The following is a 111,806-nucleotide window of genomic DNA, read 5'->3' as shown; positions in this document are numbered from 1 at the left end:
ACATCTGGTTCCGCTGCCGTGCGGTCGGCGGGGCGCCGACGGCCGACGGCGACGAGTCGCTGGCGGTGGCCTGGTTCGCCCCGGACGCGCTGCCCGACCTGGACGACTGGTCCCGGCTGCGGATCGGCACCGCGCTCACCGACGACGCGCCGCCCTGGTACGCCGCGCCGGGGCAGCGCCACCCGGCGCTGCGCCAGCCCGACAACATCTAGCCGAACACCACCTCGTAAGCCCGGTCCGGAACCAGATCGACCGTGTGACGGCCGCTCGGGCCGTACACGGTCACGCGCTGCGGAACCGGCGACACCAGCCGCGCCCGGACCCGGCCCGGCGCCCAGGTCAGCTCCTCGACGGTGACCCGGCCCCGGCAGGTGATCCCGCGTAGCGTCCCGGCGGGCAGGTCCGGCAGCGGCGCGGGCAGCAACCGCAGCATCCCCGGACGGGACCGCACCAGCGACTCGATCAGCACCGCCGGCAGCGCGTGCGCGGCGTCGGCGTTGTACGTGGTCCGGCCCGGGTTGTGCGCGCTCATCAGCGACCGGAAGAACATGTCCGCGCCGAGGATCTCGCGCACGTTCGCCGCTACCAGCCCGCCGTCGCGCAGCCGTGCCGCCGCCAGGGCCCGGTGCAGGCTGCCGTGCGCGGACCGGTCCTCGTCTCCGCGTAAGGTCAGCGCCCGGTGCGCGGCGGCGGCCAGCTCCGGGGTGTCGTCCGGATCGATCTCGTCCAGCGGCCACACCGGATACAGGTGGCTGACGTGCCTGTGGTCCTCGTCGCCGGCACTGCCGGGCCACGCCCACTCGGCCAGTGCGCCGCGCCCGTCGACCAGGTAGCCGGGCGGCCGTACCCCGGCCCACCTGTCGTCGCCGGTCACCTCGGCGGCCAGCCGCAGCGCGTGCCGGGCGGCGGCGACGTCCATGGTGGCGTTGACGGCGACGGGCGCGACGCGGCCGGTGTCGTCGTAGGGGCCGGTCTCCGGCGAGTACGACGGCACCAGCGCCGGCCGGCCGTCCACGACGGTCAGCACGTCGGCGAAGAAGTCCGCCACCTCGGCCAGCCAGCCGGCCACCTCGCCCAGCGGCTCACCGGTGACCAGGTGGTGTTCGTGCAGCGGATGCAGCAGCCAGTCCGCGCCCGCGAGCCACGCGGTGAACGGCCAGTCCGGGTGGACGTGGAACAGGTGCCCGTGCTCGCCGTCGGTGCGGCTGGGCGCCAGCAGCCCGCGTGCCCCGTACACGGCGCGGGCGTTCGCGCGCCAGTGGTCCACCTGGGCGGCGACCAGCCGGGCGTGCGCGGCGCTCACCTCCGGCAACGCGCCCACGTTCGCGCCGGCGAGTTGCAGGTTCAGGTTCGCGTCGGTGGTGAAGTCGCCGGCCCACGCCGCGTCCCAGGAGCCCAGCCACAGCCCGGTCAGCCGGGGCGGCAGCACCCCGCTGGCGCTGAACAGCAGGTACCGGCCGGAGTGGAACAGCCGTTCCAGCAGCGCCGGGTCCAGCCGGTCCGGCGCGGCGGCCTGCCGGGCCAGCAACTCACCGACTGGTAACGCCCGGTCGGCGGCGGGCACGCCGAGGTCCAGGCCGACCCGGGTGTACGGTCCGGCGTGGCGGGGCACGTGCCGGGCCAGCAGTTCGTCGTAGTCCCCGGCCAGCGCGGCGAGTCGCCGTTCCGATCCCCGGGTACGCCAGGGCGGCGCGTCGGGCCGGTCCACGAGCGTGGTGAGCAGCGCCGGTCCGCGTACCCGCACCCGGTCGCCGTCGACGCTCACGTCGCCGCGCAGCAGCGTCAGCCCCTCGAAGCCGTACGCGCCGCCGGCGTCCGGGTAGCGGGCGCGTACCCGCAGGAACACCAGCCCGTCACGGCGGTACGCGGCGTGCTCGTAGACCACGTCGGCCGGCCGGCCGGGCAGTTCACCCGTCGCCCCCACCACGCAGTCGCCCTGGTCGAGGTGCAGCACGGCGACGCCGTCGGCGCGGGAGGCGAAGCAGCGCCGCCGCCCGCCCGACCACTCGACTGTCACCTGCCCGGTGGTGAAGTCGGTGTCGCGCCGGTAGTCGCGTACCGGTCCGGGCACGGCGTCGACGGTGAGCGCGTACCCGGGGTGGAACGACTGGGTCCACTCCAGATCCCGGCCGCCGGTGAGCAGCCGGGCGGCCTCGGCCCGCCGCCCGGCGAGCACGAGCGCGCGGATGTGCGGCATCCGGCCGGCCAGCTCGGGCGCGCGGGCGTGCCGGCTGCCGTTGGGCAGGACGAGCCGGTGGTGGTTGACCACGATCCGTTCCGCGTGCGGCAGCCCGTGGACCATCAGCCCCAGCTCACCGTTTCCGGTGAGGAACGCGTCGGTCCAGTCGGCGGCCGGCGCGGTGTCGTGGATGCCGTGCGCGGTCACCTGCTGGTGTCCCGCACTGTGAGGTGCGGTTCCAGCAGCGTCACCTCCGGCACCGGCTCGCCGCTCAGCCGCCGCATCAGCAACGCCACCGCCTGCCGGCCGACCTCCTCGGCGGGCACCGGTACGCAGGTGAGCCCTGATTGCTCGGCCAGCTCGTCCGGGCAGATCGCGACGACCGAGGTGTCCCCGGGCACCCGGCGGCCCAGCAGGGGCAGCGTGGCGAGCACCGGCCCGACCGCCGACTCGTTCTGCACCACCAGCCCGGTGACGTCCGGATGGTCGGCGAGCAGCGCCTCCAGGTCGCGGCGTACCGCGGCCGGCCCCTCCTCGCAGGGCCGGGTCACCGCGTCGACGCCAAGCCGCTCGGCCGCGGCGCGTACCCCGGCACGGGTGCGGTGGGCGAACCCGGTGCCCCGGTCGTAGACGGCCGCCGGGGCGCCGAGCAGCGCGATCCGCCGGTGCCCGGCGGCGGCCAGGTGTTCCACGCACAGCTCGCCCGCGCGCCGGAAGTCGAGGTCCACGCAGGCCAGCCCGGTGCTGTCGGCGGGATGCCCGATCAGGACGCCGGGTAGCGCCAGCTCGCGCAGCAGCGGCACCCGGGAGTCCTCCAGCTCGACGTCCATCAGCAGCACGCCGTCGACGAGCGCGCTGCCGGCGATCCGGTGCAGCCCGGCCGGTCCCTCGTCGGCGGTGACCAGCAGCACGTCGTGGTCGTGGCGGCGGGCCGTGGTGACCACCGCGGTGGCGAAGCGCATCACCACCGGCACCTGCATGCCGGTACGCAGCGGCAGCACCAGCGCGATCACGTTGGCCTTGCGGCTGGCCAGCGCGCGGGCCCCGGCGTGCGGGTGGTAGCCGAGTGCGCGGACGCTGGCGAGCACCCGGCCGCGGGTGGTGGCCGAGATGGTGCGTTTGCCGCTGAGCACGTACGACACGGTGCTGGCGGCCACCCCGGCGTGGCGGGCCACGTCGGCGATGGTGACCTGCTCACCGGGGCTCCGGCCGGTCACCGGGCCGCCCCGAAGCTGGCCCCCGCCGGTTCGGCTGTCGCGTCGCCGCCGGTCACGGTGAGCGCGCCGACGAGCCGGATGTCGCGCGCGGACCGGCCGACCAGCACCGAGTGGACGGCGTCCTCCACCACCATCGCGGCGCGCGTCTCGTCCCACCAGGCCAGGTCGGCGGTACGCACGCGCAGCGTCACCCGGGTGGCGCAGCCCGGATCCAGCGTGACGCGGGCGAAGTCGCGCAGCTGCCGCAGCGGCTGCTTGACCCGGGAGTGGCGCTGCCGGGTGTAGAGCTGCACGACCTCGGTGCCCGGGCGGCGGCCCGTGTTGGTGACCTCGACGCTCACCTCCACCTCCTCGCCGGCGCGCGCCGTGGCGGTGCTCAACCGGAGGTCAGCGTAGTCGAACTCGGCGTAGCTGAGCCCGTGGCCGAACGGGTACAGCGGGTCGCCCCGGTGGTAGAGGTACGTGGCGTCGGCGCCGATGACGTCGTAGTCGAGCAGGTCGGGCAGTTCGGCGGCGTCGGCGTACCAGGTCTGGGTGAGCCGCCCGCCCGGGTCGGCGGCGCCGAGCAGCACGTCGGCGAGCCCGTTGCCGTGTTCCTGACCGCCGTGGGCGCTCCACAGCACGGCCGGCAGGTGCTCCTGCGCCCAGCCGGCCGCGTACGGGTAGCTGCTGGTCAGCGCCAGCACGGTACGCGGGTTCGCGGCGTGCACCGCCCGCAACAGCTCCGCCTGACCGGTGGGCAGCGCCAGGTCGGCGCGGTCCTCGGTCTCCCGGCCGTTGACCATCGGGTGGTTGCCGAGCACCACCACCGCCACGTCGGCTGCGGCGGCGAGCGCGGCGGCGGCTGCGGCCCCGTCCGCGAGCAGCGTCACCGTGAACGCGGCCGGGTCGCCGGTGGCGACGCTCAGCCGTCCGTGCGGGTCGACGGCGACGTGCCGGCCGGTGGCAAGGTGGTGCAGCAGCGCGGTGCCGTCGGGCCGGTGGTGCAGGCGGAACGTCTCGCGGACCACCCAGCCACCGGGTCCGTCGCGGTCGGCGACGAGCGCCCCGGCGTCGTCGGCGCCGACGTACCGGCCGGTGTCCACGGCGCGCAGCGCCACCACGTCCTGTCCCCAGTCGACCACGTCGAACTCGGCCGCCGTGCCGCCGAGCGTCAGCGCGCCACCCTCGTCGTGGCGTACCGCCCGGTCGCCGGCGTGCAGCGTGATCCGGTCCGTGCCGGGGTGGGTGGTCACCTCGGGCAGGCGCCCGAGCAGCCCGGCGTAGGCGCTGATCGCGTACGGCGGGGTGCCGCTGTACCAGTCGGTGAGCACGGAGTCGGCGAGCGGGCCGAGCACCGCGACCCGGGTGCCGGGGCGCAGCGGCAGCAGGCCGTCGTTGCGCAGCAGCACCACCGACTGGCGGGCGGCCTCGCGGGCGAGTTCCCGGTGGGCGAGGCTGTCGAGCGTGTCGGGCGGCACGTCGTCGTGGGGGTCGGGGTCCAGGTCGCCCAGGCGCAGCCGCACGGACAGGATCCGGCGCACCGCCCGGTCCACGTGGGCGGGCTCGATCAGACCGCGTGCCAGCGCCTCGCCGAGCCGGTCCACTGTGGGGGCGCTGTCCTCGTCGTCCTCGGTGAAGCTGTCGATGCCGGCGCGCAGCGCGGCGGCGAAGCCCGCTACGTGGTCGGGCAGGTACTCCTGCACTCCGGCGATGTTGCCGACGGCTCCGGCGTCGCCGACCACCATGATGTCGTCGTTGGCGTAGCCGCGCAGCTCGCCCTCGATCAGCGGGCTCAGGTGCGCCGGTACGCCGTCGACCAGGTTGTACGACGCCATCACTGCCACCGCCGCGCCGGCGGCGAGGGGGGCGCGGAAGGCGGGCAGCTCGTACTCGTGCAGTACCCGCGGCGGCAGGTCGCTGGAGGTGGTGGCCCGGTCGGTCTCGTTGTTGTAGCCGAGGAAGTGCTTGAGGGTCGGCGCGGTACGCAGCCGGATCGGGTGGTCGCCGCGCAACCCGAGGCCGTACGCGGTGGCGAGCCGGCCGGTCAGCCACGGGTCCTCGGACCAGCCCTCCTCGTTGCGTCCCCAGCGGGGGTCGCGCAGCGGGTTGACCACCGGCGCCCACACGTTGAGCCCGACGCGGTCCGGGTCGGCCCGGTGCTTGACCCGCACCTCGTCGCCGACGGCGGCGCCGACCGCCCGGATGAGGTCCGGGTTCCAGCTCGCGGCCAGGCCGATCGCCTGGGGGAAGACGGTGGCGGTGCCGAGCCACGCGACGCCGTGCAGCGCCTCGGTGCCGGTGCGGAACGGGCGCAGGCCGAGCCGGGGCACCGGCGCCTGCCACTGGTGCAGCAGGCCGAGCTTCTCCGGCAGCGTGAGCCGGGCCAGCAGGTCGTCGAGACGGTGGGGGACGGGGTCGGTCATGGTGGGCGCCTCCGGTCGGCGTACGGGTCGCCGCTCGACCGTCGAAGCGCTTCGACGATCGAGCCGGTGGGACGGCGGCGCGCACGCGAGTCAAGGGTGGTGGTGGCCGGTCGGCGGGGTCGGCCCGGAGCGGTGGTGAAGCGCTTCGACAACCGCCGAAAAACACGCCGCTTCGGGATTGCCCGGTCCCGGAACGCGGCGCTACCGAGGTTGACACCTTCCGGCCGGTGCGGTCAAGAGGTCATCCGGCGGGCAGCCGCCCCGCCTCCACCCCGGCCAGCGCGGCGGTGGCCCCGCCCAGCGCACCCGCAGCGGACCCGAGCGTGCTGGCCTCCAGCCGCACGCCGGGCGGGACCGGTGCGCGGGACGCGATCTCGGCGTGGGCGGCGGGCAGCAGCCACGGCGCGAGCGCCGCCAGGTGGCCGCCGACCACCACCACCTCCGGGTCGAGCAGCCCGGCCAGCACCGACGCCGCCTGCCCGAGCAGCCTGCCGATCTCGGTGAGCCCGGTGCGTACCGGCTCGTCCCCGGCGCGGGCCAGGGCCTGGACACGTTCGATCTCCGGCAGATGGTCGGTGACCCGCCCGGCGTCCGGCAGCAGACGGCCGATCACCGCGTCCACGCCGAGCAGCGCGGTGAGGCAGCCGCGCCGTCCGCAGTCACACGGCGGGCCGTCGGCGGCCAGTGGCAGGTGGCCGATGTCCCCGGCGAAGCCCCGGCCGCCGCGCAACAGCCGGCCGCCGCTGATCAGGCCCGCGCCGATCGCCGGGCCGCCGGTGAGGTGGACCAGGTCGGTCGTGGCGGCGTACGGGCCGTGCCGCCGCTCGGCCAGCACGGCCAGGTTGGCCTCGGTGTCGACGGCGACGGGGAAGCCGGGATCACGCAGCGCGCGGCGGACCGACGCGGCCAGCGGCACGCCGCGCCAGCCCAGCGCCGGGGCGGCCGGCACGTCGCCGTCGGGGTCCACCAGCCCTGGTACGGCGACTGTCAGGCCGAGCACCGTACGGTCCGCCCCGACCCGGGTGACGGCACGCCGGGCCAGCGCGGCGAGCGCCTTCACCGTCTCCTCGGGAGCGGCGGTGGCGGCGGGGAACGCGCGCCGCCAGGTGAGCACCGGGTCGCCACCGAGTCCGGCGGCGACCGCCACCAGTTCGTCCGCGCCCACGCGCAGGCCGAGCCCGACGTAACGCGCGCCGTCGAGGACGAGCATGGTGGCCGGGCGGCCCACCCGGTTCTCGGTCAGCCCGGTCTCGCGCAGCAGGCCGTGCTCGATCAGCTCGGCGACCAGGCTGGAGACGGTCGCCTTGTTCAGGCCGGTCCGCGCGGCCACATCCGCCCGGGAGCAGGGGGCGTGCCGGCGGACGTGCCGGAGCACGGCGGCCCGGTTGGTCACCCGCACGTCGCCGAGGTCGGCCGTCGGCCGGTCGATGCTGATCACGTACTGCCCGCCTCCTGCGCCCGGCCGTGGGTTCGGCTACAGCTTAAACTAAATAGGGGAGATCCCGGCCGGCCGGTCCCCGCCGCCGAACCACTGCGCGAACGGTGTCAGCGGCACCGGTTCGCCGTCGAGCACGACCCGGCGCGGCGGGTCCGTCCCGACCACGCTGACGCGCCGCACGTCCAGCGGCCCCTCCACGCGTACGCGCAGCGTGTCGCCGTCGCGCACGGCGGTGACTGTGGTGTCGCCGTCGGGGTCCCGCACCACGCTCACGCCGTCGACGCCGCCCCAGGCCACGAGCGTGACGTCCCGGAACGGGCCCGTCCCGACCGTCGCGGCGGGCGCCACCACGGGGACCAGCGCGCCGTGCCGCACGTACAGCGGCAGCCGGTCCAGCGGCACGCTCACCCGCAGGTGCCGTCCGCCGGGGTGCCGCTGCCCGGTGTACGCGTCGAGCCAGTCGTCGCCGGCCGGTAGGTAGACGGCGCGCTCGCCGGACGGATCAAGCACCGGCGCCACCAGCAGGTCGGGCCCGAGGCGGTACTGGAGGTCGGTGGCCCACGCGACAGGGTCGTCCGGGGTGTCGACGAGCAGCGCCCGCATCATCGGACCGCCGGTACGGGCGCTCGCCACCGCGGCCGACCAGAGGTACGGCAGCAGCCGGTAGCGCAACCGCAGCGCGTCCACCGCGTGCCGTTCCGCCTCGGGCGGGAACTCCCACGGCAGCCGGCTGGTGGTGCCGTGCAGCCGCACCAGCGGGGAGAGCGCGCCGAACTGGGTCCAGCGCACGTAGAGGTCCGGCTCGGGGGTGCCGTTGAAGCCGCCGGTGTCGTGGCTCCAGAACGGCACCCCGGACAGCCCGTGGGACAGGCCGCCACGCAGCGTGCTGGCCATACCGGGCCAGGTGGCGTTGACGTCGCCGCTCCACTGCGCGCTGTGCCGCTGCCCGCCCAGGTACGACGAGCGCGCCCACACCGCGCGGTGCCCGGCGACCTCCTCGGTGACATCGGCCACCGCGTCGTTGTACAGCAGCGCGTACACGTTGTGCAGTTCGACGCCGGTCAGGCCGTTGTGTGCCACCGCGTCGGCCGGCACACCCTCGGCGAAGTCGGTCTTGAACACCGCGACGCCCTGGGCCAGCAGGGGCCGCAGCAGCCCCTGGAACCAGCGCACCGCGGCCGGGTTGGTGAGGTCCACGATGGCCCCGGCCGGGTAGCTGCCGTGCCAGGTGTCGGCGACGTACGTCTCGCCGTCGGGGCGGCGCAGGAAGTACCCGGCGGCCTCGGCCTCGGCGTAGAGCGGGCTGCCGGTCATCAGGTACGGGTTCATCCACAGGCACACCCGGAAGCCCTGCTCGGTGAGGTCCTTGAGCATGCCGTCCGGGTCGGGGAAGGCGTCGGCATCCCAGCGCAGGTCCGACCAGTGCCCGGCGACCTGCCAGTAGCAGTCCAGGTGCAGCACGTCGCAGGGGATGTCCCGCTCGCGGAGGCGCCGGGCACGTTCCAGCACCCGCTGCTGGCTGTCCGGGAAGAAGCCGGAGGAGATCCACGCGCCGAACGCCCACCTCGGCGGCAGGTACGGCCGCCCGGTGAGCGTGTCCAGCCGGTCGAGCACCTGGGCCGGGGTGGGCCCGGCCAGCACGTAGTAGTCGAGCAGGTCGTCCGGGACGAGGATCTGCACGGTGCTGTGGGTGCTGGCGCACATGTCGAACTGCACCGGCAGCCCGCTGTCGACCAGGACGCCGTAGCCGCGGTCGGACAGGTAGAAGGGGACGTTCTTGTGCGAGCGGTCGGACTCCCCGCCGAAGGCGTCGAAGTTCCACATCAGCGGGCGCTGGCCGCGCTTGTCCAGCGGCGTGAACTTCTCGCCGAAGCCGACGAACCGTTCGTCGCCGGGCGCGACGAAGCTCTCGTGCCAGGCGACCGGCTCGCCGTCGACTGTGGAGCGGCCCAGCGGCAGCGTGCGGCGCCGGCCGCTGATGTCCCGGGTGCCGCCGTCGGAGGCGAGCAGCAGCCGCCCGTCGGGAGTGCGGAACCGCAGTTCCCACGGGTCCAGGCGCAGCTCGGCGACCAGGCCGCCGGCGCTCACTCGCACCCGGTCACCGTCGACTGTCACGGTGGCCGGGTGCGGCTGCGGGTGGACCAGTGTCAGCGCCGCGGTGGAGCGGCTGCGGACCGAGAGGTCGTCGGCGAGGCGTACCCGGATGATCCCGTCGCCGGCGGCCTCGACGCGCGCGACGAGCGTGCGGCCGGACGTGCAGGTCGCGGTGAGCGTGACGCCATGCGCGTCGGTGGCGGCTACCTCGGCCCGCAGCACGTCGTCGGCGCCCTCCTCGCCGGGGGCGCGGACCGGCAGGTCGGGCGGGTCGGCCACGAACGTCTCGTACGGGACCAGCGGCGGGCGGTACGGCATGGGCGTCTCCTCGCGGCGTCCACGGGCGGTCCCGCCAGTTTCTTTGGAATCCCAACTAACTGTCAATGATCGACGGCATTGACTTTCCGTCGCACCTGTTCCTATTTTGGCCGGGATGCCAACTAAAGCGCTGCGGGGCGACGGCCGGCTCTGCTACGGCGGGGACTGGAACCCGGAGCAGTGGCCGCCCGGGGTGTGGCGCGAGGACGTCGCCCTGATGCGCGCCGCCGGGGTCAACCTGGTCACCGTCGGCGTGTTCGCCTGGTCCCGGCTGGAACCCGAACCCGGCCGCTACACGCTCGGCTGGCTCGACCGCGTGCTGGACCTGCTGCACGCGGGCGGCATCCGGGCCGCGCTTGCCACCCCCACCGCGTCGCCGCCACCGTGGTTCTCGCTGCGCCACCCGGACGCGCTGCCGGTCACCGCCGACGGCGTACGGCTGACCCACGGCAGCCGGGACACCTACTGCGCCGCCGCGCCCGCGTACCGCGACGCGGCCCGGAACATCACCGAGGTGCTGGCCGCGCGCTACGCACACCACCCGGCGCTGGCGCTGTGGCACGCGCACAACGAGTACGGCACCACCTGCCACTGCCCGCACGCCGAGGCGGCGTTCCGCCGCTGGCTCACCACCCGCCACGGCGACCTCGACGCGCTGAACGACGCCTGGGCCACCAGCTTCTGGAGCCAGCACTACTCCGACTGGGCGCAGGTCGGCGCGCCCCGCGCCACCCAGTACCTCGCCAACCCCGGCCAGCTGCTCGACTTCCGCCGCTTCTGGTCCGACACGCTGCTGTCCGCGTACACCGAGCAGCGGGACCTGCTGCGCGCGGCGAACCCGCAGGTGCCGATCACCACCAACTACGTGCTCGGCGACTGGGTGCCTGTCGACCACGCCCGTTGGGCGCGCGAGGTGGACCTGGTCGCCGTCGACCACTACCCGTCGGCGACCGGCAGGGGCGCGGAGGAGCAGACCGCGTTCGCCGCCGACCTGGCCCGCGGCTGGGCCCGCCACGGCGCCGGGAAGCCCGCGCCGTGGCTGCTGATGGAGAGTGCCCCCAACCAGCTCCACACCGCCGGGCGGATGCACACCAAGGAGCCCGGCCGGATGACCCGGCACAGCCTCGCCCACGTCGCGCGCGGCTCCGCCGGGGTGATGTTCTTCCAGTGGCGTGCCCCGGCCGGCGGCGCGGAACGCTTCCACTCCGCCGTGGTGTCGCACGCCGGGGCGGACACCCGCGTGTTCCGGGAGGCCACCGCGCTCGGCGCCGCGCTGGGCCGGCTCACCGGGACCGCGCCGGGCCGCGTCGAGGCGGCGGTGGCCATCGGGTACGACGCGGCGAGCGACTGGGCGCTGCGGCACCCGGGGATGCCCCGCGCCGGACTCGACCACTGCGGCGAGGCGGCCGCCGCGCACCGGGCGCTGTGGCACGCGGGCGTCACCGCAGACGTGGTGCCGCCGGGCACCCCGCTCGACGGTTGCCGGCTGCTCGTGCTTCCCGCCCTCTACCTCGCCTCGGACGCCACTGTCGACTGGGTACGCCGGCACGTCGACGCCGGTGGGCACCTGCTGGTGACCTGGCTCAGCGGTGTCGCCGACGAGCACGCCCGGGTACGCCTCGGCGGCTACCCGGGCGCGTACCGGGACCTGCTCGGCGTGCGGGTGGAGGAGTTCCACCCCCTCGCCGACGGGGAGCGGGTGCCGCTGACCGGCGGCGGGACCGGCCGGATCTGGTCCGAGACGGTGCACCCGGCCGGTGCGGAGACGGTCAGCGCGTACGCCGGGGGAGTGCTGGACGGCCGGCCCGCGATCACCCGGCACCGGGTCGGAGACGCGTACGCCTGGTACGTCTCCACCCGCCCCGACGACGACACCTACCGGCGGCTGCTCACCGAGGCGGCCCGGCTCGCCGGTGCCGTCCCCACCTGTCCCGGCGCACCGCCGGGCGTCGAGGCGGTACGCCGCCACGACGGCGACGGAAGCCTGCTCTACCTGCTCAACCACACCGACGAACCGCAGCGGGTGCCGGCAGCGGGGGTCGAGATGCTGACCGGCGAGGCGGTCGGGAGCGCGTTGACTGTGGCACCGGGTGGCGTGGCGGTGGTGCGCGAGGAGCCGTCGTGACGCCGCCCCGGCGGTGTGCGCGCGCGTACCCCCGTCAGGGAGTGGCGACGGCGGCGCGGGAGCGGTCGGCGGCGATCCGCACCGCGAGCGCCGCCAGCACGGTGCCCATCACCCACCGCTGGAGACGCGCCCAGCCCGGCCTGCGGGTGAGGAACGCCGACACCGAGCCCGCGCTGAGCACGATGAGCGCGTTCACGGTCAGCGCGACCACGATCTGCGTCAGGCCGAGCAGCAGACTCTGCACCGCCACGTGCCCGCGCGAAGGGTCGACGAACTGCGGCAGCAGCGACACGTACAGGATGGCGATCTTCGGGTTGAGCAGGTTGGTGACCAGGCCCATGGTGAACAGGCGCCGGGGCCGGTCCGGCGGCAACGGCGCCGGGGTGAACGCCGACGTGCCGCCCGGGCGTAGCGTCCGCCAGGCCAGCCACAGCAGGTACGCCGCACCGGCCAGCTTCACCGCCGTGTACAGCGGCGGCACCAGCACGAACACCGTCGCGATGCCGGCCACCGCGGCGGCCAGGTAGACCAGGAACCCGGCGGCCACGCCGAGCAGCGACACCAGCCCGGCCCGCCGCCCCTGCGTCACCGACCGGGACACCAGGTAGACCATGTTCGGCCCGGGCGTGAGCACCAGACCGAGCGCCACCAGGGCGATTCCCATGACCGCGCCGACAGTCACCATGTCGCCTCCCCGTTGCCGCCAGTGAACCGGACCCTACGCCCACCCTCCGACGCCCACCGCCCCGTCCCGCCCCGGGCCGGGGCCGGGAGCCGGGGCCAGGCCGGGGCGATGGCGGGCGCGGGCGTTCGGGGACCGCGCGGGACGGGGGCGGTGGACATACTTGTCGCATGTCGATCGTGCTGTCCGCGCCGGCCACTTCGACCGCGCCCGGTCTGCTGCTGCGCCCGTGGCGCGACGGTGACGCCGACGCGCTGATCGAGGCGTACCGGGATCCGGTGCTGCGCGCCTGGACGAGCCATCCGGTGACCGGGCCGGCGCAGGCGCGGGTGTTCCTGCGCCGCAGCCACCAGGGCTGGGCCGCCGGGCACCGGTTCATGTTCGCGGTGCTGGAGGAGGACCAGGTGGTGGCCTGCGTGGTGCTCAAGGACGTCCGCCCGGGCCGCCCGGCCGCCGAGGTCGGCTACTGGACGGCCGCGCCGGCACGCGGCCGGGGCGTCGCGCCACGAGCGGTGGAGGCGGTCACCGCGTGGGCGTTCGCCCGGTTCGCCGCCACCGGGCTGACCCACCTGGAGCTGCTGCACCAGGTCGACAACGAGGCCTCCTGCCGGGTGGCGGAGAAGAGCGGGTACGCCTTCGCCGAGGTGCTGCCGGCCCGCCCGCCGTACCCGCGCGACGGCCACCGCCACGTCCGCCACCGACCCTGACGCCGGCGGCGCTCACCTGTCGGTTCGGGCGGCAGCGGCCGGGCCGAGCAGGCGCAGCAGCAGACGCGGTTCGCCCGGCCACGCGTCGAGCAGCACCTGCCGGGGCACCTGCCGGGCGGCGTAGCGCAGCGCGAGCGCCACCACCACGATGTCGTCGAGCGGGCCGATCACCGGCAGGAACTCCGGGATCAGGTCGATCGGGCTGGCCACCCAGAGTCCGGCGACGACAATCGCGACCCGGGCACGGCGGGGCACGCGCGGGTCGCGGCGCAGCCGCCGCACCGCCGTCACGCAGTCGGGCACGAACGCGGCCAGATCGCGCAGCAGCCCCGGCGGCAGACGCCGGGCCAGCAGCACCAGCACCCCCCAGCTCACGACCAGGCAGGCCGTCGCCACAGCGAGGCCGATGAGCCACTCCCGCACGCCGTCACCCCTTTCGTACCCGGTGGCACGCTACGCGGCGGCGTCGCCCGGCGCCCGGGAACAGCCCGGCGCCGCGCGACGCTGACCCTTGTCGGACGGTGGCGGCTACCGTGGGTACGGGAGGTGACGGCGGTGACGACAGGCTGGGAGGCCGCGGTCGAGGCGCAGATCCGCTCGGCCCAGGAGCGCGGCGAGTTCGACAACCTGCCGGGCGCCGGCAAGCCGATCCCGGGGCGCGACATGCCCTACGACGAGGGCTGGTGGATCCGCAGCTTCATGGAGCGCGAGCAGATCCCGTCCGACCTGCTGCTGCCCACCCCGCTGCAACTGCGCCGCCGCATCGAACAGCTTCCGGCCGAGCTGCGCGACCTGCCCACCGAGGAGGCCGTCCGGTCGTACGTGGCGGCGCTCAACACCGAGGTGGTGGCCTGGCTGCGTACCCCGACCGGGCCACGCGTGGTCGTCCGCCCGGTGAACGTCGAGGAGGCGGTGCGCCGCTGGCGTGCCGACCGGGAACGCGTCACGCCGCTCGTCACGGCGCCCGCGCCGCCGCACGCCGCCCGGACCCGCCCGCGCCTCCGTCGGCGCTGGTGGCGCCGCTGACACGCGCTCAGGGGCGCGCTGCCTGCCAGGTCCACGCGGTACGTCGTGGCCGGTGGCCGAGCGGTGCGCGTCCGGTCAGCCACAGCAGCACCGGCGCCGGGTCGCCCTCCGGCGCGTCCGGGAACAACCGGCGCACCACCCGGGCGCACAGCTCGGCCGGTGGCGACCAGTCCAGCCCGAGCCCTCGGGCCAGGTCGTGGGTGTGCAGCAGGATCTCGGCCACGCCCATCGCGGCGAAGCCGCCCGGATCGCACGGGCCGAAGTGCCACGCCCGGTCGTCCGGGCTCGCGGCGTCGATGGTGGCGGCGAGCATCCCGGCCGCCGCCCCCGCGACGGTCAGCACCTCGGCGGGCGCGGCGTCCGCGCGTACCCGCAGGTCGAACGGGAGATAGCCGCCGCCGGGCCGGCCGGACACCTGACCGGCGTACGCGGTCAGGTCGTGCGCGATGTGCGCGGCGGTGGTCCAGCAGGACCAGTCCAGATCCCCGGCGCGTACCGTCCAGTCCCGCCCGACGGCGGGCCGCAGTACGGCCGTCATCCCGGTGCCGGCGGCCCGGACGTCGGCGCTGTTCACCTGCGCCGCACCCGCAGCACGCAGGTGAGCATCGGCAGCGTGAACTCCCCGTCGGCCGTCTCCGGCCGGCTCGCCAGGTACGCGCGGATGCGGTCCAGCGTCCGCGTACGTTCCCGCTCCGGCATGACCAGCATCCCGGCCCGGGTGGCGAGCGTCGCCACGAGCGAATCGGCGGTACGGCGCTGCCCGTGCGGGAACTCCGCCTGCTCGGGCGAGCCGAACCGGGCCTCGCCCGTCGTCGGCAGGTGCATGCCGGCCGTGGCCGCGCGCCAGCTCGCGGGCGTGTCCCGGGGGCCGATGGCGGCGCTTCCGCTGACCGTCGCGAGCCCGGCCACCCAGTCGACCCGGTCGTCCACCACGTTCCACAACCCGGCCAGGACGCCGCCGGGGGAGAGGACCCGGGCGATCTCCGGCCCGGCCACGGCCATGTCGAACCAGTGCATGGCGTTGCCGGCCACCACGGCGTCGACGGCGGCGTCCGGCAGCGGGATCGTCTCGGCGCTGCCGGGCAACGCGCGTACGCCCGGTGCGGCGCGGCGCAGCTCGGCCAGCATCGCCTCGTCCGGCTCGACCGCCGTCACGTCGCCGCTCACCTCGGCCAGCGTCATGGTGAGCTTGCCGGTGCCCGCGCCGAGGTCGAGCACCCGCGTACCGGGCGCGGGTTCGAGCGCCCACCGCACGGCGGCGCGCGCGTAGTCCGGACGGTGTTCGGCGTACGCGGTCGCCGCCGCGCCGAACGACGACGAGTGCCGGCGTCGTGCGTCTTCGTCCATCCGGTCACCCTATCGACGACGGCGATCATCGCGCCGGGCTAACCGTCCACACTGCGCGAGAGCTCACCGATGCTCGTCTCCAGCGCCTACGGCTTCCAGGTTCGCCGCGTGCGCCCGGAACTGTTCCGGGTCGGCCGGAGGTTCCGGCTGGTTCTTGATCACCGCGGCATGGTATTCGCCGTAGCGACGGCACTACCATGTGCGAATGGGCTCCAGTGGAGCGTCGGTCGAGTCCACCTTCTTCGGCACGTCGACAGTCCACGTGTCCGACGGGACCTCGGGCATCCTGATCGACGGCTTCCTGAGCAGGCCCTCTCTGCTGCGCGTCGCGCTTGGACGCGTGGCTCCCGACCTCGGGCGGATCACCGCCGCGCTCTCCCGGGCCGGCGTGTCCCGCCTCGACGCGCTCTTCGTCTCCCACTCCCACTACGACCACGTCATGGACGCCCCCGCTGTCGTCAAGCACCTCGGCGGCAGGCTGTTCGGCTCCGAGTCGACGCTGAACGTGGGACGCGGCGCGGGCCTCGGCGAACAGTCGATGACCCGGATCGCCGACGGCGACGAGTACCGCGTCGGCGCGTTCACCGTGCGCGTATTCGGCGGCCTCCACAGCCCGGGCAACAGGTTCCCCGGCACGATCGAGAAGCCGCTCGTCCCGCCGGTCCGGGCGAGCAGGTACCGCGACGGCGGATGCTTCTCCTTCCTCATCACCCACCCCGACGGCTCGCTGCTGATCCACCCGAGCGCCAACTTCGTCCCGCACGCGTTCGACGGGCTCGACGTCGACGTCCTCCACCTCGCGATCGGCGCGCTGGGTGTGCAGTCCGAACGGTTCCGGGACGACTACTGGCGGCACGTGGTGGACGCGACCCGGCCCGCCCTGATCGTGCCGATCCACTGGGACGACTTCTTCGTCTCCCTGGACCGCGGGCTGCGGCCGCTGCCAGGGTTCTTCGACAGGTTCGCCGTGGCCAGGGCGTTTCTCGACGGCAAGAGCCGGGAGAGCGGCATCGCCGTACGGTTCCCGGAGCCCTTCGAGGTCGTCAGGCCGTTCGTACGCTAGGTGCTGTCATCACACGCGGCGCCTATCGCGAGACGCACCTCGACCTGCCGTCCCTGGGAGCGGATCACCAGCGGCACGCACGCCGGGCCCGCCACCCAGGTGCCGCCGGTGTAGACCGACCACGTGGCCGAAGCGGCCGGGCACGCCCCGACCTGCACCGTGGTCGCCGGGACGGCACCCGGGCCCCACCCGATGCGGGCGCGATCCGCCCAGCCGGGCGCCACCTGTATTTCCACTGCTGTTCCGGCGCGCACGTACAGGCCCCATTTGGCGAAGAGACGCGTCGGCCCTCGTGCGTCGGATGAGTCGTCGGGTCGCACCACAGTCGACGGCACCGCCACGGCGTCGGCCACGACCCGGTACCCCTCACCCGGAGCCGGAGTCGTGGCAACCGCATCGGCGCACCGCAGGCGCTGTCCGCCCTCAGGCATCGGTGGCAGCGTCGCGGCCGGCGCGCCGGGGGAGGTGGAGTCGGAGCCGGCAGGTTCAGGTCGCTCCGAATCGTCCTCACTGGTGCAACCGATCGTCGCGAGCAGCAGACAGGGGATCAGGACGAGGTGCCCCCATCTCCGGCTCGCGGCTCGCATGCCTCGATCCTGCCCAAACCTCGGCGCCGAGGGAACCCCGCGCCGAACCTGATTAACACATTATCGGTAATAGCAATCCAATAAATGGGTCCGACAAAGGGTGCAAAACATCACTGCACCATAATGACAGTTATGTGCGCGCAGGCTCCGTGGGCGCTGTCGGCGTACGATCACGCCACCGCAGCCGACCCCAGGGAGCAGGCGATGGTGTTCGACGCGACGCTGACCCGGATCAACGACGGCGTACAGATGCACCACCAGCACGGCCGACGGGAGGACGCCCGCGACCTGTTCGCCCGGATCTGGGACGAGATCGGCGGGGAACAGGGCGACCCCCTGCACGTCTGCGTCCTCGCGCACGCGATGGCCGACGTGCAGGACGACGTACGCCAGGAGCTTGTCTGGGACCGGCGGGCGCTCGCGGCGGCCGACCTGCTCACCGACGAGCGGGTCGCGCAGGCCGGGGTGCCGATGTCGGTCGCCGGGCTGTACCCGTCGCTGCATCTCAACCTGGCGGAGTGCCACCGCAAGCTCGGCGAACTCGACCAGGCCCGGGACTACCTCCGGCGGGCCCGGGAGAGGATCGGCGCGCTCGGCGACGACGGCTACGGGAATCTGATACGGGACGGACTCGACCGGATGTCGCAGAAACTGGCCGCCGGATAGGCCGCCCGCGACAGGCCGCAGGCGACTGGCTAGCCGCGGGCGCTCGCTGACGGGGCGACGGCGGCGACCACCAGGTCGACGATGCCGTCGGCGTAGTCGTCGGTCAGTGGGCCGTTGCGCAGCAGCCAACGGTGGTACAGCGGGCCGAACAACAACTCCACCACCAGGTCCAGGGGAGCGTCGGGGCGGACCTGGCCGGCCTCGCGGGCGGCCTCCAGGCGGGCGCGGACCGCGTTCAGTTGGGGACGGAGCAGCCGGTCGCGCGCCTGGGCGGCCAGGTCCTCGTCGGCGAGCGTCTCGATGGTGACGGCGCGGGTGGTGGCGGACAGCCGTGGATCGGCGAACTCGGCGACGGTTGCCCGGAGCACCTGACGCAGGTCGGCCCGCAGGTCACCGGTGTCGGGCAGGGCGATGACCTCCGGCATGTCGTCGGCGAGCGCGTCCAGGATGACCGCGCCCTTGCCACGCCACCAGCGGTAGATGGTCTGCTTGCCGACTCCGGCGCGGGCGGCGATCGCCTCGACGGTCAGGGCCGGGTAGCCGGTCTCGGTCAGCAGCTCCAGCGCGGCGGCGAGGATCGCGCGGCGGGACTGCTCGTTGCGGCGGGTGGGCTGCGGGGTCACGCCGCGAGCCTACAACGAGACGAGACGTGCCGTCTTGACGGGGATGGCGGCACCGTGCTCTGCTGTGGCGAGACGCAACGTCTCGTCTCAGCGAAATCTCAGGAGACCCCGTGCCGTACATCGCCATGGTCAGCATTCCGTTCCACGGCCACGTCAACCCGAGCTTGGAGATCATTCGTACCCTCGTGCGGCGCGGCCACCGGGTCACCTACGCCAACGACCCCGCCTTCGCCGAGGTCATCCAGGCCACCGGCGCGGAGCTGAAGCCGTACGCCTCGACGCTGCCCGCCGACGGCGGCGCCGGCACCGACGACCCGATCGAGCAGCTCACGCTCTTCCTCGACGACGCGATCGCCATGCTGCCGCAGCTGCGGGCCGCCTACGACGACGACCGGCCGGACCTGTTCCTCTACGACATCGCCGGCGCGCCGGCCCGGCTGCTCGGCGAGCAGTGGGGGATTCCGGCCGTACAGCTCTCCTCGACGTTCGTCGCCTGGGACGGCTACGAGCAGGAGATGGCACCCGTGGTCGAGGCGATGCGGGCCGATCCGCGCGGCGCCGACTACTACCGACGGTTCACGGCATGGCTGACCACGGAGGGTTCGTCTGTCACCGACAGCATGGCGTTCCAGGGACGGCCGCTCCGCAGCCTCGTCCTGCCGCCGGAGGCGCTCCAGCCAAACGCCGACCGGGTGGACCGGTCGGTCTACAGCTTCGTCGGCCCGGTGCTGGGCGACCGCGCCGACCAGGGCTCCTGGGTACGGCCGGAGCACGCCGAGAAGGTGCTGCTCGTCTCGCTCGGCTCCGCCTTCACCCGGCGGCCCGAGTTCTACCGCCGCTGCGTCGCCGCCTTCGGCGACCTGCCCGGCTGGCACACCGTGCTGCAGATCGGCACGCACGTCGACCCGGCCGAGCTCGGTCCCGTCCCGGACAGCGTGGAGGTCCACCGGTGGGTGCCGCAGCTGGCCGTCCTGGAACAGGCGGACGCCTTCGTCACCCACGCCGGCATGGGCGGCAGCAGCGAAGGTCTCTACTGCGGGACGCCGATGATCGCCGTGCCACAGGCGGCCGACCAGTTCGCCAACGCCGAGCAGCTGGCCGCCCTCGGCGTCGCCCGGGTCGTCGACTCGGCCGGCGTCACCGCCGTGGAGCTGCGCCAGACGCTGCTGGCCCTCACCTCGGACCCGACGGTGGTGGCCCGCAGCGCCGAGCTGAAGCGGCAGGCCCGCGCCGCCGGGGGCGCGGACCGGGCCGCCGACCTGATCGAGGCCGAACTCAGCGCGGCGCGCCGCGGGTGAGGCACGGCGTGGTCGCGGCGGAATCCCGCCGCGACCACGCCCTGGTCAGTCCTCCGCCAGTACGGTGAAGGTGAATCCGGTGCTCGTCGGACGGTTCAGCGGGACGTCGCACTTGACCCGGCGCAGCACCTCGGACCGGGTGAGGCCGAACCGGTTGGCGATGAGCCGGTCCGGGCGTACCGGCACCGGATCGTCGAAGGTGACGTCCACCCGGACCGGCCAGCCGTCCAGCGGCACCGTGGGCGCGTCCACCGTCCACGCGCCGGTCCAGTCCAGGGTGAAGCGGCAGCGCCGGGCGAACGCCGGGTCCAGCAGGGTGGCCGCCACCAGGGCGGGATCGTTGAGCTGGTGGCCGTGCAGCTCGACGGGGTCGAACGAGCTGACGGTCGCCCGCTCGCGGACGGTGAGCTTGCTGGTCCGGTCGCAGGACACGCAGTGCACCAGCAGCCACACGTCCAGGATCTTGCCGTTGGCGTTGACGCGGAACCTGCCCCGGGCGGCGGTGGCCGACTCCGCCCGGCAGGTGACGCAGCGCAGCGACAGCAGCGGAAGGCGGGTCCGGCGTACGACCCAGGGCAGCACGATATGAGGTTGGGATGACATGGAGACCTGATCTCTGAAGACCTGACGCGAGGCCGATTACGCGCGGCCTCGGACGCTGTGGCCGGGCGCGCGAGGGCAGCCCGGGGAGCCGGCGCGCAACGGCCGGCTACAGGCGTGGGGAACGTGTCAGGTTCTAGAGAGCAGGAGGGGTCACGCGGAATCGTCCTTCTTCGCTGCGACGGGAGTGCGGGGAAACGTACAGGACGTCCGGAACCGCTCTCAACCCGTTTTCCGGCGCCGCCGCGATGCGTCGCCCGTAACTTCACTCACTAAAAGTTTGCACTCTCTGCAAGATCGCTCGTAGAGTCGTGGCGTGACCCCGGATCAGAGCCGCCCCGGCCTGCGTGACCGCAAGAAGCGCCAGACCCGCGCCGCCCTCAGCGCCGCCGCGCTGCGCCTGGTCGCCGAGCGCGGCCTGGACCAGGTGACGGTGGAGGAGATCAGCGAGGCCGCCGACGTGTCGGCCCGTACCTTCTTCAACTACTTCCCCAGCAAGGACGAGGCTTTGCTCGGCGACCAGCCGACCGACCGCGAGGTGCTTGCGGCCCGCATCGTCGCCGCGCCGCCGGAGCTGTCCGCGTTCGACGCGCTGCGCCTGGCCTTCGACGACGTGGTCGAGGCCGTCGAGGCGGACCGGGAGGTGTGGCTGCTGCGCCTGCGGGTGATCGCGGCGAACCCGTCGCTGCTTCCGCGTCTGATCAGTGGCAACGCGGAGACGGAACAGGTGATCGTCGCGGCGGTGGCCGCCCGGCTCGGCCTCGACCCGTGCCATGGCCACCCGACGCTCGTCACCACTGTGGCTGGCGCGGTCCTCCGTACCGCCCTGATGCAGTGGGTCGAGCGACCCGACACGACGACACTGCGCGAGCTGACCGCCGAGGCGTTCGCCGCCGTCGCCGCCGGCCTGCCCGATCCGCACGCCGCGACCTGACCCATTCGTACCGGCGGCCGCAGTCGCGCGGCCGCTCGCACGTGCACACGACAAGGAGTTCGATGACCACCGCCACTGTCGCGCCCGCCGAGGCGGGTACGCGGATGTCTCGCCGGGAGGTTCTCCAGGCGTTGTCCGGCCTGATGGTCGGCATGTTCGTGGCGATCCTCGCCTCGACGGTGGTGGCGAACGCGCTGCCCCGGATCATCGCCGACCTCAACGGCAGCCAGACCGTCTACACCTGGATCGTCACCAGCGAGCTGCTGGCGATGACCGCGACGGTGCCGCTGTGGGGCAAGATGGCCGACCTCTACAGCAAGAAGCTGCTGATCCAGCTGTCCCTGGGCCTCTTCGTGGTCGGCTCGCTCGTCGCCGGCTTCAGCCCGAACGTGGAGATGCTGCTGCTCAGCCGGGTCATCCAGGGCATCGGCGCAGGCGGCATGACGGCGCTCGCCACGATCGTCATGGCGGCCATGATCCCGCCGCGCGAGCTGGGCCGGTACGCCGGCATCTTCGGCGCCGTCTTCGGCGTCGGCACCATCGCCGGCCCGCTGATCGGCGGTGTCCTGGTCGACACGTCCTGGCTCGGCTGGCGCTGGTGCTTCCTCATCGGCGTGCCGTTCAGCCTGTTGTCCATCGCGCTGCTGCAGAAGACGCTGCACCTGCCGGTGGTCCGCCGCAAGGTCCGCATCGACTGGCTCGGCGCCCTGCTGATCACCTCGGGCGTGTCCACGCTGCTGATCTGGTCGTCGCTGGCCGGCAACAAGTTCGACTGGGCCTCCGGCTGGACCGCCCTTCTGGTCGGCGGCGGGCTGGCGCTGCTCGCGCTCGCCGTGTTCGTGGAGGCCCGCACCGAGGAGCCGATCATCCCGCTGGGCATCTTCCGCAACCGAACGGTCAGCCTCACCACAGTGGCCAGCATCCTCGTCGGCGTGGCGATGTTCGGCGGCACCGTGTTCCTGTCGCAGTACTTCCAGACCTCCCTGGGCAAGTCGCCGACGGTGGCCGGCCTGATGAGCCTGCCGATGGTGCTCGGCCTGCTGGTCTCCTCCACCGTCGCGGGCCAGCTCATCACCAAGTACGGCCGGTGGAAGATGTTCCTGGTGGCGGGCGCCGCGGTGATGACGGTCGGCATGCTGCTGCTGAGCACCATCGACGCGAACACGAGCGTGCCGGTGCTGTCGGTGCACATGGCGGTGCTGGGTGTCGGCGTGGGCATGCTCCTGCAGAACCTGGTGCTGGCCGCGCAGAACGACGTGCCGGCCGCCGAGCTGGGCGCGGCCACCTCGGTGCTGACGTTCTTCCGCAGCATGGGCGGCGCGGTCGGGGTCAGCGCGCTCGGCGCGGTCCTGGCCAACCGGGTGACCTCGCTGACCGTCGAGCGGCTGGGGCCGGTCGCGGCCGGCGGCGGGTCGGCCGAGGTGCCGGACCTGTCCACCCTGCCGGAGCCGGTGCTGCGCATCGTGCAGGACGTCTACGGCATCGCCACGTCGGAGATGTTCCTCATCGGCGCGCCCTTCGCGCTGCTCGCCCTGATCGTCGTGCTGTTCATCAAGGAGAAGCCGCTGAACACGCTCAGCGGCGACGAGCGCCGGGCCCGCGAGGAGGCAACGGCCGCCGCCGGCACGCACTGAGGCGTCCGAGCGGGCGTGGGGCCGCCCCCGGGATCACCGGGGGCGGCCCCTTGTGCGTACGGTCAGCGTTGCGTGCGGTCGTTGATCTCGGTGCCGGACTCGCCGGGCATGGCACCGATCGCCTCCTCGGCGGCGCGTCCGCCGGTGCTCTCGTCGCCCTGCGTCAGCGAGCTGCGGGGCAGCCCGGCCAGGTGCGCCGGATCCTCGACCGGCTGGGGCGGCCACTGGTCCTGCGTACCGTTCGTCACCCCGGCGCGGCGTAGCGCCTCGACCAGTTGGTCCGGCGACAGGCGGTCGACCTCCTGCATGCCGGCCCCGCGCGCAATCGCCTGCAGTGTCTTCAGGTCTTCGCTCACGAATGTCTCGGCCATGCCCGAGCCTTCCCGGCGCTCAAGACAAGGAAACCCGGCCGGTGCCGCGGCCCGCCCCACCCACCCCGCCGATCATGACGTTGAGCCGGGCAAAACGGACACCTAGCACCGCCAACTTCATGATCGGCCCGAATGGGGGGTCTGGTCAGCGGCGGGCGGGTTTGCGGTCGGGGCGAGGGCGGTCGCGTTCCGGGTCGACCCCGACCTGCACGGCGAAGGCCGGGTCCACGGCCAGCAGCGGCCGGGGGCCGAACAGGGCCATGCCGGTCAGCAGCGTGTCGGTGTCCCGGCCCTGCCAGACCGGGCGGCGCTCCGGGTCCCGGTCGGCGTGTTCGCGGCGCAGCCGCCGCAGCAGCGCGCGGGCGGCGGCGCCGGTCTCCGGCACCTCGGTCAGCCACCAGCCGCCGAGCGCGGTGGCCAGGCAGCACAGCAGCAGCCCGGCGACCGAGGCCGGACCGCCGGCGGAACGCCCCTCCACCGCGCTGTCCACCAGCCGGGTCAGCCCGACCGCGGCCACCGCGAACAGCGGCACCGTGCCCAGCGCGATCCGCCGCCGCTGCGCCCGGGTGAGCAGCCAGCCGTCGCGGACCAGCCGCCCGACCGTACGGCGCAGCGCCCGGCCCACCTCCGGGTCGGCGAGCACGGCCGCCCAGGTCTGCGGGCGGCGCAGCGCGGAGTGCAGGGCGCGCACCAGCGCGGGCGACCCGGCCGGTGGCCGCCCCTGCGCCTGAAGGGTGGCGAGTTCGCCGACCTCGACCCCGCCGGCGCGGCGCAGCGCCGCCACCCCCACCTGGCAGGCCAGCAGCGCCCGGTCGGTCAGGTACGCCAACTCGACCCGGTCGGGCGTCGCGCCCCGGGTACGGCGGCCGGTCAGTTCGCGTACCGCCAGGGCGATCACGACTGCCACGGCGACCGCGCCGAGGTAGTCGAGGAGGAAGATCGGCCCGCTGACTCCCCAGAGCATGACGGCAAGTATCTCAGGAGCCGTGGCGTACCTCGGTGTCCCAGATCTGGGACCACCGACGCCGCAGGCCCCGGCCCAGGAAGATCGGCTCGCCGTTGTCCACATCGGCCCGTCTGGTCGACCCGGCCGGCGCCGAACTGCCGGGCGATCGCGGCGACCAGGACCACCGCCGCGCCGTCGTAGCGGCCGGCCAGCGACAGCAGCACGACGGTGCCGACCGGCCCACGACCAGGGGCGCGACGGTACGCGGACCGGCGGACGGCGGGCCACCGGGTGCGGCGGCCTCGCTCCGATCGATGCCGGCGACTGATTCGGCCACCTGCCCATGATGGACCGCATCGGCGTGCCGTCGATGCCCCGCGACCCTCGGCCGGGTGGACGCAAACCGCTGGCCGGACGGCCGGGCCGGCGGCTAGCCTCCCTCGCGATGCGGATCCGTGACTACACCGACGCCGACTGGGCTCACGTCTGGCCGATTCTCTCCGACGTTCTGGCCACCGCCGACACGTTCGCGTACGACCCGGACTGGCCGCCGGAGACGGCGCGCGAGGTGTGGGTGGAGCGCCCGCCGGGGCGTACCTCGGTCGCGGTGGACCACGACGGCGTGGTGCGCGGCACCGCGAAGATGGGCCCGAACCGGCCCGGGCCGGGATCGCACGTGGCGACGGCGAGTTTCATGGTCGCGGCGGAGGCCCGCGGGCGGGGTGTGGGCCGGGCGCTGTGCGCGGAGGCGCTGGACTGGGCCCGCCGGCAGGGCTTCGCCGCGATGCAGTTCAACGCCGTGGTGGAGACCAACACGGCGGCCGTGGAGCTGTACCGGCGGCTGGGTTTCGCCGTGGTCGGCACCGTGCCGGAGGCGTTCGCGCACCCGACGCGGGGACGGGTCGGGCTGCACGTCATGCACCGGCGGCTGTGAACCGCGGCGGCGGTGACCGGAAAACGCCTCGCCGGATCCGGCGGTTGCTGACAGGCTGCCCGCCATGACCGCTCATGCCCTCGCCGGGGCGCTCGCCGACGAGCGTCGCCGGACCGTGTTCGCCGCGATCGTGCTCGGCGCCCGCGACGTGCCGGCCGTGGTGGCCCGCACCGGGCTGCCCACCCGTGACGCCGCAGTGGCCGTACGCCGTCTCACCGACGCCGGTGTGCTCGACGACGACGGCGGGCTACGGGTCGACGCCGAGCGGCTGCGCGAGTTCGCCCGGGCCGGGGCGGCGGCACCGGCGGGCCCGGCCGCGAACCCGCGCGAGACGATCCTGCGCACGTTCCTGCGCGACGGCGCGCTGACCCGGCTGCCCGCGCAGCGGGGGCGCCGCCGCGTCCTGCTGGAGCACATCACCGAACGCGCCTTCGAGCCGGGGCGGCGCTATCCGGAGCGCGAGGTGGACGACGCGCTGCGCCGGTGGTGCGAGGGCGGCGAGGCCGACCACGTGACGCTGCGCCGCTACCTGATCGACGACATGCTGCTCACCCGCGAGCAGGGCGTCTACTGGCGGACCGGCCCGTGAGCGGCTGGAGCACGCAGCTCGCGCTCCCCGACGAGCCGGACGCCACGCTGATGCTGCGGGAGTACATGGCCGAGATGGTGCGCCGCTGGTACGGCCGCCCGGAGCAGCCCGACGAGGTGGACGCCGCGCTGGCCGAGAACCCGAGCGACGACCTGACCCCGCCGACCGGGTTGCTGGTGCTGGCCCGCCGCGACGGACGGCTCGCCGGGTGCGCCGGGTTGAGGTGGCAGCCGGGCTGGGCCGAACTGACCCGCATGTACGTGCGCCCGGAGCACCGGGGCGCCGGGGGCGGCGCGGCGCTGGTCGGCGCGATCGAGGCGTACGCGGTCGCCGGCGGTGCGGGGCGGATCCGGCTGGACACCCGCTCGGATCTGGTCGAGGCGCGTGCCCTGTACGCCCGGCTCGGCTACCGGGAGATCCCCGCCTTCAGCAGCGGTCCGTACGCCCAGCACTGGTTCGAGAAGGCGCTCGCGGGCCGGGTTGACGACGTGGCGGGGGCGCGCTAAAACAGAAGCAGGAACTTGAGTCGCCAAGACTCAACTTGAGACCTTGGGCCAGGAGAACCGAGGAGGCAAGAGCCATGTTGATGCGTACCGACCCGTTCCGCGAGATCGACCGGATCGCCGAGCAGTTCTTCGGCACCACCGCCCGGCCCGCCGTGATGCACCTGGACGCCTACCGCGACGGTGACCACTTCTACGCGGCGTTCGACCTGCCCGGCGTGGACCCGGACAGCATCGACTGCACCGTCGAGCGCAACGTGCTGACCGTCCGCGCCGAGCGGCGCCGCCCCACCGGCGAGAACGTCGAGCTGGTCGCCGCCGAGCGGCCGATGGGCACGTTCACCCGGCAGCTGTTCCTGGGCGACACGCTCGACACCGACCGGCTGGAGGCCGGCTACGACAACGGGGTGCTGACGCTGCGCATCCCCATCGCCGAGCGCGCCAAGCCGCGCCGGATCGCGGTCAGCACGCCCGCCGAGGGCAACGGCCGCCGTCAGCTCACCACCGTCTGAGCAGGTCACGCCGACGCGGGGGAGGCCGGAGCACCGGCCGACCCCGCGTCGCCGTAGAGCCGGGTCAGTGCGTGCGCGGTCGCGATGAACCGTTCGCGCAGGTCGGCCGGGGCGAGCACCTCCACCTCGGCACCGAGCTTCAGGAACTCGGTGTGGGCGTGCCGGACCGACTCGATCGGCACTGTGGTCTCCAGCCATCCGTCCGGGCCGGGCTCACCGGCTGCGGCCCGGGCGGCGCGGCTCATCTCCGGCGGGAACACGTACGGCATGAACTCCAGCGCCGCCACGGTGAGCCGGATGCGGGCCTGGTCACGGTAGACGTCGCGTTCGTAGCGGGCGGTCCACTCCCGCCAGTACGCGGCCAGGTCGAAGTCGTCGGGCCGCGCACACGGCTCGGCGGTGACCTCGGCGTCGAGCACCGCGCCGACCCGGTAGGTGCGTATCTGCTCCTCGCAGCGGCCCACCAGATACCAGCGGCCCGCCTTGAGCACCACGCCCAGCGGGGCGACCAGCCGGGTCACCTCCCGTGGGGCACGCCAGCGCCGGTACCGCAGCCGCACGAGCCGGTCCCGCCAGACCGCGCCGGCCAGCGTCTCCAGGTGCGGGGTGGCCTCCGGGTGCCGGAACCAGCCGGGCGCGTCCAGATGGAACCGCTGCCGGATCCGGCCGCTGCGGTCGGCCAGCTCACCGGGGAGCGCGGCGCGCACCTTCAGCTCGGCGGCGGCCACCACCGACGCCAGTCCCAGTTCGGCGGCCGGGCCGGGCAGGCCGGCGAGGAACAGCGCCTCGGCCTCTGGGCCGGTCATCCCGGTGAGCCGGGTCCGGTAGCCCTCCAGCAGCCGGTATCCGCCGGCCGGCCCCCGATCGGCGTACACCGGGACTCCGGCGGCGCCGAGCGATTCGACGTCGCGGTAGACGGTCCGCACCGACACCTCCAGGGCGTCGGCGAGTTCCTGGGCGGTCATCCGCCCCCGGGTCTGCAGGAGCAACAGCAGGGAGACCAGCCGGCTGGCACGCACCCGGTGACGCTAACCCGGACCCGGGTGACCGGGGACGGGCGCGCCTCGTCGCCAAACCCCCCACTTACTGAGAACCTTTCTCACATGCTTCGCCCCGAGGTGCTGCCCCGCGCCCGTACCGCCGCCCTGCCCGCCGGCCCGGCCGACGTCACCGAGGCGTGGCTGCGCAACCGGCGGCTGTCCGAGCACACCCGCGACGCGTACCGGAGGGACGTCACCGGCTGGCTGAGCTGGTGCGCCGAGCGTGGGCTCGACCCGCTGCGGGCGACCTTCCTCGACGTCAACGCCTACGGCCGGGAACTGGAGTCCACCCCCCGCGGCCGGGCCGGCCGCCCGCTCACCCCGGCCACCGTCGCGCGCCGGCTGTCCGCGCTGTCGAGCTGGTACGACTTCCTGGTCAAGCTGGGCGCGATGGCGGCCAACCCGGTGTCGGCGGCGGACCGCCCGCGCGTGGACCGGGACCACTCCGCCACCGTCGGCCTGACCCCCGAGGAGGTCGACGCGCTGATCGCCGCCGCCGACGCCGACACCGGTCCGGCCGCCGCCCGCAACCGGGCCGCCGTCGCGCTGCTGGCCGACCTGGGCCTGCGGGTCGGGGAGCTGGTCGCGCTGGACGTGTCCGACCTGGGCACGGAACGCGGTCACCGCAGCGTCCGCTTCGTGGGCAAGGGCGGCAAGGTACGCCGGCGCGCGCTCACCCCGGGCACCGCGTACGCGGTCGACGCCTACCTGGCCGTACGGGCCGCCGCGCAGGGTGTCACGGTGCCGGAGCTGACCGGCCCGCTGCTGATCACCGCCACCGGCGGGCCGCTGGACCGGCATGCCGTGTTCCGGCTGGTGCGACGGCTGGCGCAACGTGCCGGGATCGCGGCGTGGGCGAAGCTGTCGCCGCACTCGCTGCGCCACGCGTTCGCCACCACGGCCCGCTCCGAGGGGGTGCCGCTGGAGGACGTGCAGGACGCGATGGGGCACGCCGATCCGCGTACCACCCGCCGCTACGACCGGGACCGGCACAACCTGGACCGCGACCCGGCGTACACCATCTGGGCTGCTCGGGCCCGCCGGCGCGGCTGAGCCGTCGGAGCGGGTGACCCGGCAGCGATGCGGGCCGCGGTGGTTCGCGGCCCGCATCGCTGACGGTCAGCCCTGCGGACGGGGGCAGAGGCAGAACGGCTGCCCGATCGGGTCCAGCAGGACGGTCCACCGCTCACCGCCGGGCTGGAAACCGGGCCGGGTCGCCCCGGCCGCCACCAGATCCTTCTCCGCGGCCGTCACGTCGTCGACGTAGAGGTCGAGGTGGTAGCGCTTGTCGCCGCTCTCGTCCGGCCAGGCCGGCGGCGCGAAGCCGGGCACCAGGCCGAAGCCGATCGACGTGCCGTCCTTGGTGATCATCGCGTACTCGGCCTCGCTGTGGGTGATCTCCCCACCGAGCGCGTGGGCGTAGAAGGCCGCGTGTGCGGCGGGGTCGGAGCTGTCCAGGTTGATCATGGCGATGTCTGCGTGACTGGTCATGCCGGGAGTCTGCCGTGCATACCTGCCACCTGTCGTCAGGTATGACGGCGAGGCCGAGCTGAGAGCGGAAACGACTCACCGACACGCGGCACCGACCGTCTAACCGGGCGACACGGAGTGACCTGCGCGCCGTAACTGCCTGCGCGCCGCTGCCCGGTTGCCTAGCGTCGTCGGTGATGGGCAGGCAGCGGGATTGGCACCACCCGGCCCGGCGTCGCCGGCCGCTACGCGCGGGCGTGCTGATCGCCGGTCTCGGCGTGGGCACCTGCCTGATCGGGGTGGCCGGGCTGGCGGTGTGGAACGCGCAGGTGGTGTTCCAGGCCGACGGGCCGGTGCGGGAGACCGCCGACGGGTTCTTCCGTGACGTCGCGTCCGGGGACACCGACGCGGCGTACGAGCGGCTGTGCGCCGAGGCCCGAGGCAAGTGGAGCAAGGCCGGCTTCGGCAGCTGGGTGCGGACGCCGCCGCAGGTCAGCGGATACGAGATCGTCGACGTCTCGGTGGCGACCCGGTCCGGCCGGCCGCACGGGACGGTGCTCGTGCGGATCAACCGCGACGGCGGCGGCAGCGAGGAACGTGAGCTGCCGGTGGTACCGGAGGGCGGCGGCTGGCGGGTGTGCGGGGATCCCTTCTGATGCTCAGGCGCGCGGGCCGAGGTCGCCTGCGCGGTAGTGGCGGCGGCAGAGCACCTGGTAACGCACGTCGGCGGTGTCGACGGTGTCGCCGATGACCACCTGCGCGCCCTCGCGGACCACCCGGCCGTCCACCACGCGGGCGTTGAGCAGCCCTTCCCGGCCGCACCAGCAGAGCACCTCGACCTGGATGCGGGCCACCTCGTCGGCCAGCTCGAACAGCCGCTGCGCGGCCGGGAACAGGCAGGAGCGGAAGTCGGTGGCCAGGCCGAACGCGTAGACGTCGACGTCGAACCGGTCGACCAGCTCGGCCATCTGCTCGATGTGTTCGAGGTTGTAGAACGACGCCTCGTCGCAGATCAGGTAGTCCACCCGTACCCCCTCGGCCCACGCGTCGCGGACCAGGACGCGCAGGTCGAGGTCGTCGGTGACCTCGACGGCCTCGTGGGCCAGGCCGATGCGGGTGGTGACCTGCGGGCCCAGCGAGCGGTCGATGCGGGTGGTGACCAGGCCGCGGCGGCCCTGCCGGGCGTGGTTGTGGTTCATCTGCAACGCCATGGTGGACTTGCCGCAGTCCATCGGCCCCCAGAAGAACTTCAGCGCGGCGGCGTGCAGCGGCCGGCCGTCGACGCCGCGCGCGGCGGCGCAGCCGGCGGCTCGGTCGTCACCGGGCCCCGGCAGGGGGCGGGCCAGGCAGGTCGGGGCGGCGTCGTCGGTCACGTCGGGGCAGCCTAGCCGATCGACGACGCCCGATCAGGCCCGCGATGATCCACCCGCCGGGGCACGGCGGGTCAGAGCACCCGGGGCGGGGTGTTGCCGGCGGCGATGATGGCCCGGCGCATCGGCACGGCGGCCAGCAGCGCGAAACCGACCACGAAGAAGATCAGCAGCGACACCAGACCCACCCGGTACGACGAGGTCAGCTGGAAGACCAGGCCGAACGCCAGCGGGCCGAGCCAGCTGGTGCCCTTGTCGCTGATCTCGTAGAAGCCGTAGTACTCGCCCTCCTTGCCGGCCGGGATGAGCTGGCTGAACAACGACCGGCTCAGGGCCTGGCTGCCGCCGAGCACCAGGCCGATGCAGCCGCCGAGGATCATGAACGGTACGGGCGCCTCGGCGGGAAGCCGGAACGCGGCGATGATCACACCGGTCCAGAGCACCAGCGACAGCAGCACGGTCTTCCAGGCGCCGATGCGCTTGGCGAGCGCGCCGAGGGCCAGCGCGCCGCCGAAGGCGAGGAACTGCACCAGCAGGATGGTCACGATCAGGGTGCTCTGCTCCAGCCGCAGCTCCTCGGTGCCGTACTGGCTGGCCAGGGTGATGACGGTCTGGATGCCGTCGTTGAAGACCAGGAACGCGAGCAGGAAGTACAGCGTCAGCGGGTACGTCTTGATCTCCCGCAGGGTGCGCCCGAGCTGCCGGAACCCGTCGGTGAGCACGTTGACACCGCTGCCGCCCCGGCGGGCCGCCTCGGTCGGGTGCTCGCGCAGCCAGCGCAGCGGGACCAGGGTGAACGCGGCCCACCACACGCCGGCCGACACGATCGACCAGCGGGCCAGGTCCAGCGTGCGCTGGGCGTTGCCCTCCTCGCTGAGCATGGTGACGGCGACCAGGTTCAGCGCGAGCAGCAGCCCGCCGCCGAGGTAACCGATGGCCCAGCCGCGGCTGGAGATGCCGTCGCGCTCGTCCGGGCCGCCCAGTTGCGGCAGGAACGAGTTGTAGACGACCACGGCGGCGCCGAAGGAGATGTTCGCGATCAGGAACAGCGCGCCGCCGAGCAGGTAGCGCTCGCCGGTGACGAACGCGAACGCGATGGTCGCGCCGGCGCCGGTGAACGCCGCGGCGGCGAGCAGCCGCTTCTTGTGCGCCGACCGGTCGGCGATCGCGCCGACCACCGGCAGCACGAACACGGTGAGGAAGACCGACAGCGAGATCAGGTACGGGTAGAACGAGCCGGCGGCGACCTTGATGCCCAGCGGGTACACCGCGCCGTCGCAGCTGTCCGCGCCCAGTTCGCAGCCGGCGGCCAGCTCGGTGACTGTGGTGAGGAACGGCCCGAGGAAGACCGTGATGACTGTGGTCTGGAACGCGGAGTTCGCCCAGTCGTAGAAGTACCAGCCGGTGCGCTCGCGGCGGGTGCTGCCCGGTCCGGCGGGGTCGGCGACGGCGGGGGTGACCGTATCGGCCATCGGGGGTCGTCCTCGGGGGGTCAGGCGGCCCAGTGGCCGCGACTGCGGTAGACGTCACGGAGCACGCTGACGTGATCGGTCATGATGCCATCCACACCAAGATCAAGTAAGTGGTGCATCTGGGCAGGTTCGTCGATCGTCCAGGCGTGCACCTGCAACCCGATCCGGTGGCAGTACGCGAGGAACCGCCTGTCGACCACCGGCAGCCGCCCGAAGGAGACCGGCACCTGCGCGGCCACCACGGACGGGGGCAGCCGCAGGGGCCGCCCGTGCAGCGAGGCCAGCCGCACCCGGGCCACCCCGCGCATGCCGAGGCTGGTGGCGACCTCCGGCCCGGCCAGCGCCCGCAGCCGGGCCAGCCGGGCGTCGCTGAACGAGGCGAGCAGCACCCGGCCGCCCGCGCCGACCCGGGTGACGGTGGCGACAGTGGGTTCCACGCCCCCGTCGGCCTTCACGTCGATGTTGAACCGCACCTGCGGCCAGGCGTCGAGCACCTCGTCCAGGCGGGGCACCAGGGCGGCCCCGCCGACGCGCACCGAGGACAGGTCGGCCCAGCGCAGGTCCGCGATGCGGCCCTGTTCGCCGGTGACGCGGCGCAGCGTCGGGTCGTGGAAGACCACTGACACGCCGTCGGCGGTGGCGTGCACGTCGGTCTCCACGTACCGGTAGCCGAGGGCGACGGCACGGGCGAACGCGGCGGTGGTGTTCTCGTCGCCGTCGGCCGCGCCGCCGCGGTGGGCGAACGCCAGCGGCGCGGGCGCGTCGAGGTAGCCGTGACGGGGCTGCACGCGGGCAGTATGCCCGCCCGGGGTGGCCCGCAGATGGCCGGGCGATGAAATTCCCTATCGTTCCCTAACTCGATTAACATAGGGTGCGATGAGTAACGACATGTACTCGGTGGAGCAGGTCGCGGACCTGCTCGGCCTGCACGTGCGCACCGTGCGCGGCTACATCCGATCCGGGCGGCTGCGGGCCACCCGGATCGGTAAGCAGTACCGGATCGCCCGCGCGGACCTGGACGCGCTGACCGGCCGGCCTGCCCCGGCCGCCTCGGCGCCGGGAGCGGAGGTGTCCAGCGTCGTCCGCCTCGACGGCGTCGACCGGACCGCCGCCGACCGGCTCGCCACGCTGGTGCTGGCCGGCGTGAACACCCACCACGACCCGGACCGTCCGCTGCGCGTGCAGACGGTCCACGACGAGGAGCGGCACCGCATGACCATCATGATCCTGGGCGACCTCACCGCCACCGCCGACCTGCTGCGCCTGCTCGACGGGGTGCTCGACGGCGGCAACGGCCTGCTCGGCGGCGGGGAGCGCGACCATGACTGACCTGATGCAGGAGCGCGCCGGCGAGCAGGTGCTGGTCTGCGACCCGGACGGCCCGCCGATCGCCACCGAGCGCGACGCGCTGGACCTGATCGGCGCGGCGTTCCTCGGCGCGACAGTGGTCGCGGTGCCGGCCGGCCGGCTCGACCCCGCCTTCTTCACCCTCGGCACCCGCTTCGCCGGTGAGGTGATGCAGAAGTTCGTCAACTACCGGCTGCGCCTTGCCGTCGTCGGTGACATCTCCGCCCACCTGGAGCGCAGCGGCGCGTTGCGCGCGCTGGTGGCCGAGTCGAACCGGCACGACCAGGTGTGGTTCGTGCCGGACCTGGACGCGCTCGAAGAGCGGCTGCGCAACACCACCTGACCCACCCGCCCCACCTCGCCGATCTTGCACTTGCGGCCCTCGTCAGGGGTGTTTCGCCGGGTTTGCCGGGGCACCAACTGCAAGGTCGACGGGCGGGAGCGGGCCGAGGTCGGGGTTGGGGTGTGCCGGGTCAGCCCGGGTGGCTGCTGGTGCCGGTGCCTGCGTCACGGGATCCAGGTGGCGGGTACGGCTGTTCCGCGAGCAGCCGGGCCAGGTGGGCGCTGTTGAGCGCCAGCGCGGCGGTGGTGCGGCCGGTCGTGTCGGGTTTGGGGCGGGCGTCGATGTAGTCGGTCTTGTGCAGCGCTTCCCCGACCCAGTAGGTGGCCCCGGCGGCCGGGCAGGTGAACCCCACCTCGTTGAGGGCCTGCTGCACCTCGGCGATGGTGTGGTGCGCGCCGTCCTCGTTGCCGACCACGGCCACCCCGCCGACCTTGCCGTAGGTGCGCAGGCGGCCCTGCTCGTCGGTCTCGGACAGCTCGGCGTCCAACCGTTCGAGGACCATCTTGGTCACCGACGAGGGCTGACCGAGCCAGATCGGCGTGGCGATGATCAGGATCTGGGCGGCGAGCAGCTTGGCACGGATGTCGGGCCAGCCGTCTCCGTCGCCCTCGTCGACGGAGACCCCGAAGCGCACGTCGTGGTCGACCACCCGGACGATCTCGCCGTCGACGCCCTGATCGGCCAGCGCGTCGAGCACCTCCTGGCCGAGCACCTGTGAACTGGACGTCGCCGGGGAACGCTTCAGGGTGCAGTTGAGTACGAGTGCTCGGACAGTGGTCATGACCAGGTCCTCTCCGCCCAAAGAGTGCGGGACTTGATACCCGCCACCGGGGCCGGGATGCCTCAGCCGGCGCGGTGGCGGCGGTGGGCGCGGGTGGTCTCGACGGGCCGCCCCGGGTCGACGTGGCGTGGCAGGTCCGGCTCGTCGGGGCGCAGCGCCACCAGGTCGTCGGTGATCGCGTCGATGATCCGGTCGGTGGCCTGCCGGGCCGCGCCGGGGGAGCCGGAGCGCAGGTCGTCCAGCGGCACCGGGGCGCCGAAGTGCACCCTGATGGCGGGCCGGCGGACGATCGCCCGGGCGACCGCGCGCAGCATCCCCTTGGGCGCCCGGTAGGGCAGCACCTCGTGCGAGCCCCACTGGGCGACCGGCACCACAGCGGCGCCGCCGGCGAAGGCGAGCCGGGCGGCGCCGGTCTTTCCCCGCTCGGGCCACATGCCGGGGTCGAGCCCGATGCGCCCCTCCGGGTAGACCAGCACCACCGAGCCGCCGGCCACCGCCTCGGCGGCGACCTCCAGTGACCGGTGCACCGCCGCGGTGCCCCGGTCGACGCGGATGTGCCCGGCGTGGCGCATCAGCGCCCCGATCACCGGGGTGCGGAACAGCCCGCCGGTGGCCATGATCCGGGGCGCGACCCGCCGGACCCGGCAGGCGGCGGCGAGGACCACCGGGTCGAACGGGCTGATGTGGTTGGCGGCCAGGACCAGCGGGCCGTGGCGCAGCGCGTCGGGCACGTCGCCGGTGACCTCCAGCCGGCCGACCAGCCTGACGGCGGCGCAGGCGAGCGTCTGCGCGGCCCGCCACAGCAGCGGCGCGCGCCAGGGGGTGCTGTTCATCAACGCTGGATGGTCGCACGAGCCAGGGCGATCCCGGCACCCGGGCACGGTGATCCGGGGACCGCAGGGTCCTCCGGCAAGGGTGAGCCCGGGACCGCAGGTCCTCCGGCAAGGGTGAGCCCGGGACCGCAGGTCCTCCGGCAAGGGTGAGCCCGGGACCGCAGGTCCTCCGGCAAGGGTGATCAGGGTCATTGGTCCCGGGCCGGGTGGGGCCCTGCGGCCCTGCTGGTCTCCCTACGACGACGAGTAGTATCTACTACGTCTCGTAGTATGCGCAGCTGGGGGTTTTCAGGTGGACGCGTTGGACGTCGCCCGCTGGCAGTTCGGTGTCACCACCGTCTACCACTTCTTGTTCGTGCCGTTGACCATCGGCCTGTCCGTGCTGGTGGCGATCCTCCAGACCATGTGGCACCGCACCGGCAACGAGCGGTACCTCAAACTCACCAAGTTCTACGGCAAACTGTTTCTGATCAACTTCGCGATGGGTGTGGTCACCGGCATCGTGCAGGAGTTCCAGTTCGGCATGAACTGGAGCGACTACTCCCGCTTCGTCGGCGACATCTTCGGTGCGCCGCTGGCCATCGAGGCCCTGGTCGCGTTCTTCCTCGAATCCACGTTCATCGGTCTGTGGATCTTCGGCTGGGACCGGCTGCCCAAGCGCCTGCACCTGGCCTCGATCTGGGCCGCCGCGATCGGCACCAACCTGTCGGCGTACTTCATCCTCGCCGCCAACTCGTTCATGCAGAACCCGGTCGGCTTCCGGATCAACCCCGAGAGCGGCCGCGCCGAGCTGACCGACTTCGTCGCCGTGCTCACCAACAAGGTCGCCCTGATCACCTTCCCGCACACCCTGGCCGGTGCGTTCCTGGTCGCCGGGTCGCTGATGGTCACCGTCGGCCTGTGGCACGTGATGCGCAACCGCGACAGCGCCGACACCGGCGCGTACCGCTTCGCCACCAAGCTCGGCTCCTGGGTCGTCCTGGTCTCCTCGGCGCTCGTCATCCTCACCGGCGACATCCAGGGCAAGATCATGACCGAGGTGCAGCCGATGAAGATGGCCGCCGCCGAGGGCCTCTACACCACCGAGAGCCCCGCCTCGTTCTCCGTGCTCACCGTCGGCAGCCTCGACGGCAGCCGCGAGCTGTTCGCCATCAAGATCCCGTACCTGCTGTCGTTCCTCGGCACCGGCGACCCCAACGGCACCGTGCAGGGCATCAACGACCTCCAGGCCCAGTACGCCAGCCAGTACGGCCCCGGCAACTACGCCCCGATCATCCCGGTCACCTACTGGAGCTTCCGCTTCATGATCGGCTTCGGGCTGGCCGCCGCCGCGATCGCGCTGCTGGTGCTCTGGAGCCAGCGCAAGGGCCGCACCCCCACCAGCAAGTGGCTGCTGCGCGCCGGCCTGGTCATGCCCGTGCTGCCGCTGCTCGCCAACTCCTTCGGCTGGATCTTCACCGAGATGGGCCGCCAGCCGTGGATCGTCTTCGGCGAGATGCTCACCCGCGACGGCGTGTCCCGCAGCGTCTCCCTGACCGAGGTCCTCACCTCCTTCACCGCGTTCACCCTCATCTACGCCGTCCTCGCGGTGGTCGAGTTCAAGCTGCTGGTCCGCTACGCCCGCGCCGGCGTCCCGGACGTCACCCCGCAGACCGACGACGACACCGACGACGCCGAGCGCCCGCTGGCGTTCGCCTACTGACACCCCGGAGCCCAACCGTGGAACTGACGACCGTCTGGTTTCTCCTCGTAGCAGTGCTCTTCACCGGCTACTTCATCCTCGAAGGCTTCGACTTCGGCGTCGGGATGCTGCTGCCGGTGCTCGGCCGCGACGACAGGCAGCGCCGCGTCCTGATCAACACCATCGGCCCGGTCTGGGACGGCAACGAGGTGTGGCTGATCACCGCCGGCGGCGCCATGTTCGCCGCCTTCCCCGAGTGGTACGCCACCCTGTTCTCCGGCTTCTACCTGCCGCTGCTGCTCATTCTGCTGGCCCTGATCGCCCGCGGCGTCGCCTTCGAGTACCGCCACAAGCGGCCCGAGGCGTCCTGGAAGCGCCGCTGGGACCAGGCCATCTTCTGGGGCTCGGCGATCCCGGCCGTGCTGTGGGGCGTGGCGTTCGCCAACATCTTCCGCGGCGTGCCCCTGGACGCCGACCACGAGTACGTCGGCGGTCTGTTCGACCTGCTCAACCCGTACGCGCTGCTCGGCGGCCTGACCACGCTGGGGCTGTTCCTCACCCACGGCGCGGTGTTCCTGGCGCTCAAGACCACCGGTGACATCCGGGAGCGCGCCGGCGCCCTCGCCGTCAAGCTCGGCGTCGGCACCGCCGTGGCCGCCGTGGCGTTCCTGAGCTGGTCGCTGAGCATCCGCTCCAGCGCCGCCGCCGTCGTGCTCGCCGTCGGTGCCGCCCTCGCCCTGCTCGGCGGTCTGGCCGCGGCCAAGGTACGCCGGGAGGGCTGGGCGTTCACCGGCACCGCCGTGGCGATCGCGCTGGCCGTGGCGACGCTGTTCGCCGCGCTGTTCCCGAACGTGATGCCGTCCACCCTCGACGCGGCCGGCACGCTCACCGCCACCAACGCCGCGTCCACCCCGTACACCCTGAAGATCATGACGTGGGTGGCAGTGGTGTTCACGCCGATCGTGCTGGCGTACCAGGGTTGGACGTACTGGGTGTTCCGCCGCCGGATCGGGGTACAGAACATCCCGCAACACTGATCGACCTGTGGGCGCAGGGGCGCGGGGCCGGTGCGAGGGGGTCGCACCGGCCCCGCGGGGCGTCCAAGGGTCAGCGCGCCTCGCGCAGCTCCGCCAGCCGCGCCTCGATCTCGGCCAGCTCGGCGCGCAGCTTCTCCGCCTGCTGCTCGGCCTCGGCCCGCTCGGCGGCCAGGATCTGCTCCACCGCCTCCTGCACGCCGGGCACGTCGACAAGCGCCACCATCCGCAGCGCCTCGGCCGGCTTCACCACGTACGGCCGGGCCAGCGCCTTCGTGCCCTGCTGCGCGGCCACCGTCCACTCGCCCTCGGCGTAGGCCAGCGTCACGGTCAGCCCCGGCGGCGTCTTCGGCTTCGCGGCCTTCACCGCCCGCTTCGCCGGCTTCGGCTCCGCCGGCGGCGCCTCGGTCTTCGTCTCCTCCCGCCGCGGCGCCGGCACCCGCGGCGTGTCCAGCACGAACGCAGGCTCCGGCGCGGCCGGCGGCTGCTCCGGCTCCGGCTTCGCCTCCGTGGCCGGACGCCGCCCGGCGCCCTTGGGGGCGATCGCCACGTCGGCGGGGGAGAACGGCAGCTCGTCGCGGCCGAACCGAACCACCACGAACTCCTCCGACGCCGCCGGGTCGGTCAGCTCCACCACCTGCCCGAGCTGCCCGGCCATCTGCCCGGCCGCCTCGGTGAACACCACCCGGGGCTTGCGGCCCGCCGCAAGGGCCTCCCGGATTCCCTGAACCTCGTCAGTGGACAAACCCTGACCCGCCATCACGCCCTCTTCCGTACACCTGTTTGACGCAGCCTTGATACCAGCCGGCTGCGACACCGCGATGATCAGCCCCCGAGGGCGCGCAGCGCCGCGTCGGCGTGCTCGTTCATGCTCAGCTCGCTGTGCACCACGGCGAGCACCCGCCGGTCCGTGCCGATCACGAACGTCATCCGCCGGGTGCTCAGCGCGCCCAGCGGCAGCCGCCGCCGCACCCCGAACGCCCGCGCCACCTCGCCGTCGGCGTCGGACAGCAGCGGATAGCCGAGCCCGTGCCGGCGGGAGAACTCCGCCTGCCGCTGCACCGGATCCCGGCTGATCCCCACCCGTTGCGCGCCCACCGCCGCGAACTCCGCCGCCAGGTCCCGGAAGTGGCAGCTCTCCGCCGTGCAGCCCCGCGTCATCGCCGCCGGGTAGAAGAACAGCACCACCGGACCGGCGGCCAGGAACTCCGACAGGCGCCGTGGCGTACCCGTCTCGTCCGGCAGCGTGAAATCCTCGACCAGGTCACCGACACCCACCGCGTCACTCATGACGCGAGGATATGTAGACATCGGCGATCCCGCTCCGTCGTACCGGGCGAGCGGCGGGGAGACACCGCCGCACGACGCGAAGGACAGCCAGTGAAGTACGTGATCATGATCCACTCCAACCCGGAGCCGTGGGGCCACCCCACCTCCGAATACCTCGCCGCCCACCAGGAGCTGCCCGCCGAGGTACGCGAACAGCTCAACGCCGACTTCGAGCAGGTGATGACCGAGCTGCACGCCAACGGTGAGCTGGTCATGGGGGAGGCGCTCGCCGACCCCGGCACCGCACGGCTCTACCGGTGGCGCGACGGCGCACCCCTGGCCACCGACGGCCCGTACTCGGAGGCCAAGGAACACCTCGCCGGTTTCTTCCTCGTCGACGTCGAGGACCAGGCCCGCGCGGAGGCCGTCGCCGCGAAGTTCGCCGGCCCGGGCGAGACGGTCGAGCTGCGGCCCCTGATGTGGCCGGGCGGCTCCGATCAGTGACGCCGCGCCCCTCGCGGACGTGTGGCGCCGGGAAGCGCCGCACGTCCGCGCCGCGCTGCTGCGCCGCTACGGGCACCCCGACGCCTGCGAGGACGCCCTGCAGGACGCGGCGGAGGCGGCCGCCGCTCGCTGGCCGCTCACCGGTGTGCCCGACGAACCGCGGGCCTGGCTCATCCAGGTCGCCTCCCGGCGGCTGATCGACCGGATGCGCGCCGAGGCGGCCCGGACCCGCCGCGAGCGGCTCGACGCGGCCCGGCAACCCGGCGCCGGCGTGGTACCGCCCGTCGACGACGACACGCCCGTGACCGGCGCCGACGACACGCTGCGGCTGCTGTTCCTGTGCTGCCACCCGGCACTGAGCCGCCCCTCCCAGGTCGCGCTGACCCTGCGCGCGGTGGCGGGACTGCGCGTGGAGCAGATCGCCGCGGCCTACCTGGTGCCGGCCCGGACCATGACGCAGCGGCTGAGCCGCGCCCGCACGACCCTGCGCGAGGCCGGCGCCCGGTTCACCATGCCGCCGCCGGACGCGCTGCCCGACCGGGTGGCCGCCGTGCTGGACGTGTGCCACCTGGTGTTCAGCGAGGGCTACACCCGCACCTCCGGTGACCAGCTCGTCGACGTGGAGCTCGCCGAGGAGGCGATCCGGCTCACCCGGCAGGTCCACGCGGCGCTACCCGGCCACCACGAGGCCGCCGGCGCGCTGGCGCTGATGCTGCTCACCCACGCCCGCTCACCCGCCCGCACCGACGCCGCCGGTGACCTCGTGCCGCTCGCCGAGCAGGACCGCACCCGCTGGCGTCGCGACCTCATCGACGAGGGAGTAACGCTGCTCGACCGGGCCCTGCCGCACGGCCCGGTGGGCCGCTACCAGCTCCAGGCGGCCATCGCCGCCGTGCACGCCGAGGCGCCGGCCTTCCCGGAAACCGACTGGCTGCAGATCAGCGTCCTCTACGACATGCTGAGCCGGGTCGCTCCCAGCCCGTTCGTCACCCTCAACCAGGCCGTCGCCGTGGCCATGGCGCACGGCCCCGCCATCGGACTGGCGCTGCTCGACCCGCTGCTCGCCGACCCGGCGACGCGCGACCACCACCGGCTGCACGCCGTCCGCGCCCACCTGCTGGAACTCCACGGCGATCCGCGGGCCGCCGCCGAGCACTACCGGCTGGCCGCCCGCCTCACCGGCAGCCTGCCCGAACAGCGCTACCTCAACCGGCGGCTGGCCCGCCTGACCAGCGACTCCTGATCGCGGTCACCGCCACACCCCGGCCACCTCGGCGGCCACCGTGTCGGCCTGGGCGAACCCGGCCCGCGCCGACGCCGCCCGCCGCGCCGGATCCAGCACGTTACGGCCGATCGCCGTGCGCGCCGTCCGGTCCGGCGACACCACCGCCACCCGCGCCCCCGCCTCCCGCAACGCCGCGACCTGCGCCGCCGGCCGCGGCATCGGCCCCACCGCCGCACGCGTCGGCGCCAGCACCACCACCTGCCCGCACCCGGCCGCCAGATCCGCGTTCACCGGCGACCGCACCCCGCCGTCGACGTACCGCCGGCCGTCGACGGTCACCGGCGGCCACACCCCCGGCACCGCGCAGCTGGCGCCGACCGCGTCCACGAGCGACACCCCGCTGTCGGCGTCGAACACCACGAACTCACCCGACGCCGCGTCCACGGCGGTGACCAGCAGCCGCGCCGCCGGCCAGTCCGGCGACGGCAGCCGCGCCGCGATCACCGCCCGCCGCGACTGCTCCGACGGGGTACGCGCCGACAACGCCATCGCGCCGATCCGCGCCCGGGCCCGCGCGGCGTCGCGGCCCCGCCCACCGGCCCACGCCCAGCGCAACAGCACACCGGCGCCGAGCCGGGCCGGCACCTCGTCGCGCGGCGGCCGCAACTGCGCCTCGTACAGCTCCGTCAGCGGCGTACCCGAGCGCACCTGCGCCCCGACCACCGACCCGGCCGACGTGCCCACCACCAGGTCCGCCTCGTCCAGCCGCAGGCCGTGCCCGGCGAGCCCGGCCAGCAGGCCCAGCTCCCAGGCCACCCCTGTCACCCCGCCGCCACCCAGCACCAACGCGCGCCCCATGTGACAGTCCTCTCCACCCCGGATGGTCCCGCCCACGGTAACGTCGGCCCTCACCACCAGGTAGGGGAGAGGAATTGAGCTCCGTCACCATCGTCACCGGGGGAGGGCGCGGCATCGGCGCGGCCACCGCCCGCCGGCTCGCCGCCGACGGCCACGACCTGGTCATCGGCTACCGCACCGACCACACCGCCGCCGAGACGGTGGCCGCCGACGTGCGCGCCGCCGGCCGCCGCGCGGTCACCGTCGCCGCCGACACCACCGACCCCGACCAGGTACGCCTCATCTTCGACGCCGCCGACCGGCTCGGCCCGCTCACCGGCCTGGTCAACAACGCCGGCGTCACCAGCCCGATCGGCCCGTTCACCGACCTGCGCGTCACCGACCTGCGCGAGGTCGTCGACGTCAACCTCATCGGGTACGTGCTGTGCGCCCAGCAGGCCGCCCGGCGGCTCACCAGCGGCGGCGCAATCGTCAACGTCTCCTCGGTGGCCGCCACCCTCGGCTCACCCGGCGAGTACGTCCACTACGCCGCCGTCAAGGCCGCCACCGACACCCTCACCGTCGGGCTGGCCAAGGAACTCGCGCCGCGCGGCATCCGGGTCAACGCCGTCGCCCCCGGCATCATCCGTACCACCATCCACGCCCGCTCCGGCGTGCCCGACCGCCCCGACAGCGCCGCCGGCCGGATCCCGATGGGCCGTGCCGGGGAACCCGAGGAGGTGGCCGGCGCGATCGCGTACCTGCTCGGCGCGGACGCCTCGTACACCACGGGCGCGGTGCTGCGCGTCGGCGGCGGTCTCTGACCCGGCGGCGGCCCGGGGACATCCCCCCGGGCCGCCTTCTCGCCTGTGCTACTCGGTGAACAGCTTCGCCGCCGTGATCGCCGTCTGCACCACCCCGTAGCCCAGCAGCGCCGACACCAGCAGCCACGACACCACCAGACGGGCTCCCTGCCCGCCACCGGTCCGCTCGTTCACGATCCGCTCCTCTCCGTCGCACCCGGTGCTGTCCCGTCCCGCCCGGACGCCGGCTCGTGGTAGCGCTCCGGCACCGGCCGCACCAGAAGGTTCGCCACCAGACCCACGACCAGCACGCCGACCATCGTGAACAACGCCGGCCGGTACGCCGCCGCGGTCAACGTGCCCGGCTCGCCCTGCGCGTCGAGGAACCCGTTGACGATCAGCGGCCCGGCCACACCCGCCGCCGACCACGCGGTCAGCAGCCGGCCGTGGATCGCACCCACCTCGAACGTGCCGAACAGGTCCCGCAGGTACGCCGGCATCGTCGCGAAACCGCCGCCGTAGAACGACAGGATCACGCAGGCCAGCAGCACGAACAACGCTGTCGCGGTCTGCCCGAACAGTGCCAGCAGCAGATACAGCACCGTGCCCACGCCCAGGTACAGCACGTAGATCGGCTTGCGGCCGATCACGTCCGACGTGGACGACCACACGAACCGGCCCGCCATGTTGAACAGCGACAGCAGCCCCACGAACCCGCCGGCCGCCGCCACCGACACCGCCGACGTCCCGTTGTCCCGGAAGAAGTCCTGGATCATCGGGCTGGCCTGCTCCAGGATCCCGATGCCCGCCGTCACGTTGCAGAACAGCACCACCCACAGCAGCCAGAACGACCGCGTCCTCAGCGCGTTCGCCGCCGACACGTTCGCGGTCGTCACCAGCGGCTTCTCCGCCACCTGCGCCGGGTCGAACCCGGCCGGCCGCCAGCCCGGCGCCGGCACCCGAACGTTGAACACCCCGAACATCATGATCACGAAATAGCCGAGGCCGAGCGTCACGAACAGCCACACCAGCGCCGACCCCGACGCCGTGGAACCGCTGTCCGACGGGTCGTAGCCCGAGTCGTAGAGCGACAGCAACTGGCGGGACAGGGGAGAGGCCACCATCGCCCCACCACCGAACCCCATGATCGCCAACCCGGTCGCCAGACCCGGCCGGTCCGGAAACCACTTGATCAACGTGGAGACGGGGGAGATGTACCCGATCCCCAGACCGATCCCGCCCAGCACCCCGTACCCCAGATACAGCAACCACAGCTGGCCGGTCGCGATGCCCAGCGCCCCGACCAGGAAGCCCGCCGCCCAGAAACACGCCGAGACGAACATCGCCTTACGCGGGCCGTTCGCCTCCACCCACGTGCCGGCCACCGCGGCCGACAACCCCAGCATCACGATCGCGATACTGAAGATCACCCCGATCGCCGTCTGCCCCGTGTCGAAGTGCGCGATCAGGGAGTTCTTGTACACGCTCGTCGCGTAGACCTGCCCGATGCACAAATGGATCGCCAGCGCCGCCGGAGGGATCAGCCAGCGGCTGTACCCCGGCGGCGCGACGGTGTGCCGACGATCGAGTGCGGAAAGCATCGTTGCTTCCTCCGTCCAGATGGCGAGAACCCCTCGGTTCATGCCCCCACCGCACGCCGCGCCCAAACCCGCCGAGCGCCGGACGGTCGGAACACTGAGCCGAACGGTCGCCGCCGCAGCCACCCGGTCATCATCCCACCACCAACCGTCACCACCAGCGGAGATGCGACGATGACCGGGTGAAGATCCTGTCCATCCAGTCGTCGGTCGCCTACGGCCACGTCGGCAACTCCGCCGCCGTGTTCCCCCTGCAACGCCTCCGGCACGAGGTCTGGCCGGTCCTGACCGTGCACTTCTCCAACCACACCGGCTACGGCGCCTGGCGCGGCCCCCTGCTCGCGCCCACCGACGTCGCCGACGTCATCGCCGGCATCGAGGACCGCGGCGTGCTCGGCACCGCCGACGCCGTGCTCTCCGGCTACCAGGGCGACCCCGCCGTCGGCGCCGTCATCCTCGACGCCGTCGCCCGCGTCAAGGCCGCCAACCCGGCCGCCCTCTACTGCTGCGACCCGGTCATGGGCGACGTCGGCCGCGGCATGTTCGTCCGCCCCGGCATCCCCGAATACCTCCGCGACACCGTCGTCCCCCGCGCCGACATCGTCACCCCCAACCAGTTCGAACTGGAATTCCTCGCCGGCCGCACCACCGACACCCTCGACGACCTGCTCGCCGCCGTCGACGCCGTCCGCGCCACCGGCCCCCGGCACGTCCTGGTCACCAGCGTCCTGCACGGCGACCTGCCCGCCGGCCACCTGGAGGTCGTCGCCGTCTCCGACGACGGCGCCTGGGCCGTCACCACCCCGCTGCTGCCGATCACCCCCAACGGCGGCGGCGACGTCACCGCCGCCCTCTACCTCGCCCACCTCGCCACCACCGGCTCACCCCGGACCGCCCTGGAACACACCACCAACTCGATCTACGCCGTACTCGAGGCCACCCTCGAAGCCGGCACCCGCGAACTGCAGATCGTCGCCACCCAGGACGCCATCGCCGACCCGCCCACCCGTTTCACCGCCCGCCGGCTGCGCTGACCGCCCGCCCGGGCGCACCTGTGCGACAGGTGCGCCCGGGCGGCGACTCGCCGCTCGAACAGGTGGACGACACCGCCGCCGAACAGCGAAGATGCACGGGTGCCCCCGGTCACCGACGACCCCGCGTTCGCCCAACGCCTCCGCGACCTGACCCGGCTGCGCCGCGTCCGCGACCGCATCGACCGCGAATACGCGCAACCCCTCGACGTCGAAGCCCTCGCCCGCGGTGAGCACATGTCCGCCGGACACCTCAGCCGCCAGTTCCGTCAGACCTACGGCGAGTCCCCGTACGCGTACCTCATGACCCGCCGCATCGAACGCGCCATGGCGCTGCTGCGCCGCGGCGACCTCAGCGTCACCGATGTCTGCTTCGCCGTCGGCTGCCAGTCCCTGGGCACCTTCAGCACCCGCTTCACCGAACTCGTCGGCGAACCACCCAGCGCCTACCGCGCCCGCCACGCCCCCGACACCGCCGAACCGCCCCCGTGCCTGACCAAACAAGCCACCCGACCGGTCAGGAATCGAGAAGCCCGCACCGGCCGGCAGCACTAGCGTGACCACCATGACGATCACCATTCACTACGCGTTCCTGCCGCACACCGACGCCGACGCCGCCATCGCGTTCTACCGCGACACCCTCGGCTTCGAACTCCGCAACGACGTCGGCCGCGGCGACACCATGCGCTGGCTCACCGTCGGCCCACCCGAACAGCCCGAGACCGGCATCGTCCTGCACCCACCCGCCGCCGACCCCGGCATCAACGACGACGAACGCCGCACCATCCTCGAACTCATCGCCAAGGGCAGCTACGGCGCGCTCACCCTCGCCACCGACGACCTCGACGGCCTGTTCGACAGGCTCGCGGCAAGCGGCGCCGACGTCGTCCAGGAACCCACCGAACAGCCCTACGGTGTACGCGACTGCGCCTTCCGCGACCCCACCGGCAACCTCATCCGCATCAACGAACGGCGCTGACCCACACCACGGACGGAGAGACCATGAGCGAGGCCACCACCGGCCTGCACCGCGCCGACAGCCACGACATCATCCGCGTCCACGGCGCCCGCGAGAACAACCTGCGCAACGTCGACGTCGAACTACCCAAACGCCGCCTCACCGTCTTCACCGGCGTCTCCGGCTCCGGCAAGAGCTCACTGGTCTTCGGCACCATCGCCGCCGAGTCCCAACGCCTCATCAACGAGACCTACAGCGCCTTCGTCCAGGGCTTCATGCCCACCCTGTCCCGCCCCGAGGTCGACGTCCTCGAAGGCCTCACCACCGCCATCATCGTCGACCAGGAACGCATGGGCGCCGACCCCCGCTCCACCGTCGGCACCGCCACCGACGTCAACGCCATGCTGCGCATCCTGTTCAGCCGCCTCGGCGACCCCCACATCGGCCCGCCCAACGCCTACTCGTTCAACGTCCCCTCCGTACGCGCCGCCGGCGCCATCACCGTCGACCGCGGCCCCGGCAAGACCCAGACCAAGAAGGGCACCTTCAACCGCCTCGGCGGCATGTGCCCCCGCTGCGAGGGCCGCGGCGCCGTCACCGACTTCGACCTCACCGTCCTCTACGACGAGAAGCTCTCCCTCAACGAGGGCGCCATCACGATCCCCGGCTACAGCATGGACGGCTGGTACGGCCGCATCTTCCGCGCAAGCGGCCTGTTCGACCCCGACAAGCCCATCCGCGACTACACCAAGCGCGAACTCGACGACCTGCTCCACAAGGAACCCACCAAGATCAAGGTCGACGGCATCAACGTCACCTACACCGGCCTCATCCCCGCCATCAGCAAGTCGATGCTCGCCAAGGACGTCGACGCCATGCAGCCCCACATCCGCGCCTTCGTCGAACGCGCCATCACGTTCACCACCTGCCCCGACTGCGACGGCACCCGCCTGGCCCCCGAAGCCCGCTCCTCGAAGATCAACGGCATCAACATCGCCGACGCCTGCGCCATGCAGATCAGCGACCTCGCCACCTGGATACGCGACCTGCGCGAACCCTCCGTCGGCCCACTGCTCAAGGCACTGGGGGACACCCTCGACTCCTTCGTCGAGATCGGCCTCGGCTACCTCAGCCTCGACCGCCCCGCCGGCACCCTCTCCGGCGGCGAGGCCCAGCGCACCAAGATGATCCGCCACCTCGGCTCGTCCCTCACCGACGTCACCTACGTCTTCGACGAACCCACCATCGGCCTGCACCCCCACGACATCGCCCGCATGAACAACCTCCTGCTGCAACTGCGCGACAAGGGCAACACCGTCCTCGTCGTCGAACACAAACCCGAGACCATCGCCATCGCCGACCACGTCGTCGACCTCGGCCCCGGCGCCGGCACCCACGGCGGCACCATCTGCTACGAAGGCACCGTCGCCGGCCTGCGCGCCAGCGACACCACCACCGGCCGCCACCTCGACGACCGCGCCACCCTCAAGACCGCCGTGCGTACGCCCACCGGCGCCCTGCCGATCCGCGGCGCCCGCACCCACAACCTGCGCGACGTCGACGTCGACATCCCCCTCGGCGTCCTGGTCGTGGTCACCGGCGTCGCCGGCTCCGGCAAGAGCAGCCTCATCCACGGCTCACTGGCCAAACGCGACGACGTCATCAGCGTCGACCAGACCGCCATCCGCGGCTCCCGCCGCAGCAACCCGGCCACCTACACCGGCCTGCTCGACCCGATCCGCAAGGCCTTCGCCAAGGCCAACGGCGTCAAACCCGCCCTGTTCAGCGCCAACTCCGAAGGCGCCTGCCCGACCTGCAACGGCGCCGGCGTCATCTACACCGACCTCGGCATGATGGCCGGCGTCGCCAGCACCTGCGAGGACTGCGAAGGCAAACGCTTCCAGCCCGCCGTGCTCGACTACCACCTCGCCGGCCGCGACATCAGCGAGGTCCTCGCCATGTCCGTCGACGAGGCCGAGACGTTCTTCAGCGACGGCGACGCCCGCACCCCGGCCGCCCACACCATCCTCGACCGGCTCGCCGACGTCGGCCTCGGCTACCTCACGCTCGGTCAGCCCCTGACGACGCTGTCCGGCGGGGAGCGGCAACGCCTCAAGCTCGCCACCCGGATGGGGGACAAGGGCGGCGTGTACGTCCTCGACGAACCCACCACCGGCCTGCACCTGGCCGACGTCGCCCAGCTGCTCGGCCTGCTCGACCGGCTCGTCGACGCCGGCAAGTCCGTCATCGTGATCGAACACCACCAGGCGGTCATGGCGCACGCCGACTGGATCATCGACCTCGGCCCCGGCGCCGGACACGACGGCGGCCGGATCGTCTACGAGGGCACCCCTGCGGATCTCGTCGCCGCCCGGTCCACGCTCACCGGCGAACACCTCGCCGACTACGTCCGCGCCTGAGCGCCGCCGCGCCCGCTGAGGCCCCCGGCCGCGCCGCGGGTCTCAGCGGGACAGGCCGGCCATCCGGGCCGGCGGCGCGGTGCCGGGTTCCACCAGGCCGCACTGGTACGCGGCCACCACCGCGTGCGTCCGGTCCCGCAGCCCCAGTTTCGTCAGGACCCGGCTGACGTGCGTCTTGACCGTCGCGTCGCCGAGCACGAGATGCTCGGCGATCTCCCGGTTCGACATCCCGTACGCCATCAGCACCAGCACCTCCCGCTCCCGCGGGGTGAGCCGGCGCATCTGCACCGGGGTGGGCAGTCCCGGGTCGGGCCGGGCGGCGAGGTCGTCGAGCAGCCGCCGGGCCACCGCCGGATCCAGCCACGCCTCCCCGGCGGCGACCGCCCGGATCGCCGACACCAGCTCGGCGGGCGCGGCGTCCTTGAGCACGAAACCGGAGGCGCCCGCCCGCAACGCGGCGTGCACCGCCTCGTCCACGTGGTACGTGGTCAGCATGATGATCCGTACCGGCCGCTCCGAATCGTCGATGAGCTGCTCGTCCGCCATCAACCGGGTCGCGGCCAGCCCGTCGGTGCCGGGCATCCGCACGTCCATCAGCACCACGTCCGGGCGCAACCGGCGACTGACCTCGACGGCCTGCGCCCCGTCGTCGGCCTCGGCGACGACCTCGATGTCAGGTTCGTTGGTGAGCAGCATCGCGAGCCCCGCCCGTACGAGCGGCTGGTCGTCCGCGAGCAGCACCCGGATCATGAAGGCTCCCGTCGTCGGCGGCCGTGACAGTGGCCCCACCACATGATCATCGACGTCGGCGCCGCCGGCCAGCCGGATGTCGCACAGCGGACACGCGTTCACCCGACAACCGGTGCCCCGCCGTCACCCGACGCCGCCACCAGGTCGCCGCGCTGCGCGACCGGCAGCGTCGCGCTCACCCGGAACCCGCCCTCCGGACGCGGCCCGGCGACCAGGCGGCCGCCGACGCGCTCCAGCCGCTCGGCGAGGCTGGCCAGCCCGTTGCCGGTGGACAGTCCCGCCGCCGAGCCCGGCTCCCGGCCCGTGCCGTCGTCGTCGACGCGCAGCAACAGCACCCGCTCCCGCCACCCGAAATGAACAGTCGCGCAGGCCCGCCGACCGACGTGCTTGAGCGTGTTCGTCAGGCTCTCCTGCACCGTCCGGTACGCCGCCAGCTCGATACTCGGATCCAGCGGGCTCGGGCTGCCGGACACCGACATGGTCACTGTCAGCCCCGCACACCGCATCGACGTCAGCAGCACCTCGATGTCGTCCAGCCGCGGCTGCGGGCCGGGCTCACCGTCCGCCGGGCCCGACTCGGCCCGCATGACCTCCAGCAGCCGCCGCAACTCCGCCATCGCCTGCTGCCCGGCCTGCTGGATGTGCAGCAACGCCTCCCGCGTCCGCTCCGGGTCGGACGCGCTGATCCGCGCCGCCCCGGCGGCCTGCAACACCATCACCGTCACCGAATGGGACACCACGTCGTGCAGTTCCGCGGCGATCCGGCGACGCTCCAACGCCACCGCCTCCGCCCGCGCCACCCGCCGCTCCCGTTCCAGCTGGGCCACCCGCCGCCGGTGCCGCCGCACCACCGACCCGGCCGTCCACGCGGCCGCGTAGATGAGCGCGAACATCAGCGCGGTCACCACGAACTCACCGGCCCGCGCGCCCGGGTTCGGTTCCACCCGGAACGAGTCGAACGCGCTGAGCAGGCTCCGGGCGCACGCCGCCGCGTACGCCACCGCCGACACCACGAGCGGCCGCAACGCCGCCACCGTGTACAGGGCCACGATCAGGCCCACCCACGGCCGGTAGTCGTGCAGCAGGAACCACATCGCCACGCCGTGCACGCACTCGAAGGCGAACACCGCGACCGGCGCGCGGACCCGCCACCACAGGGCACCGACCGACAGCACCGCGGCGAGCACCTGCAACCACTGCCGGGCCGGGCCGACCGGCTCGCTCTGGATCACCACGGACGACGCGGTGAACAGGTCGAGCAGGCCCAGCACCGGCAGCAGCAGAAGATCGTGACGCCACCATCTCGCCGCCCGCGCCGGGTCGGACGGCGCCACCGCACCGGCCACCGAGGTCATCGGCGGGTCAGGAGTCTTCCGCGGGGCAGCCGATCCCGAACAACCGGCACGTCCAGGACAGCGGAGAGCCGTCGTCGTCACCGCCTCCGTCACCGTCGGGCGGCGGCGTGGCCGCGCTCACCCGGTGCGTGGTAACCGGCACCGCCGGCCGGCCCGGCTCACCCCGGCGGCCCGCCCCGGCCAGCACCACCGGCGCCACCACGTCGGCCGCGGCGCCCGCAGCAACCCGCCACCGCCCGTCCGCGTCGTCGGCGAGCATCGCCAGCACCCGGCGCACCGACAAGGCATCAGTGCCGTACCCGCCGGCGACCGTCTCACCGGCGAGGGACACCATCAGCAGGTCCGCCTCGTCACGGTGCAGCACCGACACCTCCGCGACCGCGAGCGACCACGCGTCCCCGCCGGCCACACCCACCAGGCGCACCGCGTCACCGGACCGGGCCCGGCCCGCGCCCACCGTCCTCAGCAGACACCGCCGGCCGTCCAGCGGCACCCCACGCGCCACTGTCACCCACCCGGCCGGCCGCTCCGCCTGCAGGAACACCACCACCGGCGGCGACTGGACCTCGGTTCTCATCACGGACCTCCACAGAAGGAACTGCGGGCGGACAGCCCGCGTACGCGAGAAATTCTGGCCCACACCGACCCGCCGGACGTCCCCGTACCGGGTGACATCCGGTGTCCACTTCCAGACGGACCCCCGCCACCCGGCACCCAGCCGGGACGGACCCCGAACCTCGCCCCACGGCCGGACGCCAACACCCGCCGGCGACCACCACGATGGAACCAGTCCGGACGACGACGGCCACACACCGAACGCCCCCGGACACCCAAACCCATCCGTCACGGCCGCGAGGTTTGCCATGCCCACGCCCGGTGCGTTCCTGATCGCCGACCCGGTCCACGTCGACTCACCGGCGTACGTCGCCGACACGGCGAGCCGGTTCCCGCTGGCCGACCAGACCCCGCCCGACGGCTGGCGCGTCGCCGAGCACGGCGGCTGGGTCATGTGGCACCCCCCGCACGCCCAGCTGCCGCAGCAGGGCTGGAAAGTCCACGTGTCAGTCGGCCTCGACGACGCCGCCGACGTCCTCGACCTGGTACGCGACCACTGCGTGAACCACCGCGTCGCCTTCAAGTTCCAGCGCAGCCGCCGCCTCGCCCTGGTCAACAACGAGAAGTACGCCCACCGCGCCGGAAGCGGCAAACTCGCCGCCCTCTACCCGGCCGACGACACCGCCCTGCGCCGCATCCTCGACGACCTCGGCGCCCGCCTCGCCGGCTACCGCGGCCCGTACGTCCTCAGCGACCTGCGCTGGCACGACGGCCCCCTCTACCTGCGCTACGGCGGCTTCGCCGAACTGTGGTGCGTCGACGGCGACCAGCCCGTCCCCGCCGTCACCCGCCCCGACGGAACCCTCGTCCCCGACCGCCGCGAACCCGTCTTCACCGTGCCCGACTGGGCCCCCGTACCCGACTTCGTCGCCGAACACATCGCCGCCGTCGACGCCCAGACCGACGACGAACCGCCCTATCGCATCGAGGAAGCCCTGCACCACTCCAACGCCGGCGGCGTCTACCGCGCCACCGACCTGCGCGACGGCCGCACCGTCGTCCTGCGCGAAGCCCGCCCGCACGCCGGCCTCGACGGCGCCGGAACCGACGCGCTCACCCGCCTGCGCCGCGAAGAGGACATGCTGCGCCGGCTCGCCGGCCTCGACTGCGTCCCACGACTGCTCGACCGCCTCACCTGGTGGGAACACCACTTCCTCGTCGAGGAGCACGTCGAAGGCGACACCCTCCAGCACCACCTCGCCATGCGGCACCCCCTGATCCACCCCGACCCCACCGAGAAGGACCTGACCGACTACACCACCTGGGCACTCGACGTCATCGACCAGGTCGAGGCAGCCCTGTCCCAGATACACGCCAGGGGAGTGGTCTTCGGCGACCTGCACACCGCCAACATCATGATCCGCCCCGACGGCCGGATCGTCCTCGTCGACTTCGAACAGGCATACCTGCTCGACGAGGACTTCACCCCGTCACTCGGCGACCCCGGCTTCGCCACACCCCGCATCCGCCGCGGCCCGGCCGTCGACAGATACGCGCTCGCCTGCCTCCGCCTCGCCGTCTTCGTCCCACTGACACCACTCGCGGCGCTGTGCGACGACAAGTTCGACGACCTCACCACTGTCGCCCGGCGCTTCCCCCTGCCACCCGGCTACCTCGACCGCATCCGCGACGACCTGCACACCGCCCTGAACCCGGCCCCGTCCGCACCCGGCCGCCGCCGCGTCACCCGCTACCCCTGGCCCGCCGACCAACGCCAGCTGATCGCCTCACTCGCCGCCGGCATCCGCGCCACCGCCACGCCGCACCGCACCGACCGGCTCTTCCCCGGCGACCCCGGCCAGTTCCCGCACGGCGGCGCCACCCTCGCGCACGGCGCCGCCGGCGTCATCTGGGCACTCGTCACCACCGGCGTCGACTACCCCGAACGCGACGAACACCTCGACTGGCTCACCCACGCCGCCCACCGCCTGCCCGCCGCCCACCTCGGCCTCTACGACGGCCTGGCCGGCATCGCCGCGCTGCTCGACCGGACCGGACACCACGACGACGCCGATGAACTACTCGACCGATGTCGCACCGGCCTCCACGACCGCTACGGCCCCGGCCTGCACAGCGGCCTCGCCGGCATCGGACTCGCCCTGCTCCGCCCCGGCAGACCCGTCCCCGACGCCGCCCTGCACCTCGGCGACCGACTCGCCCGCACCCTCACCGGCGACACGAGACACCCAGTGCCCGAACCCGCACGCCCCGGCCTGCTCCACGGCTGGTCCGGCCCCGCGATCTTCCTCACCCGCCTCCACGAAGCCACCGCCGACCCCGCCTGGCTCCGCGCCGCCCGCACCGCCCTGCGCCGCGACCTGCAGCACACCGTCCGCGACGACAACGGCAACCTGCACGTACGCGACGGCGCACGGCGACTGTTCTACCTCGACGAAGGCAGCGCCGGCATCGCCGTCGCCGCGCACACACTGCTGCGCCACGGCGAACGCCCCTGGCTGCGCGACATCGTCACCACCGTCCACCGCACCATCGACGTCGAGTTCGTCCTGCTACCCGGCCTCTTCCACGGCCGCGCCGGACTACTCGCCACCACCGCCCTGCTCACCGACGACCCGCCGCGCACCACCCCGCACGGTCCCGCCGGCCTCGTCCGCGACGACGCGCCCCGCCACACCCCGGCCCACCTGACCCGGCTCGCCTGGCACGCCTACGCCCTCGACGGCCACCTCGCGTTCCCCGGCGACACCCTGCTGCGCATCTGCACCGACCTCGCCGCCGGCGGCGCCGGAATCCTCTCCGCGATCCACGCCGCGCTGCACCGCACCGCAGTCACGCTGCCCTTCCTCGACGCGCCCACCCACGTCGCGCCCACCGGCCACCTCCTGGCCGCGAGCTGAACCAGCCGGCGCCCACAGACCCCGTCGGAACCACCGACGGCCAGCCCCACCACACCCGAGAAGGAGGTGAACCCCCATGACGAAGCTCCTCAACCTGCAGGCCATGGCCACGCAGAACGGCACCCGCCACGCGGTCCCGCCGCAGTCCAGCAGCATCAGCATCGCCTGCTGCAACGGCTGAGACGGCAGTGGCGACAGCCACACCTGATCCGCCTGGCGACCCGGGCGGGGGCGACAACCGCCCCCGCCCGGGTCCGCCGTCAACCCGCCCGGTGGAGCCGACCTCCCGCCCGCCACCACGCCCACGGAGCCCTCATGCCACCCACCGGCCTGCGACACAACCGCGACTTCCTCCTCATCACCGTCGCCCGCACCGCGTCGAAACTCGGCACCCAGGTCACCGCCGTCGCCACACCGCTCCTCGTTCTCATGACCACCGGCTCCGCCACCGACGCCGGCCTCGTCGCCTTCGCCGAAGGCATCGCCCTCGTCCTCGTACTCCTGCCCGCCGGCCTGCTCGCCGACCGCCGCGACCGGCGCATCCTCATGCTCTGCTGCGACGGCGGCGCGCTGCTCGCCGTCACCGGCGTCACCCTCCTCGCCCTCGTCGGACACGCGCCCGTCCTGCTGCTCGCCCTCCTCGCCGCCGCCACCGCCGGTCTCGGAGCCGCGCTGCAACCCGCCGCCGCGGCAGCCACCCGCGCCGTCGTCCCGGCCCGGGACCTGCGTACGGCCACCGTGTTCAACGAGACCCGCAACGGCGTCGTCCACCTGGCCGGCCCACCCCTCGGCGGCTTCCTGTTCGGCCTCGCCCCGGCACTGCCGTTCCTCGTCGACGCGATCTCGTACACCGTCTCCCTGATCGCCGTGGCCCTGCTGCGCGGCCCGCTCGGCCGCACCCTGACCACGCCGGGGGAGTCGCTGCCCCGGCAGGCGGTCGCCGGTGTCCGGTTCCTGTGGCGGCACCCCTCACTGCGGTTCACGCTGCTCAGCGGCGCCGTCCTGAACTTCGCATTCGCCGGCGTGCTGCTGGCGATCATCGTCGTGCCGGTCCGCAACGGCGCCTCCGGCCTGTCCGCCGGAACCGTCATGGCGTGCGTCGGGCTCGGCGCCGTCGCCGGGTCACTCGTCGCGTCCTGGCTGACCGCCCGGGTACCCACCCGCTGGCTGATCCTCGCGGTCATCTGGGCCTGCGGCGTGCTCACCACCGCGATGGCCACCACCGACAACGGACTGGTCCTGGGCGCGCTCGCCGGTGCCTGCGTCCTGGTCGTACCGGCGGCGAACATCAGCATGCTGACCCTCCAGACCCTGCTGACCCCCGGCGAGCTCCAGGGCAGGGCGAACGCCGCCACCAGCTTCATCGCGCTGATCGTGGCGCCGTTCGGTCCGGCGCTGTCCGGTCTGCTCATCGACCGGGTACCGGCCCCGGTGGTGTTCGGCAGCTTCGCCGCCGTCATGCTGGCGCTCGCCGTCGTCGCGGCCCTCGCACCCGCTGTGCGCGCCATGCCGGACCTGCGGTCTGTCGAGGACGGTCAAGAGGCGGGGGAGGCCGAGCACCGCGACCCGCAGCCGGTCTGAGGGACAGGGGAGAGGCATCGGTTCTGTTCTTCAGAACCGCGCCGGGACGTTCGGATGATCATGAGGACGCCTCGACATTCTTCCCGTCCCAGGCCACAAGGGACGAGGTGCCGGCGTAAAGCTGCGCAAGAGTTGACCGTGGTTCCGCTGCTGTACCTCAGGCCGGAAGCGGAGAGCCGCGTCGGTGTTGCTGGTGCCGGCCGGCCACTGTTGGGCCGGGGTGTTGAAGGCGCTGTCGGACGCTCTCAGCGTCGAGGACGGCCTCGTTACCAGGGTTCGATAATCTACATTATGTCAAGTTCCGCTTGGGGGTCTCCCCAAGCACCCGCGCGGGCGGCTGACCGCCTAACGCGGGCCCGGTCGGTGCCGGCGTTCAACCGATCACTCGTCGCACCCCGAACGCGGCACCAACTTCGCTCCCACGGACCGACGGCTCCCGCAGCAGAAGCAGCGTGGTGCGGTTACCGACCACCGCGCGGTCGGCTCGTTGGTCCGCAACGGGCGCAATGTCGCCCGGGCTTTCACCGCGCCCGGCAGCCCGCCGAGGCGCGAACTCCACCGACACCGGTCCTCCGGCGTCGCCCCCTCATCTCGTTTCACCATTCCGGCGATCATGAGGTTGGTGGCGACAAAGTGGACAGGATTCCCGGTCAACTTCATGATCGCCGGAACAGAGCGGGTGCCGGCCCTTCCGCCCTCTCTCCCGGCGCCTCCCGAGCGCCGACGGGCGTCGCTGTCGCCAGTTCGCCGAGGTGGCTGCATCGGAGCGCTCGGGATGCAGCCACCTCGGCGAGGTTGAGTTGATCATTGGTTGATCGGATGGCACTCCCCCTGGAATGACCCCTGACAGGAACGCGAGAATCATGCATAATATCCCTTATGCATGACAAACCGGACGAAACGGTAGGGGGTCTGATCAAGGAGTTCCTGACCGCCCGGGCCACCCGTAAGCCCTCCCCCCACACTCTGGCCGCGTACCGGCGAGACCTGACCACAGTGGCTGAACTGGTCGCCGCCGACGGTGACACCACTCCCCTCCCCCTGGACCGTCTTGCGGTCGCCGCGCTCTCCCCCAAGGTGATGCGCGCGGCGTTCGCACGGTTCGCCGCTCCCCGCGCCGCCGCGTCGGTCCATCGTGCCTGGTCGACGTGGAACAGCTTTTTCACGTTCCTGGTGGCCGAGGGCGTCGTACCGGGAAATCCGATGCCGGCGGTGGGACGGCCCCGAACGCCGCTCCCCCGGCCCAAGCCGCTGCGGGGCGAGGACACCCCGGAGGAACTGCTGGCGGCGGTGGCGCGCGCGGAAGGCCGGCAGCGCGATCCGTGGCCGGAGCGCGACCTGGCGGTGCTGGCGCTGGCGTTGTGCGCGGGGCTGCGGCTGTCGGAGCTGCTGGCGTTGCGGGTGTCGTCGGTGGCGGGGCGCGACGGCGAGCGGCGGGTGGACGTGGCGGGTAAGGGTGGGCGGCCGCGCACGGTGCCGATCGACGACGCCGTGGACCGGGTGCTTGTGGGTTATCTGGACAGCCGGCGGCGCCGGTTCGGGTCGCGCAGTGTGCGGCCGGACTCGCCTTTCCTGGTGGACCGGCAGGGTGAGGCGTTACGGCGGGGCGGGCTGCAGTACCTGGTGGAGTCGTGTTACCGGCGCGCGGGCATCGGTGACCGGGTGCCGCGGGGCGCGCGGTTGCACGCGTTGCGGCACACGTTCGCGACGCGGTTGGCGGAGGACGGGGCGAGCGCGGCGGAGATCATGCGATTGCTGGGGCACGCGTCGTTGGCGTCGTCGCAGACGTACATCGAGGTGACGGCGGGTCAGCAGCGGGCGGCGGTGGCGGCGAACCGCACCAACCGGGCGTTGTCGGGGTTACTCAAGCGGTAGCGGTAAGGCCGAGCTGAGCGGCGACGTAGGCCAGGTGGTGTGACGTTGCCCAGGCGATCCAATCCGTGGCGCCGCCGGTCCCGGCATGCCCTGCGGCGCGCAGGGCGATCTGTTCGTCCCCCCAGGAGAAGTGCCGTCCGGCGGCCGGCCAATGGTCGTCGGACACAAGCGCCTCGCAGATGTCGTAGATGCCGATGTTGCCCTTGCCGTCGCGTGTCGTCCGGTACGTCCACCAGGTATCGCTGCCGGTGTGCCGGAGGTTCGGCGCTGGTCCCCAGCCTTTGCCGCTCACCCCCGGGTGAGCGATGCCGTAGTCGGCGAACCGGACGTCGTGCTGCTGAAGCCGCTGCCACAGCTCGAAGTCCCAGCGACGGAGTGGGGTCGCCCGATGAGCCGGAACCTGTGAGAGGTTCGGGGGCATGGCACCCGCGGCGACGACGACGTCCTTCCAGTAATGGCGTCGGGTCCACGCGAGGTGCTTGCGGAGCAGGGGTTCCGCCTTCGTGAGATCCCGTTCGGAGCGCACCTCGGCGGCGTCGAGGACGACGATGCAGTCCTCGGTGCGCAACTCGATGACAGCCAGCACATGCGAGAGCCGACCGTCGATTTCGGTGACGTCTGGTTCGGCGTGGCTGGCCGTGACTCGTACGACGCCGCCTCCGTGCATGGCGGCGGCGGTACGCACGTCCGCAAGTTGTTCGGCCGTGTCCTGCAGGTGCACGACGGGCAGCGCTGAGATTCTCCAGGCTTCCAGGTCGACGGCGATGTCGTGGAGTGGCCGGCGAGTGCCGGTCATCGGTTCTGGCAGGTGCCGCACGTCGACGGCGATGACCATGCCTGGAGGAAGTGTTTGCTTCACGCGTTCGCTGAACTTGCTGGCGTCTTCGATTGGGCCTTTGTCGGGCACGACGTCGAAGATCGGGATGATGTGTGGCGCGAGTTCGCCAGCGAGGTTGTCGATGGCCTGGAATTCGGCCTTTCGGCCTTTGAGGATCGGATAGTAGCCCGCCATGGCATCGCCCCACACGATTCGACGACAGTCACTTGTATCGATGCTGCACTTTCTGTGGCCGATCGACAACCGTGCGTGTGCGGAGTGGGTGGGCCGGCGCGTTGCCGGGCTGGCAGGATCGGGCGGATGCGGGTGGGTGCGGCGCGGGCGGTAGCGGTCGGGTGGGTGCGGGAGCGGATGCGCGCCGACCCGTCGATCGAGGGGGCGTTGTTCAGCGGGTCGACTGTGGGATTGCCCGACGACGCGGTGCTGCCGCCGTGGTCGGACGTGGACGTGCTGCTGGTACGCCGGGAGCCCGGCCTGAAGGTGGGCAAGTTCGTGCACCGGGGGGTGCTGCTGGAGGTCAGCACGATCACGTGGGACGAGTTGGGCGGCCCGGAGGACGTGCTGGGGTCGTGGGTGTTCGCGCCGATGTTCCGTACCGATGGGGTGATCGCGGATCCGTCGGGGCGGTTGGCCGCGGTGCGGGAGCGGGTGGCGGCGGGGTTCGCGGATCCGGTGTGGGCGCGGGCGCGGTGTGCGGGGGTGCGGCGGCGGATCGAGAACGGATTGCGGGCGGTCGGCGGCTCGGGGTCGCCGGCGGAGCAGGTGCTGGCGTGGGTGTTCCCGACGTCGTTGCTGGCGGTGTGGCCGGCGGTGGCGGGGCTGGCGGATCCGACGGTGCGGCGGCGGTATGTGCGGGCGGAGGGGGTGTTGTCGCGGTTCGGGTTCGAGGATCGGTATGCGGGGTTGCTGGACACGCTCGACGGCGGCGGTGTGGGTGTGGACGCGGCGCGGGTGCGGGAGCATCTGGCCGGGTTGGCGGTGCTGTTCGACGAGGCGTCGCGGTTGCCGCGGGAGGGGTTCGCGTTCGGGGCGGATCTGGGTGCGGCGGGGCGTCCGGTGGTGTTCGACGGTGCGGCTGAGCTGATCGCGTCGGGTCGGCCCCGAGAGGCGATGTTCTGGGTGCTGGTGACGTACGCGCGGTGTCATGTGGTGCTGGGTGCGGTGGGGCCGGAGCGGGGGCGGGCGTTCGGGGCGGTACTGGCGGATATGGGTGTGGCGTCGGCGGCGGATCGGCGGCTGCGGGCGGACGCGCTGCTGGCGGCGTTGCCGCGCTGGCAGGCGGTGGTGGATGCGGTGGCGGCGGAGGCTGTGGCAGGCTGAGGGGGAACGCGACTGGCGGCACGGGGATGGGTGAACCATCGGGGAGCTCGTCGTGGGGGTCGACCGCCTGGGCCCTCGCGGGCGAGGTGTCGTATGTCTTCTGCGCGGTTGTTGCCGGGTGCGCCGGTGGCGGAGCGGGTGTTGTCGGAGGTCGCCGCGTCGGTGGCCGAGTTGCGTGCGGCGGGGGTGACGCCGGCGCTGGCGACGGTGCTGGTGGGTGACGACGACGCGAGCGCGGGCTATATCCGCATCAAGCAGCGTCAGGCGGCGGAGCTGGGTTTCGCGTCGCCGCACGTGCCTCTGCCGGCGTCGGCGTCGCAGGCGGATCTGCACGCGGTGCTGGCGGATCTCAACGCGGACAAGACGGTGCACGGGGTGCTGGTGCAGTATCCGATCCCGGGTCACCTGGACTACGACCGGGCGTTGGCGGAGCTGGATCCGGACAAGGACGTGGACGGGATGCACCCGGTGAACATGGGCCGGCTGGCGTTGGGGTTGCCGGGTCCGTTGCCGTGTACGCCGGCGGGGATCGAGGCGTTGCTGGCGTTCCACGGTGTGCCGGTGGCGGGCCGGGAGGTGGTGATCCTGGGCCGGGGTGCGACGTTGGGCCGGCCGTTGGCGATGTTGCTGGCGCAGAAGCGGCCGACGGCGAACGCGGCGGTGACCGTGGTGCACACGGGTGTGGCGGACTGGCCGCGGTACACGCGGCGGGCGGAGATCCTGGTGGCGGCGGCGGGGGTGCCGGGGATCGTGCGGCCGGAGCATGTGCGTCCGGGTGCGGTGGTGGTCGGTGGTGGGGTGCGGTACGAGGGGCGGCGGCTGCTGCCGGACGTGGACGAGTCGTGTGCCGAGGTGGCGGGTGCGATCACGCCGCGTGTGGGCGGGGTGGGTCCGACGACCGTGGCGATGTTGTTCCGTAACGCGGTGGAGGCGGCGCGGCGGCAGAGCGGTCTGGGCTGAGCGTCAGCCGAGGTCGACGACGAGGGGCCGGTGGTCGGAGATGGTGGCCAGCGGGGTGTGGACGGCCGTGACGGGTGGCAGCCGGTCGAGCGCGTGCCGGTCGGCGAGGATGTGGTCGAGTTGGACGCGGGGTTGCCCGGCCGGGTAGGTGGGGCGGCGGGCCAGGGGCTGCCAGCGGGTGAGCGCGGCTGCGGGTCCGGCGGGCAGGTTGAGGTCGCCGAGCAGGATCCGGGGTGCGGGCAGGGTACGCAGGACGCGGACGACGCGGCGTAGTTGCCACACGTTCCAGCCGGGGACGAAGGACAGGTGGGTGGCGGCGACGGTGAGGGGGCCGTGGGGGGTGTCGAGGACGGCGGCGAGCACGACGCGGGGTTCGTCGCGGAGCAGGACGAGTCCGCCGCCGGGGCCGGGTGCGTAGATGGGTGAGCGGACGGGTGCGGCGCGCAGGCGGGTGACCTGCCAGGAGCGGACGGGGTGGCGGCTGATCAGGCCGATGCCGTAGAGGGGTTCGCCGTGGCCGTCGTCGTCGTGGGTGAGGGGGCGGAACTGTTCGCCGGGGGTGCCGACGACGGCGGCGGCGAAGCGGTGGTGGTCGGCGTGCAGGGCGCGGGCGGCGACCGCGGTGAGGTCGAGTTTGCCGCTGCGGGTCTGGTCGCGGTCGACTTCCTGGAGGGCGAGGACGTCGGCGTCGAGGTCGGTGACGGCGGCGGTGAGCCGGTCGGGGTCGACGAGCCCGTCGGTGAGGGATCGGCCGTGCAGCAGGTTGAAGGTGGCCAGGCGCACCTGGACACCCTACGTCGTCGTGGGAGTCTTGCCGGGTGCTGAAACTGTTGTGCTGTTCGATGCTGGTGTTCGTGGCGGTGGGGTCGGTCGGGGTGTGGTTGCGGCGTCGCCGGGGGCGGTGAGGCTGGCCACAGGGTGCCTCGCGGCCGGTGGTGGCGTGGGCAGAATGCGGCGGTGGATGCCCTGTCGTTGACGACGTTGCTGACCGCTGCCCTCCTGGCCGGGTGGGTGGACGCGGTGGTGGGTGGCGGCGGTCTGTTGTTGTTGCCGGCGTTGCTGGTGGCGGCGCCGGGTGTGCCGGTGGCGACGGCGTTGGGCACGAACAAGCTGGCGGCGATCTTCGGTACGTCGACGGCGGCGGTGACGTACGCGCGGCGCACGAAGCTGGACTGGGCGGTGGCGGGTCCGGCGGCCGGGCTGGCGGTGCTGACGGCGGGGCTGGGTGCGGCGTTGGCGGGTGCGGTGCCGGGCAGCGCGTACCGGCCGGTGGTGCTCGTGGTGCTGGTGGCGGTGGCGGTGTTCGTGCTGGCGCGGCCGTCGCTGGGTGTGGTGGCGTCGCCGCAGCGGCGGACCCCGAAGCGGGTGGTGGTGGCGGTGGCGGTGGCCGGTCTGGGCATCGCCCTGTACGACGGGCTGATCGGGCCGGGTACGGGCACGTTCCTGGTGCTGGCGTTCACGGCGATTCTGGGTTCGGATTTCGTGCACGCCTCGGCGATGGCGAAGGTCGTGAACGCGGGCACGAATCTGGGTGCGCTTGTGGTTTTCGGGTTGACCGGGCACGTGTGGTGGACGCTTGGTGCGGCGATGGCGGTGTGCAACGTGGTGGGCGCGGCGGTGGGCGCGCGGATGGCGTTGAAGCGCGGCGCCGGGTTCGTGCGGGTGGTGTTGCTGGTGGTGGTGCTGGCGCTGGTGGCCCGGCTGGGTTACGACCAGTGGACGGCGAGCTGATCGCGGTGGCGGTGCGGGCGGAGCACGACCGGGCGGTGCTTGCGGGTCTGCTGGGCCGGGATCCGGTGTTGCACGCGTACCAGTTGGGTGATCTGGACGATTTCTTCTGGCCGTACACGTCCTGGTTCCGGCGTGGTGACCAGGTGGTGCTGCTGTATCACGGGGTCGAGTTGCCGACGTTGCTGGCGTTCGCGGCACCGGATCGGGTGGCGGAGCTTTCGGGGTTGCTGGCGGAGGCGGCGCCGGTGTTGCCGGCGCGGATGTGGGCGCACCTGTCCCCCGGTCTGGAGGCCACGGTGGGCCGCTGGTTCGTGGTGTCGGAGGCGGCGGCGCATCACCGGATGGCGTTGACTGATCCGGGGCGGCTGGCCGGGGTGCCGGCGGTGGGTGAGCCGTTGGGGCCGGCGGACGAGGCGGAGCTGGCCGGGTTGTACGCGGTGGCGTATCCGGGGAACTGGTTCGACGCGCGGATGCTGCGGACGGGCCAGTACGTGGGGGTGCGGGAGCGCGGCCGGCTGGTGGCGGTGGCGGGGGTGCACGTGTTCTCGCCGCGCTGGCGGGTGGCGGCGCTGGGCAACGTGACGACGCATCCGGATGTGCGGGGTCGTGGTCTGGGCGCGGGTGTGGTGGCGGCGTTGTGCGCCCGGCTGCTCACGTCGGTGGATCACGTGACGTTGAACGTGCGGGCGGACAACGCGGCGGCGGTGCGCCTGTACGAGCGGTTGGGGTTTTCCCGGGCGGCCGGGTTCACCGAGTGCGCGTTGACGTCAGCGGCCGCGGCTGGGTGAGTCGAATCGGCCGGCGCGGATCTCGCGCAGGGCGCGGCGGCGGGTGTCGCCGCGCAGGGTGTCGACGTAGAGGCGCCCGCGCAGGTGGTCGGTCTCGTGTTGCAGGGCGCGGGCGAGGAAGCCGCTGCCGGTGACGGTGAGCGGTTCGCCGTGCTGGTCGTAGCCGTGGGCGGTGGCGTGCAGCGCGCGGGGGGTCGGGAAGTACAGGCCGGGGATGGACAGGCAGCCCTCCTCGTCGTCCTGGAGTTCGTCGGACACCTCCAGCGTGGGGTTGATCATGTGGCCGCGCCGGCCGTCGGCGTCGTAGACGAACACCTGGGCGTTGACGCCGATCTGGGGTGCGGCGACGCCGGCGCGGCCGGGTGCGCCGAGCAGCGTGTCCATCAGGTCGGTGACGAGGGCGCGCAGTTCGGCGTCGAAGCTGGTGACGGGTTCGCTGGGGGTGCGCAGCACGGGGTCGCCGATGATCCGGATGGGGCGCATAGTCATGCCCGGAAGGCTATCCGTTGCTTACCGGTTCCGGGTGTCCGCTGCGGTGTCGAGGAGTCCGGTGTCGGCGATGCGGTCGCGCAGGGGGCGGCGGCGCAGGGCGTCGAGGACGGCGTACAGCTCGTCGGCGAGCGGCACCGGCAGTTCGGTGTCGAGGTGGCGTACGGCGGCGGTGGTGGCGGCCCATTCGGTTTCGACGGCGGGCAGCAGGGCGCGGGCGCGGTCGGTGAGGGTGACGATGCGGTGGCGGGCGTCGGTGCCGGGGCGCAGGTCGACGAGGCCGGCGCGGCGCATCTGGGCGACGGTCTGGCTGGCGGCGGAGTGGGTGACGCCGACGCGGGCGGCGAGGTCGCGGATGGGCAGCGGGCCGTCGGCGACGAGCGCGCGCACGACTGGTGAGTAGCGGGGCCGGTAGTCGGTGAGGCCGAGCCGGTCGTGGACGGCGGCGACGTCACCGTCGAGGACGTCCAGGACGTGGCGTAGCAGGGTGCCGAGGGCGTCGCGGTCGGGGGCGGTCACGTCCACTAATGTAACAGCGCTGTTGTATCTGACTCGGGGAGGCCACTGATGTATCCACCGATCGAGCCGTACGCGCACGGCATGTTGGACGCCGGGGACGGGCAGCACGTGTACTGGGAGACGTGCGGCAACCCGGACGGGCGGCCGGCGCTCGTGGTGCACGGCGGGCCCGGCTCCGGGGCGGGCGCGTCCTGGCGGCGGCTGTTCGACCCGGCCGCCTACCGGATCGTGCTGTTCGACCAGCGTGGCTGCGGGCGCAGCACTCCCCCGGCGTCGGATCCGGCCACCGACCTGTCGGTGAACACCACCGCGCATCTGCTGGCCGACATGGAGGCGCTGCGCGCGCATCTGGGGATCGACAGGTGGCTGCTGTGCGGCGCGTCGTGGGGGTCGTCCCTTGCCCTGGCGTACGCGCAGCGGCACCCGGATCGGGTCAGCGCGCTGGTGCTGTTCAGCGTGGTCGCCAACACCAGCCGCGAGATCGAGTGGGTGACCCGGGACATGGGCCGGGTGTTCCCGCAGGAGTGGGCGCGGTTCCGCGACGGCGTGCCCGAGGCCGACCGCGACGGTGACCTGTCCGCCGCGTACGCCCGGCTGGTCGCCGACCCGGACCCGGCGGTGCGGGACCGGGCGGCGCGGGACTGGTGCGACTGGGAGGACGTGCACGTGTCCCTGGCGGGCGGGTACGCGCCGAGTCCCCGGTTCGCCGATCCGGTGTTCCGGTACGGGTTCGCCCGGCTGGTGACGCACTACTTCGCGAACCGGGGTTTCCAGCCGGACGGGCAGCTGCTGCGCGACGCGGGCCGCCTGGCCGGTATCCCGGGGGTGCTGGTGCAGGGGCGGCTGGACGTCAGCGGCCCGCCGGACATCGCGTGGCAGTTGACCCGGGACTGGCCGGACGCGCGGCTGGAGATCGTGGAGTCCGGCGGCCACGGCGGCGGGCAGGGTATCGGCGAGCGGGTGGTCGCCGCCCTGGACTCCTTCGCCGCCGCCGGCTGAGCGGTCAGGCGGCCGCTACCGGCCCGAGGAGCCCACGCCGCCGCGCACGGCGCGCCGGCTGCCGGACCCGCCGCGAAAGGCCGGGCGACCGCTCAGCCGGCGAGCAGGGCGCGGATCGGGGCGGCCTTGGCGGCGGCCTCGGCGACCTCGGCGGCCGGGTCGCTGTCCCAGGTGATGCCGCCGCCGGCCCACAGGTGCAGCAGGTCACCGTCGGCGGCGGCGGTGCGGATGGTCAGGCCCAGGTCGAGGCGGTCGGGGCCGACCCAGCCGAGCGCGCCCATGCTCGCGCCGCGTCCGACGGGCTCGAGCGCGGCGATGCGGGCCAGGGCAGCGTGTTTGGGTGCGCCGGTGACCGACCCGCCGGGGCACACGGCGCGCAGCAGGTCGGCCAGGCCCAGGCCGTCGGCGGGCGCCGCCGACACCGTGGACTCCGCCTGCCACAGGTCACACCAGCGGCGTACGGCGAACAGCTCGTCGACGCGCACCGAGCCGGTACGGGCCACCCGGGCCAGGTCGTTGCGTTCCAGGTCGACGATCATGACGTGCTCGGCGCGTTCCTTGGCCGAGGCGAGCAGGTCACGGCGTCCGGCGGCGGTGGCCGGGCGGGTGCCCTTGATCGGGCGGGTGACCAGCCGGCCGTGCTCGACGGCGATGAGGGTTTCCGGGGAGGCGCAGCCGAGCGCCCAGCCGGGGCCGTGCAGGGTGCCGCCGTAGCGGGCGCCGGGCAGCGCGGCGAGACGGGTGAGAGCGGGCAGCGGGTCTCCGGTGTAGGCGGCGGCGGCGTGGCCGACGATGTTGACCTGGTAGACGTCGCCGCGGGCGATGGCGGCGCGGACCGCGTCGACGGCGTCGGCGTGCGCGGCCGGGGTCCAGCTGTCGCGCCAGCCTCCGAGCCGCCACGGGGTGGGCGGCCGGGGCGCCGCCTGACGGTCGGTGTGGTGGTAGACGACCACGACCAGGTCGGGCAGCGCCGGCGCGGGGCTGGGCGCGCCGGGCGACACGCCGATGGCGTACGCGCCGGCGGCGGCGGACAGGTACAGCGCGGCGCCGCACACCGCGGCGTCGGGGTCGTGGCGGCCGGGGCGGGACAGGTCGGCGCGGTCGACGCCGTGCGCGGCGAGGAAGCGTTGTGCCAGGTCGGCGGGGTCGCCGGGGTCGCCGACGGACCAGTGCAGGCGGGCGGTGGCGACGATGCGGCGGCGGCATCCGGGCGGGACGCCGGGCACATCGACATCCACCTGTGGGAGCGCTTCCACGACGTCCGGGCCGTTACGGGTCATCCGTTCAGCCCATTCTGGGTGAACAAGACGCATCCTTGCTCGTTGCCGCTCAGTTTTCCTTGGTACTGTGCGTCACTGGTCATGTGAACCATGACACAGTGCCCCCACAGTCCGGAGAACCCGATGTGTCAGCACCAGCCCACCTGCCCCTCCGCCGACGCGACCGACCGAGAGGCCGCCCGCGTTCTCGCCTGCTTCCCTGAGCAGGGCTGGAGCCTGCTCTGCAACGGTGTCATCGTCTTCGAGGACACCGGTGAGCTGCTCCCCGACGGGCGCACCATCGCCCCCCACCGGGGTCCGGCCCGCCACGCCCTCGTCGCCTGAGCGATCACGCAGCGTCAGTGAGCGTACGCGCCGGTCACGACCGTCCGGCGCACCGGCCGGGGCGGCGACAGCCCACCGCCCCGGCGTCCGCCGCTCAGTCCTCGAACGCCTCCGGCGCGGGACACGAGCAGACCAGGTTCCGGTCGCCGTACGCGCCGTCGACGCGCCGCACCGGAGGCCAGTACCGGCCCGCCCGGTCCACGCCGGCCGGGTAGGCGCCCACCGACCGCGGGTACGGGTGCGGCCACTCGTCTGCGGACACCATCGCCGCGGTGTGCGGCGCGTTGGACAGCGGGTTGTCCCCCGCCGGCCACTCCCCCGAGCCGACCCTGTCGATCTCCGCCCGGATCGCGATCATCGCGTCGCAGAAGCGGTCCAGCTCGGCCAGGTCCTCACTCTCCGTCGGCTCCACCATCAGCGTCCCGGCCACCGGGAACGACATCGTCGGCGCGTGGAAGCCGTAGTCGATCAGCCGCTTCGCCACGTCGTCGACGCTCACGCCGGTCGCCTTGGTCAGCGGACGCAGGTCCAGGATGCACTCGTGCGCGACGAGGCCCTTGTTGCCGGCGTACAGCACCGGGAAGTGGTTGCGCAGCCGCGCCGCCACGTAGTTCGCCGCCAGGACCGCCACGCCGGTGGCGCGGGCCAGGCCGTCGGCGCCCATCATCCGCAGATACGCCCACGGGATCGGCAGGATCCCCGCCGACCCGTGGTTCGCCGCCGAGATCGCCGGCCGCCGCTCGGCGCGCGCGCCGAGCGGGTCACCGGGCAGGAACGGCGCCAGGTGCGACCGCACCGCCACCGGGCCCACGCCCGGGCCGCCACCGCCGTGCGGAATGCAGAACGTCTTGTGCAGGTTCAGGTGCGACACGTCCGCCCCGAACCGGCCCGGCTTGGCGAACCCGACCAGCGCGTTGAGGTTCGCGCCGTCGACGTACACCTGCCCGCCCGCGTCGTGGACCTTCGCGCACAACTGGGCGATGCCGGTCTCGTACACGCCGTGCGTCGACGGGTACGTCACCATGATCGCGGCCAGCGCGTCCCGGTGCTTGTCGATCTTCGCGTCGAGGTCGACCAGGTCGACGTTGCCGTCGGCGTCGCAGCCGACCACCACCACCCGCATGCCGGCCATCACCGCCGACGCGGCGTTGGTGCCGTGCGCCGACGACGGGATCAGGCACACGTCGCGGTGACCCTCGCCGCGCTCACGGTGGTAGCCGCGGATCGCCAGCAGCCCGGCCAGCTCACCCTGCGACCCGGCGTTCGGCTGCACGCTGACCGCGTCGTAGCCGGTCACCTCGGCCAGCCAGCCCTCCAGCTGCGCGATCAGCTCCCGGTACCCGGCGGTCTGCGCGTCCGGCGCGAACGGGTGCAGGTGCGCGAACTCCGGCCAGGTGATCGGCTCCATCTCGGTGGTCGCGTTGAGCTTCATCGTGCACGACCCCAGCGGGATCATGCCCCGGTCCAGCGCGTAGTCGAAGTCGGCCAGGCGGCGCAGGTAACGCAGCATCGCCGTCTCCGAGTGGTGGCTGCGGAACACCGGGTGGGTGAGGAAGTCCGACGTGCGGGCCAGCCCGTCCGGCAGGGCCGTGCCGGCGTCGCCGTCGAACCCGTCGACGCCGAACGCCGCCCACACCGCCTCCAGGTGCGCGGGCGTGGTGGTCTCGTCGCACGACACGCCGACCCGGTCGGCGTCGACCAGCCGCAGGTTCACGTTGCGCTCGGCCGCGGCGGCCACCACGTCGGCGGCCCGGCCCGGCACGATCGCGGTGACGGTGTCGAAGAACGGCACGTCGGCCACGTCGACGCCGCCGGCCCGCAGCCCGGCCGCGAGCCGCGCCGCCGCCTCGTGGGTACGCCGGGCGATCGCGCGCAGCCCGTCCGGGCCGTGGTAGACGGCGTACATGCCGGCCATCACCGCGAGGAGCACCTGCGCGGTGCAGATGTTGCTGGTCGCCTTCTCCCGGCGGATGTGCTGCTCGCGGGTCTGCAACGCCAGCCGGTACGCCGGGTTGCCGTCGGCGTCGCGGGACACCCCCACCAGGCGGCCCGGCAGCATCCGCTCCAGGCCCGAACGCACCGCCAGGTAGCCGGCGTGCGGCCCGCCGAAGCCCATCGGCACACCGAACCGCTGGGTGGTGCCGGCGGCGATGTCGGCGCCGATCTCGCCCGGCGGGCGCAGCAGCGTCAACGCCAGCAGGTCCGCCGCGACAGCCACCAGCGCGCCCACGCCGTGCGCCGCCTCGACCAGCGCCCGGTGATCCCGGACCGCGCCGGAGGCGCCCGGGTACTGCAGGTGCAGGCCGAAGAACTCCGCCGGCAACTCGTCGCGCTCCACGTCGATCACGCGCACCTCGATGCCGAGCGGCTCGGCGCGGCTGGCGATCACCGCGACGGTCTGCGGCAGCGCGTCGGCGTCGACCACGTACACCGGGCTCTTGCTCTTGGACGCGCGGCGCGCGAGCGTCATCGCCTCGGCCGCGGCGGTGCCCTCGTCGAGCATGGAGGCGTTCGCCGTGGCCAACCCGGTCAGGTCGGTGACCATGGTCTGGAAGTTCAGCAGCGCCTCCAGCCGGCCCTGGCTGATCTCCGGCTGGTACGGCGTGTACGCGGTGTACCAGGCCGGGTTCTCCAGCACGTTACGGCGGATCACCGCCGGGGTGTGCGTGCCGTGGTACCCCAGGCCGATCATGGACACGGCGACGGTGTTGCGGGCGGCCAGGGCGCGCAGCTCGGCGATCGCCTCCCGCTCGCTCGCCGGAGCCGGCAGGTCCAGGGTGCCGTGCCAGCGGATCACCTCGGGGATCGCCGCGTCCATCAGCTCGTCGACGGAGCCGTAACCGACGGTCTCCAGCATCCGGCGTTCGTCGTCGCGGCCGGGACCGATGTGCCGGTCGGCGAACTGCTCTGCGGTCATGCGCTGCGCTCCTTGGTGGGGCGAGGTCGACGGGTCGGCCTCCCCCTGAGTCGCGCTGACGCGCTCCACAGCGCCTGCCCACGTGGTCCTTTTGCCTGAGAGGTTCCGGGGAGAATCTGCCCCTTCGGCGCCGTCGGATCGACGGTCTCTCCCACGTGGGTGGTACCGGCACCTTCCACGCTACCAGCGGGCGTGTTTCCGGCTCGTGTCCCGGGGGATGATCACACCGCCGCCGGGGCCGCCGCCAGCCGGTCGGCCAGCGCGCACAGCGTGGCGCCCAGCGGCGCGTCCAGGCGCAGCGCCGCGTACCCGTCGCCACGGGTGACACCCTGGTTGACGATCGCCACCGGGATGCCGTGGCGGGCCGCCCGCAGCACGAACCGCCGCCCCGACATCACCGTCAACGACGACCCGAGCACCAGCAGCGCCCGGGCCCGCTCGACCAGGGCGAAACAGTCGGCGACCCGGGGCGCGGGCACCGTCTCACCGAAGAACACCACGTCCGGTTTCAGCATGCCCGTGCCGCAGAGCGCGCAGCCGACAGTGCGGAACCCGGTCACCGCCTCGTCGGGCAGATCCACGTCACCGTCGGGGTTGACACGCGCCACCCGGGCGTCGAAACCCGGGTTCGCCTCCGACAGCCGCCGGTGCAGCTCGTCGCGGCCGGTGGCGTTGCCGCAGTCCAGGCACGTCACCTCGTCGAGGCGGCCGTGCAACTCGATCACCCCGGTCGCGCCGGCCGCCGTGTGCAGCCCGTCGACGTTCTGGGTGATGATCCCCCCGAGCAGCCCGGCCGCCTGCAACCGGGCCACCGCCCGGTGCCCGTCGTTCGGCGCCGCCCGCGCGATCATCTGCCAGCCCAGGTGGCTACGCGCCCAGTACCGCCGCCGCGCCAGCGGATCCCGGGTGAACTCCTGGTACGTCATCGGGGTGTGCCGCCGGGCCGCGCCGCTGGGCCCCCGGTAGTCCGGGATGCCCGACTCGGTGGACAGGCCCGCGCCGCTGAGCACCACCACACCACCGGCGGCCACCAGCCGCGTCAACTCCTCGAACGCCTCACTCACCCGTCCATGCTCCCTCGCCGGCACGGTGATCGGCGAGGCCGGTCACCCGGCGGGGTACGCCCGGGCGGGCTAGGTTGACCATATGCGCGTCGTCATCGCCGGAGGCCACGGAAAGATCGCCAAACTGCTGGAGCGGGAACTGGCCGGACGCGGCGACACCGCAGTCGGACTCATCCGCAACCCCGACCACGCCGCCGCGCTGCGCGCCGCCGGTGCCGAACCCGTCGTCTGCGACCTGGAACACACCGACGTCGGCACCCTCGCCGCGCACCTGCACGGCGCCGACGCGGTCGTGTTCGCCGCCGGCGCCGGACCCGGCAGCGGCGCCGACCGCAAGGACACCGTCGACCGCGGGGCCGCCGTGCTGCTCGCCGACGCCGCCGTCCAGGCCGGGGTACGCCGCTACCTGCTGGTCTCCTCCATGGGCGTGGACGCCGCCCCCGCCGACGGCACCGACGACGTGTGGGCGGCGTACCTGCGGGCCAAGAAGGCCGCCGAGGACGACGTCACCACGCGGGACCTCGACGTGACGGTGCTGCGGCCCGGCCGCCTCACCGACGACGAACCCGAAGGCCGCATCACCCTGGCCCGGCACGTCGAACCCGGCGCGATCAGCCGCGCCGACGTGGCCCGGGTGCTGCTCGCCCTGCTGTACGCCCCGGCCACCGCCGGGCACACCCTGGAACTGGTCGGCGGGGACAGCCCCATCGCCGAGGCGATCGCCGCCGTCTGACCCGCCGGCACGTCCCGGCCCGCCGGGACAGGCGGGCCGGGACAGGCGCTCAACGCTGGTGACGCGACAACGCCGGCTGCGGCGCGCCCCCACCGCCCTGCGGCAGCTCCCGGGCGATCCGCTCCATCGTGCGCGCCAACTGCTCACTGCCGTCGTCGAGGTGCCGCGCCGCCGCCTGCATGTGCGAGATCATCATCTCGCCGAAGATCCGCAGCGCCTCCCGCGCCGCCACCGAGTCGTCGAAGCCGCTCCCGGCCGCGCTGCGGTACTCCGCCACCGCCCGCTCGGCCTCCCGCTTCGCCTCCTCCGCCGCCGCCCGCATGTAACTCTCGTACTGGGTACGGGCGTACTCGGCGACCCGGCGCGCGTAGTCGTGGGCCTGCGCGATGATCTGCTCGGCCTCCCGCTGCGCCGCCGACAACAGGTTGACCTCCTTCGCCGCCGGCGCCACCGCCGCCTCGGCGCTCGGGATCACCCCGTGCCGGTGCAGCTCCAGATGGTCGTTGAGCCGCTCGTTCTCCGCCCGCAGGTTCGCCACCTGCGCCGCCAGCAGATCCAGCTCGTCGGCCACCTGCAACCGGAACCGGTCCACATCGGTCTGGTCGTAACCGCGCCGGGTGAACGCCGCCGACCCGAACTCCCACCGCCGGACCCGGTCGGCGGTCAACCGCACCTGCACCGGACCGGACACCTGCTGCGCGTCGTAACCACTGATCGGGCCCGCGCTCACCGGCTCACCTCCGTTGTTCCCGGCCCGTCGGCGCCGGTCATCGTCCGCCACGCCGGGCCGTACCAGTGCTTGCCGTAACCCTCGTGATGCACCTGGCCCGGCTCGTAACCGGCAGCGGCGAACGCCGCCACCGAATGACCCACCATCTCGTCGGACCCGCACACGTACACATGCCGCGACCGCCAGTCCCCGTCGGCCAGCGCCCGGTCGGCGATCCGCACCGGCTCCCCCGGCCGCCCCGGCTCCGCCCCCGCCACGTACGACACCCGCAGCCACGGATGCGTCGCCGCCAACTTGTCGATCGCCTCGCTGTCGTAGAACTCCGTCCGCGAACGGGCACCCACATACAGGTCCACCCGCCGCCCCGAACCCTCCGCCGCGACCTGCTCCACCAGCGCCTTCACCGGCGCCCAGCCGGTGCCACCGGCCAGCAGCAGCAGATCCGACGACCCGGCCTGCCACAACGTCAACCGGTCCCCCACCGGCGACGCCAGATGGATCTGGTCACCGGCCGCGCACCCGTACACCAGCCGCGACGACACCACACCACCCGGCGCGGCCCGCACATGCAGCTCCACAGTGCCGTCCGGACGCGGCGCGTTCGCCGGCGAGTAGTACCGCCACGACCGCACCGCAGGATGCGACACCCCGATCGACTGGCCCGGCCGGAACGGCAACAGATACTGCGGACGCACCGTCAGCACCGCCACGTCGAACGTGCGCTGCTCGTGGGTCAGCACCTCCGCCACCCACCACGGCGGCGACTGCGACTCCGCGGCCTGCGCGCCCTCCGTCATCACCTGCGCGACCAGCCCGTACGCCGCGGTCCAGTCGGCGGCCAGTTCCTCGGTCCACGCCTCACCGCAGAAGTGCCGCAACGTCGCCAGCAGCGCCTCACCGACGGCCGGGTAGTGCTCGGCGCGCACCGCGAACTTCCGGTGATCCGCGCCGAGGTCCCGCAGGAACCCGACCAGCCGGTCCACCTGATCCACGTGGGACACCACATGCCCCAACGCCGCCACCAGACGGTCCCGCTGCCCGGCCATGTTCGTCGGGAACATCTGCCGCGTCTCCGGATGCGACAGGAACAGCGTCGAATAGAAGTAGAGCGGCACCTGGTCGCCGTGCGCGGCGACCAGGGACCAGCTCTGCTTGAGCCGTGCGACGTCCACGCTCAGGCGTCTCCCGCCGACACGACCTGCTCCCGCACCTGCCCGAGCACGACCTGCACGTCGGCGATCACGTCCGCCGGCACGCCCAGCTCCACCAGCGTCGCGGTCAGGTGCTCACCGACCTTCGCGTAGTGCTCGCCCGTGATGTTCAACGGCTGGTGCGCCTCGTCCAGCCCGCGGCCCGCGTACTCGTTCGGGCCACCCAGCACCACCGCCAGCATCAACGCCAGGTGCCGCCGCTGCTCCACCATGTCCACGTCGGCGAAGTAGCCGGCCAGATCAGGATCGGCCAGCACCTTGTCGTAGAACAGCTCCACAGCGGCCTTCACCGCCGCCGCGCCACCGATGCGCTCGTAGTGGGAGATCGGGGTGGTCTCGCTCGTCACCGTCATGCTCGGTCCTTCCAGCAGGGGTCCGCGGTCAGCGCCGCGGCAGGGGTTCGCCGTCCGGCGCGGCGTCACACAGCGTTCCGCCGTGATCTCGACACGCCGACGACCGGAACGGACCATAGCGTGCCCGACGCGCCAGTTCACGCCCACCCTGTCTGGATCCCGAGAACTGTCAACTACGGACAGTCAACAACCGGGGCGAGGTCGATGAACAAAGAGCAACCAGGCGGCGACAGCAGGTGAACACGAACGACGTACCGTCCTTTTCGGACATCGCGTGGGCAGCGGCAGTGACCTGCGGACATTCACGCCCTGCTCGAATCGCGCCGCACACACCCCGCAGGCCACCGGGAAGGAGCACACCCCGTCACCGAAACACGAATCGCGCCACACCCTTTTTCGGGCGCGGCGCGATCCCGTCAACGAGACGCGACGCAGGTCACCCGGCCCGACGCCGGGCCCGTCGCGCCGCCAACTCGTCACCCACCGGCTCGGCCTCCGGCTCCGCCGCGGCCGCCGGCTCCTGCCCACCCACCGGCTCCGCCGGCAGATGCGACAACGAACCCTGGATCTCCTTGAACGCCCCACCGATAGCGATGCCGAACACCCCCTGGCCGCCCTGCAACAGGTCGACCACCTCCTCCGGAGACCGGCACTCGTACACGGTCGTCCCATCGGAGATCAACGTGATGCCCGCCAGATCGTCCACCCCACGCGACCGCAACGCCTCGATCGCCTTCCGGATGTTCTGCAACGACACCCCGGCGTCCAGCAGCCGCTTCACGACCTTCAACACCACCAGGTCGCGGAACGAGTACAACCGCGACGTCCCCGAACCCGAAGCGTCACGCACACTCGGCACCACAAGCGCCGTACGCGCCCAGTAGTCGAGCTGCCGGTAACTGATGCCCACCGCCGAACACGCGGTCACACCCCGATAACCGACCTCGCCGTCACCGGCCGGATCGGCCCCCACACCCGCCTGCTGCTGCTCCACACTCGGACCAGGATCCCGCGGCTCGTGCATCCGGACCAACCTCCCCGCGCCCGTGGCGGTGCCGCGCCGACTCCCCGTACGCGCACCACTCGACACGGCAACCCTAACGCCGCCCCCCGCACTTCACCCGCAGGAGACACCACGACACGCCGCGCCACCACCCGGCGACACCACGCACCGGCACGCCTCAACCCGCGAAGTCCTCCGGACGCACCTGATCCAGGAACTCCCGGAACTTCTCCACCTCGTCCTCCTGCTCGTCCGGGATCACGATCCCCGCCTCGCTGAGGACCTGCTCCGCACAACGAATCGGAGCACCCACCCGCAACGCCAACGCGATGGAGTCACTCGGCCGCGCCGACACCCGCACCCCGTCACCCAGAAGCAGATCCGCGTAGAACACGTTCTCCTTCAACTCGGTGATCTCCACCGCCCGCAACGGCGCCTGCAACGCCGCCAGCACATCCCGCAGCAGATCGTGCGTCAACGGCCGGGCCGGCTTGACCCCCTGCTGCTCATAGGCGATCGCCGTCGCCTCGACCGCGCCGATCCAGATCGGCAGATAGCGGTCCCCCTCGACCTCCCGCAGCAGGACGATCGGCTGGTTACTGGGCAGCTCCACCCGAACTCCGACCACGCTCAGCTCGCGCACCGCCGCCTCCGTGTCGTCGTCACCTTGCACCGCGCCCTTCCCTGCACGGTACACGGACCAGGACACGGGAGTCCCACGCGCTACGTGCACCACGCCTCGCCGGACGGGCATACCCCGGCAAGCCTACGACACGCGCCACCAAGCAGATCTTTCCGCGCCCACACGCGACGAAGGGCCGGACGCCGTAACGGCACCCGGCCCTCCGCACCGACCTCACCGGCCCAACGTCGACCGCAACCCCACCCGCAGCAACGCCGCGTGCAACCGCTGCGACAACGCCACCAGCTCCCGCGCCGTCTCCGCCGCCCGAGCCCGCGCCGCCGGATCACTCTGCCGCGCCAACGGCGCCACCAACTGCGCGAACAAGCCGACCTCACGATCCGCCGCCGACCGGTACGCCCGCAGATGCCGCGGCTCCAACCCGTACGCCGCCAGACCCGCCACCGCACTCGCGATGATCAACGCATCCGCGTCGTACCACCCCGGCGGATCCGACACCAGCACACCCAGCCGCTCCAACTCCGCGAGCGTCGACTCGTCAACACCACTACGAGCGATCAGACCGGCCCGGTCCAGCCGCACCTCCGACGACTCGGCCGACTCCCCCGGCTCCCGGCCCGGAACCTCACCACCCGGACCCACAGCCACCAGGTTCGGCCGCCCCCGCCCCGGCGACGGGCCAGACCCGTCCCACCGGGCCAGCTGCTCCCGGATCACCCGCAACGGCAGATACTGATCCCGCTGCGCGGTCAACACGAACCGCAACCGCGCCACATCGTCCCAGCCGTACTTCCGATAACCCGCCGGCGTCCGCTGCGGCTCCACCAGGCCCTCGGCCTCCAGGAACCGCAACTTCGAGATCGTGACGTCCGGAAACTCCGGCCGCAACTGCGCCAGCACCTCGCCGATACTCATCAGCGCAGGCGCCCGCGCCGCCCCGGACGGCGTCGAAGCCGCAGGCTCGTTCACCCCCGGCCGGCCTCCTCCGGACGCGGACCGGCGATGAACACCACCCGGAACTTACCGATCTGCACCTCGTCACCGTTGCTCAACGTGGCCGCCTCGACCCGCTCACGATTCACGTACGTGCCGTTCAGGCTGCCCACATCCCGCACCGTGAACGTCCCACCGTCACGGTGGAACTCCGCGTGCCGCCGCGACACCGTCACGTCGTCCAGGAAGATGTCACTGTCCGGGTGCCGCCCACTCGTCGTCACATCGTGGTCCAACAGGAACCGGGCACCCGCATTCGGACCCCGGCGAACCACCAGCAACGCCATACCCGGCGGCAACGAACCGGACATCCGGCTCGGCACCACATCGGTGTCCGGCCCCTCCAGCACTTCGTCGAGCGAGCCGAGATTGAGCGTCGAAGTGACGTCGAGCGGGGGGAACTCGTCGTCTGGGCGCGTCATGGGACCACCTCACGGATCTGTTCGGTCGGCGTCAGGGAATGGCGGGTCTGGCCGCCGGGCAACACCACACCCGGCGGCTGGCTCCCCGTGCCCGGGAAGGCGCATTCCGCAACGCTCAAACTATTGGTTCTCGGTCGACTGGGCGAGCCTAGCCAGCGCCGAAATGCAGGGCAACCGGACGCGCGGAACCACGCCGCCGCCCGGAACAGCACGAACTCAGCTCTCGGTGAGCTCGCGGTACGCATCGGCGGTCAGCAAACCCTCGACCGCCGCCGGATCGTCCGGAGTGATCTCGACCAACCACCCCGCACCGTACGGATCCGTGTTGATCACCTCAGGGGTGTCGGTCAACGCCTCGTTGCGCGCCGACACCGTACCGCTCAGCGGCGCGTAGATCTCCGACACACTCTTCGTCGACTCGATCTCGCCCAGCGACTCACCCGCCGCCACCACCGCACCGGGCTCCGGCAGCTGCACGAACACGATGTCACCCAGGGCGTCCTGCGCGAAGTGCGTGATACCGACGCGGACGACACCACCGTCACCACCGACCACCCACTCGTGCTCGGCGGTGTACCGCAGATCCTCAGGAATCACCAGCTGCGTCCTTCGTCATCGGTGCACCGGAGAAACCGGCGCGGCCGCGACCGGTCACGAAACCGGCCGGGCGTGGTCCAGCTTGATCGGCGCGTGCAGCTGCGAAACCTCCACAACCTCACGATCCTCGGAGGTCACGTTACCGCCGCCGTCCCGCACCGATGCGACCACCCCGCCGGGAATGTTCAACGCCGTACGCATCGTCGCCGGATCACCGATCACCATGATCGTGAACGGACCCGTCAACCGACGCCCGTCCACCACCAGCGCACCATCGGGCCCGTCCACGAAATACGTCGACGCGATGACCCGCGCCGCCGTACCGTCCGCCCCCTGGATCTGCATCGCCTCCGCGCCCGCACCCCGCAACTCCTGCACCGCGTCCAGGATCCGCGTCGACGACACCGCCTTCGACGGCCCCGAGAACCGCACCTCAAGACCCGGGCCCACCGCCGGCAACGTACCCGCCAGGATGCCCAGCTCGTCCGCCCGCCGCGTCGCCTCCTCCAACGCCGCCTGCCGGCCCTGCTCACCCGAGCGCAACTGCCGCTGGCTCTCCTCCAGCAACTCGATCTCCTGGCGCAGCCGCCGCTCCCGCGAATCCAGATCCGACGAGATCCGCACCAGGTCCTCCTCCCGCGTCGCCGCGAGCGTCGGATCCGTCGACGTCGTCTTGAACTGCACCACCAGCGTGAAACCCAGCAACGCCAGCAGCACCGCGATCATCGCGCCCGCCGACGAGAACCGCCGGGCCACCGACGGCGCACCGGCCGCCGCACCCGGCTCCGGCTCGGACTCCGGCACCGCCTCCCGCTCCGCGGGCTCCGCCGCCTCGTCCGGCACCGGCTCCACCGGCGCCAACGGGCTCAACTCGTCCGGATCGGGCGCGTCCGGGCGCGGATCCGGCTCACCAGCCGGACCCGACGGCCGCGCCGGCTCCCCCGGCCGCGGCCACCCCGTCCCCGTCTCCCTGTGTTCCTCGCTCATCGCCACAAACCTACGCCCGGAACAGGTGCCGGCGGATCGCCGCCACGTTTCCGAAGATGCGCACGCCGAGCACGACCACCACACCCGTCGACAACTGACCGCCCACGCCCAACTGGTCACCCAGATACACAATCAGACCCGCCACCAGCACATTCGAGATGAACGACACCACGAACTGCTTGTCGTCGAAGATCCGGTCCAGCTTCGCCCGCACCCCACCGAACACCGCGTCCAACGCGGCCACCACAGCGATCGGCAGATACGGCTGCAACGCCGCCGGCACGGTGGGGTCCAGATACACCCCGAGCACCACACCGGCGAGCAACGCCAGCACCGCGATCATCGGCCACCTCCCGAAGGGCTGGAAGAAACACCCGGGCCGGACGACCCAGGACTCGACGAACCGGCGGCACCCGAACCCGACGGACGCGCACTCGCGCTCGGACCGGGAGTCGCCGGAGGCTCGGCGTAGCGTAGCCGCGGCTGCGGCGCCGCCGGCAACGTGAGGTCACCGACCCGCTTCACCCCGAACGACAGACCCGTCGTCCGCGCCACCTCACGCATCAACGCCGCCGCCCGGCTCTCGTCGAACCGGTCCCGCATCGACCTCGGCCCGATCGCCTGCACCTCGTACGGACCCGTCACCGGCCGGTAGTCCACCAGGATCGCCTCACCCGCCGACCGGATCGTCGACGTCGCCGTCAACCGCTGGCCGTTCACCGCCACCGCCTCGGCGCCCGCCGCCCACAACGCGTTAGCGACCTTCTGCAGATCCGAATACAGCACCCGGGACGGACCCGCGTCCCCGTTGGTCACGCCGTCCTCGTCCGCCGCCGCGTCGGCCAGCCGCACCACCACGCCGTCCCCGCGCACCCGGGCCAGGCCGGTACCCGCCTCCAGCGTGCGCAGCCGGGACGCCTGCGAACCGCTCAGCGTCGCGTCCCGCTGCCGGCCGACCTCCTCGCGCAACTGCTCGGCGCGCTCGGTCAACCGGTCGGTCTCCGCCTCCCGGCCCTTGATCTCGGCGACCAGGCCGGCCCGCGCCGTCGCGCGGCTCGGCTCCTCCGCCACCGTCTCCCGGTACGCCACCGCGAACAGGAACCCGATCACCGCCAGCACCAGCAGGCTCACCGGGCGGCCCAGCACCTGCCGCACCCGCGACATCGAGCCCGTCGCCCGGCGCGCCGACGCGTCCCCGTATCCCGGATCCAGCGGATTGCGGAACAGCTCGGTCAGGAAGTCCGGCGCGTACACCCGGCTCGATGGGTCGCGCTCCTTCTCCCCGTCCCGGGACGGCGGCGCGGTCATGCCGCCGCCTCCGCGCGCCGCTCCCGCATGACCCGCACGAGGCGGCTGGCCTGCACCACGTACATCGCGCCGGCCACCCAGTAGAGGACCAGGCCCCACCAGGCCAGCCCCCAGCCGATCGCGCCGGCGGCGGTGCCGGCACCCGGCACAGCGTCCGCCAGCAGGAGGACCGGGAACGCCGCCAGCAGCAGGAACGTCGCGGTCTTGCCCATGTAGTGCACCGGCGGCGGGCCGTAGCCGTACCGGCGCAGCACGCCGAGGGACACCAGCAGCAGCAGCTCGCGGGCCAGCAGCGCCCCGGTGAACTGCCAGGGCACCACCTCGCGGGCGGTGAACGCGAGCAGCGTGGCGAGGATGTAGAGGCGGTCGGCCAGCGGGTCGAGTAGCTCGCCGAGCCGGCTCACCTGGCCCAGACGGCGGGCGATCCAGCCGTCCACCCAGTCGCTGGTGCCGCCCACGGCGAGCACCGCGATGGCGGCGACGTCGGCACGGACCACGAGGAACAGGTACAGGAAGACCGGCACGCCGACGAGCCGGACGAAGCTGATCAGGTTGGGCAGCGTGAGGACGCGGTCTCCCACGACCGTGGCGGCCCTGGAATCCGGTTGCTCAGCTGGAGCCGGCCGACGCGACACCGAACCCTCCCTTCGCAGCACGATCCGGCAGCCGGACGAGCGGCCGCTGGAGGGACGTGCGCGTTGCCGGCCGGTCAGACGCCGGCGCCCTCTGTGATCCCGGGCTGGGACCTCCCCGACGCGGCCCGTGATCACGGGCCCGCCCAGTTGCGCTGCCACTATATCGGGCTCGCCCTTCCCGTCCGTTTGCCCCGCTGCGTGGTTGCTCAGCGGTGTCACGGTGGCGACCAGCACAACCGCTAAGGCATCCTAGGACACTAGTCGAGCGGTGGGAGGCGGGGCGGACGCCGGCGTGCCGGGTCAGGCGGTACGCGCGGCCGAGTCGGAGCCGGCCTGCGGGGCGGTCGTGGTGGCCGCCTGACTGAACGCCACAAGCGCCAGCAGCAGCTCGTGCTGCACCCGGTTGGGCATCCGGTCGAGCACGGCCTGCACCGCCCGGTGCCGCCTCTCCTGGAGGTCGCGCAGCAGCGTGTCCGCCGCCGCGGTCGGGATCAGCCGCACCTCCCGCCGGTCGCGCGGGTCGGCCACCCGGCGCAACAGGCCGACCGCCTCGAGGCGGTCGCAGAGCCGGCTCGCCGACGACGGGACCACGTCCAGCAGCTCGGCCAGCCGGTTCACGTTGGTGTCCGGATGCGACACGATCAGCGACAGCACCCGCAACTGGGTGGGTGAGACGCTGACGGTGTGCCGGGAGGTCGCGGAGTCGAGCACACCGATGAGCGCCTCCGCAGCCGACTCGATGGCCGCGGCAAGATTCGGAGGTCGCTCCACTCGCTGTCCCCTGCGATCGTCCCGCTCGTGTTCGCTCCGCCGCCCCGGTCACTGCCCCGTCGCGTCGTCGGACCGGCTGGAGCCCAGCCAGTCCAGGCAGACGACCACCGCGTCGTCGCGGAGATCCGCGTCGGCATGGTACGCGTGCAGTTCGCGCATCACCGTACCAACTGCCTCGGTCGCCGGCTGCAGCCGAGTCGACCGCATCGCGCGCGCCATCGCCCGGACGCCGTACGGCTCCTGGTCGTCGGGCTCCGCCGCGTACACCCCGTCGCTGACCACGAAGAGACGGTCGCCCGGATCCAGAGTGAACTCCTGCACGTCGTAGCGCGTCTCGGCGAACATGCCCAGCGGCAGTTGCTGCTCCAGCGCGATCGGCGTGACGCGGCCCCCGCGCAGCCGCAGCAGTTGCGGAGAGCCGGCGTCCACCACCCGCATCACGCCCCGCCGGCTGTCCAGCTCCAGCAGCAGGGTGGCCACGTGCCGGCTGCCCCGGTGCTGGTAGTAGATGGTGTCCGAGGCCAGCTCCGCCTGCTCCACCAGGCTGCCGCCGGACCGCCGGGCGTTGCGCATGGCGTTGACGGTCATCGCCGTCAGCATCGACGCGGCCAGGCCGATGCCGGTGCCGTTGAGCACGGTGAGGGTGAGCCGGTCACCGTCCACCGACCAGTCGAAGTGGTCACCGCCCACCGTGTACGCCGGTTCGAGCTGTCCGGCGAGCAGCGCGTCGCCCAGCCGTACGCTGCGCCCCGGCAACAGGTCCCACTGCATCTCGGCGGCCATGCTCAGCCGTTCCCGCCGCCGGGCCCGCCGGTAGCGGTCGGTCTCCCGGTCGGCCGCCCGGATCGCCACGGCGAGTTCCCCGGCGGCGTCGCGAGCGGCCTCCACGGTGGCCGCGTCCGGGTCGCCGGGCAGCTCCACCATCAGCACGCCGAGCCGCTCGCCCCACACCGACAGCGGCAGGTACGCCCGGCAGCGGCCGTCCTCGACGATGTCCAGAACCGGCTCCTGGCTGCTGAAACAGCGCTGGGCCACGCTGCGGGCCAGCAGCGGGCCGCCGTCGGGCACATCCGGGTCGAGCACCGGCCAGAGTCCGCTGGCGCGGTAGTCGGCGACGAACACCTCCGCCCGCGCGGCCCCGAGCGTCTGGCGCAGCACCGCGTCCGCGGTCTCCACCAGCTTGTCGGGCGGCGCCGTGCGCAGGGCACGCGACACCGTTCCGGACGCCTCCGGCATGCTCATCCTCCGATGACGACTATTGCTACAGAGCAAACATCATACGAAGGCCACGGGACGGCGTACGCTCCGCCTCGGCCGCGCGTGCCGGGACCGGCTCAGCCGGCCGGGCGCGACGCCAGCGCGCCGTGGAACGCGTCCGGCACCGGCTCCGGCTCCCCCACCGGCCGCCACCGCGCCACCGGCACGATGCCGTCGCCGGTCGGCTGCCAGCGGCCCAGCAGCGGCGCGAACCGCCCGGGCGCCCGCATCCGGAACGCCGGACCCATCATGGCCAGCGCCTCCGGGTGCCCGGCCAGTTCCTCGGAGTCGAAGTCGATCGCCAGCCGGCTGCCCGGCGCCACCGCCTGGTACAGCTCGTCGAGCGTACGGGCGAGGGTGTCGTCGTCCAGGAACGCCGCCAGCCCGAGGAAGACCACCCCCACCGGCCGTCTCCCCCAGCCCGGCACGAAGCGGTGCAACTGCGCCCGGTCGACGGTCCCGATGTCGGTGGCGTCGCCGTAGCCGTAGCCGGCCCGGTCGCTGCCGGCGAGCAGGCGCCGGCCCAGCCGGACCGTCTCCGGGTCCACGTCGGTGTAGAGGACCGTCGCCTCCGGCGCGACCTCGTGCACGTTGCCGCAGGTGGGCACGCCCGCGCCGAACACCAGGAAGCCGTCGATCCCGTCGTCGGCCATGGCCCGCACGGTACGGCCGAGGAAGCCGCGCAGCGAGCGGAAGATCGCCGCGCAGGGCCCGTACGCCGCCTCGAACGCCGTCGCGGCGGCCACGTCCACCGGGCGGTGGTGCCGGCCGCCGAGCCAGTAGTCGATCATGCGGGCGGTGCTCGGTCCGTCCGGCTGATCCATCGACGGGGCTCCCTCCCCTGGGCGCTGCACGCCAGCGTACCCAGCGGACGAGCCCGCCGGTATCGCCCCGGGCCGAACGTCCCGGCCGCGATACTGGCCACGGGGGTGCCCGCCACGAGGAGGTACTGGTGAACTCGGCGAACGGGGCCGCGGTGGTGGCCGGAGTGGACGGCTCCGAGCCCGCGACGCGGGCGGTACGCCTGGCGGCCCGGGAGGCGCGGGCGCGCAACCGGCCGTTGCGTCTGGTGCACGGCTTCATCTGGCCGCTGATGCGCGTGCCGGTCTCCGCGCCGGCCGGGTCACCACCCGGTGCGGGGCTGCGCCACCAGGCCGAGCAGCTGGTCGCCGACGCGGTCGCGGTGGCCGAGGCGGAATCGCCGGGGCTGCGCATCGCCGGCGAGATCATCGACGGCGAGGCGGCGGCGGTACTGCTCGCCGAGTCCCCCACCGCCGCCGTGATCGTGCTCGGCGACCGGGGCCTGGGCGGCTTCGCCGCGCTCGTGATCGGCTCGGTCGCCCTGCAGGTCGCCTCGTACGCCGACTGCCCGGTGCTGATCGACCGCGGCGCCGCCCGCCCGGACGGCCCGGTCGTGGTCGGCGTGGACGGCTCCACACTGTCGCGCGGTGCCGTCGAGTTCGCCGCCGAGACCGCGGCGGTGCGCGACGCGCCGCTGCGGGTGCTGCACGCGGCCTCGCGCAACCGGGACGACGCCGAGCAGGAGCGGGTGCTCGCCGAGGCGCTCGCCGGGATCGGCGAGCGGTGGCCGGCGCTGGCGGTGCACACCGAGGCGATACGCGCCAAGCCGGTCGCGGCGCTGGCCGCGGCGTCCCGCGACGCGCAACTCGTGGTGGTGGGGCGGCAGGGCCGGGGCGAGCTGAGCGGGCTGCTGCTCGGCTCGGTGAGCCAGGGGATCCTGCACCGGTCCGCCTGCCCGGTCGCGGTGGTCCGCGCCCCGGACTGAGCGCCGGCCCGTGCGGCCGGTCCGGCACGGTTGGTCCCGGCCCGGGCGGGTAGACGCCTACGGTCAGCGCACAGCGATCCGCAGGAGGCAGAGATGCCAGGACCACGGCCGGGCAGCAACGCGTACGACAAGCAGCGGGCACGCCTTCGCGACCTCGTCGAGCAGTCCGGACGGGCCGCCGACAAGGAGGCGAACCAGGTCGCCAACCGGATCCTCCAGGACGACAGGGGCCAACGCGGTGTGGTCCGGGGCGAACGGACCTACGGCCCCAAGGGCAACCGGGAACCGGGTGACCCGAAGTGAGGACGGCAGCGGTTGTCGACGGCGCCATCGCGGGCGCCGTCGGCAGCGCCGTCCTCAACGCGGTGTCCTACCTCGACATGGCGTTACGGGCCCGGCCGGCCAGCAGCACCCCCGAATCGGTGGCCGGACGGCTGGCCGACGTCACGCACGTCGACCTGGGCCCCGGCGACGAGGCGGCGAACCGCCGCTCCGGCCTGGGGCCACTTCTCGGGTACGCCACAGGCATCGCCGCCGGAGCCGCGTTCGGCCTGCTCGCCGCGCGTCGCCTGGTGCCGTTGCCGCTGGCCACGGTGCTGCTCGGCGGCGGGGTGATGGCCACCTCCGACGGCTCGATGACGGTGCTCGGCGTGACCGACCCGCGCACGTGGCGGCGCGGCGACTGGGTCTCCGACCTGATTCCGCACCTGGCGTACGGGCTGTCGGCCGCAGCCACCTGGCGGCGGCTGCGGCCGACGTCGGCGCGCGGTTAGCTCTCGTCGTCGGCGACCGGCTCACCGGCCGGGCCGTACGGCGACACCTGTCCCCTCGGGACGGGCCGTCCGGCGTCGGCGTTCGACGTGCCACGGCCTCGCGAACGGCCGCCCGCCTGGGTGGCCGTCTTACGGCTGTCCTGGCTGGTGGCGCCGAGGTCGTTCCGGCGCAGTTCCTCCTGCTGCGGCTTGACCACGGGTCTCTCCTTCCCGGTGGGAGCACACGGCGTCGGCCGCGCACCCGCCCCGCGTACCCGCCGCCGCCCGGCGCATTCCGGCTCGGCCCGGGGGTCTGGCCGGGGCCGGGGCGGGTAATGCGGGTGGATGCCAGACGATCGCAACGTCGCGCGAGCCCTGCTGGACCGGCAGTCCCGCACGTACGCGGAGGAGGCCGGCATCGCCCTGGCCGACCGGCCCGGCCCGCTGTACCAGTTGCTGGTGCTCACCACGCTGCTGAGCACCCGGATCCGGGCCTCGGTGGCGGTGGCCGCCGCCCGGGAACTGTTCGCCGCCGGTTACCGCACCCCGCAGGCGATGGAGGCGGCGACCTGGCAGGACCGGGTCGACGCGCTGGGCCGGGGTCACTACCGGCGCTACGACGAGCGGACCGCCACCATGCTCGGCACCGGCGCCCGGCTCTGCCTTGATCGCTGGCACGGCGACCTGCGGCGGCTGCACAGGGAGGCCGGCGCCGACCGGGCCGTGCTGCGCCGGCTGCTCACCGAGTTCCCCGGCATCGGCCCCACCGGCGCGGACATCTTCCTGCGCGAGGCGCAGTCGGTCTGGCCGGACGTGTGCCCGTACGCCGACCGGCGCACGCTCGCCGGGGCGCGCCGGCTGGGCCTGCCGGCGAGCCCGGGTGACCTGGTCGGGCTGGTCGGCGAGGCCGACTTCGGCCGGCTGGCGTCGGCGCTGGTGCGGGTGGCCCTGGGCGAGGAGTCGGCCGGCGAGGTGAGCCGCAGCGCCGCGACCGCCCACTGAGCCGGGCGGCTACTTGGCCGGGCCGGGCTTGGTGAGGTTCCAGGCCAGCAGCGAGGCGAGCAGCGCGAGCAGCACCACGCCGCCGGAGACGCCCTCCTCGCCGCTGCCGCGGCTCCCGGAGAACCCGAAGTAGATCACGGCAAGTCCGGCCAGCACGGTGATGAACGTACGCAGTCCTCGGTCCTTCACGCCCGCACCGTACGGCCGGCGGCCGGACACGGGACGGGGATCGGGCGGTTGTCCCCCGTCCGGGTGTCAGTCCGGGGAGCGGCCGACAGCTGGGCCGCGCAGCCGGACCCGGCGGATCGCGCGCCCGGCCACCTCGACCACCTCGACGGTGAGGCCGGGCAGCCGCACCCGCTCCCCCGGACCCTCGGGCAGCCGGCCCAGACCGGCCAGCACCAGCCCGGCCACCGTGGTGTACTCCCGCGACAGCGGGAACGTCACGCGCACGCCCACGTCGGGCAGGTCGTGCAGCGGGAAGTCGCCGGGCAGCAGCAACGCGCCGTCCGGCTCCCGCACGGCGCGGCGTACGTCCTTGTCGGTCTCGTCGTACAGCTCGCCGACCACCTCCTCGAGCAGGTCCTCCATGGTGACGAGGCCGTCCACGCCGCCGTACTCGTCGACCACCAGGGCGAGCTGTTCGTGGCGCTGGCGCAGTTGCCGCATCGCGTCGGCCACCGGCAGCGTGCCGGGTAGCAGCAGCGGCGGGCGGGCCCGGTCGCCGACGAGCGCGCCGTCGGCGTCCACCAGGTCGCGGATGTGCACGGTGCCGCGGACGTCGTCGAGGCCGCCCGGTCCGATCACCGGCGCCCGGGACCGCCCGGTCGCGGCCAGGTGCCGCATCGCGTCGGCCGCCGGCAGGTCGGCGGGGAGCGTGGTCACGTCGCGGCGCGCGACGAGGATCTCCCGCAGGGTACGGCCGGCGATGTCGAACGCTCCGGCGAGGATCTCCCGCTGCTGGGCGGACAGGCCGCGCTGGCTGACCAGCATCTCCCGCAGCTCCTCCTCGGTCACCTCCTCGCGGCTGGCGCGCGGGTCGCCGCCGGCGAGCCGGACCAGCAGGTCGGTGGAGCGGCCGAGCAGCCACACCGCCGGCCGCGACAGCCGGGCCAGCAGGTCCAGCGGGGCGGCGCTGATCAGCGCCCACCGTTCCGCCGTCTGCATGGCCAGCCGCTTGGGCGCCAGCTCCCCCACCACGAGGGTGAGGAACGTCAGCAGCAGCGTCACCACGAACACCGCCACCGGACGGGCGGCCGCGCCGAGGAAGCCCAGCGGGCCGACCAGCGGCTCGGCGAGTGTCACCGCGGCGGCGGCCGAGGCGAGGAACCCGGCGAGCGTGATGCCGAGCTGGATGGTGGCCAGGTAGCGGTTCGGCTCGCGGGTGAGGCGGCTCAGGCGCGCCCCGGCCCGACCGGACCGCGCCAGCCGCCGCAACTGCCCCTCCCGCAGGCTCACCAGCGCCATCTCGCTGCCGGACAGGGCGGCGTTGACCAGGATCAGGACCAGCACCAGCGCGACCTGGACACCCATCAGTCGGTCTCCAGGTCGTCCAGCGAGATCGCGTGGGTCATCAGCCAGCGGGCCAGCGCGGCCATCCCGAACAGCCACAGCGGCGCCGACTCGGTGGGGCCGTTCGTGGCGAAGATGGCGAAGCGCAGGTCCGGTGCCCGGTACGCCTCGATCCGCCACTTGTGGTTCTTGTCCCGCCAGACCGCGGAAGGGTCCATGGCGTCACGGTAGGTGACCGGCGTGGGGCGGTGGCGCCGGTTGGCTCAGCCCGGCGGGCGGACCACCTCGCGGGCGTCGTCGGGCAACCGCCGGGTGGCCCCGCGCCGGTCCAGCAGCTCCAGCAGCGGCACCGCCACCCGGCGGGTGGTGCCGAGCGCCTGCCGGGCGGCGCTGAGCGTGAACGGCTGCGGCAGCCCGGCGAGCACGCGTACCGCGTCGTCCGGTGCGCCGGGCAGCAGCACCACGTTCTCGGCCAGCTTCAGCAGCGCGCCGGCCCGCACCGCGGCGCCGATCTCCCGAGGGCCGAGCCCGAGGTCGGCCAGGTGGTGCGCCTCGGGAGCCTGGAACGGGCGGTCGCCGTACTCGGCCCGGACCCGGTCCACCGCCCGGGCCACCGGGTCCGGCAGGGTCTGCTGCGGGGCCGCGGTGACCAGGCCGTCACGCAGCCGCAGCGGTGGGCGCAGCAGCGCCGTGACCAGGGCGCGGTCGGGCAGGTCGAGCCGGTGCCGCAGCACGTCGACGGGTACGCCCGCGGCGAGCGGATGCTCGGCGGCGTACCGGGTGACCTCCTCGGTGAGGCGGCGGCCCAGGTCCCGCCAGTGCTCCGGGTCGGCCAGCCACTGCCCGGCCACCGGCGTCGCGGTCGGTGGCACGCCCATCCGGGTCAGGTCCCCGGCCCGGACCAGCCGCCGTCGCCGCAGTTCCCCGGCCGGGTCCGGCCGCCCGTCCAGGCCGGCCAGCACCGCCGCGCGGGCGGCGGCCGCGCCCCGGCGGCGCAGCGGCGGCGGGTCCACGTCCAGCACCGTCACGCCGCCCGCGACGTGGTGCCGGCCGGGATCGCGCAACAGCGCCCGGTCGCCGATCAGCAGCGGCAACGGACGGGCCAGGCGCAGCCGTACCGTGTCCGGGCCCAGCGGCCGGACCCGGGCGGGCACCGCCGCCGAGCCCACGTGCAGGGTGAGCGTGGCCGGCAGGTCGGCGGCCGGATCGCCGGACAGCCGCACGTCGAGCAGGTCGGTACGCCCGAACCGGCCGGGGCTGAGCAGCGCGTCGCCGCGCCCGACCCGGTCCCGGGGCAGGCCGCGCGGGTTCACCGCGACCCGGGCCACCGCCTCGACGGCGGGGTGTGCGACGCCGAGCGAGTGCAGTCCGCGTACCCGTACCGTCTCGCCGGTGGCGGCCAGTTCCAGCTCGTCGCCGACGCGCAGCCGGCCGCCGCCGAGCGTGCCGGTGACCACAGTGCCGCTGCCCCGGACGGTGAACGCGCGGTCCACCCAGAGCCGCACCGGCGCGTCGGCGGCCGGGTCGGGCAGCCGGGCGGTCAGGCGGTCCAGGGCGGCGCGCAGCTCGGGCAGCCCGGCGCCGGTGACCGCGGAGACCGGCACCGCCTCCACCTCGCCCAGCGACGTGGCGGCGACCTCCGCGCGGGCCCGCGCGGAGGTCGGGCCGGGATCGGCCAGGTCCGCGCGGGTCACCGCGAGCAGCCCGTACGACACACCCAGCGCGTCCAGCGCGGCCAGGTGCTCGGCCGACTGCGGCATCCAGCCCTCGTCGGCGGCCACCACGATCAGCGCGGCCGGGACCGGGCCGACACCGGCGAGCATGTTCGGCACGAACCGCTCGTGCCCGGGCACGTCGACGAAGGCGAGGGTGCCGCCCGAGGGCAGTGTCGTCCAGGCGAAGCCGAGGTCGATTGTCATGCCCCGGCGGCGTTCCTCCGCCCACCGGTCCGGTTCCATCCCGGTCAGCGCCCGCACCAGCGTGGACTTGCCGTGGTCGACGTGCCCGGCGGTCGCCACCACCCACATGCCGGTCAGTCCTCCACGCTCAGCACTGCCGCGCGGACCCGCGCGTCGGCGCCCTCCGGCACGGCGCGCAGGTCGAGCAGGAGCCGGCCCTGCAGCACCCGGCCGAGGATCGCCGGGTCGCCGGTACGCAGCGGCCCGGCGTACCGCTCGGGCAGGCTCAGCGCCCACGAGTCCAGCTCCACCCCGGGTGCCCCGCCGCCGCCGACCACAGCGGCGCTGGGCACCACCTCGGCCTTGCAGCCGTCCTCGCCGAGCCGGTCGCGCAGCCGTTCCAGCCGTTCCCGCAGCCGGGCCGGGTCGGCGTGCAGCGCGTCCCGGGTGGGCGTGCTCGGCGCGTACAGGGTGGCGGCGAGCGCGGCGAGGGTGAGCTTGTCCACCCGCAGCGCCCGCGCGAGCGGGTGCCGGCGCAGCCGCTGCACCAGGCCGGCGTCGCCGAGCAGCAGACCGGCCTGCGGGCCGCCGAGCAGCTTGTCGCCGCTGGCGGTGACCAGGTGCGCGCCCGCGCGCAGGGTGGTGGCCGCGTCCGGCTCGTCGGGCAGCAGCGGATCCGGCGCGAGCAGCCCCGAGCCGATGTCCGCCACCACCGGCACGCCGAGCGTGGCCAGCTCGGCCACCGGCACCGCCGAGGTGAAGCCGGTGACCACGAAGTTCGACGGGTGCACCTTCAGCACGAACCCGGTGTGCTCGCCGATCGCTGCCGCGTAGTCGGCGCGCGTGGTGCGGTTGGTGGTGCCCACCTCGCGCAGCCGCGCGCCGGTGCTGGCCAGCAGGTCGGGCAGGCGGAACCCGTCGCCGATCTCGACCAGCTCGCCGCGGCTGACCACGATCTCCCGGCCGGCGGCCAGCGCGGTCGCGGCGAGCACCAGCGCGGCCGCGCCGTTGTTCACCACGTGCACCGCCCCCGCGTCGGGCACGGCGGCGGCGAGCGCGTCGAGCGCCTCCCGGCCGCGCCGGGCCCGCCGCCCGGTCCGCAGGTCCAGTTCCACGTCGGTGTGCCCGGCGGCGGCGACGAGCGCGTCCACGGCCGACGGGGCGAGCGGGGCGCGGCCCAGGTTGGTGTGCAGCACCACGCCGGTGGCGTTGAGGACCGGCCGGGGCGTGCGGCCGGGCAGGTCCGCCAGTGCCGCGTCGCGTACCTGATCGGGGGTCAGCTCACCGCGGCGGGCGCGGTCCTGCGCGCGGACGATCGCGGCCTTGACCCGGTCGCGGCCGAGCGTTGCGGCGGCGGCGGCCAGCGCGGGATCGGCGAGCAGCGCGTCGGTGCGCGGAACCCGCCGTCGCGGGTCGACCTCACGCATCGGCGCACTCCCGGGAACGGTTTGGCGGAGACGGACGGGAATCGAACCCGCCTGGCCCGGGTCCCGGACCACACCGGTTTTGAAGACCGGGAGGGGCACCAGCCGCCTGAACGCCTCCACGCAGCAGTCAATCACAGCGCGGCGCGGGCCGCCCGGGGAGGTGTCAGACCTGGTCGGCGGCCCGCCGGTCGGCGCGTTCGCGCTGCGGCACCACCGTGTACCGCGGATCCCGCGCCGAGGCGACCCCGCCGTGGAAGATGCCGAACCGGGTGCACACCGACGCGGCGATCAGCGCGCCGCCGGACAGCGCGGACAGCACCCGACTGCGCCGGCCGACGAGCGCGCCCACGACACCGGCGGCGGTCAGTGCCCGGCCCGCGCGCAGCAGCTTCCCCGGCGTGCCCTGGGTGTAGGGCTCACTGAGCAGCCCGAGCCGGTTCTCCACCCGGTGCGAACCCCACAGCTCCATCGCCGCGCCCGCCACCGCGAGGCGCCGCGCCGGGCCAGCCTGCCCGGGCGGCGCGGCCACCAGCCCGACGCCCGCGCCGCTGGCCAGGGCGCTGCCGGCGAAGATGGCGGGCAGTTCCGGGTACGCCTCGTGCCACGACGGCACCGCCGTGTCCGCCAGCAGCACCCCGGTGTACGTGGCCAGCGCCGGCGCGGTGACGGCGGCGACCAGACCGGCGGCGTGCCCGGCCGGGGGCAGCAGCCGGCGGCCGAGCCCCAGCAGACCCCGCTCGGGCAGCAGCGGGGCCGCCTCGGCGATCGCCGCGGCCCCGGCGGCCGGGCCGAACACGCTGAGGATCCAGGTGCCCACCGACATCGGCGAGGTCACCTTCGCCACCCGCAGCATGTGGTGGAAGCGTGACGGCCGGCCCAGGTCGTTCACCAGGAAGTACGTGCTCGCGCCGACCGCCGCGAGCGAGGTGATCCGGCCGGCGCGGCGCAGCGCGGGGCGGCCGGTGAGCTGCCCGCCCGCGGCCAGCAGCGACGAACCGGCGGCGAGACCGCCGGTGAACAGGTACGCGGCGATGTCCCACCGCCACACCGGCGGCTTGAGGACGGGCCGGCCGTAGTAGGAGGTGAACTCGGCCGGTGGGACGTTGAGCTGTTCCCCGCCGCCCTTGCCACCCTTACGGCGGGGCCGGCGCGGCACCGCGTCGCGGGGCGGGTGCGGGGCCAGCCCGGCGTCGCGGGAGCCCGCGTCGGTGCGGCCCACGCCGGGACCGGCGGCGGTGGCCCGGCTGCCGTTCTCCCCCTCGGCGGCGCCGCCGCTCTCCCGTTGCGTGGACAGGCGCTCGCGGAATCGGCGGAACCGGTCACCGACCGGGCGGTCCGGGCTCACGACGATCCTCCGACGAACGCGGCGACGGCAGCCGCCGCCATGGTCAGCGCGGCCAGTCCGGCCCGCTTCCACATCTTCGGCAGGTCCCGGGTGGTGACCACCGGGTCCGGCGGCAGCCCGTACACCTCGGGCTCGTCCAGCAGCAGGAAGAACGCGCCGTCGCCGCCCACCCCGTCGGTCGGGTCGTGGCCGTACAGCCGTGCCTCCGGCACGCCGCGCTCGTGCAGCGCGGTGACCCGCTTCGCGGCCCGTTCCCGCAGCTCGTCGAGAGGGCCGTACTGGATCGACTCGGTCGGGCACGCCTGCGCGCAGGCGGGCGTCATGCCCGCGCCGATCCGGTCGTAGCACAGCGTGCACTTCCACGCCCGGCCGTCGCCCTTACGCTGGTCGATCACGCCGTACGGGCAGGCGGAGATGCAGTAGCCGCAGCCGTTGCAGATGTCCTCCTGCACCACCACGGTGCCGAACTCGGTGCGGAACAGCGAACCGGTCGGGCACACGTCCAGGCAGGCCGCGTGCGTGCAGTGCTTGCACACGTCCGACATCATCAGCCAGCGGAAGTCGGTACGGCTCTCCGCGCCGCTGTCCCGCCCGGGCGGCCGGGCACCGGGCATGCCGAGGAACTCCGGACCGGCGGCCATCCGCGCCGCCGCCTCCGGCTGCCCCGGCGGCAGGCCCGGATTCGTACCGGTGTCCGGTGCCGTGAGCGCGCCGGCGGCCGCCGACGCCGGGCTGGTCGCCGGGCCCGTCGGGTCACCCGCGAACGGCGGCGTGCGGTGACCGGCCGGGCGGGGCTGCTCGATGAACGCGACGTGCCGCCACGAGTTCGCGGTCAGCGCGCCGGTGTTGTCGTACGACATGCCGAGCAGGTCGAACCCCGAGTCGGGGACGTCGTTCCACTCCTTGCAGGCCACCTCGCACGCCTTGCAGCCGATGCACACGCTGGTGTCGGTGAAGAAGCCCATCCGGGGCGGCGCGGAGACCCAGCCCGCGTCCGGGGCCGGGTCCAGCGGGCCGTACAGGCTGTTGGCGTCAGGCATGCGGTTCCCCGTCCTGGTGCGCGGCGGCCGACTGCTCGTCCGTGCTGCCGGCGGCGTCGTCCCCGCCGGCCGCGTCGGTGGTCACCATCGGGATCTTCCGGTCCGGCGTCATCCCGGCCCGCCGCTGGTAGTCGCCGACCAGGTCCAGCAGCGGCGGGCCGGTGGGCCGCCGGCCGGGCCGGATGTCGCAGGTGCCGACCTTGCTCTCCTGGATGAGGACGTTCGGGTCCAGCGTGATGCCGAAAAGGTCGTTCGCCGAGTCGCCGGTCACCAGGCCCTCGGTGCCGAAGTGGTACGGCAGCCAGACCTGGTGGATGATCCGGCCGTCCACCCGCAGCGGGGTGAGCCGGTCGGTGACCAGCACCCGCGCCTCGATCACCGCGCGTCCGGTGATCAGGTGCGCCCAGCCCAGGTGGGCCAGCCCGATCTCACCGGCGAGTTCCGGTGACACCTCGACGAACATCTCCGGTTGCAGCTCGGCCAGGCGCGGCACGGTACGGCTCATCCCACCGGCGGTGTGGTGCTCGGTGAGGCGGCTGACCGTGAACACGTACGGGAAGACCTGGCTGTGCGGCTCCGGCGGGCTCGGGTTCATCCGGTTGATCGGATGCTCGTAGACCTTGCGGGTCGGGTTGGCCTGCTGGCCGTAGAGCGGGTTGCGCATCGGCGACTCGGCCGGTTCGTAGTGCGTCGGCAGCGGGCCGTCGAGGACGCCGCTCGGCGCGTACAGCCACGCCTTGCCGTCGCCCTGCATGACGAACGGGTCGTCACCGGCGAGCCCGTCCGGGCCGGAGGCGCCCTCGGGCGGCCGGTACGACGGCGGCTTCGTCTTCTCGAAGTCGGGCACGTCGTACCCGGTCCACTCGCCGGCGTCCGGATCCCACCAGACGTACTTCTTGCGTTCGCTCCACGGCCGGCCGTCCGGGTCGGCGGACGCGCGGTTGTAGAGCGTGCGGCGGTTCGCCGGCCACGCCCAGCCCCACTCGGCGGCCACCCAGTCCTGCTCGTGGCGGGAGCGGCGGCGGGCCGCCTGGTTCACCCCGCCGGCGTACACGCCGGAGTAGATCCAGCAGCCGATCGCCGTGGAGCCGTCGTCGCGGGCCTCGGCGAAGCCGCTGAGCAGGCGGCCGGTGCCGACCTCGTACCCGTTGATCTCCTTGAGCACCGCCTCGGCGCTCGGCTCCGCGTGCGGGCCGTGCGTGGGGTAGTCCCAGGCGAGGTCCAGCAGCGCGCGGTCGCGGCGCTCGGTGGAGCCGGCCAGCTTCTCCCGAAGCACGCGGCCGAGGTGGTAGAAGAACCACAGCTCGGAGCGGGCGTCGCCCGGCGGGTCGACGGCCTTCTCCCGCCACTGCAGCAGCCGCTGCGTCTGGGTGAACGTGCCCTCCTTCTCCACGTGCGAGGCCGCCGGCAGGAAGAACACCTCGGTGCGGCACTCCTCCGGGACGATCTCGCCGGTGGCGACCTCCGGGCCGTTCTTCCAGAACGTGGCGCTCTCGATCATGAACAGGTCGCGGACGACGAGCCAGTCCAGGTTGGCCATGCCCAGGCGCTGCGCCCGGCCGTGCGCCGAGCCGACGGCCGGGTTCTGGCCGAGCAGGAAGTAGCCCTTCACCCTGCCGTCGATCATGTTCAGGACCTGCTGGTACGTGCCGTGGTCGCCGGTCATCCGGGGCATGTAGCCGTAGCAGAAGTCGTTCTCCGGCGTCGCCGCGTCACCCCAGTACGCCTTGAGCAGGCTCGCCGCGAAGGAACGCGAGTTGCCCCAGAAGCCCTTCTGGCCCGGGTGCCGGATGCTGTTCACCCACTCGTCGAACGTGGGGTGGTCGGCGTGGTGCGGCATCGGCAGGTAGCCGGGCAGCAGGTTGAACAGCGTCGGGATGTCGGTGGAGCCCTGGATGCTGGCGTGCCCGCGCAGCGCCAGGATGCCACCGCCCGGACGGCCCATGTTGCCCAGCAGCGTCTGGATGATCGACCCGGTGCGGATGTACTGCACGCCGACACTGTGCTGCGTCCAGCCGACCGAGTAGACGAGCGCGCCGGTGCGCTCCCGGCCGGAGTTCTCCGTCCACGCGCGGGCCAGTTCGAGGAACTTCTCCTCCGGGATGCCGCACACCCGCGCCACCATCTCCGGCGTATAGCGGGAGAAGTGCCGCTTCAGGATCTGGTAGACGCAGCGCGGGTGCCGCAGCGTCTCGTCCCGCTCGGTCTGCGGCGGCATCGGCTCGCCGTGCGACTCGTGCTCCAGCCCGGAGGCCGAGTCGCGTTCCTTGCCGGTGCCCCGGATCTTGGCTTCGCCCTCGTGACCCGCGTACTGCCAGGTCGCGTGGTCGTACGAGCCGGTGTCCGGGTTGTAGCCGGAGAACAGGCCGTCCAGGTCCTCGGTGTCGGCGAACTGCTCGCTGACGATGTTTGCCGCGTTCGTGTACGCCAGCACGTACTCCCGGAAGTCCAGCTCGTTCTCCAGGATGTGGTGCACCACGCCGCCGAGCAGCGCGATGTCGGTGCCCGCCCGGATCGGCAGGTACGTGTCGGCGAGCGCGCTGGTACGCGTGAACCGCGGGTCGACGTGGAAGACCTTCGCGCCGCGCTTCTTCGCCTCCATCACCCACTGGAAGCCCACCGGGTGGGCCTCGGCCATGTTCGAGCCCTGGATGACGATGACGTCAGCGTTGGCGAGGTCCTGCTGGAAGTCCGTGGCGCCGCCGCGACCGAAGCTGGTCCCCAGACCGGGGACGGTGGCGGAGTGTCAAATACGCGCCTGGTTCTCGATCTGGAGTGCCCCCATCGCCGTGAACAGCTTTTTGATGAGGTAGTTCTCCTCGTTGTCCAGCGTCGCGCCGCCGAGGCTGGAGATGCCGAGCGTCCGGTTCAGCGGTCGGCCCTCGTCGTCGACGTCCTCCCAGGTCTCCGCGCGGGCGGCGAGGATCCGGTCGGCGATCATGTCGAGCGCGACGTCGAGGTCCAGGTCTTCCCACTCGGTCGCGTACGGCCGGCGGTAGCGCACCGTGGTCTGGCGCAGCGGGCTGGTCACCAGGCTCTTGCTGGCCGAGCCCTTCGGGCAGAGGCGGCCGCGCGAGATCGGGCTGTCCGGGTCGCCCTCGATCTGGGTGACCTTGCCGTCGGAGTGGAAGACGCGCTGCCCGCAGCCCACCGCGCAGTACGGGCAGACCGAGCGGGCCATGCCGTCGGCGGTATCGGTGCGAGGGCTCAGCTCGGCGGAACGCGCCGACTGGGCGGCGGCACCGCGACCGAGCGGGTCGGTGCCGGTGAGTTGCCGGTAGACGGGCCACCCCTGGATGAACGTCTTCAGACCCACCTGGGCACCCCCTCCCCGTCGAGAACGGCTCACCTCTTCCGGTAACCCTAGGCCAGCCGTCTAGGACGTGCGAGTCGAGCCGCCGATCGGCCCCGTTCGGGGGGGCCGGACGGGGCGCCGCGACCGGCGTCCGGGCGAACGTGAAGCGGGGTCCGGTTCAGTCGGGCACCCGACAGCGCCCGTCCCGGTGGTGCTTGATCATCGATGAAGCTGGTGCGGCGGGAGGTCGGAGTGGCAACGGAACTGATGCGGGTACGGACCGAGGACGGCGAGGAGGTCTTCTTCGAGATCCGTCGCCAGGACACCGGGTTCGGCGAGGCCGGGCTCGACGAGCACATCGTGGAGGCGCGCAGGCGTTTCGAGACCGGCCTGCGTGAGATCAACATCGCGGCGCAGAAGGCGCTGGCCACCTTCCGCGCCGCCGCGCACCGCCCGGACGACATCGAGATCGAGTTCGGCGTGAACTTCACCGCCGAGGCGGGCGCCGTCTTCGCCAAGACCGGGATGGACGCCCACCTGACGGTCAAGCTGACCTGGTCCGCCGGGCCACCCCCGGGCGAGGCACCCGCGCGGTGAGTCACAAACCGGCGTGGCACGCCAGGATCACCGGGGCGACCCGCGGCAGCGGCTTCCTGATCGACGAACGCCACGTGCTGACCTGCGCGCACGTCGTCGGTGACCGATCCGAGGTGACCGTGTCGTTCCTGGCTCTCGGCCGAGACCACGCCGCGCCGGGGACTGTCGTCTTCTGCGGCCCCTGGCAGCGCGGGAGCAGCGAGGGAGACCTCGCGGTGGTCCGCCTGGACGAGCCGGTGACAGTGGTCCCGGCTCGGCTGGCGCCGCTGCACGCCGTGGACGTCTACGCCGGGCAGGAACTGGCCGCCTTCGGTTTCCCCAGCGGCTACCTCGAGACCGGGCAGATCGCCTACTTCACCGCGGAGCCGGACCCGCGTCTCGCCGGCCACGCCTGCCAGACCGACGCGACCGACGGCACCGGCTTCGTACTGACCGAGGGATACAGCGGCTCCGCCGCCTACGTCAAGGGCTCGTACGACGTGGTCGGCATGGTGATCTCTGCCGACCGGGCCGGTCCCGGCGGGAGCCGCAGCGGCGTCATCCTGCCGATGGACGAAATCCACAGGCAGTGGCCGGAGATCGCCGAGCGGATCGCGCTGGGTCCGTTCGGTCCGGGGCCCTACCGGGAGCTGCGGGACATCCTGCGGGGCGTCCACCTGCCGGACGCGCACGTCATGGGCCGGGCGCTGTGGACGGGCCCCGACCCGCTGCCTGCCCGCCCGCTGCCCTCCCTGCTCGCGGTGGCCGAGGCACTGGCGGTCCTGCCCACCTCCGGCGAGGACGGGATCCGCGACCTGGTGGTGAGGCTGCTGCGGGAGGTCGGCAAGCGGGTGCCCGGCCGCCGTGCCGCCCTGCACGAATGGAGCGGCCGGCACGGCTGGGGCGCCGGCCCGTCGCCCGCTGACGGGCCGGCCGCCGAAGTCGCGGTCCGGCAGGCGTGGATCGTGGTCCGGGTGGCCACGACCGGCGCGCCTCGCCGCCGGGCGCACCGGCTGACCATCTGGACCGCGAGCGGCCCCGAGGGCGACCTCGACGAGCCGGTCCTCGACGACGTGGAGGTCTCCCGAGCCAAGGTCCGTACCGCCGTGCAGCAGGCGCTGCCCCGCGCCTACGCCCGCATCCCCCACGGCTGCGAGACGATCGGGGTCGAGTTCGTCCTGCCCCGCGGGCTGCTCGGCTGGGACGTGGAGAGCTGGGTCGCCGAGGGCGACACCGCGCCGCTGGGCTGGAAGGGGCCGGTGGTGGTACGCGACCTGGACTGGTTCAACTCCACCACCCCGCACGAGATCGTGCGGCGTGCCAACCGCCTGCGCGAGGACCCACGCACCCTGGACGCGATCGTCCGCTGGCTGGAGTGCTCCGCCGCAGTTCCCCAACCGGACAAGTTCCGGGCCTGGCTGTGGCAGGACGACACGCCGGTAGCGGTCGGCCTGACCGGCGTGTGGGCCGCTGAGAGGCACGTACACGAGGCGGTGGCCACCGGCGTGCCGGCGCTGCTGTGGCGACGAGGCTCCTGCGAACGGCACACCGTGCCGGCCGAGGGATGCCCGGCCACCAGGTTCTGCCGGGACATGGCCGAACGCCTGCATGGTCTGCGCAGCGACCAGCTTCCCCGGACGATTCGCGCGTTGCGCGCGGAATCCGGCCTGAACGACGATCCCGGACACTGCGGCCGGGACGTGACACTGCTGTGGGACGAACCGAAGCGGCGCCCCGCGCCGCTCGGCTTCGCGGAGTGAGGAGCGGACGTGTCCGAGCGACCGGGCTGGTGGATCTACCACGGGACGGGTGTCCCGCACGACGACATCGCCCGGCTGCCGGCACCGCCGCCGTGGCGGTTGTTCGACGACGAGGCCGTCCCCATCTCCCCGTGGGTGGAGGAGTCGGCGGCCGACGCCCGGCGGGGCGAGAACTACCGCCCGGACCGCGACACAGTTGAACTGGTCAACGCCGCCATCCACCTGCGCCGGCCGCTGCTGGTGACCGGCCGTCCCGGCACCGGAAAGTCCACACTGGCCTCTGCCGTCGCCCATGAGCTGGGGCTCGGGCGTCCACTGCGGTGGAACATCACCAGCCGCGTCACGGTAAAGGACGGCCTCTACCAGTACGACCCGCTGGCCCGGCTCTATCAGGCCAGGCGGGACAGCGGGTCCGGGCCCGGCGACGAGCCAGAGGACGTCGGCCGGTTCATCCGCCTCGGCCCGCTCGGCACGGCGCTGCTGCCGGCCGAGCGTCCACGGGTGCTGCTCATCGACGAGATCGACAAGGGTGACCTGGACCTGCCCAACGACCTGCTCGCCATCTTCGAGGAGGGGTCGTACGAGATACCGGAGCTGGTCCGGCAGGCGGATCAGGCCGCCGACGCCGCAGTGATGACAGCGGACAGCACCGAGCGGGTGCCGGTGCGTCACGGCCAGGTCCGCTGCCGGGCCTTCCCGATCATCGTGATGACCAGCAATGGTGAGCGGGACTTCCCGCCAGCGTTCCTGCGCCGGTGCATCCAGGCGACCCTGCCCCAGCCCGAGGCGGAGAAGCTGTCGCGGATCGTCGAGGCGCATCTGGGCACGCTGGCCCCGAGCGGCGCGGAGATCATCCAGCGGTTCCTCAGCCGGCGGGACCACGACGACCTCGCCACGGACCAGCTGCTCAACGCGATCTACCTCACCGACCAGGCGGGACGGACCACGGGTGTGGACCGGGACCAGCTCGCCGACAAGGTGATGGCTCACCTGTCCCGCCGGCCCGATGACGATTGAGCGGCTACGTGCCGCGATCACGGCGGTGGGGGGCGCCCCCACCGCCCGGGACCTCGCCGAGGTCCTATGGCTGAGCCACCACCTCGGCCCGGCGGCGCCGGTGGCCGCTCCCCCGCCGGCCCCGGCCGTCGGGCCGCCGGGCGTGGATGCCGAGCCGGCGGCGCCCGGCGCACCGGCGCCCGCCCGACCGTCCGAACCCCCCGCGCCCGCGCCGGCCCCGCCACCCTCCCGGCCCGCGACCACGCCGCTGCACGCCGCGCCCGCCGCGCCCGGCACGATACGGGCCGGCGAGATCACAGTGCCGCAGTCGGCCTCGCTCGGTGACCGCCTGGGCCTGCAGCGGACCCTGCGACCGCTGACCCGGCGGGTGCCGTCCCCCCGGCAACAGGTCCTCGACGAGGAGGCGACGGTACGCGTCGCGGCCGAGCACCTGCTGGGCGGCCGACCGTGGCCGGCGGTGATGGTCCCGGCGACCGAGCGTTGGCTGGACCTGGCGGTGGTGGTGGACAGCACCGCGTCGATGACGCTATGGCGGGAACTGGCCGGCGAAGTGGTGGACACCCTCGCCGCCGCGGGGGTTTTCCGGCGCGTCGCCCAATGGCGGCTGGACCGGGACGACGCCGGCCGGGCGAGGCTGTCGACCTGGCGTGGCGACCCGCGCACCGGCGCCGAACTGGTAGATCCCAGCGGCCGTCGGGTGATCCTCGTCGTCAGCGACTGCGTGGACCGGATCTGGCACACCGGCGCGGCCGGCGCCCTGCTGCACCGGTGGGCGCGTCGCGGGCCGGTCGCCGTCCTCCAGCCGCTGCCCGAACGGATGTGGTCACGGACCGGCAGCCGGACGACGCCCGGGCTGCTCAGCACGCCCCGTCCCGGCGCGCCCAACTCCGACCTGCGGTTCGAGCCCTTCGACGGGTCCCCGCCACCACGCGGGGCCGTGGTGCCCGTGCTGGAGATCGACTCGGCGTGGTTCGGCCGCTGGACCCGGCTCGTCGCGGGTGCCCCGGCGGTCACCGCGGCCGTCACCGCCGTGACCGGTGAGCAGCGCGACGCCGTCCTCGCCGGACACGGAGGGCACCTCCCGCCCTCGCGGCGGGTCCGGCAGTTCCGCTCCTCGTCCTCGCCCGAGGCCGTCGAACTCGCGGCCTACGTCGCGATGAGTGAGCCGGTGCTGCCGGTCATCCGCTACATCCAGCAGGCGATGTTCCGCCGGGCCACCCCGTCCCAACTCGCCGAGGTGCTGCTCAGCGGTCTGCTGCGGGTGGTGGACGCGCGGACCGGCCGCTACGCGTTCGTCGAGGGTGTGCAGCCGCTCCTGCTGGACACCCTGAGCCGGCCCAAGATGGCCCGCGCGGCCGAACTGCTGGAGCACCTCTCCCGAACCGTCCAGTCGCGGATGGGCGTGGCCCGTACGCACTTCACCGCGCTCACCCCGGGGCCCGGGCACCCCGGGTTCGGACCGGACAGCCGGCCCTTCGCCGTCGTCAACCTCACCGCCCGGGCCCGGCTCGACCGGGCCGGGACGCCGCTGGCCGGCGCGTCCACGCCACGCCCCGCCCCCGACGACGATGCCGGTCCGCTCGCCACGCCCGATCCGGCACCCGGATCCGCGCCTGCCGACGGCATGCGGGACCTGCTCTCACCGTGGCGGCGGGCGGTACGGTGCACCGGCCGCGACCGGGAACTCGCCGAACTGCGTCGCTGGGTGGACCTGCCGGGGCCGTCGTTGCGGGTCGTGACGGGAGGGCCGGGCGTCGGAAAGACCCGGCTGCTGGTCGAACTGATCGCCCAGCTCGATGCCGCCCCGGTAGCGGAGGGCCACACGGACGGACGCCTCGTCGTCACCCTCGCCGGGGGCGGCGAACTGGTCGTGATCGACGAGGCCGAGACCCGGCCGGGGACCGTCCGGCGGGAGCTGGCCAGAGCCGACCGCGTCGCGTCGACCCACCTGCTCCTGATCACGCGGGCCGCCGGTGACTGGTGGCAGGAGCTGCGACGCACCGGCCCGTCGCGGCTCGTCGGCGACGCGACTGTCGACCGGCTGGACCCGCCCTGGCGGGCCGGCCCGCCGCGGCAGAGCGCGCTGCGTGAAGCCCTGCGCGGCCTGTCCCAGGCTCTGGACGCGGCTGCGGGCACGGATCGCTGGCGCGAGCACGGCGAGCGGATGCGGCTGCCCGACGTCGGTGACGACCGGTACGCCACCCCGCTGTCGCTGCACATCGTCGCCCTGCGCATGCTCGTGCGCACCCTGCGCGCACCGGCGCCGGTGACCCCGGAAGACCTGACGGCCGCGCACGCGACGAGGGAACGCCGGTACTGGGAGGACGCAGCTGTCGCCGCGCAGATCTCGTACGCCCGGCCCGGCGAGCTCGACCGGTACGTGGCGGCGGCGACACTGTACGGGGCGGCGACGGCCCGCGACGCCCAGGACCTCATCAGCCGGCTGCGTCCGGACATGGCCACCGACCGGCCGACCCTGCACCGGCTGGCGAACTGGCTGCACGAGCTCTACCCCGGCGGCCCCGAGGGGTACTGGACGCCCGTCACGCCGGACGACCTGCGATCGGAGATCGTGGTGCCCGCCGTCCTGGCCCACCCCGATCTGGTCACCGGCATCCTGGCGGACCGCTCGGCGGACCAGGTCCGGCGGGCGATGCAGATCCTCGGCCCCGGCTGTCACAGGCATCCCCGGCTGGTCGAGCCGGTCTGGAGGGTCGTCCGCGGCCATCCCCCGCTGTTGCTCGCCCTGCTCGAGCAGACCCGGTCCCGGACCTCGGTGCTGCCACCGGTCCTGGTGGACCGGCTACGGCGGCTGGTCGCCGACCCGGACACCCCGGAATCCACACTGCGCGCGGTCGCGGACGGGCTGCCCGACCCGGCGGCCCTCTTCGCCGGTCAGCCGGCATCCGTCTCGGAACGGCTCGTCGCGGGTTTCCGCCGGCTGTCCGACCGGGACCGCTACCTGACCCCGCTGGCGGACGCGCTGGCGCGGCACCGGGAACGGCTGCTGGCCGAGGGCGCGGCCGACGCCGTGACCGACGTCCTCGCCGAGGAGGTCGAGCTGCGGGCCCGGCTGGCGCAGCGGGCCGGGCCGCAGTCCGTCGACCGCGTCGTACGCGCGCTGGCCGCGACGCTCGACGCACAGACCGGCCACCTGGCCCGGACCGGACTGACGACGCAGGCCCTCAGCAGCGCCGACCGCGCAGTCGCCCAGTACCAGCGGTTGATGTCCCGGGGCTCCCGGGACGCCAGGGGGCCGCTGTGCGCCGCGGAGAACCGCCGGGCCCGGGTGCTGGCCGACCTCGAACGCGTCGACGAGGGGTTCGAGGCGGCGCGGCTCGCCATCGCGCACGGACAGGAGGTCGTCGCGGCAGGGGCGCCCGAGGGTGATGATCTGCTGAACGAGGCCCGCGCCACGCTGGCCATGCTGCACCGTCGCAGCGGCGACCCGGCCGCCGCCCTGGCCGTGGAGAACCAGTGCGTCCGCCGCTACCGGGAGCGGTACGCCGCCGAGCCGGACCGGCACGCTGTCGCGCTGGCCCGGGCGCTGCTCCGACAGACCCTGGACCTCGCCGACCTCGGCGCGGCGGACGACGCGTTGGCCACCTGCGAGCAGGCGGTGGCCCTGATCGGCGCCACGGTTCCGGCGCCGGTGGCGGAGATGGCTACCGCACGCCACTGCCAGGCCATGCTCCTGCGGTCCACCGGCCGGGCGGATCAGGCAGCGACGGTGCTGCGGGAGGTGGTCGTCCTGCACCGCCAGCTCGCCACCGGCGACCCGTCCCGCCGTGGCCGGGACCTGGCCGAGGTGCTGCGGCAGCAGGCGTGGATGCTCGCCGAGACGGGCCCGGTGGAGGCGGCGATCGAGGCGCTCACCGAGGCCGGGGACGTGCTGGCCCGGCTGTTCCGGGAGGACCCCGCCGACGCCAGCCTGCGCGCCCTTCTGATGGCCAACCACCAGGACCTCGCCGAGACCTGGGACCGGGTGGGCGAGCCTGCGACGGCCGAGCGGCACCGGCAGCGGGCCCGGCTGCTCCGCGAGGCCGGCGGGGCCGCAGGGCAGCCGGGGTCCTAGTCGAGGGCCGTCCACACCGCCCAGAAGGTCTCCAGCAACTGCGCCGCCCAGCGCTGCGCTCCCTGCGGCAGCCCGGCCCGCACCGACCAGGCTGTCCCCGCGCCCGTCGCGGCGGCGGTCAGGGCGAGGATCACCAACCGGTATGCCCGGTAGGAGGGAGGCAGGTCAGCGGAGCGCACGGGCCACCTCCGCACCGACCCCGGGCCGGCCGCGCAGCAGCCAACGCAGCGGCTCCACCGGGGCCGGCTCGTCCCGGCCGCTGAGGAAGTAACCCACCTGGGCGAAGTCCCGGGCGGCCGTGATCACCAACTGGTCCAGTCCCCGCTCGTCGAGCCAGGAGCGGACCCGGTCCGGCGCCGGCATGGTGCCACCGAGCAGGCGCCGCAGGTGGTCGGCTCGGGAGACCACTACCGCGAGGCGGCATCGCCCGGTGTCGACCCCCCGGTTGCGCAGCCATCCCACCACCAGTTCGTAGGCGTCGAGCGGATCGCACGGCTCCGGCACGTCGACGCCACCCACCAGCCCGGCGGCCAGCGGGTCGAGGACGAACACGAAGTGCCGCGTGCCGTAGAGGTAGGCGTACGAACGACAGACGACGGGGTCGAGCAGCCCGCGGGCGGGAGCGTCGAAGAACTGGAGGCGCTGGGCCGTCCCGGTGCCGCCCTGGACGGTCACGGTCACCACCAGTGGCCGCGGCGGCTGTCCCCCGCCCTCCACCCGGCTCACCAGGCACTGCCCGCCGGGGAAGTGGGCGACCAGCCCGGCGGTGAGCGCCTCCACCAACGTGCTCTTGCCGGCTGCCGCCGCGCCGAACAGCGCGATCCGCACCTCGCTGCTCGCCCCGCTGCCATCGGCGAGAGACGTCTGACACTTCGGACAGTACGCCGGCAGCCGGGGGCCGGCCGCGGCCGGCCCGACCGGCAGCTTCCGTCCACATCCGCACCGGCGCCACCGGAGACCCTGAAGCCCGGGACGGAGCATCCGATGCCGCTCGGCTCCCGCCGGCACGTCCCGGCCGTGCCGGCCCGAGCACCGGTACTCGGGAAGGTCGATGAGGAAGTAGCAACGCGGACAGCAGAGACGAGTGCCGCGCCGACGGCGGCGTCGGCGCTCGCCCGCCCGTAACAAGGCGGCCACCGCCAGGGTCCAGAACCAGGCCGGCACCGCCACCAGGGCGACGACCGCGCCGACGAGGAGCAGCGCGGCAACGACCCCCACTGTCAGCCCGGTCAGACCGGCGACCGGCAGCGCGAGCAGGGGCCAGAAGAGGACGATCGTCCAGGTCCTCGACCGGACGGCGGGGCGCGGGACGTCCGGGTCGCGTGCCGGCCCCTGGAGTCGCAGGTGGTAGCGGGGCATGGTGGGCAGGTCCTGCCAGCCACGCCGCCACATGCCGCCGACCCGGCCGTGGCAACGCTCCGCCAGGTGCCGAAGGTCGTACCCGGCCTGCCGGTGGGCGTAGTGGACCCAGGCGTAGTCAGGCCGGCGTCCCCGGGGGAGCCGGGCGGTGAACTCGTCGTGCGGGGTCCGTACGCGCGGGACGTCCACCACCCCGCCGAACACGGCAACCGCCTCGGCCAGGCCGAGGGCCAGCCCGGCCAGGACGCCGCCGAGCAGGGCGTAGACGGTCAACGGCGCGATGGTGACAGTGGCCAGCCCGTAGAGCACGACGAGCACCACGAGCGCGGTCAGCAGGAGGACGGCCGGATTGGACACGGTCACCGCCCGTCCGCGCGCCGCCAGCGCATCAGCCTTCGCCGGTCGGCCCGTACGAGGGCGTTCCAGAGTTCCGACCACTTCGGTCCCAGGCTCTCGGCCTGCACCGTCATCTCGCCCAGGCGTTTCTGGGAGCAGCGGGCCACAGCGGTGCGGACCCGCTGGTCGAGGTCGGTCCGGACCCCTGCCTGGATCATCGTGGCGATCTGCGCCGACTGCTGCTCGGCGTTGACCAGGACGAAGGCCAGCACCACGTGGACCGGCCGGGAGTTCATGCCCAGCTCGGCGCGCAGCTTCCGCGAACACGCCTCGGCCAGCCGGGGCGCGTGCAGAAGCACCATGACGGCGGCGGCCACCGCCGGGGAGGCCACAACCTTGTCGCACAGCTCCGGCGTCCGCACCTCCACCAGCTTGGGCGGGAGACGTGCCGCCGCCTGGCCGAGCGCGCCGAGGTCGGGCCGGTCGGAGCGCAGCTGATCACGTACGACATCCAGCGCCCGGTACCCGTCGACGGCCTGCGCCACCTCGGGAGGCAGCGTCCACAGCCCGTGCCGGACCAGGATCTGGGCCGCGTCGACGAACTCCGGGTCGGCCTGGTAGCTCAGCACCGTGATGCCCAGGACGTGGAAGGTTCGGGGGTCCAGCGGCGTGCCCGCCGGCACCGTCCGCCGCAGCAGGTCGGCCTCGACCCGACTGACCGGCCGTGCACTCCACAGCACGGCCGCCGTCCGGTTCATCATCGACATCCACTGTGGTGCGGCCATCGCGGTCCGCAGACACTGACCCACCAGGTCGTACCGCTGCGACCTGGGCAGGTGCCGCAGCGCGGCCGCCACCACGGCGGCATCCAGTGGTTCGTCCAGTCGCATCGGCTCCCGCAACAGCACGTCCCACCACTGGTCGCCCAGCACGCCGGCCACCGCCGGTTCCGCCAGCAGCCGCCGACCCAGTTCCTGTCGCAGCAGACCGACGACCTCGTCCGCGCAGGCCCAGGTCTGCGGCTCGTACGGACGGTCCGGATGGTCCGCCCAGTCCAGGACGAACTGCCAAAGGCCGGGGCGCAGGTCGGCGGCCGAGGGCCGCAACCCGAACCGTCCGCACAGCCGCAGCAGCGCGTCGAACTGTTCGGGCGGCGCCGTGCGCAGCGCCTCGACGCACGGCCGGAGCGCCCGCTCCTCGTCGTCCCGGGTCCACGCCGGCGGAGCGGGCGGCGCCGGCTCGTCCGGCACCCGTCCCGTTGCCGCCACCTCCCGCCGCTCCGCGTCGATGAGGGCCGTCCGGACCCGGACCGCGTGCCGGCCGGGGGTGACGGTCCGGCCGGCCTCGTCGAGGTCGCGCAACACACTCGCGGGCCACCGGTCGACGTGCTCCAGCAGCAGGTCGACGATTCCGCCGCCGTACCGGCGCACCAGCGGCGGAGGCCCGTGCCGCAGCCACGAAACCAGCGGCCCGACATCCTCCCGTTCGGGCAGGCGACGCAGGATCGCGGCCAGCGCCACCTCGGTCCCGGCCTCGCCGGGCAGCCCGGCCGCGGCCGCCACCTCCACCGCGTCGACCACGTCCAGGGGGTCCTCGGTGAGGAAGAGCTCGGTCCACCACCGTGCCTCGGGCGTCTCGGGCGTCGGTGTCCACACCTGCCGGACCAGGTCGACCACCAGGAACCCCTGGTCGTTGTCGAGGTCGGCGGCCGGGCCGGCCCAGTCGGGATGCACGGCCAGGATCCGCTGCGGCGCATACGCGGGGTCCAGCGTGAACACCTTGAAGCCGGTCCGCAGGGCGACCCGCTGCGGCAGGAGCAGTGTCACAGCTGTCACCCAGCGCAGCACCTCAGCCGGCTCCTGCGCGACGAAGAGGATCCGCCGGCCGGCGCCGTCCCGCAGGGTCGACAACAGGGCGGTGAGCAGAGCGGCGCCTTCCGGGGATCCACGCACGAACGCCTGGGCGTCCACCGCGCCCAACGGGCCCGGCTGCCAGCCCGCCTCGATCGGCGGGCAGCCGGGCCCGTCCGCCGGCTCGCTTGTCCAGAACGGCGCCCCGAACAGCTGGGCCGGGCGGACCAGGCCGTAGGAGGCCGGGTCGCTTGTCACGATCGCGTGGGTGAGATGGTTGCCCTCGCGCCCTCCGCCGCTCTCCCTGCCGAGGTACACGCCGGTCGCGGTGGCCAGGAGCCCGTCCCAGACGTGGGCGAAGGAGACGGGATAGGTGTTTGCCGCACGCCGCTCCCGCATCCACCGGGGCGGCGGCTCGTAGAGCAGGCAGTGTTGCACCACCGCCTCCGCGCCCTGGTCCGCGCCGGTGGACCGGGACTGGAATTGCAGTCCCGGTGTGCCGAGCAGCCCCTGACCTTCGCGGCAGTCGGTGTAGATGAGGGTGTCGAACCGCCCGGTCATTCAGTCCTGCCGGGGCACGACGCCGAACCGGTTGAGACTGAGCAGCCACAGCAGCGGCTCGTCCACCCGGTAGGGGCGGACACCGCCGGGCTCGACGAGCGCGTTGTCGTAGTCGGGCGGCGCGCCGAGCGCGGAGACGCAGAAGTAGCGGAACGTCCGGTAGTTCTGTCGCAGGAGCTGCTCGATGTCGTCGCCCTTCCAGCTGCGGAGCAACGCGGCTACGGCCTCGTGGGTGGCCCGGCCCAGCCGCTCGTCGTACGCGGGCCCGGGCCGCGGCTCCTGGCAGAGCGGGTGTTCCCGTCCCAGGACGTCGAAGAAGGCGTCCATCTTGGCGAACGCGACAGCGACCGGCTTGCCGATGCGCTCGCTCCCGCTGACCCCGGTGCTGGCGCGCAGGCTCTGGGTGAGCCGGTCCACCACCTCGATGGTCTCCTCGGTGGAGCGGATCGCGGATCGGGGAAGCCGCAGCCGCTCCCGGGCCTCCGGGAGCATGAACGGGTCGAGCAGCAGGATCAGCCCGTCCGCGGCGCCGACGTACGCCAGGTCGTGTGCGCCACTGAGGCTCCCGACGTCCTCCCCCGCCGTGTCGTGGAAGGACAGGTAACTGGTGCGGTAGGTGGTGCGGCCCCACTTGCGGTGCTCGCTGCGCCACTCGAAGACCAGGGGCTCGCGACGGCGTTCCCGGTTCGGTGCGGTCTGCGCCGGCAGCTTGTGTTCGGTGAACATCCGTTCCACGTTGTCGGCGAGCCAGCGCGACGGCGACTCCGACCCGCCCTGCCGGTCGCCGGTCATCCGGATGCCCGCGCCGAACCGCCGGCGCAGTTCCGCCGAGCGCAGCTGCCGGGCGAGCACGGTCAGGTAGACCGACTTGCCGGTGCCCTTACCGCCGAACATCGCGATCATCGGGCTGGCCGAGTGCCCGAAGTTGGGCGGTAGCGGGGTGTGGCACTCCGGGCATGCGCGGACGCCGGTACGCCCGCCGCAGTGCGGGCACAGCGCCAGGCGTGCCGGACGCAACCGCTGGGTACGGGGCGGCGCGAAGGTGGGCAGTACCGCCGAGCCGAACCCGGTCCTGCGCCGGCGTTGCTCGTCGACCCGCGTCCGGCATCCGTCATGGTCGGCGTCGCCCTGGCCGAGACACTGGAACCACAACGCCGTGCCGTCGATGCGTTCATAGCAGAACGGGCATACCACCTCAGACAACTCAGGTCACCTTCATCGATCCGACAGTGGGCAGGGCGACCACGGTGGGCACCGGGCCGTGGACGAAACAGCGGATCCAGTACGGATGCGCGCGCCGCGGCAGCGACGGCACCGCCACCTCCAGGTCGTGCGGCCGCTCGGGGCGCAGCTCCAGGTGTTCGGCGACGGCCAGCACGGACCCCTCTTCGACGCTTCCCGGCATGGTGGGCTCCGAGCCGAGCACCACGGTCGCCGTCACGCCGACGAGCACGGCGTCCGCCTGGAGCCGGACGGTGATCCGCCGTCGTCCCGCCCGCCAGAGCGGGCTGCGGTGCAACGAGTAGGAGACAGCCACCGGGCGCGCCGGCAGGGTGACCTCCCGTACCGCCGACCGCACCTCGTCGCCGACGACGTCCGTCACGACGACGACCCGGGCCACCGACTGTCGTGTGCCGGCGGGGATCCGGAAGCCGTTCGCGCCGGCGTAGGCCGACCGGGTCACCTCGTGACGCATGGTCCCGCCCGGGGCGGGCCACTCCACGACGGCCCGCCGCGCCCCGTGCGGCCAGATCCAGGTGAGGACGACGTCCTCGCCCCGCCGTTCCGCCTGCAGCCGTCGCACCGGCTCGGCGATGCCGAGCGCCACGAACCGGCCAGCGGTCAGCCGCTCCCCGTCGATCACGAAGGGCACGTAGAGGTGGTAGCCGACGGGGACCTCGGCGACGAAACCGGTCTCACCGTCACTGGTCTCCCTGGCGCCGGTCAGCTCCTCGCCGAAGGTGTCCAAGACCGTCATCGGCAGCGCGGAACCCACCGTCCAGGGCGGCGGCGAGGCGCAGCGGTGCACGCGGACCTCTCGGCCACCGGCGTCCGGCCACGACACGCGTACCCGGCACCGGTCGCCGCGAGCACCAAGCACCGACACGGTCAGCTCTGGGACTCCTGCCGTGGTGGCGGACCCGGTGTCGCCGGCCGTGGTGGACTCGCGGTCCGCCCCTGCTCCCCCTGCGGTGTCGGCAGGTCGCACGGGGGACGTGGTGGCCCCGGCCGGATCCTCCAGGCGAGCCAGGACGAACGAGCGGACCTCGGCCTGCCAGGACGGATCCACCGCGCCGCCGCCTGCCCTCACCGGCGCCGGACCCGTGGTGGGCGGTGGCGCGGCGAAGTGCCGGGCCTCCGCCATCGCGTCGCGTATTCGCCTCCGCATCGATTCCCGCGGCCGCGACGCCCTGGCGCCGTGCTCCTGCCACCAGGCCGGATCAGTCATGGAGTCACCGACGGTGCGGATCAGCTCCTCGTCGGCCCGGATGAGCAGCCGGCAGATCTCCGCCCGGCTGTCCGGTCCGACGGCGCTGTCCTGCCAGAAGCGGCGTACGACGGTCAGGTGACGGATCAGTTCCGCGCGGGTCCAGCCCGGCTCCACCGCGTAGCGGGCGGCAAGGTCACCGGGGGGAAGGCGCCCGTGGTGACCCCGCAGAGGCTTGATGACCTCGCGGTCGTAACGCTCGGCGTCGAACGCCATGGGTCAGCGAAAACTCGGGCGACGGGGAGCGGGGCGGGGTCCAGGCGAGCGGCCGCCGGTCAGGTCCGGCGCCCACGTCCATGCATGCACATCGGTGAGATCATCACAGCCCGGCGGGTGATCACAAGCAACTGTCGTCGGCTGGACAGATCATCGGTGGCGCGACGAACTCCGCCCCCGGCCGGGGCCGGGGGCGGAGTCGGCGTCGGTGTGCATGTCGCCTCTCGGCGAGTGGCGCGACGCGGCTCCAGCCGAACGGTATTCCGCGAAGGCAATTTAGGTGAGGCCCGGGGACACTGAACACACCGACGCTCTGCACAACGGTACCGGGGTCACGGTTCTTCCGCTCGTTCGTCGTGACCCCGGTCACCGCCGGGTCAGCTGTTCCAGTGCTGGGCGACGAGGTCGGCGGCCTGCTGTTCCCACTGGGCGTAGTGGTCGGGATAGGCCGACACCTGGACGGTCTGGGCGGCCTTGGTCAGTGGCATGTCCTTCCAGCCGTCGACCTGCTTGAGACCCTTCAGGAACGCGGTCGTGGAGTACTCGGGGTCGGTGATCTGCTCCACCGTGCCCCAGCCGCTGGAGGGACGCTGCTGGAACAGGCCCTGCGAATCGTGGTCGTTACGGTCGCCGAGGTGGCCGAGGTTCTCCAGCTTCGACTCCTGCAGGGCGGTGGCGATCGACACGACGGCGGCACGTTCGTCCATGCCGGCCTTCTTCGTCGCCGCGATGATCGCCTTGACGTTGGCGGTCTGCTCGTCGGTCAGGTCGATGTGGGACTGGGTGCCCTG

Annotated in this window: 111 protein-coding genes, 1 tRNA gene and 1 riboswitch (1 of these 113 running past the window's edge); of the genes, 44 read left to right on the top strand and 68 right to left on the bottom strand. The window is 73.4% G+C overall.

All coding sequences use genetic code 11. The features are described 5' to 3' along the window. Window positions 1-212, top strand: partial view of an NUDIX domain-containing protein gene (locus AB0C17_RS16220; RefSeq protein WP_357387307.1) — the 3' portion only. Its footprint begins 298 nt before the window's first position; 212 of the gene's 510 nt are visible here — the last part of the coding sequence; the start codon falls outside the window, past its left edge; it ends in the stop codon at window positions 210-212. Here the strand turns inward: AB0C17_RS16220 and AB0C17_RS16215 are convergent. From AB0C17_RS16215 to AB0C17_RS16195, 5 genes are all read right to left on the bottom strand, one after another. Next, window positions 209-2,386, bottom strand: a complete 2,178-nt coding sequence (locus AB0C17_RS16215) for a glycoside hydrolase family 95 protein (protein ID WP_357479155.1) — start codon at window positions 2,384-2,386, stop codon at window positions 209-211. The two genes, AB0C17_RS16220 and AB0C17_RS16215, sit on opposite strands and share 4 nt — an antisense overlap. Then, window positions 2,383-3,396, bottom strand: coding sequence for a LacI family DNA-binding transcriptional regulator (locus AB0C17_RS16210; RefSeq protein ID WP_357387311.1), 1,014 nt, complete (start codon window positions 3,394-3,396; stop codon window positions 2,383-2,385). The genes AB0C17_RS16215 and AB0C17_RS16210 overlap by 4 nt, the downstream gene beginning before the upstream one ends. After that, window positions 3,393-5,801: a glycoside hydrolase family 3 C-terminal domain-containing protein gene (locus AB0C17_RS16205; RefSeq protein ID WP_357387313.1), complete on the bottom strand. Its 2,409-nt coding sequence runs from the start codon at window positions 5,799-5,801 to the stop codon at window positions 3,393-3,395. The genes AB0C17_RS16210 and AB0C17_RS16205 overlap by 4 nt, the downstream gene beginning before the upstream one ends. A 241-nt stretch (window positions 5,802-6,042) precedes the next feature. After that, window positions 6,043-7,239, bottom strand: a complete 1,197-nt coding sequence (locus tag AB0C17_RS16200; RefSeq protein ID WP_357387315.1) for an ROK family transcriptional regulator — start codon at window positions 7,237-7,239, stop codon at window positions 6,043-6,045. A gap of 48 nt (window positions 7,240-7,287) precedes the next feature. Continuing rightward, window positions 7,288-9,651: a TIM-barrel domain-containing protein gene (locus tag AB0C17_RS16195; protein WP_357479152.1), complete on the bottom strand. Its 2,364-nt coding sequence runs from the start codon at window positions 9,649-9,651 to the stop codon at window positions 7,288-7,290. A 115-nt stretch (window positions 9,652-9,766) separates the two neighbouring features. On the opposite strand from AB0C17_RS16195, the gene AB0C17_RS16190 reads away from it, so the two are divergent. Beyond that, the gene (locus AB0C17_RS16190; RefSeq protein WP_357479149.1) at window positions 9,767-11,776 is read left to right on the top strand and encodes a beta-galactosidase; all 2,010 of its coding nucleotides are present in this window, start codon (window positions 9,767-9,769) and stop codon (window positions 11,774-11,776) included. Between the two features lie 34 nt (window positions 11,777-11,810). On the opposite strand, the gene AB0C17_RS16185 is transcribed toward AB0C17_RS16190, so the two are convergent. After that, entirely contained in the window at window positions 11,811-12,461 is a 651-nt protein-coding gene (locus tag AB0C17_RS16185; protein WP_357387321.1) for a LysE family translocator, read from the bottom strand. 167 nt (window positions 12,462-12,628) lie between these two features. On the opposite strand from AB0C17_RS16185, the gene AB0C17_RS16180 reads away from it, so the two are divergent. Next, entirely contained in the window at window positions 12,629-13,165 is a 537-nt protein-coding gene (locus tag AB0C17_RS16180; protein WP_357479145.1) for a GNAT family N-acetyltransferase, read from the top strand. Between the two features lie 12 nt (window positions 13,166-13,177). Here the strand turns inward: AB0C17_RS16180 and AB0C17_RS16175 are convergent, their stop codons facing one another. After that, entirely contained in the window at window positions 13,178-13,588 is a 411-nt protein-coding gene (locus AB0C17_RS16175) for a DUF1232 domain-containing protein (RefSeq protein ID WP_357387325.1), read from the bottom strand. 132 nt (window positions 13,589-13,720) lie between these two features. On the opposite strand from AB0C17_RS16175, the gene AB0C17_RS16170 reads away from it, so the two are divergent. Next, window positions 13,721-14,191, top strand: a complete 471-nt coding sequence (locus AB0C17_RS16170; RefSeq protein WP_357479142.1) for a DUF1992 domain-containing protein — start codon at window positions 13,721-13,723, stop codon at window positions 14,189-14,191. A 7-nt stretch (window positions 14,192-14,198) separates the two neighbouring features. Here AB0C17_RS16170 and AB0C17_RS16165 read toward each other — a convergent pair whose 3' ends face one another. Continuing rightward, window positions 14,199-14,765: a maleylpyruvate isomerase N-terminal domain-containing protein gene (locus AB0C17_RS16165; RefSeq protein WP_357479139.1), complete on the bottom strand. Its 567-nt coding sequence runs from the start codon at window positions 14,763-14,765 to the stop codon at window positions 14,199-14,201. Next, the gene (locus AB0C17_RS16160; RefSeq protein WP_357479136.1) at window positions 14,762-15,538 is read right to left on the bottom strand and encodes a class I SAM-dependent methyltransferase; all 777 of its coding nucleotides are present in this window, start codon (window positions 15,536-15,538) and stop codon (window positions 14,762-14,764) included. The genes AB0C17_RS16165 and AB0C17_RS16160 overlap by 4 nt, the downstream gene beginning before the upstream one ends. Before the next feature lie 205 nt (window positions 15,539-15,743). Between AB0C17_RS16160 and AB0C17_RS16155 the strand changes: the two genes are divergently transcribed. Continuing rightward, on the top strand, window positions 15,744-16,601 hold the full coding sequence (locus AB0C17_RS16155) for an MBL fold metallo-hydrolase (RefSeq protein WP_357387329.1): 858 nt from the start codon (window positions 15,744-15,746) through the stop codon (window positions 16,599-16,601). Here AB0C17_RS16155 and AB0C17_RS16150 read toward each other — a convergent pair. Beyond that, window positions 16,598-17,188 (bottom strand): hypothetical protein, encoded by a 591-nt coding sequence (locus tag AB0C17_RS16150; protein WP_357479134.1) that lies wholly within the window; start codon window positions 17,186-17,188, stop codon window positions 16,598-16,600. The two genes, AB0C17_RS16155 and AB0C17_RS16150, sit on opposite strands and share 4 nt — an antisense overlap. 132 nt (window positions 17,189-17,320) lie before the next feature. On the opposite strand from AB0C17_RS16150, the gene AB0C17_RS16145 reads away from it, so the two are divergent. Then, a complete protein-coding gene (locus tag AB0C17_RS16145; RefSeq protein WP_357479131.1) occupies window positions 17,321-17,854 on the top strand; it encodes a tetratricopeptide repeat protein in 534 nt (177 codons plus the stop codon). Window positions 17,855-17,883: 29 nt separating this feature from the next. Here the strand turns inward: AB0C17_RS16145 and AB0C17_RS16140 are convergent, their stop codons facing one another. After that, window positions 17,884-18,477 carry a TetR/AcrR family transcriptional regulator gene (locus AB0C17_RS16140; protein WP_357479128.1) on the bottom strand — a complete coding sequence of 198 codons (594 nt, stop codon included), beginning with the start codon at window positions 18,475-18,477 and terminating at the stop codon, window positions 17,884-17,886. 110 nt (window positions 18,478-18,587) lie between these two features. Between AB0C17_RS16140 and AB0C17_RS16135 the strand changes: the two genes are divergently transcribed. Further along, the gene (locus AB0C17_RS16135) at window positions 18,588-19,775 is read left to right on the top strand and encodes a macrolide family glycosyltransferase (RefSeq protein WP_357479124.1); all 1,188 of its coding nucleotides are present in this window, start codon (window positions 18,588-18,590) and stop codon (window positions 19,773-19,775) included. Window positions 19,776-19,820: 45 nt separating this feature from the next. Here the strand turns inward: AB0C17_RS16135 and AB0C17_RS16130 are convergent, their stop codons facing one another. Further along, window positions 19,821-20,357, bottom strand: coding sequence for a DUF1062 domain-containing protein (locus AB0C17_RS16130; protein WP_357479119.1), 537 nt, complete (start codon window positions 20,355-20,357; stop codon window positions 19,821-19,823). Window positions 20,358-20,691: 334 nt separating this feature from the next. Between AB0C17_RS16130 and AB0C17_RS16125 the strand changes: the two genes are divergently transcribed. Together AB0C17_RS16125 and AB0C17_RS16120 are read left to right on the top strand one after the other, a co-directional pair. Continuing rightward, entirely contained in the window at window positions 20,692-21,309 is a 618-nt protein-coding gene (locus AB0C17_RS16125; protein WP_357387341.1) for a TetR family transcriptional regulator, read from the top strand. Between the two features lie 62 nt (window positions 21,310-21,371). Further along, complete coding sequence (locus tag AB0C17_RS16120; RefSeq protein ID WP_357479116.1) at window positions 21,372-22,943, top strand: MDR family MFS transporter; 1,572 nt, start codon at window positions 21,372-21,374, stop codon at window positions 22,941-22,943. A 62-nt stretch (window positions 22,944-23,005) separates the two neighbouring features. Here the strand turns inward: AB0C17_RS16120 and AB0C17_RS16115 are convergent, their stop codons facing one another. From AB0C17_RS16115 to AB0C17_RS16105, 3 genes are all read right to left on the bottom strand, one after another. Next, complete coding sequence (locus AB0C17_RS16115; RefSeq protein ID WP_357387345.1) at window positions 23,006-23,314, bottom strand: hypothetical protein; 309 nt, start codon at window positions 23,312-23,314, stop codon at window positions 23,006-23,008. Window positions 23,315-23,459: 145 nt separating this feature from the next. After that, window positions 23,460-24,278, bottom strand: a complete 819-nt coding sequence (locus tag AB0C17_RS16110) for a TIGR04222 domain-containing membrane protein (protein WP_357479113.1) — start codon at window positions 24,276-24,278, stop codon at window positions 23,460-23,462. A gap of 13 nt (window positions 24,279-24,291) precedes the next feature. Beyond that, on the bottom strand, window positions 24,292-24,597 hold the full coding sequence (locus AB0C17_RS16105) for a hypothetical protein (RefSeq protein WP_357479110.1): 306 nt from the start codon (window positions 24,595-24,597) through the stop codon (window positions 24,292-24,294). A gap of 108 nt (window positions 24,598-24,705) precedes the next feature. Between AB0C17_RS16105 and AB0C17_RS16100 the strand changes: the two genes are divergently transcribed. From AB0C17_RS16100 to AB0C17_RS16085, 4 genes are all read left to right on the top strand, one after another. Continuing rightward, window positions 24,706-25,194, top strand: coding sequence for a GNAT family N-acetyltransferase (locus tag AB0C17_RS16100; RefSeq protein ID WP_357387351.1), 489 nt, complete (start codon window positions 24,706-24,708; stop codon window positions 25,192-25,194). Window positions 25,195-25,258: 64 nt separating this feature from the next. Further along, the gene (locus AB0C17_RS16095) at window positions 25,259-25,783 is read left to right on the top strand and encodes a DUF2087 domain-containing protein (protein WP_357479107.1); all 525 of its coding nucleotides are present in this window, start codon (window positions 25,259-25,261) and stop codon (window positions 25,781-25,783) included. Continuing rightward, a complete protein-coding gene (locus AB0C17_RS16090) occupies window positions 25,780-26,289 on the top strand; it encodes a GNAT family N-acetyltransferase (protein ID WP_357479104.1) in 510 nt (169 codons plus the stop codon). The genes AB0C17_RS16095 and AB0C17_RS16090 overlap by 4 nt, the downstream gene beginning before the upstream one ends. Before the next feature lie 74 nt (window positions 26,290-26,363). Then, on the top strand, window positions 26,364-26,798 hold the full coding sequence (locus tag AB0C17_RS16085) for an Hsp20/alpha crystallin family protein (RefSeq protein ID WP_357387357.1): 435 nt from the start codon (window positions 26,364-26,366) through the stop codon (window positions 26,796-26,798). Window positions 26,799-26,803: 5 nt separating this feature from the next. Here the strand turns inward: AB0C17_RS16085 and AB0C17_RS16080 are convergent, their stop codons facing one another. Continuing rightward, entirely contained in the window at window positions 26,804-27,817 is a 1,014-nt protein-coding gene (locus AB0C17_RS16080) for a YafY family protein (RefSeq protein WP_357479101.1), read from the bottom strand. Between the two features lie 84 nt (window positions 27,818-27,901). On the opposite strand from AB0C17_RS16080, the gene AB0C17_RS16075 reads away from it, so the two are divergent. Further along, on the top strand, window positions 27,902-28,891 hold the full coding sequence (locus tag AB0C17_RS16075; protein WP_357479098.1) for a tyrosine-type recombinase/integrase: 990 nt from the start codon (window positions 27,902-27,904) through the stop codon (window positions 28,889-28,891). Between the two features lie 66 nt (window positions 28,892-28,957). Here the strand turns inward: AB0C17_RS16075 and AB0C17_RS16070 are convergent, their stop codons facing one another. Then, complete coding sequence (locus tag AB0C17_RS16070; protein WP_357387363.1) at window positions 28,958-29,329, bottom strand: VOC family protein; 372 nt, start codon at window positions 29,327-29,329, stop codon at window positions 28,958-28,960. A gap of 176 nt (window positions 29,330-29,505) precedes the next feature. On the opposite strand from AB0C17_RS16070, the gene AB0C17_RS16065 reads away from it, so the two are divergent. After that, a complete protein-coding gene (locus AB0C17_RS16065; protein WP_357387365.1) occupies window positions 29,506-29,964 on the top strand; it encodes a hypothetical protein in 459 nt (152 codons plus the stop codon). Between the two features lie 3 nt (window positions 29,965-29,967). Here the strand turns inward: AB0C17_RS16065 and AB0C17_RS16060 are convergent, their stop codons facing one another. The 3 genes from AB0C17_RS16060 to AB0C17_RS16050 all read right to left on the bottom strand — a co-directional run bounded on the left by AB0C17_RS16060 (window position 29,968) and on the right by AB0C17_RS16050 (window position 32,938). Next, entirely contained in the window at window positions 29,968-30,642 is a 675-nt protein-coding gene (locus AB0C17_RS16060) for a thymidine kinase (RefSeq protein WP_357387485.1), read from the bottom strand. Between the two features lie 110 nt (window positions 30,643-30,752). Beyond that, on the bottom strand, window positions 30,753-32,150 hold the full coding sequence (locus AB0C17_RS16055) for an MFS transporter (RefSeq protein WP_357387367.1): 1,398 nt from the start codon (window positions 32,148-32,150) through the stop codon (window positions 30,753-30,755). Window positions 32,151-32,170: 20 nt separating this feature from the next. After that, window positions 32,171-32,938, bottom strand: coding sequence for a glycerophosphodiester phosphodiesterase family protein (locus tag AB0C17_RS16050; protein WP_357387368.1), 768 nt, complete (start codon window positions 32,936-32,938; stop codon window positions 32,171-32,173). A gap of 88 nt (window positions 32,939-33,026) precedes the next feature. Between AB0C17_RS16050 and AB0C17_RS16045 the strand changes: the two genes are divergently transcribed. Together AB0C17_RS16045 and AB0C17_RS16040 are read left to right on the top strand one after the other, a co-directional pair. After that, window positions 33,027-33,479, top strand: coding sequence for a helix-turn-helix domain-containing protein (locus AB0C17_RS16045; protein WP_357479096.1), 453 nt, complete (start codon window positions 33,027-33,029; stop codon window positions 33,477-33,479). Continuing rightward, the gene (locus AB0C17_RS16040) at window positions 33,472-33,840 is read left to right on the top strand and encodes a DUF4180 domain-containing protein (RefSeq protein ID WP_357479093.1); all 369 of its coding nucleotides are present in this window, start codon (window positions 33,472-33,474) and stop codon (window positions 33,838-33,840) included. Before AB0C17_RS16045 ends, AB0C17_RS16040 begins: the two co-directional genes overlap by 8 nt. 130 nt (window positions 33,841-33,970) lie before the next feature. On the opposite strand, the gene AB0C17_RS16035 is transcribed toward AB0C17_RS16040, so the two are convergent. Together AB0C17_RS16035 and AB0C17_RS16030 are read right to left on the bottom strand one after the other, a co-directional pair. After that, the gene (locus AB0C17_RS16035; protein WP_357387374.1) at window positions 33,971-34,621 is read right to left on the bottom strand and encodes an NAD(P)H-dependent oxidoreductase; all 651 of its coding nucleotides are present in this window, start codon (window positions 34,619-34,621) and stop codon (window positions 33,971-33,973) included. Between the two features lie 62 nt (window positions 34,622-34,683). Further along, window positions 34,684-35,454: a lysophospholipid acyltransferase family protein gene (locus AB0C17_RS16030; protein ID WP_357387376.1), complete on the bottom strand. Its 771-nt coding sequence runs from the start codon at window positions 35,452-35,454 to the stop codon at window positions 34,684-34,686. A 292-nt stretch (window positions 35,455-35,746) separates the two neighbouring features. On the opposite strand from AB0C17_RS16030, the gene AB0C17_RS16025 reads away from it, so the two are divergent. Both AB0C17_RS16025 and cydB read left to right on the top strand, forming a co-directional pair. Continuing rightward, window positions 35,747-37,156 (top strand): cytochrome ubiquinol oxidase subunit I, encoded by a 1,410-nt coding sequence (locus tag AB0C17_RS16025; protein WP_357387378.1) that lies wholly within the window; start codon window positions 35,747-35,749, stop codon window positions 37,154-37,156. Between the two features lie 17 nt (window positions 37,157-37,173). Further along, complete coding sequence (cydB, locus tag AB0C17_RS16020; protein ID WP_357387380.1) at window positions 37,174-38,172, top strand: cytochrome d ubiquinol oxidase subunit II; 999 nt, start codon at window positions 37,174-37,176, stop codon at window positions 38,170-38,172. Window positions 38,173-38,242: 70 nt separating this feature from the next. Here the strand turns inward: cydB and AB0C17_RS16015 are convergent, their stop codons facing one another. Both AB0C17_RS16015 and AB0C17_RS16010 read right to left on the bottom strand, forming a co-directional pair. After that, window positions 38,243-38,929 (bottom strand): hypothetical protein, encoded by a 687-nt coding sequence (locus tag AB0C17_RS16015; RefSeq protein ID WP_357387382.1) that lies wholly within the window; start codon window positions 38,927-38,929, stop codon window positions 38,243-38,245. Window positions 38,930-38,994: 65 nt separating this feature from the next. Next, window positions 38,995-39,459: a peroxiredoxin gene (locus tag AB0C17_RS16010; protein WP_256487405.1), complete on the bottom strand. Its 465-nt coding sequence runs from the start codon at window positions 39,457-39,459 to the stop codon at window positions 38,995-38,997. 90 nt (window positions 39,460-39,549) lie between these two features. Between AB0C17_RS16010 and AB0C17_RS16005 the strand changes: the two genes are divergently transcribed. Together AB0C17_RS16005 and AB0C17_RS16000 are read left to right on the top strand one after the other, a co-directional pair. Then, window positions 39,550-39,942, top strand: coding sequence for a YciI family protein (locus tag AB0C17_RS16005; RefSeq protein WP_262015747.1), 393 nt, complete (start codon window positions 39,550-39,552; stop codon window positions 39,940-39,942). Window positions 39,943-39,961: 19 nt separating this feature from the next. Further along, window positions 39,962-41,185, top strand: coding sequence for a DUF6596 domain-containing protein (locus AB0C17_RS16000; RefSeq protein WP_357387384.1), 1,224 nt, complete (start codon window positions 39,962-39,964; stop codon window positions 41,183-41,185). Window positions 41,186-41,191: 6 nt separating this feature from the next. Here AB0C17_RS16000 and AB0C17_RS15995 read toward each other — a convergent pair whose 3' ends face one another. Further along, window positions 41,192-42,025 carry a patatin-like phospholipase family protein gene (locus tag AB0C17_RS15995; protein WP_357387386.1) on the bottom strand — a complete coding sequence of 278 codons (834 nt, stop codon included), beginning with the start codon at window positions 42,023-42,025 and terminating at the stop codon, window positions 41,192-41,194. 74 nt (window positions 42,026-42,099) lie between these two features. Between AB0C17_RS15995 and AB0C17_RS15990 the strand changes: the two genes are divergently transcribed. After that, window positions 42,100-42,828: an SDR family oxidoreductase gene (locus tag AB0C17_RS15990; RefSeq protein WP_357387388.1), complete on the top strand. Its 729-nt coding sequence runs from the start codon at window positions 42,100-42,102 to the stop codon at window positions 42,826-42,828. 48 nt (window positions 42,829-42,876) lie between these two features. Here the strand turns inward: AB0C17_RS15990 and AB0C17_RS15985 are convergent, their stop codons facing one another. Further along, window positions 42,877-43,002, bottom strand: coding sequence for a hypothetical protein (locus AB0C17_RS15985; RefSeq protein ID WP_357387390.1), 126 nt, complete (start codon window positions 43,000-43,002; stop codon window positions 42,877-42,879). Further along, complete coding sequence (locus tag AB0C17_RS15980) at window positions 42,999-44,408, bottom strand: OFA family MFS transporter (protein ID WP_357387392.1); 1,410 nt, start codon at window positions 44,406-44,408, stop codon at window positions 42,999-43,001. Before AB0C17_RS15980 ends, AB0C17_RS15985 begins: the two co-directional genes overlap by 4 nt. Before the next feature lie 179 nt (window positions 44,409-44,587). Here AB0C17_RS15980 and pdxY point away from each other — a divergent pair, with 179 nt between their 5' ends. The 4 genes from pdxY to AB0C17_RS15960 all read left to right on the top strand — a co-directional run bounded on the left by pdxY (window position 44,588) and on the right by AB0C17_RS15960 (window position 48,814). Further along, a complete protein-coding gene (gene pdxY, locus AB0C17_RS15975) occupies window positions 44,588-45,439 on the top strand; it encodes a pyridoxal kinase PdxY (RefSeq protein WP_357387394.1) in 852 nt (283 codons plus the stop codon). Window positions 45,440-45,538: 99 nt separating this feature from the next. After that, window positions 45,539-45,991: a helix-turn-helix transcriptional regulator gene (locus AB0C17_RS15970; RefSeq protein ID WP_357387396.1), complete on the top strand. Its 453-nt coding sequence runs from the start codon at window positions 45,539-45,541 to the stop codon at window positions 45,989-45,991. A gap of 10 nt (window positions 45,992-46,001) precedes the next feature. Next, window positions 46,002-46,415: a VOC family protein gene (locus AB0C17_RS15965; RefSeq protein WP_357387397.1), complete on the top strand. Its 414-nt coding sequence runs from the start codon at window positions 46,002-46,004 to the stop codon at window positions 46,413-46,415. Window positions 46,416-46,438: 23 nt separating this feature from the next. After that, window positions 46,439-48,814, top strand: a complete 2,376-nt coding sequence (locus AB0C17_RS15960; RefSeq protein WP_357387399.1) for an excinuclease ABC subunit UvrA — start codon at window positions 46,439-46,441, stop codon at window positions 48,812-48,814. A gap of 42 nt (window positions 48,815-48,856) precedes the next feature. Here AB0C17_RS15960 and AB0C17_RS15955 read toward each other — a convergent pair whose 3' ends face one another. The 3 genes from AB0C17_RS15955 to AB0C17_RS15945 form a co-directional block, all read right to left on the bottom strand. Next, the gene (locus tag AB0C17_RS15955) at window positions 48,857-49,564 is read right to left on the bottom strand and encodes a response regulator transcription factor (RefSeq protein ID WP_357387401.1); all 708 of its coding nucleotides are present in this window, start codon (window positions 49,562-49,564) and stop codon (window positions 48,857-48,859) included. 98 nt (window positions 49,565-49,662) lie between these two features. Continuing rightward, on the bottom strand, window positions 49,663-50,919 hold the full coding sequence (locus tag AB0C17_RS15950) for a histidine kinase (protein ID WP_357387403.1): 1,257 nt from the start codon (window positions 50,917-50,919) through the stop codon (window positions 49,663-49,665). Between the two features lie 7 nt (window positions 50,920-50,926). Beyond that, on the bottom strand, window positions 50,927-51,496 hold the full coding sequence (locus AB0C17_RS15945) for a hypothetical protein (RefSeq protein WP_357387405.1): 570 nt from the start codon (window positions 51,494-51,496) through the stop codon (window positions 50,927-50,929). Window positions 51,497-51,782: 286 nt separating this feature from the next. On the opposite strand from AB0C17_RS15945, the gene lanKC reads away from it, so the two are divergent. The 3 genes from lanKC (at window position 51,783) to AB0C17_RS15930 (ending at window position 57,848) form a co-directional block, all read left to right on the top strand. Beyond that, window positions 51,783-54,392, top strand: coding sequence for a class III lanthionine synthetase LanKC (gene lanKC, locus AB0C17_RS15940; protein ID WP_357387407.1), 2,610 nt, complete (start codon window positions 51,783-51,785; stop codon window positions 54,390-54,392). A 315-nt stretch (window positions 54,393-54,707) separates the two neighbouring features. Continuing rightward, window positions 54,708-55,973: an MFS transporter gene (locus AB0C17_RS15935; RefSeq protein WP_357387409.1), complete on the top strand. Its 1,266-nt coding sequence runs from the start codon at window positions 54,708-54,710 to the stop codon at window positions 55,971-55,973. 879 nt (window positions 55,974-56,852) lie between these two features. Further along, entirely contained in the window at window positions 56,853-57,848 is a 996-nt protein-coding gene (locus tag AB0C17_RS15930) for a tyrosine-type recombinase/integrase (protein WP_357479090.1), read from the top strand. On the opposite strand, the gene AB0C17_RS15925 is transcribed toward AB0C17_RS15930, so the two are convergent. After that, on the bottom strand, window positions 57,838-58,860 hold the full coding sequence (locus tag AB0C17_RS15925) for a beta family protein (RefSeq protein ID WP_357479087.1): 1,023 nt from the start codon (window positions 58,858-58,860) through the stop codon (window positions 57,838-57,840). The two genes, AB0C17_RS15930 and AB0C17_RS15925, sit on opposite strands and share 11 nt — an antisense overlap. 126 nt (window positions 58,861-58,986) lie before the next feature. Here AB0C17_RS15925 and AB0C17_RS15920 point away from each other — a divergent pair, with 126 nt between their 5' ends. Together AB0C17_RS15920 and AB0C17_RS15915 are read left to right on the top strand one after the other, a co-directional pair. Next, the gene (locus tag AB0C17_RS15920) at window positions 58,987-60,006 is read left to right on the top strand and encodes a hypothetical protein (RefSeq protein ID WP_357479084.1); all 1,020 of its coding nucleotides are present in this window, start codon (window positions 58,987-58,989) and stop codon (window positions 60,004-60,006) included. Window positions 60,007-60,099: 93 nt separating this feature from the next. After that, window positions 60,100-60,966, top strand: a complete 867-nt coding sequence (locus tag AB0C17_RS15915; protein WP_357387417.1) for a tetrahydrofolate dehydrogenase/cyclohydrolase catalytic domain-containing protein — start codon at window positions 60,100-60,102, stop codon at window positions 60,964-60,966. A gap of 3 nt (window positions 60,967-60,969) precedes the next feature. Here the strand turns inward: AB0C17_RS15915 and AB0C17_RS15910 are convergent, their stop codons facing one another. After that, the gene (locus AB0C17_RS15910) at window positions 60,970-61,749 is read right to left on the bottom strand and encodes an endonuclease/exonuclease/phosphatase family protein (protein ID WP_357387419.1); all 780 of its coding nucleotides are present in this window, start codon (window positions 61,747-61,749) and stop codon (window positions 60,970-60,972) included. Between the two features lie 174 nt (window positions 61,750-61,923). On the opposite strand from AB0C17_RS15910, the gene AB0C17_RS15905 reads away from it, so the two are divergent. After that, the gene (locus tag AB0C17_RS15905) at window positions 61,924-62,697 is read left to right on the top strand and encodes a TSUP family transporter (protein WP_357387421.1); all 774 of its coding nucleotides are present in this window, start codon (window positions 61,924-61,926) and stop codon (window positions 62,695-62,697) included. Beyond that, the gene (locus tag AB0C17_RS15900) at window positions 62,682-63,485 is read left to right on the top strand and encodes a GNAT family N-acetyltransferase (RefSeq protein ID WP_357387423.1); all 804 of its coding nucleotides are present in this window, start codon (window positions 62,682-62,684) and stop codon (window positions 63,483-63,485) included. Before AB0C17_RS15905 ends, AB0C17_RS15900 begins: the two co-directional genes overlap by 16 nt. On the opposite strand, the gene def is transcribed toward AB0C17_RS15900, so the two are convergent. After that, entirely contained in the window at window positions 63,465-63,974 is a 510-nt protein-coding gene (def, locus tag AB0C17_RS15895) for a peptide deformylase (RefSeq protein ID WP_357387425.1), read from the bottom strand. The genes AB0C17_RS15900 and def overlap by 21 nt on opposite strands. Before the next feature lie 21 nt (window positions 63,975-63,995). After that, window positions 63,996-64,493 (bottom strand): MarR family transcriptional regulator, encoded by a 498-nt coding sequence (locus AB0C17_RS15890; RefSeq protein ID WP_357387427.1) that lies wholly within the window; start codon window positions 64,491-64,493, stop codon window positions 63,996-63,998. 48 nt (window positions 64,494-64,541) lie between these two features. On the opposite strand from AB0C17_RS15890, the gene pip reads away from it, so the two are divergent. Further along, window positions 64,542-65,492 carry a prolyl aminopeptidase gene (pip, locus tag AB0C17_RS15885; protein WP_357479081.1) on the top strand — a complete coding sequence of 317 codons (951 nt, stop codon included), beginning with the start codon at window positions 64,542-64,544 and terminating at the stop codon, window positions 65,490-65,492. Between the two features lie 92 nt (window positions 65,493-65,584). Here the strand turns inward: pip and AB0C17_RS15880 are convergent, their stop codons facing one another. Next, window positions 65,585-66,772: a chorismate-binding protein gene (locus AB0C17_RS15880; protein WP_357479079.1), complete on the bottom strand. Its 1,188-nt coding sequence runs from the start codon at window positions 66,770-66,772 to the stop codon at window positions 65,585-65,587. A gap of 123 nt (window positions 66,773-66,895) precedes the next feature. Between AB0C17_RS15880 and AB0C17_RS15875 the strand changes: the two genes are divergently transcribed. Further along, window positions 66,896-67,096: a DUF5999 family protein gene (locus AB0C17_RS15875; protein WP_013286363.1), complete on the top strand. Its 201-nt coding sequence runs from the start codon at window positions 66,896-66,898 to the stop codon at window positions 67,094-67,096. 94 nt (window positions 67,097-67,190) lie between these two features. On the opposite strand, the gene gcvP is transcribed toward AB0C17_RS15875, so the two are convergent. Beyond that, window positions 67,191-70,013: an aminomethyl-transferring glycine dehydrogenase gene (gcvP, locus tag AB0C17_RS15870; RefSeq protein ID WP_357479076.1), complete on the bottom strand. Its 2,823-nt coding sequence runs from the start codon at window positions 70,011-70,013 to the stop codon at window positions 67,191-67,193. 73 nt (window positions 70,014-70,086) lie between these two features. Then, window positions 70,087-70,177, bottom strand: a riboswitch (glycine riboswitch). Between the two features lie 57 nt (window positions 70,178-70,234). Next, window positions 70,235-71,077, bottom strand: a complete 843-nt coding sequence (locus tag AB0C17_RS15865) for an NAD-dependent protein deacetylase (protein WP_357479074.1) — start codon at window positions 71,075-71,077, stop codon at window positions 70,235-70,237. Window positions 71,078-71,159: 82 nt separating this feature from the next. Between AB0C17_RS15865 and AB0C17_RS15860 the strand changes: the two genes are divergently transcribed. Next, entirely contained in the window at window positions 71,160-71,810 is a 651-nt protein-coding gene (locus AB0C17_RS15860) for an NAD(P)H-binding protein (protein ID WP_357479071.1), read from the top strand. A 49-nt stretch (window positions 71,811-71,859) separates the two neighbouring features. On the opposite strand, the gene AB0C17_RS15855 is transcribed toward AB0C17_RS15860, so the two are convergent. The 15 genes from AB0C17_RS15855 to AB0C17_RS15785 form a co-directional block, all read right to left on the bottom strand. Continuing rightward, a complete protein-coding gene (locus AB0C17_RS15855) occupies window positions 71,860-72,540 on the bottom strand; it encodes a DivIVA domain-containing protein (protein ID WP_357479068.1) in 681 nt (226 codons plus the stop codon). Beyond that, window positions 72,537-73,712, bottom strand: a complete 1,176-nt coding sequence (locus AB0C17_RS15850; protein ID WP_357387441.1) for a globin domain-containing protein — start codon at window positions 73,710-73,712, stop codon at window positions 72,537-72,539. Before AB0C17_RS15850 ends, AB0C17_RS15855 begins: the two co-directional genes overlap by 4 nt. A gap of 2 nt (window positions 73,713-73,714) precedes the next feature. Next, entirely contained in the window at window positions 73,715-74,104 is a 390-nt protein-coding gene (locus AB0C17_RS15845) for a group 1 truncated hemoglobin (protein ID WP_194803355.1), read from the bottom strand. A 436-nt stretch (window positions 74,105-74,540) separates the two neighbouring features. Next, window positions 74,541-75,128: a MerR family transcriptional regulator gene (locus tag AB0C17_RS15840; RefSeq protein ID WP_357387443.1), complete on the bottom strand. Its 588-nt coding sequence runs from the start codon at window positions 75,126-75,128 to the stop codon at window positions 74,541-74,543. A gap of 157 nt (window positions 75,129-75,285) precedes the next feature. Continuing rightward, on the bottom strand, window positions 75,286-75,750 hold the full coding sequence (locus tag AB0C17_RS15835; protein WP_091577612.1) for a bifunctional nuclease family protein: 465 nt from the start codon (window positions 75,748-75,750) through the stop codon (window positions 75,286-75,288). A 213-nt stretch (window positions 75,751-75,963) separates the two neighbouring features. Then, a complete protein-coding gene (locus tag AB0C17_RS15830) occupies window positions 75,964-76,665 on the bottom strand; it encodes a MerR family transcriptional regulator (protein WP_357387445.1) in 702 nt (233 codons plus the stop codon). A 50-nt stretch (window positions 76,666-76,715) separates the two neighbouring features. Beyond that, window positions 76,716-77,165 (bottom strand): FHA domain-containing protein, encoded by a 450-nt coding sequence (locus AB0C17_RS15825; RefSeq protein WP_046570336.1) that lies wholly within the window; start codon window positions 77,163-77,165, stop codon window positions 76,716-76,718. A 216-nt stretch (window positions 77,166-77,381) separates the two neighbouring features. Then, a complete protein-coding gene (gene gcvH / locus AB0C17_RS15820; RefSeq protein ID WP_357474386.1) occupies window positions 77,382-77,762 on the bottom strand; it encodes a glycine cleavage system protein GcvH in 381 nt (126 codons plus the stop codon). Between the two features lie 54 nt (window positions 77,763-77,816). Beyond that, window positions 77,817-78,749 (bottom strand): DUF881 domain-containing protein, encoded by a 933-nt coding sequence (locus AB0C17_RS15815; protein ID WP_357387449.1) that lies wholly within the window; start codon window positions 78,747-78,749, stop codon window positions 77,817-77,819. A gap of 10 nt (window positions 78,750-78,759) precedes the next feature. After that, window positions 78,760-79,092 carry a small basic family protein gene (locus tag AB0C17_RS15810; protein WP_007071104.1) on the bottom strand — a complete coding sequence of 111 codons (333 nt, stop codon included), beginning with the start codon at window positions 79,090-79,092 and terminating at the stop codon, window positions 78,760-78,762. Next, entirely contained in the window at window positions 79,089-80,057 is a 969-nt protein-coding gene (locus AB0C17_RS15805; RefSeq protein WP_357479065.1) for a DUF881 domain-containing protein, read from the bottom strand. Before AB0C17_RS15805 ends, AB0C17_RS15810 begins: the two co-directional genes overlap by 4 nt. Beyond that, the gene (locus AB0C17_RS15800; protein ID WP_357387453.1) at window positions 80,054-80,692 is read right to left on the bottom strand and encodes a CDP-alcohol phosphatidyltransferase family protein; all 639 of its coding nucleotides are present in this window, start codon (window positions 80,690-80,692) and stop codon (window positions 80,054-80,056) included. The genes AB0C17_RS15805 and AB0C17_RS15800 overlap by 4 nt, the downstream gene beginning before the upstream one ends. Window positions 80,693-80,992: 300 nt before the next feature. Further along, a complete protein-coding gene (locus tag AB0C17_RS15795; RefSeq protein WP_357387455.1) occupies window positions 80,993-81,463 on the bottom strand; it encodes a MarR family transcriptional regulator in 471 nt (156 codons plus the stop codon). A 48-nt stretch (window positions 81,464-81,511) separates the two neighbouring features. Then, a complete protein-coding gene (locus AB0C17_RS15790) occupies window positions 81,512-82,699 on the bottom strand; it encodes a GAF domain-containing SpoIIE family protein phosphatase (RefSeq protein WP_357387457.1) in 1,188 nt (395 codons plus the stop codon). A gap of 98 nt (window positions 82,700-82,797) precedes the next feature. Beyond that, on the bottom strand, window positions 82,798-83,544 hold the full coding sequence (locus AB0C17_RS15785) for an SAM-dependent methyltransferase (RefSeq protein WP_357387459.1): 747 nt from the start codon (window positions 83,542-83,544) through the stop codon (window positions 82,798-82,800). 128 nt (window positions 83,545-83,672) lie between these two features. Between AB0C17_RS15785 and AB0C17_RS15780 the strand changes: the two genes are divergently transcribed. The 3 genes from AB0C17_RS15780 (at window position 83,673) to AB0C17_RS15770 (ending at window position 85,279) form a co-directional block, all read left to right on the top strand. Beyond that, window positions 83,673-84,506 (top strand): universal stress protein, encoded by an 834-nt coding sequence (locus AB0C17_RS15780; protein ID WP_357479061.1) that lies wholly within the window; start codon window positions 83,673-83,675, stop codon window positions 84,504-84,506. Window positions 84,507-84,599: 93 nt separating this feature from the next. Beyond that, window positions 84,600-84,809: a phosphatidylethanolamine-binding protein gene (locus tag AB0C17_RS15775; protein WP_120569853.1), complete on the top strand. Its 210-nt coding sequence runs from the start codon at window positions 84,600-84,602 to the stop codon at window positions 84,807-84,809. After that, window positions 84,806-85,279 carry a hypothetical protein gene (locus tag AB0C17_RS15770; RefSeq protein ID WP_357387463.1) on the top strand — a complete coding sequence of 158 codons (474 nt, stop codon included), beginning with the start codon at window positions 84,806-84,808 and terminating at the stop codon, window positions 85,277-85,279. Before AB0C17_RS15775 ends, AB0C17_RS15770 begins: the two co-directional genes overlap by 4 nt. Here the strand turns inward: AB0C17_RS15770 and AB0C17_RS15765 are convergent. Further along, window positions 85,276-85,476, bottom strand: a complete 201-nt coding sequence (locus AB0C17_RS15765) for a hypothetical protein (protein WP_318334106.1) — start codon at window positions 85,474-85,476, stop codon at window positions 85,276-85,278. The genes AB0C17_RS15770 and AB0C17_RS15765 overlap by 4 nt on opposite strands. Window positions 85,477-85,603: 127 nt before the next feature. Here AB0C17_RS15765 and AB0C17_RS15760 point away from each other — a divergent pair, with 127 nt between their 5' ends. Further along, the gene (locus AB0C17_RS15760) at window positions 85,604-86,260 is read left to right on the top strand and encodes a hypothetical protein (protein WP_357387465.1); all 657 of its coding nucleotides are present in this window, start codon (window positions 85,604-85,606) and stop codon (window positions 86,258-86,260) included. Between the two features lie 9 nt (window positions 86,261-86,269). Here the strand turns inward: AB0C17_RS15760 and AB0C17_RS15755 are convergent, their stop codons facing one another. From AB0C17_RS15755 to fdh, 9 genes are all read right to left on the bottom strand, one after another. Beyond that, window positions 86,270-86,449, bottom strand: a complete 180-nt coding sequence (locus tag AB0C17_RS15755; protein ID WP_073829444.1) for a hypothetical protein — start codon at window positions 86,447-86,449, stop codon at window positions 86,270-86,272. A gap of 66 nt (window positions 86,450-86,515) precedes the next feature. Beyond that, entirely contained in the window at window positions 86,516-87,793 is a 1,278-nt protein-coding gene (locus AB0C17_RS15750) for a hemolysin family protein (RefSeq protein ID WP_357474398.1), read from the bottom strand. Further along, a complete protein-coding gene (locus tag AB0C17_RS15745; RefSeq protein WP_013286387.1) occupies window positions 87,793-87,990 on the bottom strand; it encodes a hypothetical protein in 198 nt (65 codons plus the stop codon). The genes AB0C17_RS15750 and AB0C17_RS15745 overlap by 1 nt, the downstream gene beginning before the upstream one ends. Before the next feature lie 45 nt (window positions 87,991-88,035). Beyond that, window positions 88,036-89,799: a selenocysteine-specific translation elongation factor gene (gene selB, locus AB0C17_RS15740; RefSeq protein WP_357479058.1), complete on the bottom strand. Its 1,764-nt coding sequence runs from the start codon at window positions 89,797-89,799 to the stop codon at window positions 88,036-88,038. A gap of 5 nt (window positions 89,800-89,804) precedes the next feature. Then, a complete protein-coding gene (selA, locus tag AB0C17_RS15735; RefSeq protein ID WP_357479055.1) occupies window positions 89,805-91,097 on the bottom strand; it encodes an L-seryl-tRNA(Sec) selenium transferase in 1,293 nt (430 codons plus the stop codon). Window positions 91,098-91,119: 22 nt separating this feature from the next. Beyond that, a tRNA-Sec gene (locus tag AB0C17_RS15730) sits at window positions 91,120-91,215 on the bottom strand. A gap of 45 nt (window positions 91,216-91,260) precedes the next feature. Further along, window positions 91,261-92,442, bottom strand: a complete 1,182-nt coding sequence (gene nrfD, locus AB0C17_RS15725; RefSeq protein WP_357387473.1) for an NrfD/PsrC family molybdoenzyme membrane anchor subunit — start codon at window positions 92,440-92,442, stop codon at window positions 91,261-91,263. After that, entirely contained in the window at window positions 92,439-93,482 is a 1,044-nt protein-coding gene (locus tag AB0C17_RS15720; protein ID WP_357387475.1) for a 4Fe-4S dicluster domain-containing protein, read from the bottom strand. The genes nrfD and AB0C17_RS15720 overlap by 4 nt, the downstream gene beginning before the upstream one ends. Continuing rightward, entirely contained in the window at window positions 93,475-96,798 is a 3,324-nt protein-coding gene (gene fdh / locus AB0C17_RS15715) for a formate dehydrogenase (protein WP_357387477.1), read from the bottom strand. The genes AB0C17_RS15720 and fdh overlap by 8 nt, the downstream gene beginning before the upstream one ends. Before the next feature lie 231 nt (window positions 96,799-97,029). Between fdh and AB0C17_RS15710 the strand changes: the two genes are divergently transcribed. From AB0C17_RS15710 to AB0C17_RS15695, 4 genes are read left to right on the top strand one after another with little or no spacing between them, the layout of a single operon-like run. After that, window positions 97,030-97,374 (top strand): CU044_2847 family protein, encoded by a 345-nt coding sequence (locus tag AB0C17_RS15710; protein WP_357387479.1) that lies wholly within the window; start codon window positions 97,030-97,032, stop codon window positions 97,372-97,374. Beyond that, complete coding sequence (locus AB0C17_RS15705; RefSeq protein ID WP_357387481.1) at window positions 97,371-99,113, top strand: trypsin-like peptidase domain-containing protein; 1,743 nt, start codon at window positions 97,371-97,373, stop codon at window positions 99,111-99,113. Before AB0C17_RS15710 ends, AB0C17_RS15705 begins: the two co-directional genes overlap by 4 nt. Before the next feature lie 9 nt (window positions 99,114-99,122). Next, complete coding sequence (locus AB0C17_RS15700) at window positions 99,123-100,130, top strand: MoxR family ATPase (RefSeq protein ID WP_357387483.1); 1,008 nt, start codon at window positions 99,123-99,125, stop codon at window positions 100,128-100,130. After that, a complete protein-coding gene (locus AB0C17_RS15695) occupies window positions 100,120-104,205 on the top strand; it encodes an SAV_2336 N-terminal domain-related protein (protein ID WP_357479052.1) in 4,086 nt (1,361 codons plus the stop codon). Before AB0C17_RS15700 ends, AB0C17_RS15695 begins: the two co-directional genes overlap by 11 nt. Here AB0C17_RS15695 and AB0C17_RS15690 read toward each other — a convergent pair. The 6 genes from AB0C17_RS15690 to AB0C17_RS15665 form a co-directional block, all read right to left on the bottom strand. Next, the gene (locus AB0C17_RS15690; protein ID WP_357389797.1) at window positions 104,202-104,384 is read right to left on the bottom strand and encodes a hypothetical protein; all 183 of its coding nucleotides are present in this window, start codon (window positions 104,382-104,384) and stop codon (window positions 104,202-104,204) included. The genes AB0C17_RS15695 and AB0C17_RS15690 overlap by 4 nt on opposite strands. After that, a complete protein-coding gene (locus tag AB0C17_RS15685) occupies window positions 104,371-105,927 on the bottom strand; it encodes a hypothetical protein (protein WP_357389799.1) in 1,557 nt (518 codons plus the stop codon). Before AB0C17_RS15685 ends, AB0C17_RS15690 begins: the two co-directional genes overlap by 14 nt. Next, window positions 105,924-108,311, bottom strand: coding sequence for a GTPase-associated protein 1-related protein (locus AB0C17_RS15680; RefSeq protein ID WP_357389801.1), 2,388 nt, complete (start codon window positions 108,309-108,311; stop codon window positions 105,924-105,926). Before AB0C17_RS15680 ends, AB0C17_RS15685 begins: the two co-directional genes overlap by 4 nt. Beyond that, window positions 108,312-109,514, bottom strand: coding sequence for a zinc ribbon domain-containing protein (locus AB0C17_RS15675; RefSeq protein WP_357389803.1), 1,203 nt, complete (start codon window positions 109,512-109,514; stop codon window positions 108,312-108,314). A gap of 1 nt (window position 109,515) precedes the next feature. Then, window positions 109,516-111,015: a hypothetical protein gene (locus AB0C17_RS15670; protein ID WP_357389805.1), complete on the bottom strand. Its 1,500-nt coding sequence runs from the start codon at window positions 111,013-111,015 to the stop codon at window positions 109,516-109,518. A 377-nt stretch (window positions 111,016-111,392) separates the two neighbouring features. Continuing rightward, window positions 111,393-111,806 (bottom strand): hypothetical protein (locus tag AB0C17_RS15665; protein ID WP_357479049.1); only part of this gene is annotated, 414 nt, incomplete at its 5' end.

The organism is Micromonospora sp. NPDC048887 (assembly GCF_040649715.1).
In the GTDB taxonomy this organism is placed as follows: Bacteria; Actinomycetota; Actinomycetes; order Mycobacteriales; family Micromonosporaceae; genus Micromonospora.
Note: the sequence above shows the minus strand (reverse complement) of the source record. Positions and strands in the feature narration are given on the sequence as shown.

Coding starts and splice junctions, on each gene's coding strand:
- AB0C17_RS15775 (WP_120569853.1), top strand. CDS start 84,600: ATGCCAGGACCACGGCCGGGCAGCAACGCGTACGACAAGCAGCGGGCA.
- AB0C17_RS15935 (WP_357387409.1), top strand. CDS start 54,708: ATGCCACCCACCGGCCTGCGACACAACCGCGACTTCCTCCTCATCACC.
- AB0C17_RS16035 (WP_357387374.1), bottom strand. CDS start 34,621: ATGACCACTGTCCGAGCACTCGTACTCAACTGCACCCTGAAGCGTTCC.
- lanKC (WP_357387407.1), top strand. CDS start 51,783: ATGCCCACGCCCGGTGCGTTCCTGATCGCCGACCCGGTCCACGTCGAC.
- AB0C17_RS15815 (WP_357387449.1), bottom strand. CDS start 78,749: ATGAGCGAGGAACACAGGGAGACGGGGACGGGGTGGCCGCGGCCGGGG.
- AB0C17_RS15810 (WP_007071104.1), bottom strand. CDS start 79,092: ATGATCGCGGTGCTGGCGTTGCTCGCCGGTGTGGTGCTCGGGGTGTAT.
- AB0C17_RS15950 (WP_357387403.1), bottom strand. CDS start 50,919: ATGACCTCGGTGGCCGGTGCGGTGGCGCCGTCCGACCCGGCGCGGGCG.
- AB0C17_RS15760 (WP_357387465.1), top strand. CDS start 85,604: ATGCCAGACGATCGCAACGTCGCGCGAGCCCTGCTGGACCGGCAGTCC.
- AB0C17_RS15670 (WP_357389805.1), bottom strand. CDS start 111,015: ATGGCGTTCGACGCCGAGCGTTACGACCGCGAGGTCATCAAGCCTCTG.
- AB0C17_RS15960 (WP_357387399.1), top strand. CDS start 46,439: ATGAGCGAGGCCACCACCGGCCTGCACCGCGCCGACAGCCACGACATC.
- AB0C17_RS16115 (WP_357387345.1), bottom strand. CDS start 23,314: ATGGCCGAGACATTCGTGAGCGAAGACCTGAAGACACTGCAGGCGATT.
- AB0C17_RS15745 (WP_013286387.1), bottom strand. CDS start 87,990: ATGGACCCTTCCGCGGTCTGGCGGGACAAGAACCACAAGTGGCGGATC.
- AB0C17_RS15845 (WP_194803355.1), bottom strand. CDS start 74,104: ATGACGGTGACGAGCGAGACCACCCCGATCTCCCACTACGAGCGCATC.
- AB0C17_RS16145 (WP_357479131.1), top strand. CDS start 17,321: ATGTGCGCGCAGGCTCCGTGGGCGCTGTCGGCGTACGATCACGCCACC.
- AB0C17_RS15995 (WP_357387386.1), bottom strand. CDS start 42,025: ATGGGGCGCGCGTTGGTGCTGGGTGGCGGCGGGGTGACAGGGGTGGCC.
- AB0C17_RS15840 (WP_357387443.1), bottom strand. CDS start 75,128: ATGCACGAGCCGCGGGATCCTGGTCCGAGTGTGGAGCAGCAGCAGGCG.
- AB0C17_RS16030 (WP_357387376.1), bottom strand. CDS start 35,454: ATGAACAGCACCCCCTGGCGCGCGCCGCTGCTGTGGCGGGCCGCGCAG.
- AB0C17_RS15980 (WP_357387392.1), bottom strand. CDS start 44,408: ATGCTTTCCGCACTCGATCGTCGGCACACCGTCGCGCCGCCGGGGTAC.
- AB0C17_RS15920 (WP_357479084.1), top strand. CDS start 58,987: ATGCGGGTGGGTGCGGCGCGGGCGGTAGCGGTCGGGTGGGTGCGGGAG.
- selA (WP_357479055.1), bottom strand. CDS start 91,097: ATGCGTGAGGTCGACCCGCGACGGCGGGTTCCGCGCACCGACGCGCTG.
- AB0C17_RS15955 (WP_357387401.1), bottom strand. CDS start 49,564: ATGATCCGGGTGCTGCTCGCGGACGACCAGCCGCTCGTACGGGCGGGG.
- AB0C17_RS16180 (WP_357479145.1), top strand. CDS start 12,629: ATGTCGATCGTGCTGTCCGCGCCGGCCACTTCGACCGCGCCCGGTCTG.
- AB0C17_RS15915 (WP_357387417.1), top strand. CDS start 60,100: ATGTCTTCTGCGCGGTTGTTGCCGGGTGCGCCGGTGGCGGAGCGGGTG.
- AB0C17_RS15860 (WP_357479071.1), top strand. CDS start 71,160: ATGCGCGTCGTCATCGCCGGAGGCCACGGAAAGATCGCCAAACTGCTG.
- AB0C17_RS15945 (WP_357387405.1), bottom strand. CDS start 51,496: ATGAGAACCGAGGTCCAGTCGCCGCCGGTGGTGGTGTTCCTGCAGGCG.
- AB0C17_RS16150 (WP_357479134.1), bottom strand. CDS start 17,188: ATGCGAGCCGCGAGCCGGAGATGGGGGCACCTCGTCCTGATCCCCTGT.
- AB0C17_RS15720 (WP_357387475.1), bottom strand. CDS start 93,482: ATGCCTGACGCCAACAGCCTGTACGGCCCGCTGGACCCGGCCCCGGAC.
- AB0C17_RS15875 (WP_013286363.1), top strand. CDS start 66,896: ATGTGTCAGCACCAGCCCACCTGCCCCTCCGCCGACGCGACCGACCGA.
- AB0C17_RS16185 (WP_357387321.1), bottom strand. CDS start 12,461: ATGGTGACTGTCGGCGCGGTCATGGGAATCGCCCTGGTGGCGCTCGGT.
- AB0C17_RS16160 (WP_357479136.1), bottom strand. CDS start 15,538: ATGGACGAAGACGCACGACGCCGGCACTCGTCGTCGTTCGGCGCGGCG.
- AB0C17_RS15930 (WP_357479090.1), top strand. CDS start 56,853: ATGCATGACAAACCGGACGAAACGGTAGGGGGTCTGATCAAGGAGTTC.
- AB0C17_RS16190 (WP_357479149.1), top strand. CDS start 9,767: ATGCCAACTAAAGCGCTGCGGGGCGACGGCCGGCTCTGCTACGGCGGG.
- AB0C17_RS15680 (WP_357389801.1), bottom strand. CDS start 108,311: ATGACCGGGCGGTTCGACACCCTCATCTACACCGACTGCCGCGAAGGT.
- AB0C17_RS15785 (WP_357387459.1), bottom strand. CDS start 83,544: ATGGATCAGCCGGACGGACCGAGCACCGCCCGCATGATCGACTACTGG.
- AB0C17_RS15695 (WP_357479052.1), top strand. CDS start 100,120: ATGACGATTGAGCGGCTACGTGCCGCGATCACGGCGGTGGGGGGCGCC.
- AB0C17_RS15825 (WP_046570336.1), bottom strand. CDS start 77,165: ATGACGCGCCCAGACGACGAGTTCCCCCCGCTCGACGTCACTTCGACG.
- AB0C17_RS15830 (WP_357387445.1), bottom strand. CDS start 76,665: ATGAGTATCGGCGAGGTGCTGGCGCAGTTGCGGCCGGAGTTTCCGGAC.
- AB0C17_RS16015 (WP_357387382.1), bottom strand. CDS start 38,929: ATGGCGGGTCAGGGTTTGTCCACTGACGAGGTTCAGGGAATCCGGGAG.
- AB0C17_RS16155 (WP_357387329.1), top strand. CDS start 15,744: ATGGGCTCCAGTGGAGCGTCGGTCGAGTCCACCTTCTTCGGCACGTCG.
- AB0C17_RS16055 (WP_357387367.1), bottom strand. CDS start 32,150: ATGGCCGATACGGTCACCCCCGCCGTCGCCGACCCCGCCGGACCGGGC.
- AB0C17_RS16010 (WP_256487405.1), bottom strand. CDS start 39,459: ATGAGTGACGCGGTGGGTGTCGGTGACCTGGTCGAGGATTTCACGCTG.
- AB0C17_RS16120 (WP_357479116.1), top strand. CDS start 21,372: ATGACCACCGCCACTGTCGCGCCCGCCGAGGCGGGTACGCGGATGTCT.
- AB0C17_RS16095 (WP_357479107.1), top strand. CDS start 25,259: ATGACCGCTCATGCCCTCGCCGGGGCGCTCGCCGACGAGCGTCGCCGG.
- gcvP (WP_357479076.1), bottom strand. CDS start 70,013: ATGACCGCAGAGCAGTTCGCCGACCGGCACATCGGTCCCGGCCGCGAC.
- AB0C17_RS16085 (WP_357387357.1), top strand. CDS start 26,364: ATGTTGATGCGTACCGACCCGTTCCGCGAGATCGACCGGATCGCCGAG.
- AB0C17_RS16065 (WP_357387365.1), top strand. CDS start 29,506: ATGGGCAGGCAGCGGGATTGGCACCACCCGGCCCGGCGTCGCCGGCCG.
- AB0C17_RS16205 (WP_357387313.1), bottom strand. CDS start 5,801: ATGACCGACCCCGTCCCCCACCGTCTCGACGACCTGCTGGCCCGGCTC.
- AB0C17_RS15965 (WP_357387397.1), top strand. CDS start 46,002: ATGACGATCACCATTCACTACGCGTTCCTGCCGCACACCGACGCCGAC.
- selB (WP_357479058.1), bottom strand. CDS start 89,799: ATGTGGGTGGTGGCGACCGCCGGGCACGTCGACCACGGCAAGTCCACG.
- AB0C17_RS16195 (WP_357479152.1), bottom strand. CDS start 9,651: ATGCCGTACCGCCCGCCGCTGGTCCCGTACGAGACGTTCGTGGCCGAC.
- AB0C17_RS16100 (WP_357387351.1), top strand. CDS start 24,706: ATGCGGATCCGTGACTACACCGACGCCGACTGGGCTCACGTCTGGCCG.
- AB0C17_RS16075 (WP_357479098.1), top strand. CDS start 27,902: ATGCTTCGCCCCGAGGTGCTGCCCCGCGCCCGTACCGCCGCCCTGCCC.
- AB0C17_RS16040 (WP_357479093.1), top strand. CDS start 33,472: ATGACTGACCTGATGCAGGAGCGCGCCGGCGAGCAGGTGCTGGTCTGC.
- AB0C17_RS15750 (WP_357474398.1), bottom strand. CDS start 87,793: ATGGGTGTCCAGGTCGCGCTGGTGCTGGTCCTGATCCTGGTCAACGCC.
- AB0C17_RS15880 (WP_357479079.1), bottom strand. CDS start 66,772: ATGACCCGTAACGGCCCGGACGTCGTGGAAGCGCTCCCACAGGTGGAT.
- AB0C17_RS15790 (WP_357387457.1), bottom strand. CDS start 82,699: ATGCCGGAGGCGTCCGGAACGGTGTCGCGTGCCCTGCGCACGGCGCCG.
- AB0C17_RS15925 (WP_357479087.1), bottom strand. CDS start 58,860: ATGGCGGGCTACTATCCGATCCTCAAAGGCCGAAAGGCCGAATTCCAG.
- AB0C17_RS15805 (WP_357479065.1), bottom strand. CDS start 80,057: ATGACCGCGCCGCCGTCCCGGGACGGGGAGAAGGAGCGCGACCCATCG.
- pip (WP_357479081.1), top strand. CDS start 64,542: ATGTATCCACCGATCGAGCCGTACGCGCACGGCATGTTGGACGCCGGG.
- AB0C17_RS16110 (WP_357479113.1), bottom strand. CDS start 24,278: ATGCTCTGGGGAGTCAGCGGGCCGATCTTCCTCCTCGACTACCTCGGC.
- AB0C17_RS16070 (WP_357387363.1), bottom strand. CDS start 29,329: ATGACCAGTCACGCAGACATCGCCATGATCAACCTGGACAGCTCCGAC.
- AB0C17_RS16045 (WP_357479096.1), top strand. CDS start 33,027: ATGAGTAACGACATGTACTCGGTGGAGCAGGTCGCGGACCTGCTCGGC.
- def (WP_357387425.1), bottom strand. CDS start 63,974: ATGACTATGCGCCCCATCCGGATCATCGGCGACCCCGTGCTGCGCACC.